The sequence below is a fragment of the Pseudidiomarina terrestris genome, from assembly GCF_030466405.1.
Taxonomy (GTDB): Bacteria; Pseudomonadota; Gammaproteobacteria; order Enterobacterales; family Alteromonadaceae; genus Pseudidiomarina; species Pseudidiomarina terrestris.
Genome location: NZ_JAGGJF010000002.1, coordinates 171,366 through 284,752, shown reverse-complemented (window position 1 = coordinate 284,752; position 113,387 = coordinate 171,366). Strand labels below are relative to the sequence as shown.

General features: G+C 50.8%; 115 protein-coding genes, 8 tRNA genes and 1 other annotated feature (1 of these 124 only partly in view). Of the genes, 58 read left to right on the top strand and 65 right to left on the bottom strand.

Annotation, left to right across the window (positions count from 1 at the left end):
* Together glnD and dapD are read left to right on the top strand one after the other, a co-directional pair.
* Nucleotides 1–1,688 carry the 3' portion of a [protein-PII] uridylyltransferase gene (gene glnD, locus J6J34_RS05665; RefSeq protein WP_301720150.1) on the top strand. 928 nt of this gene lie to the left of the window's left edge, so the window shows 1,688 of its 2,616 coding nt (coding positions 929–2,616); its start codon lies off the left edge, out of view; the stop codon is at nt 1,686–1,688.
* Nucleotides 1,689–1,717: 29 nt separating this feature from the next.
* Entirely contained in the window at nt 1,718–2,542 is an 825-nt protein-coding gene (dapD, locus tag J6J34_RS05660) for a 2,3,4,5-tetrahydropyridine-2,6-dicarboxylate N-succinyltransferase (RefSeq protein WP_301898631.1), read from the top strand.
* Here dapD and truC read toward each other — a convergent pair.
* A complete protein-coding gene (gene truC / locus J6J34_RS05655) occupies nt 2,539–3,252 on the bottom strand; it encodes a tRNA pseudouridine(65) synthase TruC (protein ID WP_301720148.1) in 714 nt (237 codons plus the stop codon). The genes dapD and truC overlap by 4 nt on opposite strands.
* Entirely contained in the window at nt 3,245–3,589 is a 345-nt protein-coding gene (locus J6J34_RS05650; RefSeq protein ID WP_301720147.1) for a YqcC family protein, read from the bottom strand. The genes truC and J6J34_RS05650 overlap by 8 nt, the downstream gene beginning before the upstream one ends.
* 73 nt (nt 3,590–3,662) lie before the next feature.
* Here J6J34_RS05650 and J6J34_RS05645 point away from each other — a divergent pair, with 73 nt between their 5' ends.
* On the top strand, nt 3,663–4,691 hold the full coding sequence (locus tag J6J34_RS05645) for a DUF3549 family protein (protein WP_301898629.1): 1,029 nt from the start codon (nt 3,663–3,665) through the stop codon (nt 4,689–4,691).
* Nucleotides 4,691–4,999 (top strand): DUF3301 domain-containing protein, encoded by a 309-nt coding sequence (locus tag J6J34_RS05640; RefSeq protein ID WP_301898628.1) that lies wholly within the window; start codon nt 4,691–4,693, stop codon nt 4,997–4,999. Before J6J34_RS05645 ends, J6J34_RS05640 begins: the two co-directional genes overlap by 1 nt.
* Here J6J34_RS05640 and J6J34_RS05635 read toward each other — a convergent pair.
* Genes J6J34_RS05635 through J6J34_RS05625 form a run of 3 tightly spaced genes read right to left on the bottom strand, consistent with a single transcriptional unit; the run spans nt 4,981 to nt 6,613 of the window.
* The gene (locus J6J34_RS05635) at nt 4,981–5,322 is read right to left on the bottom strand and encodes an Mpo1-like protein (protein ID WP_301898627.1); all 342 of its coding nucleotides are present in this window, start codon (nt 5,320–5,322) and stop codon (nt 4,981–4,983) included. The two genes, J6J34_RS05640 and J6J34_RS05635, sit on opposite strands and share 19 nt — an antisense overlap.
* Nucleotides 5,315–5,986, bottom strand: a complete 672-nt coding sequence (locus tag J6J34_RS05630) for a GNAT family N-acetyltransferase (protein WP_301720143.1) — start codon at nt 5,984–5,986, stop codon at nt 5,315–5,317. The genes J6J34_RS05635 and J6J34_RS05630 overlap by 8 nt, the downstream gene beginning before the upstream one ends.
* 57 nt (nt 5,987–6,043) lie before the next feature.
* Complete coding sequence (locus J6J34_RS05625; protein WP_301835768.1) at nt 6,044–6,613, bottom strand: SecY-interacting protein Syd; 570 nt, start codon at nt 6,611–6,613, stop codon at nt 6,044–6,046.
* Nucleotides 6,614–6,769: 156 nt separating this feature from the next.
* On the opposite strand from J6J34_RS05625, the gene queF reads away from it, so the two are divergent.
* The 3 genes from queF to J6J34_RS05610 are packed head-to-tail and all read left to right on the top strand — an operon-like array spanning nt 6,770 to nt 9,391.
* Nucleotides 6,770–7,612, top strand: coding sequence for an NADPH-dependent 7-cyano-7-deazaguanine reductase QueF (gene queF, locus J6J34_RS05620; protein WP_301835769.1), 843 nt, complete (start codon nt 6,770–6,772; stop codon nt 7,610–7,612).
* 24 nt (nt 7,613–7,636) lie between these two features.
* On the top strand, nt 7,637–8,992 hold the full coding sequence (gene ppnN / locus J6J34_RS05615) for a nucleotide 5'-monophosphate nucleosidase PpnN (protein ID WP_301720140.1): 1,356 nt from the start codon (nt 7,637–7,639) through the stop codon (nt 8,990–8,992).
* Between the two features lie 24 nt (nt 8,993–9,016).
* On the top strand, nt 9,017–9,391 hold the full coding sequence (locus J6J34_RS05610; protein ID WP_301720139.1) for a DUF3192 domain-containing protein: 375 nt from the start codon (nt 9,017–9,019) through the stop codon (nt 9,389–9,391).
* Between the two features lie 12 nt (nt 9,392–9,403).
* On the opposite strand, the gene rlmM is transcribed toward J6J34_RS05610, so the two are convergent.
* From rlmM to J6J34_RS05570, 8 genes are read right to left on the bottom strand one after another with little or no spacing between them, the layout of a single operon-like run.
* On the bottom strand, nt 9,404–10,495 hold the full coding sequence (rlmM, locus tag J6J34_RS05605; protein WP_301898626.1) for a 23S rRNA (cytidine(2498)-2'-O)-methyltransferase RlmM: 1,092 nt from the start codon (nt 10,493–10,495) through the stop codon (nt 9,404–9,406).
* Entirely contained in the window at nt 10,492–11,124 is a 633-nt protein-coding gene (locus J6J34_RS05600) for an alpha/beta family hydrolase (protein ID WP_301720137.1), read from the bottom strand. The genes rlmM and J6J34_RS05600 overlap by 4 nt, the downstream gene beginning before the upstream one ends.
* A complete protein-coding gene (locus tag J6J34_RS05595) occupies nt 11,117–12,016 on the bottom strand; it encodes a transcriptional regulator GcvA (protein ID WP_301720136.1) in 900 nt (299 codons plus the stop codon). Before J6J34_RS05595 ends, J6J34_RS05600 begins: the two co-directional genes overlap by 8 nt.
* 10 nt (nt 12,017–12,026) lie before the next feature.
* The gene (locus tag J6J34_RS05590) at nt 12,027–12,791 is read right to left on the bottom strand and encodes an SDR family oxidoreductase (RefSeq protein WP_301720135.1); all 765 of its coding nucleotides are present in this window, start codon (nt 12,789–12,791) and stop codon (nt 12,027–12,029) included.
* A 9-nt stretch (nt 12,792–12,800) separates the two neighbouring features.
* Complete coding sequence (gene mmsB / locus J6J34_RS05585; RefSeq protein WP_301720134.1) at nt 12,801–13,697, bottom strand: 3-hydroxyisobutyrate dehydrogenase; 897 nt, start codon at nt 13,695–13,697, stop codon at nt 12,801–12,803.
* A 13-nt stretch (nt 13,698–13,710) separates the two neighbouring features.
* Complete coding sequence (locus J6J34_RS05580) at nt 13,711–14,835, bottom strand: enoyl-CoA hydratase/isomerase family protein (RefSeq protein WP_301720133.1); 1,125 nt, start codon at nt 14,833–14,835, stop codon at nt 13,711–13,713.
* A 24-nt stretch (nt 14,836–14,859) separates the two neighbouring features.
* Entirely contained in the window at nt 14,860–16,017 is a 1,158-nt protein-coding gene (locus J6J34_RS05575) for an acyl-CoA dehydrogenase family protein (RefSeq protein WP_301720132.1), read from the bottom strand.
* 11 nt (nt 16,018–16,028) lie between these two features.
* A complete protein-coding gene (locus J6J34_RS05570; protein WP_301773860.1) occupies nt 16,029–17,528 on the bottom strand; it encodes a CoA-acylating methylmalonate-semialdehyde dehydrogenase in 1,500 nt (499 codons plus the stop codon).
* 122 nt (nt 17,529–17,650) lie between these two features.
* Between J6J34_RS05570 and J6J34_RS05565 the strand changes: the two genes are divergently transcribed.
* On the top strand, nt 17,651–18,544 hold the full coding sequence (locus J6J34_RS05565) for a helix-turn-helix transcriptional regulator (RefSeq protein ID WP_301720130.1): 894 nt from the start codon (nt 17,651–17,653) through the stop codon (nt 18,542–18,544).
* A gap of 9 nt (nt 18,545–18,553) precedes the next feature.
* On the top strand, nt 18,554–19,408 hold the full coding sequence (locus J6J34_RS05560; RefSeq protein WP_301898625.1) for an EamA family transporter: 855 nt from the start codon (nt 18,554–18,556) through the stop codon (nt 19,406–19,408).
* Here J6J34_RS05560 and J6J34_RS05555 read toward each other — a convergent pair.
* On the bottom strand, nt 19,400–20,578 hold the full coding sequence (locus tag J6J34_RS05555) for an acetyl-CoA C-acyltransferase (protein ID WP_301773858.1): 1,179 nt from the start codon (nt 20,576–20,578) through the stop codon (nt 19,400–19,402). The genes J6J34_RS05560 and J6J34_RS05555 overlap by 9 nt on opposite strands.
* A 144-nt stretch (nt 20,579–20,722) precedes the next feature.
* Here J6J34_RS05555 and J6J34_RS05550 point away from each other — a divergent pair, with 144 nt between their 5' ends.
* The 11 genes from J6J34_RS05550 to J6J34_RS05500 all read left to right on the top strand — a co-directional run bounded on the left by J6J34_RS05550 (nt 20,723) and on the right by J6J34_RS05500 (nt 34,763).
* The gene (locus J6J34_RS05550; RefSeq protein ID WP_301720127.1) at nt 20,723–21,127 is read left to right on the top strand and encodes a MerR family transcriptional regulator; all 405 of its coding nucleotides are present in this window, start codon (nt 20,723–20,725) and stop codon (nt 21,125–21,127) included.
* A 17-nt stretch (nt 21,128–21,144) separates the two neighbouring features.
* Entirely contained in the window at nt 21,145–22,314 is a 1,170-nt protein-coding gene (locus J6J34_RS05545; RefSeq protein ID WP_301720126.1) for an isovaleryl-CoA dehydrogenase, read from the top strand.
* Between the two features lie 17 nt (nt 22,315–22,331).
* Entirely contained in the window at nt 22,332–23,939 is a 1,608-nt protein-coding gene (locus J6J34_RS05540; protein WP_301834263.1) for a carboxyl transferase domain-containing protein, read from the top strand.
* Nucleotides 23,940–23,950: 11 nt separating this feature from the next.
* The gene (locus J6J34_RS05535; protein ID WP_301835776.1) at nt 23,951–24,739 is read left to right on the top strand and encodes an enoyl-CoA hydratase/isomerase family protein; all 789 of its coding nucleotides are present in this window, start codon (nt 23,951–23,953) and stop codon (nt 24,737–24,739) included.
* On the top strand, nt 24,736–26,703 hold the full coding sequence (locus J6J34_RS05530; RefSeq protein ID WP_301898623.1) for an acetyl/propionyl/methylcrotonyl-CoA carboxylase subunit alpha: 1,968 nt from the start codon (nt 24,736–24,738) through the stop codon (nt 26,701–26,703). The genes J6J34_RS05535 and J6J34_RS05530 overlap by 4 nt, the downstream gene beginning before the upstream one ends.
* Before the next feature lie 2 nt (nt 26,704–26,705).
* Nucleotides 26,706–27,611 carry a hydroxymethylglutaryl-CoA lyase gene (locus tag J6J34_RS05525; protein ID WP_301720122.1) on the top strand — a complete coding sequence of 302 codons (906 nt, stop codon included), beginning with the start codon at nt 26,706–26,708 and terminating at the stop codon, nt 27,609–27,611.
* Between the two features lie 18 nt (nt 27,612–27,629).
* A complete protein-coding gene (locus tag J6J34_RS05520) occupies nt 27,630–29,579 on the top strand; it encodes an acetoacetate--CoA ligase (RefSeq protein ID WP_301773853.1) in 1,950 nt (649 codons plus the stop codon).
* Nucleotides 29,576–31,804: a putative bifunctional diguanylate cyclase/phosphodiesterase gene (locus tag J6J34_RS05515; RefSeq protein ID WP_301898622.1), complete on the top strand. Its 2,229-nt coding sequence runs from the start codon at nt 29,576–29,578 to the stop codon at nt 31,802–31,804. The genes J6J34_RS05520 and J6J34_RS05515 overlap by 4 nt, the downstream gene beginning before the upstream one ends.
* Nucleotides 31,805–31,816: 12 nt before the next feature.
* Complete coding sequence (locus J6J34_RS05510; protein WP_301898621.1) at nt 31,817–33,460, top strand: electron transfer flavoprotein-ubiquinone oxidoreductase; 1,644 nt, start codon at nt 31,817–31,819, stop codon at nt 33,458–33,460.
* A gap of 85 nt (nt 33,461–33,545) precedes the next feature.
* Nucleotides 33,546–33,950, top strand: a complete 405-nt coding sequence (locus J6J34_RS05505) for an H-NS family histone-like protein (RefSeq protein WP_301720118.1) — start codon at nt 33,546–33,548, stop codon at nt 33,948–33,950.
* Nucleotides 33,951–34,133: 183 nt separating this feature from the next.
* Nucleotides 34,134–34,763 carry a hypothetical protein gene (locus J6J34_RS05500; RefSeq protein WP_301720117.1) on the top strand — a complete coding sequence of 210 codons (630 nt, stop codon included), beginning with the start codon at nt 34,134–34,136 and terminating at the stop codon, nt 34,761–34,763.
* An 83-nt stretch (nt 34,764–34,846) separates the two neighbouring features.
* Here the strand turns inward: J6J34_RS05500 and J6J34_RS05495 are convergent, their stop codons facing one another.
* Nucleotides 34,847–35,491, bottom strand: a complete 645-nt coding sequence (locus J6J34_RS05495) for a hypothetical protein (RefSeq protein WP_301773850.1) — start codon at nt 35,489–35,491, stop codon at nt 34,847–34,849.
* 214 nt (nt 35,492–35,705) lie between these two features.
* On the opposite strand from J6J34_RS05495, the gene tsaA reads away from it, so the two are divergent.
* Nucleotides 35,706–36,413, top strand: coding sequence for a tRNA (N6-threonylcarbamoyladenosine(37)-N6)-methyltransferase TrmO (tsaA, locus tag J6J34_RS05490; protein WP_301898620.1), 708 nt, complete (start codon nt 35,706–35,708; stop codon nt 36,411–36,413).
* A 64-nt stretch (nt 36,414–36,477) separates the two neighbouring features.
* Complete coding sequence (locus tag J6J34_RS05485) at nt 36,478–38,190, top strand: proline--tRNA ligase (protein WP_301898619.1); 1,713 nt, start codon at nt 36,478–36,480, stop codon at nt 38,188–38,190.
* A gap of 141 nt (nt 38,191–38,331) precedes the next feature.
* Here J6J34_RS05485 and J6J34_RS05480 read toward each other — a convergent pair whose 3' ends face one another.
* From J6J34_RS05480 to J6J34_RS05450, 7 genes are all read right to left on the bottom strand, one after another.
* Nucleotides 38,332–38,553 (bottom strand): hypothetical protein, encoded by a 222-nt coding sequence (locus J6J34_RS05480; RefSeq protein ID WP_126762975.1) that lies wholly within the window; start codon nt 38,551–38,553, stop codon nt 38,332–38,334.
* 38 nt (nt 38,554–38,591) lie between these two features.
* Nucleotides 38,592–38,987: a hypothetical protein gene (locus tag J6J34_RS05475; protein WP_301898618.1), complete on the bottom strand. Its 396-nt coding sequence runs from the start codon at nt 38,985–38,987 to the stop codon at nt 38,592–38,594.
* Nucleotides 38,988–39,035: 48 nt separating this feature from the next.
* Entirely contained in the window at nt 39,036–39,494 is a 459-nt protein-coding gene (locus J6J34_RS05470) for a hypothetical protein (protein ID WP_301773843.1), read from the bottom strand.
* 5 nt (nt 39,495–39,499) lie between these two features.
* Nucleotides 39,500–40,282 carry an RHS repeat-associated core domain-containing protein gene (locus tag J6J34_RS05465; RefSeq protein WP_301773842.1) on the bottom strand — a complete coding sequence of 261 codons (783 nt, stop codon included), beginning with the start codon at nt 40,280–40,282 and terminating at the stop codon, nt 39,500–39,502.
* Between the two features lie 229 nt (nt 40,283–40,511).
* On the bottom strand, nt 40,512–40,970 hold the full coding sequence (locus J6J34_RS05460; protein WP_301835782.1) for a hypothetical protein: 459 nt from the start codon (nt 40,968–40,970) through the stop codon (nt 40,512–40,514).
* A 310-nt stretch (nt 40,971–41,280) separates the two neighbouring features.
* Complete coding sequence (gene gpt, locus J6J34_RS05455; RefSeq protein ID WP_301720101.1) at nt 41,281–41,766, bottom strand: xanthine phosphoribosyltransferase; 486 nt, start codon at nt 41,764–41,766, stop codon at nt 41,281–41,283.
* Nucleotides 41,767–41,772: 6 nt separating this feature from the next.
* Entirely contained in the window at nt 41,773–43,065 is a 1,293-nt protein-coding gene (locus J6J34_RS05450; RefSeq protein WP_301720796.1) for an NCS2 family permease, read from the bottom strand.
* A gap of 172 nt (nt 43,066–43,237) precedes the next feature.
* On the opposite strand from J6J34_RS05450, the gene J6J34_RS05445 reads away from it, so the two are divergent.
* Nucleotides 43,238–43,558 (top strand): 2Fe-2S iron-sulfur cluster-binding protein, encoded by a 321-nt coding sequence (locus J6J34_RS05445; RefSeq protein ID WP_301773838.1) that lies wholly within the window; start codon nt 43,238–43,240, stop codon nt 43,556–43,558.
* On the opposite strand, the gene J6J34_RS05440 is transcribed toward J6J34_RS05445, so the two are convergent.
* From J6J34_RS05440 to J6J34_RS05410, 7 genes are read right to left on the bottom strand one after another with little or no spacing between them, the layout of a single operon-like run.
* Nucleotides 43,555–44,685, bottom strand: a complete 1,131-nt coding sequence (locus J6J34_RS05440) for an ATP-NAD kinase family protein (RefSeq protein ID WP_301898617.1) — start codon at nt 44,683–44,685, stop codon at nt 43,555–43,557. The two genes, J6J34_RS05445 and J6J34_RS05440, sit on opposite strands and share 4 nt — an antisense overlap.
* Complete coding sequence (locus J6J34_RS05435) at nt 44,682–45,224, bottom strand: elongation factor P hydroxylase (protein WP_301720097.1); 543 nt, start codon at nt 45,222–45,224, stop codon at nt 44,682–44,684. The genes J6J34_RS05440 and J6J34_RS05435 overlap by 4 nt, the downstream gene beginning before the upstream one ends.
* A gap of 3 nt (nt 45,225–45,227) precedes the next feature.
* The gene (gene aroC / locus J6J34_RS05430) at nt 45,228–46,313 is read right to left on the bottom strand and encodes a chorismate synthase (RefSeq protein WP_301773836.1); all 1,086 of its coding nucleotides are present in this window, start codon (nt 46,311–46,313) and stop codon (nt 45,228–45,230) included.
* A gap of 8 nt (nt 46,314–46,321) precedes the next feature.
* The gene (gene prmB, locus J6J34_RS05425; protein WP_301898616.1) at nt 46,322–47,236 is read right to left on the bottom strand and encodes a 50S ribosomal protein L3 N(5)-glutamine methyltransferase; all 915 of its coding nucleotides are present in this window, start codon (nt 47,234–47,236) and stop codon (nt 46,322–46,324) included.
* A gap of 14 nt (nt 47,237–47,250) precedes the next feature.
* Nucleotides 47,251–47,760: a phosphohistidine phosphatase SixA gene (gene sixA, locus J6J34_RS05420; RefSeq protein WP_301898615.1), complete on the bottom strand. Its 510-nt coding sequence runs from the start codon at nt 47,758–47,760 to the stop codon at nt 47,251–47,253.
* Complete coding sequence (locus J6J34_RS05415; RefSeq protein WP_301720093.1) at nt 47,744–48,085, bottom strand: RnfH family protein; 342 nt, start codon at nt 48,083–48,085, stop codon at nt 47,744–47,746. The genes sixA and J6J34_RS05415 overlap by 17 nt, the downstream gene beginning before the upstream one ends.
* The gene (locus J6J34_RS05410; protein ID WP_301720795.1) at nt 48,086–48,523 is read right to left on the bottom strand and encodes a type II toxin-antitoxin system RatA family toxin; all 438 of its coding nucleotides are present in this window, start codon (nt 48,521–48,523) and stop codon (nt 48,086–48,088) included.
* A 123-nt stretch (nt 48,524–48,646) separates the two neighbouring features.
* Here J6J34_RS05410 and smpB point away from each other — a divergent pair, with 123 nt between their 5' ends.
* From smpB to trpA, 7 genes are all read left to right on the top strand, one after another.
* Nucleotides 48,647–49,126, top strand: coding sequence for an SsrA-binding protein SmpB (gene smpB, locus J6J34_RS05405; protein WP_301720092.1), 480 nt, complete (start codon nt 48,647–48,649; stop codon nt 49,124–49,126).
* 144 nt (nt 49,127–49,270) lie between these two features.
* Nucleotides 49,271–49,367: a sequence feature (Trp leader region), on the top strand.
* A 43-nt stretch (nt 49,368–49,410) separates the two neighbouring features.
* Nucleotides 49,411–51,039 carry an anthranilate synthase component 1 gene (locus J6J34_RS05400; RefSeq protein ID WP_301773833.1) on the top strand — a complete coding sequence of 543 codons (1,629 nt, stop codon included), beginning with the start codon at nt 49,411–49,413 and terminating at the stop codon, nt 51,037–51,039.
* A complete protein-coding gene (locus J6J34_RS05395) occupies nt 51,036–51,647 on the top strand; it encodes an aminodeoxychorismate/anthranilate synthase component II (protein WP_301720090.1) in 612 nt (203 codons plus the stop codon). The genes J6J34_RS05400 and J6J34_RS05395 overlap by 4 nt, the downstream gene beginning before the upstream one ends.
* On the top strand, nt 51,647–52,651 hold the full coding sequence (gene trpD, locus J6J34_RS05390; RefSeq protein WP_301773832.1) for an anthranilate phosphoribosyltransferase: 1,005 nt from the start codon (nt 51,647–51,649) through the stop codon (nt 52,649–52,651). The genes J6J34_RS05395 and trpD overlap by 1 nt, the downstream gene beginning before the upstream one ends.
* Nucleotides 52,644–54,032 carry a bifunctional indole-3-glycerol-phosphate synthase TrpC/phosphoribosylanthranilate isomerase TrpF gene (gene trpCF / locus J6J34_RS05385; protein WP_301720087.1) on the top strand — a complete coding sequence of 463 codons (1,389 nt, stop codon included), beginning with the start codon at nt 52,644–52,646 and terminating at the stop codon, nt 54,030–54,032. Before trpD ends, trpCF begins: the two co-directional genes overlap by 8 nt.
* Entirely contained in the window at nt 54,025–55,221 is a 1,197-nt protein-coding gene (gene trpB, locus J6J34_RS05380; RefSeq protein ID WP_301773829.1) for a tryptophan synthase subunit beta, read from the top strand. The genes trpCF and trpB overlap by 8 nt, the downstream gene beginning before the upstream one ends.
* Nucleotides 55,218–56,054, top strand: a complete 837-nt coding sequence (trpA, locus tag J6J34_RS05375; RefSeq protein ID WP_301773828.1) for a tryptophan synthase subunit alpha — start codon at nt 55,218–55,220, stop codon at nt 56,052–56,054. Before trpB ends, trpA begins: the two co-directional genes overlap by 4 nt.
* On the opposite strand, the gene J6J34_RS05370 is transcribed toward trpA, so the two are convergent.
* Nucleotides 55,981–56,907 (bottom strand): TIGR01777 family oxidoreductase, encoded by a 927-nt coding sequence (locus tag J6J34_RS05370; RefSeq protein ID WP_301720084.1) that lies wholly within the window; start codon nt 56,905–56,907, stop codon nt 55,981–55,983. The genes trpA and J6J34_RS05370 overlap by 74 nt on opposite strands.
* 109 nt (nt 56,908–57,016) lie before the next feature.
* Here J6J34_RS05370 and J6J34_RS05365 point away from each other — a divergent pair, with 109 nt between their 5' ends.
* Both J6J34_RS05365 and J6J34_RS05360 read left to right on the top strand, forming a co-directional pair.
* On the top strand, nt 57,017–57,571 hold the full coding sequence (locus J6J34_RS05365) for an inner membrane-spanning protein YciB (RefSeq protein WP_301720083.1): 555 nt from the start codon (nt 57,017–57,019) through the stop codon (nt 57,569–57,571).
* Entirely contained in the window at nt 57,552–58,439 is an 888-nt protein-coding gene (locus tag J6J34_RS05360) for an alpha/beta hydrolase family protein (RefSeq protein ID WP_301773827.1), read from the top strand. The genes J6J34_RS05365 and J6J34_RS05360 overlap by 20 nt, the downstream gene beginning before the upstream one ends.
* Here the strand turns inward: J6J34_RS05360 and J6J34_RS05355 are convergent.
* The gene (locus J6J34_RS05355) at nt 58,420–60,933 is read right to left on the bottom strand and encodes an ABC transporter permease (protein WP_301898614.1); all 2,514 of its coding nucleotides are present in this window, start codon (nt 60,931–60,933) and stop codon (nt 58,420–58,422) included. The genes J6J34_RS05360 and J6J34_RS05355 overlap by 20 nt on opposite strands.
* Nucleotides 60,923–61,603, bottom strand: coding sequence for an ABC transporter ATP-binding protein (locus J6J34_RS05350; protein WP_301720080.1), 681 nt, complete (start codon nt 61,601–61,603; stop codon nt 60,923–60,925). The genes J6J34_RS05355 and J6J34_RS05350 overlap by 11 nt, the downstream gene beginning before the upstream one ends.
* A 2-nt stretch (nt 61,604–61,605) precedes the next feature.
* Between J6J34_RS05350 and J6J34_RS05345 the strand changes: the two genes are divergently transcribed.
* Nucleotides 61,606–62,226 (top strand): arylesterase, encoded by a 621-nt coding sequence (locus J6J34_RS05345; protein ID WP_301720079.1) that lies wholly within the window; start codon nt 61,606–61,608, stop codon nt 62,224–62,226.
* Between the two features lie 37 nt (nt 62,227–62,263).
* On the opposite strand, the gene J6J34_RS05340 is transcribed toward J6J34_RS05345, so the two are convergent.
* The 6 genes from J6J34_RS05340 to gltX all read right to left on the bottom strand — a co-directional run bounded on the left by J6J34_RS05340 (nt 62,264) and on the right by gltX (nt 64,906).
* Nucleotides 62,264–62,339: transfer RNA gene (locus J6J34_RS05340), tRNA-Glu, on the bottom strand.
* Between the two features lie 30 nt (nt 62,340–62,369).
* A tRNA-Glu gene (locus J6J34_RS05335) sits at nt 62,370–62,445 on the bottom strand.
* Nucleotides 62,446–62,481: 36 nt separating this feature from the next.
* A tRNA-Glu gene (locus tag J6J34_RS05330) sits at nt 62,482–62,557 on the bottom strand.
* Nucleotides 62,558–62,594: 37 nt separating this feature from the next.
* Nucleotides 62,595–62,670: transfer RNA gene (locus J6J34_RS05325), tRNA-Ala, on the bottom strand.
* Between the two features lie 180 nt (nt 62,671–62,850).
* A complete protein-coding gene (gene can / locus J6J34_RS05320; RefSeq protein ID WP_301720078.1) occupies nt 62,851–63,480 on the bottom strand; it encodes a carbonate dehydratase in 630 nt (209 codons plus the stop codon).
* Between the two features lie 13 nt (nt 63,481–63,493).
* On the bottom strand, nt 63,494–64,906 hold the full coding sequence (gltX, locus tag J6J34_RS05315) for a glutamate--tRNA ligase (RefSeq protein ID WP_301720077.1): 1,413 nt from the start codon (nt 64,904–64,906) through the stop codon (nt 63,494–63,496).
* A gap of 217 nt (nt 64,907–65,123) precedes the next feature.
* Between gltX and J6J34_RS05310 the strand changes: the two genes are divergently transcribed.
* Nucleotides 65,124–65,199 (top strand) — tRNA-Val (locus J6J34_RS05310).
* 39 nt (nt 65,200–65,238) lie between these two features.
* Nucleotides 65,239–65,314, top strand: a tRNA-Val gene (locus J6J34_RS05305).
* Nucleotides 65,315–65,372: 58 nt separating this feature from the next.
* On the opposite strand, the gene J6J34_RS05300 is transcribed toward J6J34_RS05305, so the two are convergent.
* The 3 genes from J6J34_RS05300 to J6J34_RS05290 are packed head-to-tail and all read right to left on the bottom strand — an operon-like array spanning nt 65,373 to nt 69,231.
* Nucleotides 65,373–65,846 carry a DUF2919 family protein gene (locus J6J34_RS05300; protein ID WP_301720076.1) on the bottom strand — a complete coding sequence of 158 codons (474 nt, stop codon included), beginning with the start codon at nt 65,844–65,846 and terminating at the stop codon, nt 65,373–65,375.
* 2 nt (nt 65,847–65,848) lie between these two features.
* Nucleotides 65,849–67,873, bottom strand: a complete 2,025-nt coding sequence (gene uvrB / locus J6J34_RS05295; protein WP_301720075.1) for an excinuclease ABC subunit UvrB — start codon at nt 67,871–67,873, stop codon at nt 65,849–65,851.
* The gene (locus J6J34_RS05290) at nt 67,873–69,231 is read right to left on the bottom strand and encodes an MATE family efflux transporter (RefSeq protein WP_301720074.1); all 1,359 of its coding nucleotides are present in this window, start codon (nt 69,229–69,231) and stop codon (nt 67,873–67,875) included. Before J6J34_RS05290 ends, uvrB begins: the two co-directional genes overlap by 1 nt.
* Nucleotides 69,232–69,434: 203 nt before the next feature.
* Here J6J34_RS05290 and J6J34_RS05285 point away from each other — a divergent pair, with 203 nt between their 5' ends.
* The 3 genes from J6J34_RS05285 (at nt 69,435) to J6J34_RS05275 (ending at nt 71,341) form a co-directional block, all read left to right on the top strand.
* Entirely contained in the window at nt 69,435–70,619 is a 1,185-nt protein-coding gene (locus tag J6J34_RS05285) for a pyridoxal phosphate-dependent aminotransferase (protein WP_301773823.1), read from the top strand.
* A 530-nt stretch (nt 70,620–71,149) separates the two neighbouring features.
* Nucleotides 71,150–71,226: transfer RNA gene (locus J6J34_RS05280), tRNA-Asn, on the top strand.
* A gap of 38 nt (nt 71,227–71,264) precedes the next feature.
* A tRNA-Asn gene (locus J6J34_RS05275) sits at nt 71,265–71,341 on the top strand.
* A 3-nt stretch (nt 71,342–71,344) separates the two neighbouring features.
* Here J6J34_RS05275 and J6J34_RS05270 read toward each other — a convergent pair.
* Together J6J34_RS05270 and J6J34_RS05265 are read right to left on the bottom strand one after the other, a co-directional pair.
* Nucleotides 71,345–72,421, bottom strand: coding sequence for a glycosyltransferase family protein (locus tag J6J34_RS05270; RefSeq protein WP_301898613.1), 1,077 nt, complete (start codon nt 72,419–72,421; stop codon nt 71,345–71,347).
* A 14-nt stretch (nt 72,422–72,435) separates the two neighbouring features.
* A complete protein-coding gene (locus J6J34_RS05265) occupies nt 72,436–72,960 on the bottom strand; it encodes a phosphatase PAP2 family protein (RefSeq protein ID WP_301835797.1) in 525 nt (174 codons plus the stop codon).
* 176 nt (nt 72,961–73,136) lie between these two features.
* On the opposite strand from J6J34_RS05265, the gene rsxA reads away from it, so the two are divergent.
* The 10 genes from rsxA to J6J34_RS05215 are packed head-to-tail and all read left to right on the top strand — an operon-like array spanning nt 73,137 to nt 80,607.
* Nucleotides 73,137–73,721, top strand: a complete 585-nt coding sequence (rsxA, locus tag J6J34_RS05260) for an electron transport complex subunit RsxA (RefSeq protein WP_126761478.1) — start codon at nt 73,137–73,139, stop codon at nt 73,719–73,721.
* Nucleotides 73,718–74,281 carry an electron transport complex subunit RsxB gene (gene rsxB, locus J6J34_RS05255; RefSeq protein WP_301720070.1) on the top strand — a complete coding sequence of 188 codons (564 nt, stop codon included), beginning with the start codon at nt 73,718–73,720 and terminating at the stop codon, nt 74,279–74,281. The genes rsxA and rsxB overlap by 4 nt, the downstream gene beginning before the upstream one ends.
* Nucleotides 74,281–75,888, top strand: coding sequence for an electron transport complex subunit RsxC (rsxC, locus tag J6J34_RS05250; protein ID WP_301773818.1), 1,608 nt, complete (start codon nt 74,281–74,283; stop codon nt 75,886–75,888). Before rsxB ends, rsxC begins: the two co-directional genes overlap by 1 nt.
* Entirely contained in the window at nt 75,885–76,943 is a 1,059-nt protein-coding gene (gene rsxD, locus J6J34_RS05245) for an electron transport complex subunit RsxD (RefSeq protein ID WP_301720068.1), read from the top strand. Before rsxC ends, rsxD begins: the two co-directional genes overlap by 4 nt.
* Nucleotides 76,940–77,575: an electron transport complex subunit RsxG gene (gene rsxG, locus J6J34_RS05240; RefSeq protein WP_301898612.1), complete on the top strand. Its 636-nt coding sequence runs from the start codon at nt 76,940–76,942 to the stop codon at nt 77,573–77,575. Before rsxD ends, rsxG begins: the two co-directional genes overlap by 4 nt.
* Nucleotides 77,572–78,258, top strand: coding sequence for an electron transport complex subunit E (locus tag J6J34_RS05235; RefSeq protein WP_301720066.1), 687 nt, complete (start codon nt 77,572–77,574; stop codon nt 78,256–78,258). The genes rsxG and J6J34_RS05235 overlap by 4 nt, the downstream gene beginning before the upstream one ends.
* Before the next feature lie 15 nt (nt 78,259–78,273).
* Nucleotides 78,274–78,912: an endonuclease III gene (nth, locus tag J6J34_RS05230; protein WP_301720065.1), complete on the top strand. Its 639-nt coding sequence runs from the start codon at nt 78,274–78,276 to the stop codon at nt 78,910–78,912.
* Nucleotides 78,913–78,949: 37 nt separating this feature from the next.
* Nucleotides 78,950–79,348: a lactoylglutathione lyase gene (gloA, locus tag J6J34_RS05225; RefSeq protein WP_301720064.1), complete on the top strand. Its 399-nt coding sequence runs from the start codon at nt 78,950–78,952 to the stop codon at nt 79,346–79,348.
* Nucleotides 79,345–79,992, top strand: coding sequence for a ribonuclease T (gene rnt / locus J6J34_RS05220; protein ID WP_301720063.1), 648 nt, complete (start codon nt 79,345–79,347; stop codon nt 79,990–79,992). The genes gloA and rnt overlap by 4 nt, the downstream gene beginning before the upstream one ends.
* A gap of 3 nt (nt 79,993–79,995) precedes the next feature.
* Nucleotides 79,996–80,607, top strand: coding sequence for a DUF2238 domain-containing protein (locus J6J34_RS05215; RefSeq protein WP_301720062.1), 612 nt, complete (start codon nt 79,996–79,998; stop codon nt 80,605–80,607).
* Here the strand turns inward: J6J34_RS05215 and J6J34_RS05210 are convergent.
* The 4 genes from J6J34_RS05210 to J6J34_RS05195 form a co-directional block, all read right to left on the bottom strand.
* Nucleotides 80,594–80,887, bottom strand: a complete 294-nt coding sequence (locus J6J34_RS05210; protein WP_301898706.1) for a HigA family addiction module antitoxin — start codon at nt 80,885–80,887, stop codon at nt 80,594–80,596. The genes J6J34_RS05215 and J6J34_RS05210 overlap by 14 nt on opposite strands.
* A 2-nt stretch (nt 80,888–80,889) precedes the next feature.
* A complete protein-coding gene (locus J6J34_RS05205; protein ID WP_301720060.1) occupies nt 80,890–81,168 on the bottom strand; it encodes a type II toxin-antitoxin system RelE/ParE family toxin in 279 nt (92 codons plus the stop codon).
* A gap of 180 nt (nt 81,169–81,348) precedes the next feature.
* Entirely contained in the window at nt 81,349–81,528 is a 180-nt protein-coding gene (locus J6J34_RS05200) for a DUF6435 family protein (RefSeq protein WP_335342627.1), read from the bottom strand.
* Nucleotides 81,529–81,593: 65 nt separating this feature from the next.
* Entirely contained in the window at nt 81,594–82,031 is a 438-nt protein-coding gene (locus tag J6J34_RS05195; RefSeq protein WP_301898611.1) for a nucleoside deaminase, read from the bottom strand.
* A 176-nt stretch (nt 82,032–82,207) separates the two neighbouring features.
* Here J6J34_RS05195 and J6J34_RS05190 point away from each other — a divergent pair, with 176 nt between their 5' ends.
* Nucleotides 82,208–82,537: a DUF1330 domain-containing protein gene (locus J6J34_RS05190; protein ID WP_301898610.1), complete on the top strand. Its 330-nt coding sequence runs from the start codon at nt 82,208–82,210 to the stop codon at nt 82,535–82,537.
* 33 nt (nt 82,538–82,570) lie between these two features.
* Here the strand turns inward: J6J34_RS05190 and J6J34_RS05185 are convergent, their stop codons facing one another.
* The 7 genes from J6J34_RS05185 to J6J34_RS05155 form a co-directional block, all read right to left on the bottom strand.
* Nucleotides 82,571–83,851, bottom strand: coding sequence for an MFS transporter (locus J6J34_RS05185; protein ID WP_301898609.1), 1,281 nt, complete (start codon nt 83,849–83,851; stop codon nt 82,571–82,573).
* Nucleotides 83,852–84,000: 149 nt separating this feature from the next.
* Complete coding sequence (locus J6J34_RS05180) at nt 84,001–85,200, bottom strand: serine hydrolase domain-containing protein (protein WP_301898608.1); 1,200 nt, start codon at nt 85,198–85,200, stop codon at nt 84,001–84,003.
* 443 nt (nt 85,201–85,643) lie between these two features.
* Complete coding sequence (locus tag J6J34_RS05175; RefSeq protein ID WP_301898607.1) at nt 85,644–87,386, bottom strand: DUF4209 domain-containing protein; 1,743 nt, start codon at nt 87,384–87,386, stop codon at nt 85,644–85,646.
* A gap of 104 nt (nt 87,387–87,490) precedes the next feature.
* Nucleotides 87,491–88,363 (bottom strand): TIR domain-containing protein, encoded by an 873-nt coding sequence (locus J6J34_RS05170; RefSeq protein ID WP_301898606.1) that lies wholly within the window; start codon nt 88,361–88,363, stop codon nt 87,491–87,493.
* A gap of 442 nt (nt 88,364–88,805) precedes the next feature.
* Nucleotides 88,806–89,390 carry a hypothetical protein gene (locus J6J34_RS05165; RefSeq protein ID WP_301898605.1) on the bottom strand — a complete coding sequence of 195 codons (585 nt, stop codon included), beginning with the start codon at nt 89,388–89,390 and terminating at the stop codon, nt 88,806–88,808.
* 117 nt (nt 89,391–89,507) lie between these two features.
* Nucleotides 89,508–89,825 carry a hypothetical protein gene (locus J6J34_RS05160; RefSeq protein WP_301898604.1) on the bottom strand — a complete coding sequence of 106 codons (318 nt, stop codon included), beginning with the start codon at nt 89,823–89,825 and terminating at the stop codon, nt 89,508–89,510.
* 190 nt (nt 89,826–90,015) lie between these two features.
* Entirely contained in the window at nt 90,016–90,354 is a 339-nt protein-coding gene (locus tag J6J34_RS05155) for a thioredoxin family protein (RefSeq protein WP_301898603.1), read from the bottom strand.
* Nucleotides 90,355–90,749: 395 nt separating this feature from the next.
* Here J6J34_RS05155 and J6J34_RS05150 point away from each other — a divergent pair, with 395 nt between their 5' ends.
* A complete protein-coding gene (locus J6J34_RS05150; RefSeq protein WP_301898602.1) occupies nt 90,750–93,521 on the top strand; it encodes a sensor domain-containing phosphodiesterase in 2,772 nt (923 codons plus the stop codon).
* A 70-nt stretch (nt 93,522–93,591) separates the two neighbouring features.
* On the opposite strand, the gene J6J34_RS05145 is transcribed toward J6J34_RS05150, so the two are convergent.
* A complete protein-coding gene (locus tag J6J34_RS05145) occupies nt 93,592–94,878 on the bottom strand; it encodes a DEAD/DEAH box helicase (protein WP_301720047.1) in 1,287 nt (428 codons plus the stop codon).
* 292 nt (nt 94,879–95,170) lie between these two features.
* Here J6J34_RS05145 and J6J34_RS05140 point away from each other — a divergent pair, with 292 nt between their 5' ends.
* Together J6J34_RS05140 and J6J34_RS12505 are read left to right on the top strand one after the other, a co-directional pair.
* Nucleotides 95,171–95,563, top strand: coding sequence for a hypothetical protein (locus tag J6J34_RS05140; RefSeq protein WP_301898601.1), 393 nt, complete (start codon nt 95,171–95,173; stop codon nt 95,561–95,563).
* A gap of 147 nt (nt 95,564–95,710) precedes the next feature.
* Nucleotides 95,711–96,145, top strand: coding sequence for an HNH endonuclease (locus J6J34_RS12505; protein ID WP_418055281.1), 435 nt, complete (start codon nt 95,711–95,713; stop codon nt 96,143–96,145).
* Nucleotides 96,146–96,304: 159 nt separating this feature from the next.
* Here the strand turns inward: J6J34_RS12505 and J6J34_RS05130 are convergent, their stop codons facing one another.
* The 6 genes from J6J34_RS05130 to J6J34_RS05105 all read right to left on the bottom strand — a co-directional run bounded on the left by J6J34_RS05130 (nt 96,305) and on the right by J6J34_RS05105 (nt 103,539).
* The gene (locus J6J34_RS05130) at nt 96,305–98,773 is read right to left on the bottom strand and encodes a DUF4062 domain-containing protein (RefSeq protein WP_301898599.1); all 2,469 of its coding nucleotides are present in this window, start codon (nt 98,771–98,773) and stop codon (nt 96,305–96,307) included.
* Nucleotides 98,774–98,967: 194 nt separating this feature from the next.
* Entirely contained in the window at nt 98,968–100,212 is a 1,245-nt protein-coding gene (locus J6J34_RS05125) for an SNIPE associated domain-containing protein (RefSeq protein WP_301898598.1), read from the bottom strand.
* On the bottom strand, nt 100,209–101,549 hold the full coding sequence (locus J6J34_RS05120) for an SNIPE associated domain-containing protein (protein WP_301898597.1): 1,341 nt from the start codon (nt 101,547–101,549) through the stop codon (nt 100,209–100,211). The genes J6J34_RS05125 and J6J34_RS05120 overlap by 4 nt, the downstream gene beginning before the upstream one ends.
* Nucleotides 101,550–101,816: 267 nt before the next feature.
* On the bottom strand, nt 101,817–102,623 hold the full coding sequence (locus J6J34_RS05115; RefSeq protein ID WP_301898596.1) for an alpha/beta fold hydrolase: 807 nt from the start codon (nt 102,621–102,623) through the stop codon (nt 101,817–101,819).
* Between the two features lie 96 nt (nt 102,624–102,719).
* Nucleotides 102,720–103,124, bottom strand: a complete 405-nt coding sequence (locus J6J34_RS05110) for a hypothetical protein (protein WP_301898595.1) — start codon at nt 103,122–103,124, stop codon at nt 102,720–102,722.
* A 100-nt stretch (nt 103,125–103,224) separates the two neighbouring features.
* Nucleotides 103,225–103,539: an antibiotic biosynthesis monooxygenase family protein gene (locus J6J34_RS05105; protein WP_301898594.1), complete on the bottom strand. Its 315-nt coding sequence runs from the start codon at nt 103,537–103,539 to the stop codon at nt 103,225–103,227.
* A 181-nt stretch (nt 103,540–103,720) separates the two neighbouring features.
* Between J6J34_RS05105 and J6J34_RS05100 the strand changes: the two genes are divergently transcribed.
* Nucleotides 103,721–104,266, top strand: coding sequence for a putative glycolipid-binding domain-containing protein (locus tag J6J34_RS05100; protein WP_301898593.1), 546 nt, complete (start codon nt 103,721–103,723; stop codon nt 104,264–104,266).
* Between the two features lie 113 nt (nt 104,267–104,379).
* On the opposite strand, the gene J6J34_RS05095 is transcribed toward J6J34_RS05100, so the two are convergent.
* A complete protein-coding gene (locus J6J34_RS05095; RefSeq protein ID WP_301898592.1) occupies nt 104,380–105,288 on the bottom strand; it encodes a LysR family transcriptional regulator in 909 nt (302 codons plus the stop codon).
* Nucleotides 105,289–105,394: 106 nt separating this feature from the next.
* Between J6J34_RS05095 and J6J34_RS05090 the strand changes: the two genes are divergently transcribed.
* From J6J34_RS05090 to J6J34_RS05070, 5 genes are all read left to right on the top strand, one after another.
* Nucleotides 105,395–106,123 carry a CPBP family intramembrane glutamic endopeptidase gene (locus J6J34_RS05090; protein ID WP_301898591.1) on the top strand — a complete coding sequence of 243 codons (729 nt, stop codon included), beginning with the start codon at nt 105,395–105,397 and terminating at the stop codon, nt 106,121–106,123.
* A gap of 95 nt (nt 106,124–106,218) precedes the next feature.
* A complete protein-coding gene (locus tag J6J34_RS05085; protein ID WP_301898590.1) occupies nt 106,219–108,180 on the top strand; it encodes a serine hydrolase in 1,962 nt (653 codons plus the stop codon).
* Between the two features lie 94 nt (nt 108,181–108,274).
* Nucleotides 108,275–108,664, top strand: coding sequence for a RidA family protein (locus J6J34_RS05080; protein ID WP_301720035.1), 390 nt, complete (start codon nt 108,275–108,277; stop codon nt 108,662–108,664).
* A 129-nt stretch (nt 108,665–108,793) separates the two neighbouring features.
* Nucleotides 108,794–110,218 carry an ATP-dependent RNA helicase DbpA gene (gene dbpA / locus J6J34_RS05075; RefSeq protein WP_301898589.1) on the top strand — a complete coding sequence of 475 codons (1,425 nt, stop codon included), beginning with the start codon at nt 108,794–108,796 and terminating at the stop codon, nt 110,216–110,218.
* Nucleotides 110,219–110,300: 82 nt separating this feature from the next.
* Nucleotides 110,301–110,651, top strand: coding sequence for a VOC family protein (locus J6J34_RS05070; RefSeq protein ID WP_301773780.1), 351 nt, complete (start codon nt 110,301–110,303; stop codon nt 110,649–110,651).
* A gap of 61 nt (nt 110,652–110,712) precedes the next feature.
* Here J6J34_RS05070 and rluF read toward each other — a convergent pair whose 3' ends face one another.
* From rluF to J6J34_RS05055, 3 genes are all read right to left on the bottom strand, one after another.
* Nucleotides 110,713–111,525: a 23S rRNA pseudouridine(2604) synthase RluF gene (rluF, locus tag J6J34_RS05065; RefSeq protein WP_301773779.1), complete on the bottom strand. Its 813-nt coding sequence runs from the start codon at nt 111,523–111,525 to the stop codon at nt 110,713–110,715.
* A 95-nt stretch (nt 111,526–111,620) separates the two neighbouring features.
* On the bottom strand, nt 111,621–112,718 hold the full coding sequence (locus J6J34_RS05060) for a serine hydrolase domain-containing protein (RefSeq protein WP_301898588.1): 1,098 nt from the start codon (nt 112,716–112,718) through the stop codon (nt 111,621–111,623).
* A 99-nt stretch (nt 112,719–112,817) separates the two neighbouring features.
* The gene (locus J6J34_RS05055) at nt 112,818–113,330 is read right to left on the bottom strand and encodes a GNAT family N-acetyltransferase (protein WP_301898587.1); all 513 of its coding nucleotides are present in this window, start codon (nt 113,328–113,330) and stop codon (nt 112,818–112,820) included.
* Nucleotides 113,331–113,387 lie beyond the last annotated feature (57 nt).

Here is a 113,387-nt window from a genome sequence, read left to right as displayed (position 1 = left end):
TGTTGCTGCAGTTCTTCGCCCAGACCATTCTTAGTAGTGCCAAAGATCTTACCAGCTTCACCATTGACCGTAATTTTAAAGTCTTGGGTGAAAGTATTGCGGCGCAAAGTGACGATGTTTTTGCCGAACCCGAGCACCTGCTGGAGTTATTCCTGGCAATCGCGGAACACCCTGAAATTCGCTACATCCGGGCCCACACTATCCGGCTGCTGCGCAATGCGCGCCGTGAACTCAACCACCCGTTAAGCGACGTCGCCGCCTGTCGTGAGCTATTTATGCGCTTATTGCGACACCCGCGCGGCTGTGGGCTTGCGTTTGAGCTGATGCACCGACACAAAATAATGGCGCACTACCTGCCACAATGGGCACAAATTGTCGGCCAGATGCAGTTTGACTTGTTTCATGCCTACACCGTCGACGAGCACACCTTCCGGCTGGTGCGTAATCTGTATCGCTATACTACCGCCAGTGGTGAAGAAGAATTTCCTCTTTGCGCCAGCATCGTGGCCGCCATGGACAAGCCAGAATTGCTGTATTTAGCCGGGGTCTTCCATGACATTGCCAAAGGCCGTGGCGGTGATCATTCCGAACTGGGTGAGCTCGACGCCCGTAATTTTGGCCTGCAACATGGTCTTGATGAACAGGATACTGACCTGGTCGCGTGGCTGGTGCGCCAGCATTTATACATGTCCGTGACTGCGCAAAAGCGCGATATTCATGACCCTGAAGTGATCGAGGAATTCGCCCGCCAGGTCGATACTCCGCAACGTCTGGATTACTTGTACTGCCTGACAGTGGCCGATATCCGGGCCACCAACAACAGCTTGTGGAATAACTGGAAAGCGACCCTGCTGGAAAACCTCTATCAGGCCACCAGGAATTATTTACTGCAGCAAAAACCTTCCCCGCAGCGGGAAATGCGGCAACGCATTCACGAGCATCAGGCTCATGCCATGGCACTGCTATTAAGCGCCGGCTTCCCCGTGCAGCAGGTGCAGGAACTCTGGTCCCGGTTTACCGCGGATTATTTTCTCCGCCACCAGCCTGAGCAAATTGCCTGGCATTCTCAGTACATTATGGCAGTAAGTGACGATGAGCTGTTGCCGCTGATTCTGGTCGGTGATGAAAATCGCCAGGGCACCACTGAGCTGTTCATCTATCACCTCGAACACGAGCACTTATTTGCCGAAGTCGCCGCGGTCCTCGATCACCAGAATCTGAGTATCCATGATGCGCAGATCCTGGCGACTCGCGATGGCTTCGTTATGGATACCTTCGTGGTGCTGCAGGATGACGGCGAGCCACTGACCAATCCGCGTCATATTGAACGGTTAAAGCAGGAGTTACACGATGTGCTGCGCGCCCGCCGCCCTGCGCCCAGCACGCAGCGCCGCTTACCGCGCCGCTTACGCAGTTTCAAAGTGCCGACCAAGGTTGAATTTGTGCCTTCGCGCAACGCCCGCCGGACCGCCTTTGAATTAACCGCTCTGGACCGTCCGGGACTGGTTGCTCAGGTAGCTCGCGTACTGCAACAACTCGACTTAAATATTCTGACTGCTAAAATCTCCACCGTCGGCGAACAAGCAGAAGATTTGTTCATCGTCGCAACCGAGGCCAATACCGCATTGGCGCCGGAGCAATGCGATGCCTTACGGGAACAAATCATGCTCACACTTGATGACAACTAGCCTGTAGTTATTTTGTAAAGGACCCCCTAATGATTGAATTACAACAACGCATCGAAGCAGCATTCGAGCAACGCGCGGAGTTATCTCCGAAACAGGTTCCGGCGCAGTTGCGCCAGGATTTGGAGCAGGTCATTGCCCAAATAGACAACGGCAGTTTACGCGTTGCGGAAAAACAGGAAGGCAGCTGGGTCGTCAATGAATGGTTAAAGAAAGCGGTGCTGTTATCGTTCCGCATTAACGATAATCACTTGATGAACGGCGGCGAAACCCGCTTCTTTGACAAGGTCGACAGCAAGTTCATCGGTTATGACGATGCACGTTTCCGTGCTGAGGGCATGCGCGTTGTACCTCCAGCTATGGTTCGCAAAGGTGCGTATATTGGTCGCAATGTTGTGCTCATGCCCTCCTACGTCAATATCGGCGCTTACGTCGGTGAAGGCAGCATGGTCGACACTTGGGCCACCGTTGGCTCCTGTGCTCAAATCGGTCGCAACGTTCATCTGTCTGGTGGCGTTGGTATCGGTGGTGTTTTAGAGCCGTTACAGGCCAATCCAACCATTATTGAAGACAACTGCTTTATCGGCGCGCGTTCGGAAATTGTCGAAGGCGTTATTATTGAGGAAGGTGCAGTGATCTCTATGGGGGTCTACATCGGTCAGAGCACACGGATTTTTGACCGGGAAACGGGTGAAATCCATTACGGCCGTGTTCCCGCAGGCGCCGTGGTCGTGCCAGGTACGCTGCCAGGCAAAGACGGCAACTACAGCTTGTACGCTGCCATTATTGTCAAAAAGGTTGATGCAAAAACCCGCGCCAAAGTCGGTATTAACGAGTTGTTGCGCGCCGCCGATTAAGGTAGCGACGGAAAGGCTCGCGTCAATTCATCCGGTATGGGCAGTTGCAGCTCAACTGCCTGGCCGCTATGTGGATGCGCAAACGCCAGCGAAGTTGCCGCCAGCAACAGGCGATGGCAATCAAACTGTTCCCGGAAAAACCTGTTATGGCGACCATCACCGTGGTTGGTGTCGCCAATAATGGGATGACGTAAATGGGACATGTGCCGGCGCAACTGATGCTTGCGCCCGGTCTTGGGCTGCAAATGCATCAGCGAATAACGCGAGGTGCTGTGTTTTTTACTGACACTGAATGGCAGTTCAACCTGCGCCAGACATTGATAATCGGTGACCGCTGGCTGCGGTTCTTTATCTTGATCCGCGTGTTTGTCAGCGATTTTATCGAGCTCTTCCCGCAGTGGATAATCCAGAGAGCCATCGCCCAGATAGCCTCTGACCACAGCATGATAGCCTTTGTGAACCTGACGTTCGGTAAAGGCCTGGGTGAGCAGGCGTGCAGTGTCGGCATCTTTAGCGAACAACAGAATGCCCGAGGTCGGGCGGTCCAGCCGATGCACCGGGTAAACCCGTTGACCAATTTGATCCCGCACCCTTTGCAGGGCAAATTCTGTCGCTTCTTTTGCCAACCAGCTACGGTGCACTAACAAGCCACTTGGCTTATCAATAGCTATCAGAGAGGCATCGTCGTAAACGACGTCAAGCTCAGACATCTTCCGCTAACGGGTCAGTTCCACTAAGGACAGTATCGAATTCGCGCAGAATAACGATCAAACCCTCGTGATTTTCCAACTTATTACGGTAGACATGTGCAGCCATTGGACTGACTGCAATGTTCTGCGGCAACGGGTGCTCACCGTCGATGAGATCCCACATACGCGGCAGCATAATAAATTGTAGCCACTGATGGAAATCGAGTTTATCGATCGCAAAAGGCTCACTACTTTGTAACTCATGTGGCGCCGGGTACTCACTTTGCCACAATCCAAGACCATTGAGTTCAGCTTCAAGGCGCTCAAGTAAACGGGCAGCGCGTTGTCGTTGGTCCATTACTACCTCCACGACTATTAAAACGTTATAATGCCGCACATCTTTCAGCAAAATGACGTGCGATGCAAGTTTAATGAGTCTATCTACCCTAACGCAGTTACTTCAGGAAGGACAAAGCAGCTATCTTTGTTACGACCTCGGCCGGCTGGTGCAGCCGCTCAGCAACACTGACTTTGCCGCGATCGAAAACCAGACCATGCCCTACCCTTACCCGGTGCAGGGACACGCCTGTTTCGCTTTAGTCTTTTGGCCGCAGCTCGCCGCTAGCGCCCAGGATCCGTTTTTGTGGTTCCTCAAGTTTCCTATCGATGAACGTGGCTTGCTTGAACAAGGCCGGGTCCATGAATTTATCACTCAGGTCATTACCTTGCTCGGTCAGCAGGTGACCCATGCGTTGACCGAGGAACAAGAACAGCAACTGCAACAAAGCCCTTATTTATTTACCCCAACTGAGGAAAAGCGCGCCGCGCTGCATGCCAAGCTCAGTTTACGCTGGCAACGTCCGCCCTCGGTGCATTTTGAGCTCGCCGAGAGTACCCTTGCAGATCCTCAGCATTGGCAGCAAGTGGGCGTACAGGGATTACATGATGTCAGCGCACGTCTGGCACAGCTTGAGACCACACAAGCGGCCATTTGCGGCAATTTTTTGCGGTATCCGGAAGCCCTTCGCCAGGCGCTGGCCGTCGCCCTGGAGCACCAGACTCTGCCCAACGCGATGGCAACCGAACTGGCCAGCATGCTGGCGCAGCAACCGGCCGGTGCAGAGGGTCGCGCCGATCTACTCCGGAGTCTGGCCAGCCAGGAACCTGACCCTTCCATCGTCGCTGCGGTCACTCACGTACTCCAGCAGCCTTCGGTGGACGAAGTGGTGATCTGCTGTGCCCGCCTGTGGCCGCTGTTCGATCCCATGAGCGACTGCCCGGTGCCTCTTGCCTCTTTACTGGATGCCTTAGCGCAACAAGAACCGGGTATTTTCGCTGCATTAATTACCGATCTACTCCGCCTGCCAGGTTTACGCCCTCACCTGTTAGTCACCTTACAGCGCGACGATCTGCCACAGCAGGTTCGCCAGGCGTGGCAAGCCTTTACGGGAGCCCACTAGTGGTCTTACTTGATGCAATTTTACTGATCGGAATTGGCTTTATCGGACTGCTCTTCTGGCAGGGCCGGCGTCAGGCAGAGCTGGCACGTATGCATGCCAAACGTTACTGCGAACAGCATCAGCTACAGTTTCTCGACATTGCCTGGGAAGGTGGACGTCTGGCCCGTCATGGTCGTCATATGGGCTGGCTCAGCCGCTATCAGTTTGCCTTCAGTAGCGACCGCGAAAGTCGCTACGAAGGAGAGTTACAGATGCTCAATTTGCGTTTGCTACGCATTGAGACCCCTGTCTACCGGCTACCCGACTGATCTTTAGTGCCGCTTAAGCTGCGTTTTAAAAATTCAGCGTACATGACCCAGTCAGCTAACAACGAGTACCAGGGGTGCTTAAAGGTGGCGGGTCGGTTGTGCTCGAACAGAAAGTGCCCGAGCCAGGCAAAGCCATAACCCACCACCGGAATGGCCACCAGCCACAACCACTGCTGGGTGATAAACGCATACGCCAATAACGCCAGCACCAAAGTACTGCCAATGTAATGCATAGCCCGGCAGCGCGGATTGGAGTGTTCTTTCAGGTAATAAGGGTAAAACTCTTTAAAAGAGCTGAACTGCTTTGTGGTGTCCTTAGCCATGAGCGGCCTCCTCCTCAGTTTCAGTCTGGCTGGCCTGACTGCGGCAGAAATAAAGCTCGCCGGCAATGTCGCCAATCATTAGGTCGGTGACCTGCTGATAACCGTGCTGCACAAACAGGGATTTGTGATGCGGCTGGGTGATGAGCACAGCGATCCCCTGCGAACTGGGTTCATCTTGCAGTGCCTGCTGCGCGGCTTGTACCAGCACATCCCCCCAGCCCTGATGCTGGTAACGTGGGTTGACGGCGATAAACGCCAGCATGTGGTAATGATCAAGACCCAGCTCTTTGGTCATGGCAGCCTGAATACGTTCTTCCTTGTCGACCAGTTGCTTGGTGCTGACATAACCCGCCGTGAGCAGCATTTTCAGGCGCCAGTGCCAGTAACGCCCCGGGCCGAAACTTTTGCCCGGCTCAGTTAAGCAGGCAACCCCCAGTAGGCTGTCACCGATAAATACCCCTATCATTGGCTGCTGCGCTTCCCAAAATGCAGCCAGCTCTTCACGGATAGCCGCCCGCAGACGTTTCTCATAATCGACTTTTTCAGCCTGGAACAGTGCCATCAACAGCGGATCATCGTGGTACGCCTGATACAACAGTGAGGCGGCTAGCTTGAGTTCCTCTGCGACTAAATAGCGGATTTCACTGGTGTTCGTTGTTGTCATTTTTACCCCTGAATCGCTCGTGCGTTGCAGAAATTTGCAACCTTCTATGCATACAAACTAGCCGATTGCCTCATCGTTTGCTACTACTCTTGGGGTACTTTTTCGCAAAAACTCTTCCAGGGATGGTGCCAGTATTTCATGCTGTTGCTGACCAACGAACTCGAGCCCCACCGCGCCATTCTCGTTATCCAGAGTGATAAGCAGGTCGTCAGATTCTTCCGCTAAGCCTAAGAACAGGGTAATGGGCTGCTTTAAACGACGTTTCATCAGTACATGGCCAGCCTGATTCGCCAGCATCCGTTCGGCATCATCATCACCATGCAGGTGCAGTAACCATAACGGGTGGGATTCCCAGTCAACTGCGAGATCGGCACTGAACCAGCGGGAAAAGTAAGCAACAAAATCTGGATGAAAAGGCTCTTCGAGGGCATTCATCAAATCACTGAAATCCAGTGCCCGCTGCTGCCGCACCGGCTGCCAGGTCACGGTGTCCTCTGAGCCTACTGCGGCGGTGTAAATCGGCGCCTGCCAGGCATCGTTAGCCTCGGTCACTAAGGGAACTGCAGCGGCCTGATATGCAGCTATATAACGGTCAATTAAATCATCTAAAGCGGCGGTGATCGTCATCACTATCTCTCACGTAGTTGGTGGGCGCTGATGGAGCTAGCCTGCAAGTGATCTCGCACCCGCACAAACTAGCATCTCGGTTAGAGCAGCGGTACAATAACCGACTGGCTGGGAAAACCCCAGACATCCCTAAGTGTAACAAGGTAATGAGAGGCAATGAAGCAACCCCCTGCAGAACATCCACTGGCACATCTTAATTTAGGCCAGGCGACGCAGTATCCAGAGCACTATGATGCAGGTTTATTGCAAGCTGTCCCACGCCAATTGAATCGCACGCCGATCGGCATTAGCGCGGACGCTGCTTTACCCTTTCATGGTCAGGATTACTGGACGGGCTATGAAATTTCCTGGCTGTTACCCAATGGTTTACCGCAAGTCGCCATTGGCTATTTTATTGTGCCCTGCACCAGCCCGAATCTGGTGGAATCCAAATCATTCAAGCTCTACCTGAACAGCTTTAATGCTTCCCCCTGGCAGAGCCGTGCCGAGGTCGAAGCGCGCATGCATCGTGACCTTAGTGATTGTGCCGGAGCTCCGGTTCAGGTAAAACTAGTTCCGTTAGAGGATGCTCAACACGCCGTAGGCACCTGGCAGGCCGAGTCCATTGATTCGGCTACGGTGGCGATAACCAGTTATGATTATCAGCCAGAGCTGTTGCAACATGGCGGTGACCAGCGCGTCACTGAGCAGCTAAGTACAAATTTGCTGAAATCAAACTGTTTGATCACCAACCAGCCGGACTGGGGTTCACTTTACATTCACTACCAGGGACGCGTGATCGATCGCAGCGCACTATTGCGCTATATCGTTTCGTTCCGCAACCACAACGAGTTTCATGAACAGTGCGTGGAGCGCATCTTTATGGACTTAACTCAGCGCCTCGACATCGAAAAGTTAACGGTGTACGCGCGCTATACCCGACGCGGAGGGCTTGATATCAACCCGTTCCGCTCGAATTTTGAAACGGCTCCGACACTGACTCGATTGAGCCGTCAGTAAGTAAAAGAATAAAAAGGACAAAGAATGAGAATTACTATTTCTCCACGCGGCAGCATGAGCTTGCTGTCTCAGTTGGAAATTGACCGTTTACAAGAATCAAGTGATGAAGAACTGTATCGTTTATTTCGTAATTGCTGCCTTGCCGTTCTGAACGCCGGTAGTAACACCGACAGCAGCGAAGAAATTTTCGAAAAATACAAAGACTTCGACGTTAATGTCATTAAATGCGAACGCGGCGTAAAGCTGGAACTCGTCAACCCACCAGCAGAGGCCTTCGTCGATGGCAAGCTCATCGTCGGTATGCAGGAATTGGTCGAAGCCGTACTCCGGGATATTCTCTTCACTGGCGAGCGCTACAACGCGCAAACGCTCGATTCAGCAGATACTCATACCCTCACCCACGTGGTGTTCGACATTCTGCGCAACGCGCAGGTGGTACAGCCGAATCTGGAGCCAAACATAGTGGTCTGCTGGGGCGGACATTCGATTAATGAAATCGAGTACAAGTACACCAAAGAAGTTGGCTACCATCTTGGCCTGCGGGCATTAAATATCTGCACTGGATGCGGACCTGGCGCGATGAAAGGGCCCATGAAAGGTGCTGCCATTGGTCACGCCAAACAACGGATCCCAGATGGCCGTTACCTGGGCTTTACCGAACCGGGGATTATTGCGGCCGAGCCGCCGAATCCAATTGTTAACGAACTGGTGATCTTGCCGGATATCGAAAAACGTCTGGAAGCCTTCGTTCGCTGTGCGCACGGTATCGTGATCTTCCCGGGTGGCGCAGGTACTGCCGAAGAGTTGCTGTACATTCTCGGCATCCTCATGCACCCGGCCAACGAGCGCCAGGTGTTCCCAATAGTACTTACCGGTCCAGCCAGCAGCAAAGGCTATTTCGACGCCATTGATGACTTCATTGTTGCCACATTAGGCGAAGAAGCTCGTAAGCTGTATACCATTATCATCAATGATCCGGTCAAAGTCGCACGCCATATGTGCAAAGCCACCGACGATGTCAAAGAGTATCGCCGTGAAACCGGTGACTCTTATTGCTTTAACTGGACTCTGCACATCGACGAACCTTTTCAGCGGCCGTTCAGCCCGACCCACGAAAATGTTGCCGGACTAAATTTGCATCGCGAGCAGGAACCGCAGTTGCTCGCCGCAGATCTGCGTCGCGCGTTCTCTGCGATTGTCGCGGGTAACGTTAAAGACGAAGGGATCCGGGCAATTCGCGCGAAAGGTGTGTTCGAAATCCATGGTGAACGTGAAATGATGCGGAAGCTCGACGTATTGTTACAGGCATTCGTCGAACAAGGCCGGATGAAACTCCCCGGTTCAGTGTATTATCCCTGTTACCGGGTCGTTACCGACTAATCCGCAGTTAAGCGAGGCGCTGTCATGTCAAAAATGATGAAAATAATACTGATTGGCTTTGTCATTTATTTGGCGGCAACAGCGCTTATTCTGGCGGTCTATCAGGCTGATCCAGATAATATGAGCTGGCAGGAACGGGAAACCTTTAACCTTAAACAAATTGGTCGTCTGGACCTGGGGATCCCCAAAGAGGATGTCATCCGCCTGCTCGGTTCGCCGGATATCAGCGAAGCCAAGTCGACCGCAACGGGTGAAGAGGTGTTGGTGCTGTTCTACCGTACCCACCATGTCAAATCGGACGGCATCACCACGCGCGACGAATGCACGCCGTTACTCTTTAAAAACGGCTCCCTGATTGCCTGGGGAGCCGATGCTTATCAAGATTATCAAGACTTTTAAGGTCGCAGCAGCTTAAAGCCAACGCATGTGCACGGTGATTTCTTCGCGGTCATGATAAAGCTGCTTGGCCTGTATCTCAAAGCGTCCGCGCCCCTCTTCCATCAACTTTTGCTTAATCTGCTCAAGGTATTCGGCAACCGCCGCATAGCGGCGCTTCATCGGTAACTTGAGGTTGAAGATGGCTTCTTTGCAGTCTTCCGCTAACAACCAGTCGGTCATCAACTCACCTACGCGAGCGGGCTTCTCGACCATATCGCAGACCAGCCAGGTCACATTTTTCTTTTTCGGACGGTATTTAAAACCATCCTCACGAATATGCTTGACCTGCCCAGTTTCCATCAGACTTTCAGCCATAGGACCATTATCGACCGCTTGCACCATCATGCCGCGACGTACCAGCTGATAGGTCCAGCCACCCGGTGCTGCACCGAGGTCAACAGCATTCATTCCTGAGCTGATACGTTCCTCGCGCTCATGGGCGGGAACAAACACCTGAAAGGCCTCATCCAGCTTCAGAGTCGAGCGACTTGGCGCGTCACTTGGACTGCGCAGACGCGGAATCCCCATCAACCAGGGCGACTGATTAAAGCTAAAGGAAAAGCCAATGACCACATGCATGCTGGAGATAAAAAACGCATGTAAGGTAGGTCGGCGGTCACTTTCCTTGACGGTCATCCAGCCAGCCTTACGCAGGCCTTGCCGCAGCGGCACAGTGAATTTACGACAGAATTTTGACAATTCCTTACCGTCATTGGTATCTGGCGTTTCCACCCGCAACTCGCCCGCCGGTTTGATGGCACTAAAGACCTCTTGTAAGCCCTCATCAAGCAGGGCTAACTGAATCGCTGACACCCGATCGTCGCTGGATAAGTCGTCGACTTCAGCAAGAATAGCAATAAACTGGCGGGTAAAAATCAATTCATTGAGAATCAATTTTTTCGCTAAATGCTCGGCTTCTTCGGCGGCGCAACGGTAAACCACATAGCCCTGTTGTGCTTTGGTCTGGCAATAGCCGTAGCTGCCAAGTAATGCAGTTTTTTCCTGCAACTCAGCCGCACAATCACTTTCAAAGCCCGGCCTGCAATAGGCCAATAATCCACTCATGTTCTCTCCGTTATAAAACCACGCACCGTATCCACGGCTTCCTGCCACAACGTACGGCGCTCAAGGCCACTGCGTTTGGTAGGTTCAAAGCTATGATCGCCATAGCTGAGCCAATGCATCGCGATAGTGTCTGGCAACTGGTAACTCGCCACTTCTTCAGGTTTACCAAAGCCGTCCCGTTCGCCCTGAATAATGAGGTTTTTGGGACATTGATTGACCAGGTCATCGAGCCTGAGCTTGTCCGGCTTCCCTATCGGATGAAACGGAAAGCCAAGCGCGATTGCTGCCTCAGCTTTGGCTTCATCTGCGAGCCGGAATGCCACCCGCGCGCCCATAGATTTACCCATGAGAAACAACGGTTTGTCATCATCAAACTGTTCAATAACCGTGCGCATGCAATGCTCCAGCTGGGGCATTGGATTCGGCGGACGTCGAACCCCGGTGTCCATAAACTTTTGCCAATAGGGGAAATTAAAACGCACCACATCAACATCATTCATGGCCAGCGCCAGCGCGAAATATTGCATGAAGTCACTTTGTAATCCGGCACCGGCACCATGGGCAAAAATCACCCGGACCGCGCCTTCGGGATTGTCGCGATGCACCGCTACGCGTTGCGAATCACTCATAAGCGTCTTCTTCCTCTTCCACGACTTGTAGCAGCCAGTTGCGAAAGGTGGCGATTTTACCGATTTCTGACTGAGAGTCACGACATACTAAGTAAAATGATTTCTCACGGGGCAAGGCTTCCGGGAAGATTTGGATCAAATGCCCGGCATCGATCTCCGGCTTTACCAGAACATTATTCGCCAAAGCAATGCCTTGGCCGTGCACTGCAGCTTTTAAGGCAAGATTTGAGTGACTGAAAATGGGCCCATTATCACCTTTATTTTTATCGATCCCGACCAGCTTAAACCAGTCTTTCCAGGCATTACGGGTTTCGTCGTGCAACAAGGTGTGATCGAGTAAATCTTTTGGCTCGCGCAATGGTTTTGAGCCATTGAGCAGCAGCGGAGAACAGACCGGCAGCAGAAATTCATTATGCAGCTTGTAGGCTTTCAGCCCGGGCCACTTGCCCGAACCGTAATAAATCGCCACATCGACATCATCGGTTAACGAGCCATCGACTTCATCCACGGCACGGATCCTGACATCAATTTCGGGACAAGCTTCGCGAAAACGACTTAAGCGCGGGACAAACCAAAGAATAGCAAAACTCGGGGGCAAGCTGATGGTCAAAGAGCCCCGCTCCGAGGCACTTTTCAGACGCTCAGTCGCTTGCACCAGATGGTCAAAGATTTCCTTGAGCTCGAGGTAGTAGGTCTGCCCTTCGGGGGTCAGCAGCAACGATCGGTTGCGGCGGATAAACAATTTTACCCCCAAAAAATCCTCTAACGCCTTCACCTGATGGCTCACCGCAGCCTGCGTGACAAAAAGTTCGTCGGCTGCGCGCGTGAAACTCAAATGACGGGCCGCAGCCTCAAAAGCTTTCAGCGCATTTAATGGGGGTAATTTTCGCATGTTTACTCGGTTATAGTCGGACGCCTCCGTCTATTTCTAACACACGTCCGCTGAAAAAGTCATTTTCAATGATGTAACGCGCACTGTGCGCAATTTCGTCTGGCTGTCCCCAGCGGCGTAAAGGTACCATGCTTAACGCCCGCTCAATAGCTTCAGGTTTCATCTGAGCGGTCATCGGAGTTTCGATGAAGCCAGGTGCAATGGCGCCACAGCGGATACCGAATCGTCCGAGTTCACGCGCCCAGGTGACCGTCATTGCCACCACGCCCGCTTTGGTTGCAGCATAGTTGGTCTGGCCCATGTTGCCCGCGCGTGCCACGCTGGAGATATTGATAATGACACCGCCATTGCCCGCTTTCGCCATGTGTGCCGCAGCTTCACGACCGCACAAAAAGCTACCGGTAAGATTCACATCCAACACTGACTGGAACTGCTGCAGCGGCATTTTCTGAGTAATTTCACCGTCTTTGCATTTGATCAGCAAGCCATCGCGCAAAATACCAGCATTGTTAATCAGCACATTGATACCACCGAAGTCGTTTTGAATGGTCGTGAAGACCTCTTCAACTGCGCCTTCGTCGGTCACGTTAGCGACATAGCCTTGCACTTTCTTTGCACCTTTTTCGGCACAAATCTGCTCCGCTTCGTTCAGGGTGTCCTGATTCATGTCGATTAACGCCAGTGACGCACCAGCCTCAGCAAAGTGTTCTGCCATGGCACGGCCTAAGCCTTGCGCTCCGCCGGTAATAACAATTGTACTCGATGCAATATCCATTCGTTGCTCCTACTTCTTAGTTTGCGGCGTAACATACTTGAAAATGCTCGAGAAGTCTTCCCGACCGTGACCAAGTTGCGCCCAGCTGCGATACAAATTCAGGGTTAACGAGCCCATTGGCGTACTGGCACCACTGCGTAATGCTGCCTGTTGTGCCAGCCCCAAATCTTTTGCCATCAGGTCAACCAGGAAGCCACCCTGATAATCATTGCTCGAAGGTACGCCTTCCATCACATCCGGACACGGATTATAAACTTCCAGCGTCCAGTTTCGACCTGAACTCTGCAGCATGATTTCCGATAAGACTTTGGGGTCCAGTCCATGCGCAATACCCAGCTGCAACGCCTCAGAAGTACCCGCCATCAGCACCGATAACAGCATGTTGTTGCAGATTTTAGCCACCTGCCCGGCACCAGCATCGCCAGCACGGAAAACGTTTTTACCCATGTCGTTAAGGACAGTGCGGGCGCGCTCAACGGCACTCTCGGCGCCACCACAGATGAACGTCAGGGTACCTGCTTTAGCGCCACCGACACCGCCGGAGACCGGCGCATCGATAAACTCGATACCGCTTTGTTGAAGTTCTGCGCCAAGTTTGCGTGCGGTTTCCGCACTGATGGTGCTGCAGTCGATGACCAGGGTCGTTTTAGACAGGGTTTTATGCAGTCCTTTATCACCCAGGTACACGCCTTCCACATGGTGGTCAGCAGGCAGCATGGAAATCACAAAATCAGCGCCCTGAGTGACCTCGGAAACCTCTCCGGCTACGCTACAGCCAGCAGCACGTGCCTGCTCCAGCGCTGCTTCAGAAAGATCGAATACGGTAACCTTGTGGCCGCCTTTGACCAGATTGGCGGCCATTGGCCCGCCCATATTACCTAAACCAATAAATCCTACTGTTGCCATAAGATTGTCCTTTTTAATGTCCTAAGTCGGCAAGTGGATGCTCATCTTCAGCCCAGGGTGAGGTAAAGAATTCGTCGACTTCTTCTGCCTCCACATCAGCCACTGAGTCATGCTGCCACTTCGGTTGTTTATCTTTGTCGATCAGCAACGCCCGAATTCCCTCAGCAAAGTCGCCACGGGTGGCACATTTCACTGATAAGGTCAGCTCCAGTCGGAAGCAATCGGCAAGGTTCAAGTCTTTGCCAAGATGCAACTGATTCCAGACAATATGAGCGGTCATCGGACAGCCATTAGCAAGGGTTTTGCTGGCGCGACTCAGCCACTTGTCATCCGTATCAAGACTGGTTATCGCATCGACCACAGGCACCAGTTCATCACCCGCTGTCAGCTCTTTAATAAGGTTATGATTGGGCTCTACCTGGCCGGCAGGACGGTGTTTGCTGTCTGCTTCAGAGCATTTCGCCAACACATCGGACACTTTTTGCTGATTTAAGCTGGGCGTTTCGCCCCACTGGATATCGGCGAGTGCATCGAGGATCTTGTCGCGGCTTGAGCTGGCGATAAAATGATCCGCAAGTTTCAGGAACAAAGCATCGCAGGCGTTAATCTGCGCGCCAGTCAGACCCAGGAACAGACCACAGCCCTCGGGCATCTGATTGAGAAAGTGGGTCGCCCCAACATCGGGATAAAGACCTATAGTGATTTCCGGCATGGCCAGTAGTGAACGTTCCGTCACAATACGATGACTACCACCATTCATCAGGCCCATACCACCGCCCATGACAATCCCATCGCCCCAGATAACCAAAGGCTTGGGGTAACAGTGAATGCAATGATCTAAGCGGTACTCCTGACTGAAGAAGTCAGCAACTTCGTCAACCAGAACGCCGGGTTGGTCACGCATCGCCTTGTACATGGCAACGATATCACCGCCGGCACAAAAGGCTTTCTCGCCGGCGCCTTCCAGCCAGACACAGGCGATCTCCGGATCACCTGCCCACTCGTCAAGTTGCGGCTGTAACTGCTGAATCATGGCCAGACTCAACGCATTCAACGATTTCTCTGAATCAAGACGGGCAATACCAAGGCGTTTTCCACAGGCGGTTTGCCGTTCTTCGAACTGAACCACTGTACTCATGATAGTTCCTTGTTAGTTGCGAACTTAAAGAATGGCGCGGTCAATGTCAGCCAAAATCCGGCGACCAATGATGACCCGCATAATTTCATTTGTGCCTTCCAGGATCTGGTGCACACGAACATCACGCACATGACGCTCTAATGGGTATTCTTTAATGTAGCCGTAACCACCGTGGATCTGTAAAGCCTCATTACACACCTGGAAGCCCACATCTGTGGCAAAGCGTTTTGCCATCGCACAGTAGGTGGTTTTGTCAGCATCATTGCTGTCGACTTTAAAGGCTGCCAGCCGCACCATTTGCCGCGCGGCGACCAGTTCCGTCGCCATATCGGCAAGCTTAAACTGCAGCGCCTGGAAATGGCCCAGCTCTTTGCCAAATTGCGTCCGCTCCAGCATGTAGTTGCGGGCCGTGTCTAATGCCGCCTGCGCGGTACCTACCGAACATACGGCGATGTTAATGCGGCCGCCGTCCAGGCCCATCATGGCGAATTTAAAGCCTTCACCTTCAGCGCCAAGCAGATTTTTCGCCGGAATACGCACGTCTTCGAAGGTTACCAAACGTGTGGGCTGAGCGTTCCAGCCCATCTTCGCTTCTTTTTTGCCGTAGCTCACGCCTTCAGCGTCAGCGGGAACCACAAATGCCGAAATTCCTTTTGGACCGGCTTCACCGGTGCGAGCCATCACTACCAAAACATCGGTACTGCCAGCGCCGGAGATAAACATTTTTGAACCATTGATCACGTACTCATCGCCGTCTTTCTTGGCAGAAGTACGTAAGCTTGCCGCGTCAGAGCCGGCGCCTGGTTCCGTCAAACAATAGGACCCCAGCTTCTCGCCGGTGACCAGCTCAGGTACCCACTCCTCGATAACCTCTGGTGTAGCGAAAGAGCCAATCATCCACGACACCATATTGTGGATCGTCATCATCGCTGTCGTCGTGGTACAGCCCATCGACAACTGCTCAAAGATCAGCGCTGCATCCAGTCGGTTCATACCGAAGCCGCCCGCTTCTTCAGGCGTGTACATGCCCATAAAGCCCATTTCGCCGGCTTTACGGAACACTTCTACCGGAAAGTGGGAGGTTTCGTCCCACTCGGCAGCATAAGGCGCCAGTTCTTTGTCAGCAAAGGCCTTCGCCGTATCGACAAAGGCTTGTTGGTCGTCTGTTAAATTAAAATCCATGGCGCACCTCGTTACTTCAAGTCAATGGTCATGTTCGGACCGTTTACGTCGGCAATGTCACTTTCAAACCAACGGGCTGTGATGGTTTTGGTTTCACTATAGAAACGCACCCCTTGCTTACCGTAGGCATGCAGATCGCCAAAGAACGAGCCTTTCCAACCTGTAAACGAGAAGAATGGCAGCGGTACCGGAATTGGGATGTTAATACCGACCTGGCCGACTTCAACTTCATGCTGGTATTTACGCGCGGCGGCACCGCTGGCGGTAAACATCGAGGTACCATTGCCGTATGGGTTCGCATTCACCAGCGCAATGGCTTCTTCGAGCGTATCGGTGCTGGTTGCACACAACACTGGACCAAAGATTTCGTTTTTGTAGATTTCCATGTCCGTGGTCACATCACTGAACATGGTAGGCCCTACCCAGTTGCCGTCCGGGAAGTCTTTCACTTCACAATTACGACCGTCAACTAGCAGGGTTGCGCCTTCTTCCTGGCCTTGCTTAATAAAGTTTTCCACGCGCTGCTTCGCCTGTGGACTAATCAAAGGTCCAAACGCGGCAGCTTTATCGTTCCAGGCTCCCGGACGAACTTTTTTCAGCTCTTCCGCAATTTCAGGGATCCAGTCTTTCGCCGCACCGACAAACACGGCCACGGAAATCGCCATACAACGTTGGCCAGCAGCACCTACTGAAGCACCGACCAGATTACTGATCACCTGGCTCTTATTGGCATCAGGCATGATCACACAGTGGTTCTTAGCGCCGGCAAAGGCTTGCACGCGCTTCATGTTCTCAGTACCACGACGGTAGATGTACTGACCGACAGGCACGGAACCAACGAAGGAAATCGCACGAATAGCAGGTTCATCCAGAATAAAGTCGACCTGGTCTTTCGCGCCGTGAATCACTTGCAATACGCCTTTTGGCGCGCCAGCTTGCTCGAACAGTTCAACCAGACGGGTTGGAGTGAGCGGATCCTGTTCAGACGGCTTCAGGATGAAAGTGTTACCGCAGGCAATTGCCAGTGGGAACATCCACAGCGGAATCATTGCCGGGAAGTTGAAGGGTGTAATTCCCGCACACACGCCCAGGGGTTGGGTGTAGCTGTAGGTATCGATACCACGGGCTACGTTCTCCACGGTTTCACCCATCAGCAACGAAGGGATGTTGGCGGCATGCTCAACCACCTCGATACCACGCCAGACATCACCTTTGGCATCATCGAAGGTCTTACCTGTTTCGCTGGCCAGGATCTCTGCGATTTCATCGTGGTGCTCTTTGAGCAACGCCTGGTAGCGCATCATCACCCGCGCGCGCTCGGAAACCGGAGTTTCTTTCCAGGTTAAAAACGCTTCTTTTGCGCTGGCAACGGCTGCGGCCATTTCTTCCTGGGTAGCACATGGCGTCTTCGCGATGACTTCCTGGGTGGCTGGATTGGTCACATCAATCCATTGACTGGTTTTCGATTCGACGAATTCGCCATTAATATAAAGTGGTACTTGCTTAGTCATATGAATTACCTCGTTGTGCTGACTAATGATTTTTATGGCTCGTATTTAAGCATTGAACCGGATTCTTTAACATTAACGATATTGCCCCTATAATGGACAAAATTGTTATTTGAGATTCTTTTATGAGCCAACCATCAAGCTGGCCCCTTCCTGCTGGCAGTTCACGCATCGTATTGCCGCTGGAACTGATCGAGCATCTGGCCCGGCATCCGCTGAGCAAACACTTTTACCCGGTGGCCTACGGCCATTATCTGGCGGCCCGTGGGCACCGCGTTGAGCGTGAGGCACATACCGATCATTTGCTCATATTTTGCCATCGCGGCTGCGGCCATTATCGTGTCCATACCGACCAGGGCGTGCAAAGCGGCAGCCTTCACACTGGCCAGTTACTACTCTTGCCGGCGGGTCTCGCGCATGCCTATCAGGCCGACCAAGACACCCCCTGGAGCATTTACTGGACCCACTTCAGTGGTCTGGAAGCATCACACAGCATGGACATACTTGGTCTGCAACCGGGCCAGTTCGTGCTCAAGTTAGAGAACTGGCAGAGCCTGCTGCCCAGTGTCACTGACTTACTCAACCTGCAGCATCAGCGCTGGCAACGGCAACGGGCTGTACGCGCCGCCACCCTGTTCCAAAATCTTATGGCGCAACTACCGGACCTTGCCAGTCAAGCCCAGCATACTCAGGATTTTGACCTGCTTGCGCTGGAACGGTTCATGCAAGACAATAGTCACCGCAATCTGGACCTGGCAGATATTGCCCAGGTGGCCGGGCTGTCGCGCTTTCACTTTGCGAAAAAATTTAAAGCTGTCACCGGTACCTCACCGATGCGCTACTTTAATGAACTCAAAATTAAATTAGCCTGTCAGCAGCTCGACAGCAGTACCGATTCCGTGCGCACCATTGCACAAAGTCTGGGGTTCGATGACCCCTACTACTTTTCGCGATTGTTTAAGAAAGTTATGGGAATTGCCCCCAGTACGTATCGCGATAGTCATCAACAGCATCTTTAGGAGCTTTACATGTGGATTCTTTGGGCCGTCACTGCACTCTGGGCCGCGAGCTTTTCTCTGATTGGTGAGTTTCTCGCTGGCCAGGTGGATGGCTACATTGCTGTTTTTATCCGCATGGCGTTAGCTTTGCTGTTGTTTCTGCCTTTCTGGCGGCCAGGCCGCTTAGCCCTGCCCAAACAATTGGCACTGGCTGGTATTGGCGCCATACAAATTGGCGTCATGTATCTGCTGCTGTACCACGCCTTTTTGTATTTAAACGTCGCCGAGGTACTGCTGTTTACTATTTTCACGCCTTTGTACGTCACGCTCATCGATGAGGTCGTCTTTCAGCGTAAACATCTGCCCTGGTCCTGGTGGAGCGCCGCGGCACTCGCGGTGATTGGTGCAGCAGTGATTCGCTTCAATCCACTGAGCGATGACTTTTTAACAGGCTTTTTCTTAATTCAGGGCGCCAACCTTTGTTTCGCCACCGGACAGGTCTTCTATAAACGTTTGCCGCTTGGCGATGAGCGCAATCAGATCCACGTGTTCGCGCTGTTTTTTATCGGTGCCACCCTGACCACAGGTCTGGCGATGGCAGCCTTCGCTAACTTTAGCATGCAACCCGCCACGGCCCTGCAGTGGGGCATTTTGCTGTGGCTCGGTCTGGCCGCTTCCGGCGTCGGCTATTTAGCCTGGAACCTTGCCAGTAAGCGCGTCAATACTGCCCAGCTGGCGACCATGAATAATATGCTGATCCCCGCCGGGCTATTGGTTAACTTCCTGTTCTGGGGCGATCAGGTTGACTGGTTGCGACTCGCCATTGGCGCTGCCATCCTTGCCAGCGCCGTCTATCTGGCGTCCTTGAAACGCCGCTTAAATTAACTCAACAGCGACCGCGACGGCTTCACCGCCACCGATGCACAGGGACGTCACGCCGCGCTGCTTACCATGACGACGCAAGGCGTGCAGTAAGGTCACCAATAAGCGGGCGCCACTGGCACCAATCGGGTGACCTAAGGCACAAGCGCCACCGTGGACGTTGACCTTGGCGTGGTCCAGTTTCATTTCCTGCATGGCCAACATAGTTACCATGGCGAAAGCTTCATTAATTTCCCACAGGTCGACATCGTCTTTTTGCCAGCCGACCCGCTCCAGCAGCTTGTTCATCGCGCCAATCGGCGCCACGGTAAACTCGGCCGGCGCCTGCGAATGGGTCGCATGGCCGACAACGCGCGCCAGCGGCGTCAGGCCACGGGCCTTGGCATCACTTTCACGCATCAGCACCAAGGCTGCTGCACCATCGGAAATTGAGCTGGAATTGGCGGCGGTAATGGTGCCATCTTTAGCAAATGCCGGGCGCAGCGAAGGAATTTTCTCTGGCATGGCTTTACCTGGCTGCTCATCAATATTCACTGTGACATCGCCCTTGCGGGTGCTATAGGTCACGTCGATCACTTCATTGGCAAAGGCACCGTCTTCGATCGCGGCCTGCGCGCGGCGTAAAGATTCCAGCGCAAACGCGTCCATGTCTTCACGGCCTAATTTGTATTCATCTGCGGTACCCTGGGCATAACCGCCCATGGCCTTGCCTTCGTACGCATCTTCCAGGCCATCCAGCATCATATGATCATAGATGGCATCGTGCCCCATGCGGAAACCTGAGCGCGCTTTTTTCAGTAAGTACGGTGCATTGGTCATACTCTCCATACCACCGGCGACCACAACATCGGCAGAACCCACGTGCAGCAGATCATGCGCAAACATGACAGCCTTGAGACCTGAGCCACAAACTTTATTGATGGTGGTTGCACCTGCACTTTTCGGCAGTCCGGCATAAAGGCTAGCCTGACGCGCCGGAGCCTGGCCAATACCCGCCGGCAAAACGTTGCCCATGATCACTTCACTGACATCGTCCGGGCTGAGGCCACTTTCAGCAACCGCTGCTTTGATTGCAGCCGCACCCAGATTGGGGGCATCCACTGCGCTTAAACTACCCTGAAAGCCACCCATAGGGGTGCGCTTTGCGGCAACAATAACTACTGCATCAGACATAAAATCTCCTTAATGAAAATAAACAGGTTAAGAACACCGCCTTGGTCACGAGCCAGGCCAAAACCTCGCGTTTATCTTCTTACCTTTACGTTAACGTCAACTTGATTTAAGCTTAACGCTCTATCAAGCCAGAATGCAAGTAAAATGAACGATATCACGACCTACAGCATCGGCGAACTGGCACGGGAATTTGACATTACCACCCGCAGCATTCGCTTCTATGAAGACCAGGGCCTGCTCGCTCCCACGCGGCAGGGTCAAACACGCCTGTACACCAACAAAGACCGGGTCCGGCTTAAACTCATACTACGCGGTAAGCGCTTAGGGTTCTCCCTGGCCGAGACCAAACGTTTGTTTGATCTCTATGACATGGAAAATAGTAGTGCTCGTCAGTTACTTACGGTTTTGGAGTTGATTGATGACAAGCGTGCATCACTGCATCAGCAACTGGAAGATATTAAGGTTTTATTGGTCGAGCTCGGCAACCTGGAAGAACGGTGCCGGGACGAACTTAACGATTTGCAGCCATCCGGCGAAGCACAGCAATAAATGACGCAGGAGAAGTTATGATTAGCCAATTTAGCAGTTTAAATTTTGGTTTGGGCGAAACCGCCAACATGATTCGGGAAACGGTAAACGCCTTTGCGCGGGAAGAAATTGCGCCACGCGCAGCAGAAATTGACGAAAAAAATGAGTTCCCAGCGGATTTATGGCAAAAATTTGGCGAACTTGGCCTGCTGGGCATGACTGTGCCTGAAGAATATGGGGGGTCTGGTCTTGGCTACCTCGAACACGTGATCGCCATGGAAGAAATCAGTCGCGCGTCAGCGTCCGTGGGCTTGAGCTACGGCGCTCACTCTAACCTTTGTGTGAATCAGATTGCTCGCAATGGTAACGAAGCGCAAAAACAGAAATACCTGCCGAAGCTCTGCTCTGGCGAACACGTCGGTGCGCTGGCGATGAGCGAACCTAATGCTGGCTCTGATGTAGTCAGCATGAAGCTACGCGCGGACCTGCAGGGCGACCACTACATCCTTAACGGCAACAAAATGTGGATCACCAATGGTCCCGAGGCCGATGTGCTGGTGGTTTATGCGAAAACCAGCCCTGATAAGAACTCGCGCGGCATCACCGCCTTTATTATCGAACAAGATTACCCGGGCTTCCGCACCGCACAGAAACTCGACAAACTGGGCATGCGCGGATCCAATACCTGCGAACTCGTCTTTGAGGACTGCAAAGTTCCGGTAGAAAACGTTCTGGGCGAAGTCGACGGTGGCGTCGAAGTACTGATGAGCGGACTCGATTATGAGCGCGCAGTGCTGGCTTCAGGTCCATTAGGCATTATGCAGGCCTGTCTTGATGTGGTCGTGCCTTATTTGCATGACCGCAAGCAATTCGGTCAAAGCATCGGTCAATTCCAGTTGGTACAGGGTAAAGTCGCCGACATGTACACCCGGACCAATGCAGCCCGTGCCTACGTTTATGCCGTCGCGCAAAGCTGTGACCGCGGCGAAACCACGCGTAAAGATGCGGCCGGTGCCATTTTGTATGCTGCGGAACTGGCAACCCAGTTGGCGCTTGATGCCATTCAACTCCTCGGTGGTAACGGCTATATTAATGAGTACCCGACCGGACGCCTGTTACGCGATGCCAAACTGTATGAAATCGGTGCCGGAACTTCGGAAATTCGTCGCATGCTGATCGGTCGTGAACTGTTCAGTGAATCAGCTTAAGCGAAAGGAGCGTAATTGTGACGGTTCTATCCAGCTCAGTGAACACTAAGGACGAAACCTTCCTGGCGAATGTGAAGTCCATGCAAGCGGTCGTCGACGATCTGTTTGAAAATGTCGAAAAAATTAAACAAGGTGGCGGCCCTAAGTATCAGGAACGCCACCTGTCGCGCGGTAAGTTACTGGCGCGGCAACGGATCGAAAAGCTGCTCGACAGCGGCTCGCCTTTCCTTGAGATTGGCCAGTTTGCCGCCTGGGAATGTTACGAAGACGAGGTCCCGGCAGCAGGCGTGGTCGCCGGAATCGGACAGGTTGAAGGCGTGCAATGCATGATCGTCGCCAATGATGCCACGGTAAAAGGCGGTACTTACTACCCATTGACCGTGAAGAAACACCTACGCGCGCAAGAGATTGCCGAACGCTGTCACCTGCCCTGCATCTATCTGGTCGACTCCGGTGGTGCATTCCTGCCGCGGCAGGATGAAGTGTTCCCTGACCGCGATCATTTTGGCCGGATCTTTTTTAATCAGGCCACTATGTCCGCCAAAGGTATTCCGCAAATCGCAGTGGTGATGGGTCTTTGTACCGCAGGTGGTGCTTATGTGCCGGCCATGGCCGACGAAAGCATCATCGTCAAAGAACAAGGCACCATCTTCCTGGCAGGCCCGCCGCTGGTGAAAGCGGCGACCGGTGAAGAAGTCAGTGCCGAGGAACTGGGCGGCGCCGATGTGCATACCCGTATTTCCGGTGTTGCTGATCACTTTGCCATGAACGATGAACATGCCCTTGCTCTGGCTCGTCGGTCTGTCGCGCGGCTCAATTATCAGGCGGCAACGCCAAACACCCCGACACCCGTCAAGCCACCGCGCTATGACAGCAAAGAACTGTACGGCATTGTCGGCACCGACTTACGCAAGCCCTATGATGTGCATGAGGTCATCGCCCGCATCGTGGATGACTCCGACTTTGATGAATTTAAACAAAACTACGGCAACACCCTGGTAACCGGCTTTGCCCGTATCCACGGCTACCCTGTCGGTATTGTTGCTAACAATGGTATTTTGTTCTCCGAGTCGGCGCAAAAAGGCGCGCACTTTATTGAGCTGTGTGCACAACGCAAAATCCCGCTGGTATTTTTACAGAACATTACCGGATTCATGGTCGGTAAAAAGTACGAGGCCGAAGGCATCGCCAAGCACGGCGCCAAGATGGTGACAGCGGTTAGTTGCGCCCAGGTGCCTAAGTTTACCGTCCTCATTGGCGGCAGTTATGGTGCCGGTAATTACGGCATGTGCGGTCGCGCTTATGATCCGACGCTGATGTTCATGTGGCCAAATGCGCGCATTTCAGTGATGGGTGGCGAACAAGCTGCTGGCGTTATGGCTCAGGTCACCAAAGACAACCTGGCCCGTAAAGGTGAAACCATGTCGGCTGAGGAAGAGCAAAAGCTCAAACAGCCGATCATCGAGAAGTACGAGCAACAAGGCCACCCTTACTACGCATCGGCACGACTGTGGGACGATGGCATTATTGACCCGGCCCAGACCCGCACCGTATTAGGCCTGAGCCTTGCTGCTGCCAACAATGCCCCAATTGCCGACACCAAGTTCGGCGTGTTCCGGATGTAACAGGAGTTGCCATGAGTTATCGCTATATTACGCTCAACGTCGCTGATCAGGTTGCGACCTTGACGCTAAATCGTCCCGAGGTACATAACGCCTTTGACGATGTCATGATCGGCGAGCTACTGGACGCCTTTGACACCATCGAGCAGCATCAGGATTGCCGCATGGTCGTGCTTGCCTCAACGGGCCGCAATTTTTCTGCCGGCGCCGACTTGGGCTGGATGCGCTCCATGGCGGACAAAAATTACGATGAAAATATTGCCGATGCTAAACAACTGGCACAGTTGATGGAACGCCTGGATCAACTGAGTAAACCAACGCTTGCTCTGGTGCAAGGCGCAGCCTTTGGCGGCGCTGTTGGCCTGGCCGCATGCTGTGACATTGTGCTGGCAGAAGAACGCAGCAGTTTTTGCCTGAGCGAAGTCAAAATTGGCTTGATTCCGGCGGTCATTAGTCCCTACGTGATGCGCGCCATCGGAACTCGTCAGGCCCGCCGCTACATGCTTACAGCAGAGCGTTTTGCGGCACCGGAAGCATTACAAATGGGCTTGGTCCACGAAATCGTCAGCGATTTTGACTCTGCCCTCGAACGCTATCGCGATACACTACTGAGCAACAGCCCGGCGGCGGTCACAGCAGCCAAGCAGCTCATCGCCGATCTCGACCAACAGCCTATCGATGCTCCCCATCAGCGCCTCACTATTGAGCGTATTGCTGAAATACGTGTTTCAAGTGAAGGCCAGGAAGGATTATCCGCGTTTTTAGAAAAGCGCAGCCCTAATTGGAAAAAGGATTCGCAATGATCAACAAGTTGCTAATTGCTAACCGCGGCGAAATTGCCTGTCGTATCATGCGTACGGCGCGTGAACTCGGTGTTGCTACTGTCGCTGTCTACTCGCAAGCCGACCGGCACGCGCAACACGTGCTGATGGCCGATGAAAGTGTCTTTATTGGCCCTGCACCAAGTGCCGAGAGCTATCTGGTCATTGATAAAATTATTGCCGCAGCAAAACAAACCGGGGCCGATGCCATTCACCCGGGCTATGGCTTTTTGTCTGAAAATGAAGGTTTTGCCGATGCCTGTGCGGATGCCGGTATCATCTTTGTCGGACCGCCCACCAGTGCGATTGCCGCGATGGGCTCAAAAAGTGCTGCCAAGTCGATCATGAGTGAAGCTGAAGTGCCTCTGGTGCCTGGCTATCATGGCAACGAACAGAGTCTGCAAAAGCTTGCTGAAGAAGCCGATAAAATCGGCTATCCAGTGCTGTTGAAAGCAGCGTACGGTGGTGGTGGTAAAGGCATGCGTGTGGTCGAAAAGGCCAGCGAGTTTAAAGCCGCATTTGACTCAGCCAAACGTGAAGCACAGGCTTCCTTTGGTAACGACAAAATGCTGGTTGAAAAATTCATCACTCAGCCGCGCCATGTGGAAATTCAGGTCTTCTGTGATCAACACGGCAATGCAGTCTATTTAGCTGAGCGTGACTGTTCGGTGCAACGTCGCCATCAGAAAGTCATTGAAGAAGCTCCCGCTCCGGCACTAAGTGAGCGCACCCGCGAAGCCATGGGCGAAGCCGCGATACGCGCCGCCCAGGCCATTGATTACGTTGGCGCCGGTACCGTCGAGTTCCTGCTCGATATCGATAACAGCTTCTACTTCATGGAAATGAACACACGCCTGCAAGTTGAGCACCCCGTCACGGAAATGGTGACCGGTCAGGACTTAGTCGCGTGGCAATTGTTAGTCGCAAGTGGTGATACCCTGCCACTGAGTCAGGATCAGCTGCAGCTGTCAGGGCATGCCTTTGAGGCGCGGATTTATGCCGAAGATCCCGCCAACGATTTTCTCCCCAGCACCGGAATACTGCACCATTTGCGTACGCCGGAAACTTCCGCAGTGGTGCGCATCGACAGTGGCGTTATCGAAGGCGACGAAGTGAGCGCCTATTACGATCCTATGATCGCCAAGCTGGTGGTCTGGGGTGAAAACCGTACCATTGCCCTGCGCCGCTTAATTCGTGCGCTTGATGATTATCGTATTGCCGGCGTTCGCACTAACATCGATTTCTTGCGCAGTATTGCCCGGCATCCGGATTTTCAACGCGCGGAATTGACCACGCGCTTTATCGAGCATCATCATGATGCCCTCTTTAGCAGCACCGCCGATCGCGCTATCGAAGACTACGCGGTGCTCGCCGCGCTTGCCGAAAACCTGTATGAACAGCAACAGGCATCAGCTTCGGTCTGGCAGCAGCTGCGCGGCTTCCGCGTCAATCAGAACGATCAGTTCGGGCTCGAGTTAAAACATGACGACACGGATCTGGCTGTACAGCTTCGTCAACGCGATGGCGATTGGTACAGCAATTTCGACGACAGTGCCTGGCAAGCAAAACTGGTTGGCGACCGTTTGCAAGTAACCCGCGACGGCCATCAGTTCTTCGTCTATGTTATGCCAACGGCACATGATATTACGGTATTCTCTGCCGAACGAAGTGTACGTTTCGCCCGCCACCTGGTGGCCGATACGCTCATCCAGGAAGCTGGTGAAGGCTCAATGACGGCACCGATGAACGGCACTATTGTTGAGGTGCTGGTGAAACCCGGCGACCGCGTAGAAGCCGATCAACCCTTGCTGATTATGGAAGCTATGAAAATGGAATACACCATTCGTGCGGCCTACGCAGGGGAAGTCGAACAGGTCTTTTTCGCCGCTGGTGATCTGGTGAGCGACGGCGCTGAACTGTTGAGCATTGCCGCAGCTGAGGAGTAACTATGAGTGACAGACAGATAAAACTGGTCGAAGTCGGTCCCCGCGACGGCTTACAGAATGAGCAGGCAATTCCTGTCAGTGCCAAAATTCAACTGGTCAATGATCTCACCGCTGCCGGCGTGAGTTACATCGAGACGGGCTCCTTTGTCAGCCCTAAGTGGGTGCCGCAGATGGCCGATAGCGGTGATGTTTTCGCCGCTATCGAGCGCAAAAAAGGCGTTACCTACGCAGCCTTAACACCGAATCTGAAAGGCTTTGAAGCCGCGCGCGCAGCGGCCGCGGATGAAGTTGCTATTTTCGGCGCTGCATCAGAAAGCTTCAGCCAGAAAAACATCAACTGCTCCATTGCTGAGAGCCTGGCTCGCTTTGAGCCGGTGCTGGAAGCGGCCAAAGCGGCCAACCTGAAGGTGCGTGGCTATGTCAGCTGCGTACTCGGTTGCCCGTATGAAGGCGACATTGCCCCTGAACAGGTCGCCTGGGTCGCGGAAAAGCTTTTCGCTATGGGCTGCTACGAAGTGTCGCTTGGCGACACCATTGGCGTCGGTACACCGCTTAAAGCACAGCGAATGCTGGCGACGGTGGCTGAGAAAGTACCGATGCAGCACCTCGCCTTACACTTTCATAATACCTACGGACAGGCCCTTGCCAATATCGCCAGTTGCTTACCGCTGGGCGTCCGTACTCTTGATAGCGCAGTCGCCGGACTAGGCGGTTGTCCCTACGCCAAAGGCGCCAGTGGCAATGTTGCCAGTGAAGATGTCGTCTACATGCTGGAAGGCATGGGCTATGAAACTGGCATCCACCTGCCGCACCTGATCAGCGCCGGACAACGCATCTGCGCGAGCTTAGGTCAGCAGCCGCGCTCACAGGTTGCCCTGGCTGAAATAGCAAAACAATCGAACCACTAATTCAAAGGGAGCCCGGAAATGAATAACAAAATGATGTGGCAACCCTCCGCCGACCGTGTTGCAGACGCACGCATGACGGATTTCCTGCAACATGTGAACAGCAAATTTGGCCTGGCCCTTAGCGACTACCATGAACTGCATAGCTGGTCGGTCGCACAAAGCGCCGACTTCTGGCGCTACCTTTGGGACTACCTGGAGGTTATCGGCGAACCGGGCAGCATGACCGTCAAAGATCCTGAGCAAATGCCAGGCGCCAGCTGGTTTCCGCAAGCACAGCTTAATTTTGCCGAGAACCTGTTGCGTTACAAAGATAGCCGCGATGCCTTGGTTTTCCGGGGCGAAGACGGCAGTCGCCAGGCCATCAGCTATAACGAATTGCACCGTCAGGTTGCAGCCGTTGCCCATCAACTGCGACAACAGGGGGTGGGCAAAGGCGATCGGGTCGCGGCGATGATGCCCAATTGCATCGAAACGATCGTTGCTATGCTGGCCACCACCAGCCTTGGCGCTATCTGGTCATCCTGCTCTCCGGACTTCGGTGTGCAAGGTGTGCTGGACCGCTTTGGTCAGATCGAGCCGAAGGTTTTCCTTTCCGTTGATGGTTATTTTTATAATGGCAAATGCCTTGATATCAGCAGCAAAACCGAAGCTATACGGGCCCAGCTGACCAGTGTCGAGGTGTTCGTGCTGGTGAAGTTTGCTGATGTTGAGCAGGCCAGCCAGCAAGATAACCTGTGGTGGCACGATTGGGTCGACCGCAGCGCGCCCACCGCGCCTCTGCAGTTCACCCCAACCGCGTTCAACGACCCGCTTTATATTATGTTCAGCTCAGGCACCACAGGTGTACCCAAATGCATCGTCCACGGTGCCGGCGGCACCCTGCTGCAGCATTTGAAAGAACACGCGTTACATACCAATTTAAGTTCTGACGACGTGTTCTTTTATTTTACAACCTGCGGTTGGATGATGTGGAACTGGCTGGTGTCAGGACTCGCGCAAGGCGCAACACTGGTATTATTTGACGGCTCGCCATTTGCACCTGCGCCTGAAATTCTGTGGGATATCGCTGAACAGGAAAAAATCAGCGTATTTGGTACCAGTGCAAAATACCTCTCGGCCCTTGAAAAAGCAGAGTGCAAGCCTGGCCAAAGTCACGATTTGAGTGCCCTGCGCACTATTTTGACCACAGGTTCGGTACTGGCACCTGAAAGCTTTGATTATGTTTATCGTGATATCAAAGCTGATCTCTGTTTGTCCTCCATATCCGGCGGCACCGACATCGTCTCATGTTTCGCACTGGGCTGTCCGACGCTACCAGTCTATCGTGGCGAATTACAGTGCCGGGGGCTCGGGCTGGACGTGCAGGTTTTCAATGATAAGGGGCAACCGGTACAGGGCGAAAAAGGCGAGCTGGTTTGCCGTAACAGCTTCCCATGCATGCCTATCGGCTTCTGGAACGATGACGACGGTCAACGCTACTTTAATGCCTACTTCGCACGCTTTGATAATATCTGGGCGCATGGAGACTACGCCGAACTCACTGAACACGATGGTGTCATTATTTACGGCCGTTCTGATGCGGTACTGAATCCAGGTGGCGTGCGCATCGGTACTGCAGAAATTTATCGGCAGGTAGAGAAAGTGGATGCAGTGCTTGAGAGCATCGCCGTCGGCCAGCAATGGCAGGACGATGAGCGGGTCGTGTTGTTCGTGCGACTGCGCGATGGCGTAACACTTGATGCCGAGCTGGAACAAGAGATCCGTCGCACCATCCGTGCCAATGCCACGCCGCGTCACGTGCCGGCGGTCATTGCGCAAGTGCAAGATATTCCGCGCACCATTAGTGGCAAAATAGTGGAACTTGCTGTGCGTCAGGTCATTCATGGCGAGGAAGTCAAAAATACCGACGCTCTGGCAAACCCTGAAGCCTTAACTGAGTTCGCTAACCGTAGTGAGCTTAACGCATGATTCGTGGACGATGGCTGCTGCTGCGCAAACTGCTGCTGATCGCCGTAACAGGCATCGTCCTCACGCTTTTGGCCGCGCAAGTGGTATTGCATTCAGAGAACAAGGCCATTGCTGCTCGCTTAAGCGAAGATACCCGGCAACTGGAAGAACAGTTCCGTCAGGTCTTGCTTACCTATGCGTTTGCCACTGAGTGGACCGCGCGTAGCCTCGCCCGGGAACCTGAGCAGCAGTTGCAGACATTAGCGGATGAAGCGAATGCGCTGTTTCTTTACTATCCATCGTTACAGCGCATTCTGGTGCTCAATCATCGCTTTGAGCCGGTCTTTTCCCGGGCTGCCAAAGGTCAGCCGGTGCTGGGCGCTACCGAGTTTAGTGACACGCCAATCGCCAGTAAACTTGCGCAGCAACCGCTGCGGCCACATGCGCAAAGCGCTCTGGCAGGTTCGCTAGCTGAGGCACCTGAAGATATCGTGTTAGCAGCCGGTTACAGCAATACTGATGAGGCCAACTTTTTAACCTTAGTGGTTGATATTCACCGGCTATTCGATGATCTGGTCCGCAGTGAAATTACCGAGGGCTACCAAGTTGAAATCAGCATGGATAGCCAAGCCATCTATCGTTTTGCCGGGACCGATGAATTACGCGCGGAATGGGCCGTTGAACGCCCGCTCAAATTTGCCTCGAACGAATGGCAACTGCACCTTTGGCCCACGCGCGAGCGCCTTGACGCCATGTATTCAGCCAGTGTGTTGCTGGTGCTGTTTGGTGGCGTTCTGCTCAGCCTTGGCGGACTTTTTCTGGGCTGGCGTTCCCATCTGCTGCAGCAGCGACTGCATGCCCGTCAGCAACTGGTGAAACATGCCACGCAGCAATTAAGACATATGCATGACACCGAGGACCGCCTGCTGTTTTTATCGGATCATGATGCCTTAACCGAATTACCCAATCGTAACGGCCTGCTGCGTTATCTGGAACAGCAGCTGGCTGAGGCGCAACAACAGTCATCGCCACTTGCCATCATGGTGATCAGTATTGATTCATTTCGCGAATTAAATCACGCTCTTGGACACCTCATCGGCGACGAAATCATCAAGCGAATCGCGTTACGTATTCAAAAAGCACTCCCGGTTGGGGCTTTTATTGCCCGTACCAGCACGGAAAGCTTTGTGGTCGTTACCAGCAGCGCCGATGACAGCACCAATCTGGCGCTCGCTGAGTCGATCCGGCACTCTGTTACGCCACAGCTTTTTATCGAACAACATGAGATTTACTGTTCGGCCTCGATCGGTATCGCCTATGCCAGTGACGCCGACTATGAGACCGACAGCATCCTCTACAATGCCGACAGCGCACTCTACAGCGCACGTCAGCAAGGTTATTTTGGTATCGAGTTCTATCACAGTGAACAGCAGCTCGAACTGAAACAACGGCGGCAGCGGCTGCAAGCGCTACGCCTTGCCTTAGAGTCTGAGCAACTTGAACTGTATTACCAGCCGGTGGTGCAACTGCGACAGTCCAGCATTGTTGGCGTTGAAGTCTTATTGCGCTGGCGTACCCCCAACGGTGAGCTGATCGAACCCCGTGCCTTTCTTGAGCTTATGGAACAAACAGGGCTGATTTTTTCAATTACTGACTTTATTTTCAAAACCGCTTGTCAGCAATTGGCACTCTGGCAAAAAGAGCAGCAGCGCAGTTTAACGATAAGTATTAATCTATCCTTACGGCAACTGACCATGCCAGAGTTACCTGAACTGGTGACCCACTACCGTAAACGTGCACAGCTAAGCGCTGAAAGCATCCAGCTGGAATTCGATGAGTCGGTTTATCTGCAACTCTGCCGCAGCCACAAAGTGACCGTGGAACAGCTAAAGCAACTCGGAATGCGCGTATGTGTTAACGTTACCGGTGTCAGTAATTCATTACTTGAAGCCATTCGTTACTGCCCTCCCCACGTGTTAAAAATTGCGCCGGAGCTCATTGCAGAGATGCCTAACCAGGCAGTACCGACTGAATTGGTTGAAAGTATTATCCGACTTGCTCACAATCTTCGTTTGCAAGTCATCGCGGTGGCCGTCGAAGAACAGCAGCAGGTAGATTTCCTCTTGCAACGAAATTGCGTGCTCGCCCAAGGTCATTATTTAGCCCCGGCATTGCCGGTAGACAAGTTAACGGCTCTGTTGCAACAGCCCTTTACCGTGCAGCAGCAACGCCCATCAGTGTTATAACAGGAGTCCATTATGCAACGCGAAAGTATGGAATTTGATGTCGTGATTGTCGGCGCGGGTCCAGCAGGCCTGGCCACCGCATGCCGACTGGCACAGTTGGCCCAGGAACAAGACCAGGAACTTATGATCTGTGTCGTTGAGAAAGGTTCAGAGGTCGGTGCCCATATCCTTTCCGGTGCCGTGTTCGAGACTCGCGCTCTGGATGAATTATTCCCTGACTGGAAAACCCTCGGCGCGCCACTAAACACAACCGTAAAAGACGATCAGATCTTTTACTTTAAGAATGCTGAGTCGGCGACCCGCCTGCCCAACTTCATGGTTCCCAAAACCTTTCACAATAAAGGCAACTATATTACCAGTATCGGTAACTTAAGCCGTTGGCTGGCCGAGCAGGCCGAGGGCATGGGTGTTGAGATTTTCCCTGGCTTCCCGGCGGCCGATGTCATCATTGAAGATGGTAAAGTGGCCGGTGTTATCACCGGGGACATGGGCATCGACGCGCAAGGTGAGAAAAAAGATGGCTATGAGCCAGGTATGGAGCTGCGCGCTAAGTACACCGTCTTTGCCGAAGGCTGTCGCGGGCATTTGGGCAAACGCTTACAAGCCGAGTTTAACCTTGCCGAAGACGCCTCGCCGCAGCATTACGCGATCGGTTTCAAAGAGATCTGGGATGTTCCTGCAGAGCAGCACGATGAAGGCATGGTGGTACACAGTACTGGCTGGCCGCTCAGCAAAGATGCCACCGGCGGTGGCTACCTGTATCACGCCGAAGACGGCCAGGTGTACGTGGGGCTGATTGTGGACTTGAATTACGCCAACCCTTACCTGAATCCGTTTCAGGAGTTCCAGCGCTTTAAAACCCATCCGGAAATCGCCAAAGTACTTAGCAAAGGTAAACGCGTGACCTATGGGGCACGGGCAATCACCAAAGGTGGCTTCTATTCACTACCGAAAATGACCATGCCTGGCGGCGTCTTAGTCGGCTGTAATGCCGGCACGCTGAATTTTGCCAAAATCAAAGGCAACCACACCGCAATGAAATCCGGTATGTTAGCCGCTGAGTCCCTGTTTGAAGCACTGTCTGCCGGGGAATCGCAGACCGAACTGACGCAGTTCACCGAACATTTCAAAGCATCCTGGCTCTATGAGGAACTGTACCGGTCGCGGAACTTTGGCCCTGCGGTACATAAATTCGGGACCTGGTTGGGCGGCGCTTATAACACCCTTGACCAGAACTGGTTCGGCGGTAAATTACCGTTCACCATCAAAGACGAAACCGCAGATTATAAATGCACCGGAAAGGCTGTCAGTTACGAGCCTATTGATTATCCCAAGCCTGATAACAAATTAACGTTTGACCGGTTATCGTCGGTGTATTTATCTAATACCAACCATGCCGAAGATCAGCCCTGTCATTTAAAATTAAAAGACGCTGATATTCCTCTTGAAGTGAATCTTCCCGAATACGCTGAACCCGCTCAACGCTACTGTCCGGCAGGCGTTTATGAAGTGGTTGAGGAAGAAGGTAAGGCCGTATTTAAAATAAATGCTCAGAACTGTATTCACTGTAAAACTTGCGATATTAAAGATCCGAGCCAAAATATAACTTGGGTAACGCCAGAAGGGACAGGAGGTCCTAATTACCCAAATATGTAAGCTATTGCAGACGGCAAATTAAGATTGCCGTCTGCTATTATTTTCGATTTAATAAACCTTCTTCAATAAATAACTGGAAAACATCATGAGTGACTTTTTAGATATTCTGACACACGGACGTCGTCTGAAAGCTGCTGTAAAGGAATTATCTATCGCTGAATTAGAATCTGTAGAAAAGAAATTAGCTAAAGTCATCGAGGATCGCCGTGAAGAGGAAGCGGAGCTTAAGCAACAAGAAGCTGAAAAGCAACGTAAAATACAAGAATTACGCAAAGCCATGGACGATGCTGGTATAGGTCTCAATGATCTGGTTGATGGCCCTTTACCAAGCGCAAAGAAAAAACAAAAACGTGCGCCCAAGCCACCGAAATATGCCATTATCGGTGCCAACGGCGAACGGGTCACCTGGACCGGCCAGGGCCGTATGCCAAATGCGCTGAAAGATGCTTTAGCCCAAGGTGATAATTTAGATAAGTACTTAATTAAATAACCCCAATAGCCAATATTGGTATTAAAAAAGCCTCTGCGTTTGCTGGGGCTTTTTTCTTATGCGTTCGCTTGTATCCCCGCCACCTGAAAACTTCAAAATTTGAAAAAAAACCTGATATTTTCTATCTTTTCCAAACTGGTTCATATTTATTTAACTCTGCGTGGATAACAAGGAGGACTATCTATGAATACCTTTAAGTGGGCAACAATTGCCTCAAGTTTATTACTTACAGCACCTGCATTGAGCCAAAGCCCTTATCTGCAACCTGACGATACCTGGATTCAAATTAGCGGTACCGTGCAGTCTGTTTCAGCGGATAGCTTTGTACTCGATTATGGTGATGGCACTGTCACTGTAGAAATGGATGATGGTGACCGCGATGCCGATGCCTACAAACTGTTACCCGATGATAACGTCACTGTCTCAGGTCTCATTGATGACGACTTCTTCGAAACCACAACCATCGAAGCAAGTAGCGTTTATGTCGAATCCATCGGCACTTACTTTTATGCAAGTAGCATCGATGAAGAAGAGCGAGTCTATACCTTCACGGTACCATTAGTTATTTCTGAAACAACGCTGCGCGGCACAGTCGCAGAGGTTGATGCCATGGCCGGCGAATTCCAGCTCAACACTGGCCAGCGCATGGTGACCGTAGAAGTCGACGAGATGGCCTACAATCCTATTGATGACGAAGGTTATCAGCAGGTCGGACTGAACGATGTGGTCAGCGTCACCGGTCACATCGACACTGATCTCTTTGAAGGTAGAGTCTTTGAAGCCGATTACGTAACGACGTTAATTGACAATTAATAGTGGCTCTCTGGTAACTGCTATAAATAGCAAAAAGGCGCCTGCAGGCGCCTTTTTTATTGCAGCGGGGTACGGTACTGCCGTTATTGAATTTCAACCCGTATTTCACCGATACCCACATCAATATTCACACGGGCATCCCCTTGCCCGCGAGCTTTTCCTGACGCGCTGATAAAGTGGCGCTCGTTCGAAGTGCTGTCGCCGCCGGTGATCTTAACTTCACCGATACCTACGTCTGTTTTAACATCCGCGATCGCGCCAACCAAAACCAGATCAACTTCGCCCACACCCAAATCAAGGTTCATATCTGCAGCATCGAGTGTGCCACTTATTTCCCCGACGCCAAGATCCAGTTCGACCGAGGCGATCTGTGGTAAGCGGATGACCCAGTCGATTTTGATATTTTCCTGTTCAGGCACCCGTAAATCGAGCCTCGTGCCTTTTTGTTCGGCGACCAACTCCGCCCGCTCCAGATCCGCTTCACCAAAAAACTTACCGTCGGTTTCTTCAATAGTGAGTTCCACTTCTAAATCTGAACCGCTACTACGTTCAAACTTTACGGTACCCACACCGAACTCAATACTGAGTTCCGTCGCGTCAGAAACACTGTAAGAAGCTTCAATTTTCTTTTCATGTGCATTCGCTACACTCGCCAGTGGTAAACTTAATGCCGTTACTGAGGCAATTAAAAATAAAGCTGAAAACCAAACCGTTTGTTGACGTGTCATGTTAAATCTCCCACATTTCTTAGTTAATTATTAATCGGTCGTTCAAGTCGTCTATTGAAACTATGAAGATGTATATGCAGATAACGTGCCAAAACTAGGTTTTTGTTATTTATTAGCAACTTACAAACAACAGCGGCCACCGCAAGCAATTCTAAGTTCGCCAATTCCGCAATTTTATGTTGAAATTCGCCAATCAGACCAAGCAAGCAGAGCCATGACCTACTCACTCGAACCCATCGGCGAGATTCGCTCGCCCTACACGGAAAAGTTTGCGGTGCCCCGTCAGCCAGGCCTGGTTACTGCGGCCACCGCGACCATCGTGCTTAACGGTGACTACGCAGTGCCGGAAACCACCCGCGGGCTCGATGGTTTTAGTCATATCTGGGTGTTATTCCTGTTCCACCAGAACCTCGCCCAGGGCTGGCAGCCGCTGGTGCGCCCGCCGCGGCTTGGTGGCAATCAGAAGGTCGGCGTGTTTGCCACGCGCTCGACCTTCCGACCCAATGGCATCGGCATGTCGGTGGTCAAGCTGCTCGGCATTGAACAACAGCATCAGCAGACACTCTTGCATGTTGAAGGCGGTGATTGGGTGCAGGGAACACCGGTTATCGACATCAAACCTTACGTGCCCTACGCCGATGCGCTGCCTGAAGCACAAGCAGGCTTCGCGCAACATGCACCTGCTGCGGCGATGAATGTGCGGTTTTCCAGCGCTGCTAAGCGCAGTATCGAACAGCTTGCTGACAGCTATCCGCAGCTAGAGCAGCTGATTACCCAGGTGCTGCAACAAGATCCACGACCTGCTTACCACCAGCAAAAGGTGACGGATAAGGTCTACGGTGTCCGCTTGTATGATCTCAATGTGCAATGGCAGGTCGAAAATAACGAAAATCATGTGATAAACATCAGTAAAGCCTTTTGACTAGGTGCTGCTGCTGATAGAATTTCACTCTATCTATTCATTCGCACAAGGACTATCGGGAATCATGCGTACCAGTCACTATTTATTAGGTACTTTGAAAGAAACGCCCGCTGATGCAGAAGTCATCAGCCATCAACTCATGCTGCGCGCGGGTATGATCCGGAAAGTTGCGGCGGGATTGTATACCTGGACGCCAACCGGTTTGCGGGTGTTACGCAAAGTCGAAGCTGTGGTTCGGGAAGAAATGGAAAATGCGGGTGCCTTAGAAGTCCTGATGCCAATGGTGCAGCCGGCAGATTTGTGGGAAGAGTCAGGCCGCTGGGAAGACTATGGTCCAGAGCTATTGCGTTTGCATGACCGTAACCAACGTGATTTCGTGCTTGGTCCGACCCATGAAGAAGTTATCTCAGAATTAGTCCGTAAAGAAATTAACAGCTACAAGCAGTTGCCGCTGAACTTGTTCCAGATTCAGACCAAGTTCCGCGATGAGATCCGCCCGCGTTTTGGCGTGATGCGTGCGCGCGAATTTATTATGAAAGATGCCTACTCTTTCCACCTGGATCAGGCCAGCTTGCAAGAAACCTATGACGCTATGCATAAAGCCTACTGTCGGATTTTTGAGCGCCTCGGATTAGACTTCCGTCCGGTGATTGCCGATACCGGCTCTATTGGTGGTAGCTCCTCCCACGAATTCCACGTTCTGGCTGAGTCTGGCGAAGATGACATTGCTTTCTCTGACAGCTCTGATTACGCCGCAAACGTTGAGTTAGCCGAAGCTGTTGCACCGGCGCAAGAACGCCCTGCTGGACAAGCTGAGATGGAAAAAATCGCCACACCTAACGCTAAAACCATCGATGCTTTAACCGAGCAATTCAAACTGCCGGTTACCCAAACTGTAAAAACCCTGATTGTGCATGGCGCTGAAGAAGGCCAGCTGGTGGCTCTGATGATCCGCGGTGACCACAATCTGAACGAAATTAAAGCGGCGAAATTGCCACAAGTTGCAAGTCCGTTAGTTTTCGCAAGCGAAGAAGAAATTCGCGCAGCAATAGGCGCAGGGCCAGGCACTTTAGGTCCTGTGGATCTGCCACTGGAGCTGGTTATTGATCGCAGCGTTGCCGTCATGGCAGATTTTGCCGCAGGCGCCAACGAAGATGGCTATCATTTCTTCGGTATCAACTGGGAGCGTGACGTCGCATTGCCAGCAGTCGCTGATTTACGCAACGTGGTAGAAGGCGATCCAAGCCCGTGTGGTCAGGGTACCCTGCAAATTAAGCGGGGAATTGAAGTCGGCCATATTTTCCAATTGGGCACCAAGTATTCAGAAGCGATGAAAGTGGGTGTGCTGACCGACACCGGTAAACACGAGATGTTAACCATGGGCTGCTATGGTATTGGCGTTTCGCGTATTGTCGCCTCTGCTATCGAGCAGAACCACGACAAATTTGGCATCACCTGGCCTGACGCCTTAGCGCCTTTCCAGGTCGCTATCGTGCCAATGAATATGCACAAATCCGTGCGCGTACAAGAGACAGCAGAGCAACTCTATGCTGAGCTGAAAACCGCCGGAATCGACGTGTTATTTGATGATCGCAAAGAGCGTCCGGGCGTCATGTTTGCCGACATGGAATTGATCGGAATACCGCATCAAATCGTGATTGGCGAGCGCAATCTTGACGAACAAGCTGTCGAATACAAAAACCGCCGTAGCGGTGAGAAAACGAAAGTCGCTATTGCCGAAGCTTTGCAGACCCTCCAAAAGGCTTTGCACGACTAATCGCTGTCATATCAACATAAAACATCCGAGCAAAATTGAAGCGCCCCAGCGTTGGACATTCCAGCGACTGGGGCCTGTCAAATCTATGAAAATGTCATCGATGTCATGGTTCTATTTTTGCGGGAGAGGTCACCAGTATGATTATTCTACTTTTCCAAACATTAAAAATTCTGCTTCTTTAATCGCCAGATCTTCGGTTTCAAATTGCCCTGAGGGGTCTGGAAAAACTCTGACTGTGTATTCACACCCCTCTTCTTCATCATATTTTGTCTCATAAACCTCAAGGGAGAAAGAGTTCCCTTGCTGGACAATATCGATGTGTTGATTATCAGAATTCGATTGTATTCGTTTAATTACTTCCATCAGACTTACCTCGAATTTAACAGCTACCTCGTTTAATTCTACGAATAACTGCTCCGATTTTTCGGGGGGATTACACTTTCGCCATTGTGTACTGTGCGCGTTAAGCGACCTGTGGCATCGTAGCTAAGCGCTACCGTATCGTCAGGGCCGTTCGCTGCCACCAGGCGATTATGGGCATCGTAAACATAGCTCCACCCATCCAAGCCAGCAAGATTGCCCGCACTGGTGTAGTTCACGTATTCCGGCAGGCCATCGACCGTAACTTGCGTATACTGGTTGAGGTTATTCACGCTGTAAAATTCAGTGCTTAGCGTCGGCACCTGAATTTGATAATCCGCGTTGCTGACCGTTTTGCTCTGCAACTGACTGGCCGGATTATAGCTGTAACTGCTGTCGTTGAATCCCTGGTGGTCGAAATCAAGCACCCGGCCCATGTCGTCGTAGCTGACACAGAATGTTGAACACCCTCCTTTGGATTAAAACTATTGAATTACAACATTACAGAGCTTCCCAAGGTCTACATCAAACTCAGGATTGTCAGTAATTGTAAAATAAATACTAAGGTTACCTTTTGCCCATGAAAGATAAGGGAGGTTTGAATTAGTATTGTTCAGAAGGAACTTACAGCCATCTTTGTTAATGGCCTTCAAATCACTTGAAAATATATTTTCAAGCTCATCTATTTCGCCTAATGAACCGCTTTGCAAATACAAGCTAGCTAGTTCATTGTTTTGAACATATCCCAAGCCAATGTTTCCTGAATCTGTTGGACCGATAATGAATGCAGAACTACTGACAGTATATTCAATATTATTTAGCAAGAACGCATCACCATTTATTAACTGGTAGTAAATGCGTACGGCATAGCTGTTAAAAAATATGAGTACCAAGGCAACAGGCCAGATAATAAAATTAATTAAAACAAGTTTTTTCTTACTCATTGCTGTTATCTGCCCTCTTCCTGTTCTGGGTGCTCTGGCGGTTCCTGTTCTTCCTGCTCATCACCGCCCGTAATCCAGTTCCATATTGCTCCCAATCCATTTACAGCATTTTCCTCAGTGCTACTCGGTATACTACCTCCACATGTAGTACCGACTATACAACCAGCTTCAGCAGTTGCAGCAGCGTCCTCCAATGTATCTCTTCTGCGCTCTGCTAGCTCTCTCTCTGAAGAAGCAATTCCACCGCAATCTCGTCCTCCTGACCTTACACAATTTATATATGCTTCTTGGCGGAGTCTGTCAGCTTCCATTTCTCTTAACTTTGAATTTTTCAAATCTTCCGTTTTTTCGCCAAATTTGTATACACCATAACCTGCCGCAGCCACTCCAATACATGCCAAGGCAGTCCAAGGGGTAAAGCAAACAGGGTTTTCGCCATTCGGATCTGTATACTTGTATGGATTGTTATTTGCGTAGGCATAACGATTGAACCCTTGAATGTTTCCTTGATTCAAATGCCCCACTGAACCAACCGGGTCATTCGAATAAAACCGCCCAATGTTGGCAGCGTAGTAGCGCTGCTGCACATACACGAGGCCGAGGTCGTCGTCTTCGACGTGTCCGGTGTAGCCGGGTGCATCGCTTTGCGTGCTATCGCCGTAGCGCGCCACCATTTCACGACCTAAGTAATAGTAGTCAGTGTAATCGCCATTGGCATAGGTGCCAAGCAGTTGGCCCTCCTGGCTGTAATAGCTGTAGGTGGTGCTGACTGATACGGTCTTTGCCACGCGGCGGCCGTGAGCGTCGTAGGTCGTTCCACTGACACTGTGGCAACTGAGCATCCATTTCGAAGATCGACTGGATGATCGCATAGACCTACGAAAACTTGGCTGACACAGAATATTGAACACTCTTATTAATACCGGTGACGTGGAGTTGTAATCACTCCTTTTTAAAGCAAAGGCTGAAACAATATCAGAAAAACAACCAAAACCTTGAAAATTAGTCTGCTGAAGATTAATCTAATTCCTGATAATCCGACAAAGCGAATTCTGGTTTCTTGGTATCATTAAATAAATCAGATAAAAAAACTAAGGTATAAGGAGCAGCTCCTACAAAGATACTATGTTTCTTCCCAAAGAGCTGGAAAGTAAAGCCACAGATACCCTTGTTACCAAAAGTTGGATGAATGTGAAACACAAAGCGTTTTGGATTTAAATGAGATTTCACAGGTATCTCAATCACATCATTATCCACTCCATCCGCACCCTTCGACACCACAAGACGTCCTTCCTCCCGTCTATCATCCAAATCTAACATATCGTTAGCCAACGTTATCATTTCCCCTGATGACATTGAGAACACTATGCTGTCTATTTGTTGAACCGGGTCTAAGTAAATACGGAGCGACTCGAGCTTTCCATTCAGCACTGACACTAGCTCTTCTTCTATTTCTCTGTTGACATCAGCGTTCATCACGGGTTCTCTTTTTTGGGGTAGTGTAATGTCTTGACGTCTCCCCCTGAAATAACACCACATTTTCAATGAGATTTCATTTTTTATGATAGGCCCCTATTTTTAGAACCACTCGCAGAATGAATTGAGGCGTTCAATTTTCAATGGATGCCACAAACTGCAAGGGTGGCAGGTTATTCAAAACCCGGTGAGATCGACTCTTGTTGTAGTCATCCCGTCAAGCTGAAATTCGTAAAGGTCATACAAAAAAGCCCGCAACAGCGGGCGTTAAATCTCTTAATTAGTGACAGATAATCAATGGGCTATTTAATTAACTTTCCTGCCCGGCCAGCGGCTCGACGTAGTGAAGGTGCATGTCCCACGGGAAGTGAATCCAGGTTTCCTGCTCGAGATCGGCGACATAATCATCGACTAAGTCCATACCAGCTGGCTTCGCATAGACGGTAATGAATTTGGCTTTGGGTAAGCGTTGACGCAAAAATTTCAGTGTATTGCCGGTATCGACCAGGTCATCGATGACCAAGAAGCCTTCGCCGTCTTCGGTGCAACTGACGTCTTTTAACAGGGTCACGCTATCGCGCTGGCTGTCATGATCGTACGAGCTCACACAAACGCTTTCGACCACCCGCAGATTTAATTCCCGCGCGACGATTGCCGCAGGTACCAAGCCACCGCGACTGACTGCGATGACACCCTGCCATTGCTCGGCTGGCAATTGTCGACGCGCGAGCTCTTTAGTCGCGCGATGCAGTTCTTCCCAAGATACGAAAAATTCGCGATTTTCATGCCATCCCATGATGAATTACCCCAACCAGATAAATTTTGCGATGAATAAAGCAGCCAGTATAGCGACGCTCCAGTTAAGATCGTGGTAACGCCCGCCCAGGGCTTTCACCACCACATAACTAATAAAGCCTAACGCGATACCGTCAGCAATTGAATACGTCAAAGGTGTCATTAACAATACCACCGCAACAGGTGCGGCCTCGGTGACATCGTCCCAGTCTACCGAGCGTAACGTAAATAACATTAACACCGATACATAAATAATTGCGCCAGCCGTAGCGTAGGCTGGCACCATGCCCGCCAGCGGGGCAAAAAAGATAGCTAATATGAACAACACGCCGACAATAACGGCGGTCAGTCCTGTTTTACCACCGGAGGCGACACCTGATGCTGACTCAATATAACTCGTAGTCGTTGAGGTACCCAGCATAGAACCTGCAACAGAGGCAGTGCTATCCGCCATCAACGCTTTCTCTAAGCGGGGTAGATTTCCCTTCGCATCAGTCATCCCCGCCCGCTGCGCGACAGCCATCAGGGTGCCCGAGGTATCGAACAAGTCAACGAATAAAAACGCGAAAATAACGCTTAGCATCGCTACATCAAAGGCCCCGGCAATATCAAGTTGCATAAAGGTCGGCGCCAGACTCGGCGGCATTGCGACAATCCCCTGATAGGTAACATCGCCCAACAGCCAACCCAACAGGGTGATAAACAAAATACTGATCAGTGCTGCGCCCTGAACTTTGCGGGCAACTAAGCCGATGATTAAGAAAAATCCTAGGCCAGCCAATAGCACCGGAATTTGATGTAGGTCACCTAAAGTCACCAGAGTGGCATCATGCCCGACAATGATATTGGCGTTTTGCAGACCGATGAGCGCCAGAAAGGCGCCAATGCCCGCGGCTATTGCAAGCCGCAGCGTCACCGGAATTGAATTGATGATCCAGGCGCGGATCTTTAGTGCCGACAACACGAAAAACAGAATACCTGAAAAGAACACGGCCCCTAATGCCGCCTGCCACTCATAGCCCATGCCAAGCACAACACTGTAAGTGAAAAACGCATTCAAGCCCATTCCAGGCGCAAGTGCAACCGGGTAGTTCGCCCATAACCCCATGATCAAACAACCCATTGCTGCTGCCAGACAGGTAGCGACAAAAACCGCGCCATAATCCATGCCCGCCTGACTGAGAATCGATGGGTTGACGAAAATGATGTAGGCCATGGTCAGGAAAGTGGTGATACCGCCGATCACCTCAGCTTTTACCGAACTTCCCTGCGCTTTTATTTGAAAAAGTTTTTCTAACACTGCCTGCATTCGCGTTCCGACTCCCGGTTCATAGCTGCTAAGTTGCAGTTAAAAAATCGCACCATTTTACCTGAATTCGCGCGCAATTGCCTAACCTACCTATGCTAGAATATCTGATTAAACGAGATTCATTTCGACCGCTCTGCACGAGCTGTAATTAAGGAGTTAAAGGATGCCGAAAGCGATTTTTATCGATAAAGATGGTGGTCAGTATGAGGCCGACATACCCGTAGGACAAAGCCTTATGGAAGGTGCTGTCGATAATATGATTGACGGTATTCTTGGTGAATGTGGTGGCGTGATGTCATGTGCCACCTGCCACTGTTATGTAGCAAAAGAGTGGGAAGATAAACTTCCGCCGGCCTCCGAGCGTGAAGAAGATATGCTCGATATGGCAATTGAGCCGCAGGACAACAGCCGCTTAAGTTGTCAGATTGAAATGACTGACGAGCTTGATGGTATTACCGTTTACTTACCGCGCTCGCAATTTTAGGGCGCGGCAATTTGCATAAAGACTTCATCATGATAACCGGTGGTCACACGGATCACGCCAGCTAAAGCATCATCAACCTGATGATCGCCGGTATCTACCAACAAGGGTCTGCCGTCCAATTGCTGCAGTTTACGCTTACTGGCAACGACCCGAATCGCTTCTTTACCCAAATGAGCTAGTAACTTAGCGCTTAACTGCTGGTTACCACGTCCGAACAAGTGCCCTTGCCCGCCAATGACGGTGACCACGATAACGGCCGGTTGCTGCTCTGTAATAACCCATTGCTCCAATTGCCGTGCCGTGACGTCCTGCGCCAGTAACTCACCATTTTTTACGACATCTACGCCGAGCAAGGTATTGGGCAACTGCAAGTCTTCCATGATGGCGGCTACAGTCGAGCCTGAGCCCATAATGTACAGCACATCGTCTTCCATACTTTCAATGAAATCAGCGGCAATATCAGCAAGCACCAGTTCATCACTTTCCCTGCCGCCCATTTTTACCGCCTGCACATAACGCAGCTCGGCCGGCACCAATAGTTCGCCAAAACGCTTCGCCCGCACTGTACCCTGGCGAAATGCGGTTTCATCAATATCCATGACATCGGCGTGAGTCACTGTGGTTAATTCACCACGGACCATTTGCGCCATGACTTTGCCAGCTGCACGTGGGCTCACCGCATAAACGCCCGAGTGAATTTTAACCCCGGCAGGAATGCCTAACACCGGCTGCTCTGCCGGACATATCCCATGGATATCACGGGCTGTACCGTCACCGCCGGCAAACACCAGCAGGTCAACTTTGGCGTCCTCAATCAGCCGTCGCGCCAGCTCCTTGCTATCCGTCGCGGTAGAGGGATCTGCGCCCTGATAAATAACCTCGCACTGCAGTCCGGCAAGCTGGCAACTCTGTTCACCTAACAGGCCGGCCCCGGTTGAAATCTTAATCTGTGCGGCAACGTCCAGAAGCTGCTCAAGCGCCTGTGCCGCCCGCTGCGGAGCTTTCGCTTCAGCACCGAGTTGCTGCGCTAATGCAGCGGTATCAGCACCGTCACTGCCCTTTAAGGCCACGCTGCCACCCAGACCCGCCAATGGATTAACGACTAAGCCAATATGAAACCTGTTCATGCAACACCTTGATAGTTGAGCAACTGCCGGGCGCTTGGCCAGGGTTGTTGATAGGTTTGGGCCAACGCCCGGGCGAAACGCTCTGCACGAGGCGGCAGCCCGTCAGTCAGATAGGTCACCAGCTGTTGCTGCACAGCAGCGGTGAAAGCCTGGCGATCCACTGCTGCACCGTTTAAGTTATCGACACTCACCTGAAAAGGCACGCCAGCGCACAATGAGAACAGCCATTCCAGCGCCTGAGGCTTACGCTCGACCTGCTCAAACTGAGCTTGTTGAGCGGCGTCACGGCCATCAGGCTCGTACCAGTAACCGTAATCTTCAAGCTGGCGGCGCGCCGCACCGGCAATACACCAGTGGGCAATCTCATGCAGCGCCGAGGCGAAGAAGCCGTGCGCGAAAACAATCTCGTGGTCAGCGTCGGGAGTGCTAGCGGCGCGATACAAAGGTTCATCGTCACCGGCCACCAGGCGCGTCCGATAATCTGCATAAAAACAGTCGTCAAATAGTTTGATGAGTGTCTGATAATCCGCGTGCGACATGAGTTATTTCTGTGGATCTGGATTCTGTCCGCGCTGTCTTAGCCAGTGATCGACGATCACCAAAGCGGCCATAGCTTCAACAATGGGCACACCACGAATACCAACACAAGGGTCATGCCGCCCGCGAGTGACGACCGTCTGTTGCTGGCCGAAGCGATCAATGGTCTGGCCGGGCTTGGTAATGCTCGAGGTCGGTTTAAAGGCGACTTCTGCAATCACCGTCTGACCACTACTGATGCCCCCCAGCACGCCACCGGCATGATTACTGAGGAAGCCATCAGTGGCACTGATTTCATCGCGATGTTCGCTACCTAACTGTGCGGCAACAGCAAAGCCATCACCAATGCTGACTGCTTTCACTGCGTTGATGCTCATCAGCGCTTTGGCTAAATCAGCATCAAAACGATCAAAAACTGGCTCGCCAAGACCTACCGGTACCCCTGTGACTTCCAGACGTACCCGCGCCCCCACCGAGTCACCTTGCTTAAGCAGATCGCGCAGGTACTCGCCAGCTTTTTCAGCCATCCCAGCATCGGGGCAGAATAACGGATTTTCCCGCACCTGTTGCCAGTCAAAGGAAGCTTGATCCGGTGCCGTCTGATGAGGACCTATTTGCACCACCCCAGCGTTAAAGGCGACGCCAAACTGCTGGGCCAGAAGTTTTTTGGCAATGGCTCCAGCGGCAACCCGCATTGCGGTTTCCCGTGCTGAGGAACGACCGCCACCGCGGTAGTCACGCACGCCGTACTTGTGATGGTACGTGTAATCCGCATGCCCTGGGCGAAACAGGTCTTTAATTTCTGAATAGTCTTTACTGCGCTGATCAGTATTTTCAATCAGTAAACCTATGGGCGTGCCGGTGGTGACACCTTCAAACACCCCCGACAGGATCTTCACCTCGTCAGCTTCGCGCCGCGCTGTGGTATAACGATTCTGGCCCGGTTTACGGCGATCAAGCTCATGCTGTAAATCCGCTTCACTCAGCTCTAACCCTGCCGGGCAGCCATCGACAATGGCACCAATAGCAGGACCATGGCTTTCGCCAAAAGTGGTCACCCGAAAGAGCTCTCCAAAACTATTGCCCGGCATAGTGGTTCCTAAAATTTGCTTTGGTGTTCAAGCAGTTCATGTCGTGTCAGTAAGAATACCCCATCACCGCCACGTTCGAAAGAAAGCCAGGTAAAGGGCACGTCCGGATAGAGCTCGGCCAGGTGCACCATGGAATTCCCCACTTCACAGATAAGAATGCCCTGCTCGGTTAAATGGTCCGGCGCTTCGCGCAGAATAGTGCGCACCAAATCAAGACCATCGTCGCCTGCTGCCAGACCCAATTCAGGTTCATGGTGAAACTCCGCCGGCAGGTCAGCCATGTCTTCGGCATCGACATAAGGCGGATTCGTCACAATTAAATCGTAGCGCTGTCCTTTCACTGCACCATACAGATCCGATTGCATCGGAAAGACGCGATGCTCAAGCTGATGAAAGGCAATATTTTCTTCGGCAACGGCCAGCGCATCGGTAGAAATATCGAGCGCATCCACTTCAGCTTCCGGAAATGCATAAGCACAGGCAATGGCGATACAGCCGCTGCCGGTACACAAATCAAGAATATGCTGCGGCGCTTCGGTTAGCCATGGCTGAAACTCTTGCTCAATAAGTTCAGCGATGGGTGAGCGTGGCACCAGTACCCGCTCGTCGACTTTAAACGGCAGACCCGCAAACCAGGCTTCACCGGTTAAATAAGCGGCAGGCTTGCGCTCTTTAATACGCTGTTGCAGCAAATCAACAAATTGCTTTTGCTCGCCCGAGGTCATTTTCGCGCCGCGAAACTCGTTGACCTGAGTAAGATCCAGATGCAACACATGGGCAAGCAGAACCAAGGTTTCACTGGTCGCGTTATCGGTGCCATGACCGAAAAACACTTCGGCTTGCTGGAGCGAGCTGACGCCCCAGCGCCAGTAGTCTTCTACGGTGCTTAGCTCTTGCAAAGGTTCTTGTAAGGGGGATTCCACATCAAACTCCACGATTAATCGGGCTCAGCCACTGCCATCCGGATAAATTTGCCGCGCCACTGGTCAGGTTCCAGAACAAATTCAGCGACACCGGCCGTCGGAAATAAAATAGGTTCCATGGTTTTATCCAGCTCCGCAACTAAATAGCTGACAAACGGCATATGCGACACGATTGCGACATGCTTAATTTTGGATCCCCGATGCTGCAGTTCGGCAAAGAGCCAGTCACAGACTTGCTGCGCCTGGCCATCGGGAGTAATCGCGTCGTTCACTTGCTCACTATGCGCAGGGATATGCCGCTGTAGGATCGAAGCCGTCTGCCGGGCGCGTATATAGGGACTGACGATCAGCCAGTCGAGGGCGTCCGCGCCCTGCTCCGCCAGATACTGCGCTAACCAACGCCCACTGATGACAACTTCCTGCTCTCCGTATGCGCTCAAAGGACGAATGGCGTCCCCCTGCAACGCTTGTGCGAGCAGTGCTTCGCCATGGCGAATAATATAGAGCTTAACTGCTTTGCTCACGCCGCCGACCTCCCGTGACCTTGTCTGCGCGACCGTCATCTTTGGCGCGCTCAGCGCGTTGACGCCGAATCGCTTTAGGATCGGCAATAAGTGGCCGGTAAATCTCGATCCGATCACCGTCACGCGGTTGCTGATCAAGTTTTACTGCTTTACTCCAGATACCTACTTTCTGCTGCTCAAGATCAATTTCAGGGAAGTAGCGGGTAATCTTGGACTGCTCAATGCACTCCGCCACGGTCGTACCTTTAGTGACCCGAATAGGAATAATTTGTTGCCGTTCTGGCGTCGCGTAGGCAACCTCAATTTGAATATGCTCTAAGGTCATCTACTCGCTTCCATAAACTTGCTCTGCGCGCTTCACAAAAGCATCGACCATGCGACTTTGCAATTCATTGAAAATGTTACCGAAGGCGAAGCCCAGTAAGCGGTTCGCAAATTCGAACTCTAACTTGAGAATAATTTTACAGGCATGATCGTTCAATGGCTCAAAATACCAGCCACCGCGTAAATAGCGGAATGGGCCATCCACCAGTTCCATCCCAATCCGTCCGGGCGGCTCCAGATGGTTACGGGTGGTAAATGATTTGCCGACGCCAGCTTTGCTGATATCCAGACGCGCAACCTTGCTTGTGCCCTCTTGCTCAACGACTTGCGCAGAGCGACAGCCTGGCACAAACTCCGGGTAACTTTCGATATCGTTCACTAATGCAAACATCTGCGCATCGCTATACGGTACTAACGCGCTTCGCTCAATGCTTGGCATAATGGGTTCCTTGGCCGTTAAAAATGCTGGCATGATAGCGCACTTTGACGCTTGAATCACCCATTCTGAAGATTGCCAGATAAACAAATTTTCTTTTTAAATCGGATGCGTATAATAGCCGCCATGAGTAAAACAAAAGCACACAACAATTCAGGAACCATCGCGCTTAACAAGAAAGCGCGACATGAGTATTTTCTCGAAGATAAGTTCGAGGCAGGTATCGCTTTGCAAGGCTGGGAGGTGAAAAGCATCCGCGCCGGTAAAGTCAATATCGCTGATACTTATGTGATCATCCGTGACGGCGAAGCCTACCTGCTTGGCGCCCAGATCCAGCCCATGTTATCGGCATCCTCCCACGTGGTGTGTGATGCTGAGCGCACGCGCAAACTGTTACTGAAACAGCGTGAATTAGACAAGCTGATCGGCGCCAGTGAACGTGAGGGGTATTCGATCGTTGCCACAGCCATGTATTGGAAACGCCACCTGGTAAAGCTGGAAATTTACCTGGCGAAAGGCAAGAAGTCTCATGACAAACGCGACACGATCAAAGAACGCGACTGGCAGCGACAGAAGTCGCGCATCATGAAACACAGCACACGTTAACGACAGCTCAGGAAAAAGCTGTTGACAGCGTCATTCGGCATCGGTTAATTTAACCACTTGCGACTTATACAACTTCTCTTTTTGAGATGTTTTAAATATTTAATGAGATTAGTGATGATAAAAAATTACGTACAAAAATCAGCACAGTGGTGGTGGCATTTCCCGAGATAGCGGGCGATGCATCTGTGCGTATTTTACACGTAATTTGATGGAAACCCGCGAACTCAGCGGGTTTTTTTATGCCCGCTATCGTAGCAAATCAACGCGAACAACAACGATAACTGATGAAGGGCAAGCACGTGCAATTTGAAGAACAACCCGGCTATTATCATTCCTTACATATGCGGTTGCCTTATACAGGCGACACCCAACGACTGTACCAACGTTTGTGCGGTGACGTTCCCAATACCCTGCTGCTTGACTCTGCGGAGATTCAGTCACGTAAGCATCTGAAAAGCTTGATTATGGTTAAGGCCTCGTTACAGTTCACCTGTTACGGTAGTCAGGTCAGCATTCGCGCGCTCACAGCCAATGGCGCACAACTGCTACCCTACCTGCAACAAAAACTCGATGACGTTGCTGAAATCAACGCCGATGGCGACCAGCTGATCTGCGACTTTCGGACCGCCAGCACCGCTCTGAGTGAACTAGACGAAGCGCAGCGATTGCGGCATCGCAGTACTGAGCAGCCGTTGCGTATTGTGCAACAGCAGCTTCGCGCGCTGGCCGGAAGTGCAGATCATGATTTCTCAGTGTTTATCGGTGGCGTGTTTGGCTACGACTACATCGCCAGTATGGAGCAACTTCCTGATGTTCCCGAGGGCGATAACATCTGCCCGGATTACCAGTTCTATCTTGCAGAAAGCCTGTTGGTGGTTGACCATCAGCAGCAAACCACTGAGTTACTGGCGACCTTACTAAGCGGTCCTGACTCTGCCAGTTACTATGGCACCCTAGCCCAGCAACTTGGTGAGATCATCGCCCATTGCCAGTTACCGGTAACCGCAGCTGCTGCTGAGACGCCAGCGCCGCAGCAAGCTGTCCATCCGGAAGTGGTCGCTACCCCTAGTCGTGACGTTTATGCTACCTGGGTCAATGAGCTGCAGGAACATATTGCCGATGGCGATATCTTTCAGGTGGTGCCGTCCCGCCAGTTCGCTTTGGCGTGCCCGGATAGTCTGGCCGCGTACGCCCAACTGAAAGCCGCCAACCCCTCACCTTATATGTTTTACTTACAAACCGAGGAATTTGTGTTGTTCGGTGCCTCGCCTGAATCAGCGCTGAAGTATACCGCCGCCAGCAATCAAGTTGAGCTGTATCCGATTGCTGGTACCCGCCCGCGCGGCAAACATGCCGACGGTCGCATTAATCCAGATCTGGACAGCCGGCTTGAACTCGAGCTGCGCTGCGACCAGAAGGAACTTGCTGAGCACCTGATGCTGGTTGATCTTGCCCGTAACGATTTGGCGCGTATCGCCGTTCCCGGAAGCCGCTATGTTGCAGACTTACTGCATGTTGATCGCTATTCACACGTGATGCACTTAGTGTCCCGCGTGGTCGCCCAACTGGCCGACGATCTCGACGCACTGCATGCGTACCGGGCCTGCATGAATATGGGCACCTTGGTTGGCGCTCCAAAAGTTTCTGCTGCGCGCCTGATCCGACAGTACGAACAGCAGCGGCGTGGCAGTTACGGTGGCGCCGTAGGCTATCTGTCCGGGCGCGGCGATATGGACACCTGTATTGTGATTCGCTCAGCGCTGGTGCGTGATGGTCAGGCCTTTGTGCAAGCCGGAGCTGGGGTTGTCGCTGACTCTTCAGCTGCAGCAGAAGTCGCCGAAACAGAAGACAAGGCGCAAGCCGTTATCGGGGCAATACAAGCCACCTACGCAACCCAGGAGCAGCAAGCATGACACCGGCCCGTATTATCTTAATCGATAACATCGACTCCTTTAGTTACAACCTGGTCGATGAGCTGCGCCAGCTTGGCTATCCGCTGCTGGTGTACCGCAATACCGTTGCCTTAAGCACTCTGAAAGAAACACTGGAGAACTACGCTGGCCCGCAGGTGATATGCCTCTCGCCCGGACCTGGCCATCCCCAGCGGGCGGGCAACCTCATGCAGGTGATTGACTATGCCAAGGGCCGCTACCCTATGCTCGGCATCTGCCTCGGCTTTCAGGCCCTGCTGGAAGCCAACGGGGCCAAAGTCCGTCGCTGCGGTGAAACCGTGCATGGCAAGAGCAGCGCCATCAGCTGTGCTGAGCACCCTGTTTTTGCAGACTTACCGCGCCAGTTACCCGTCGCTCGCTACCACAGCCTGGCGGGTTATGAGTTACCCGCAGACATCGAGGTATTGGCAGATTATCAAAGCGACCGCGAGCGTATACCTATGGCCGCCTATTTCAATCAGCATCGCGCGATTGGATTCCAGTTTCATCCTGAATCAATTCTCACGGGGCGCGGTACGCAACTACTGGCCCAGACCATTGAATTCCTATTCCGTACGGAGCAGCAGTAATGGACGCTATCAAACAACTTCTATCCGGCAACAGTTTATCCATGGCCGCCAGCGAACGCTTGTTCGATCACCTGGTCAAGGGCGAACTCAACGAAATACAGATCACCGCCCTGCTTATTAGTATGAAAATGCGTGGCGAGGAACCTGCAGAAATGGCGGGTGCTGCTCTGGCATTGCGCCGTGCTGCAAAGCCTTTCAAACGGCCCGATCGGCTGGTAGTCGACAGTTGCGGTACCGGTGGCGATGGCAGTAATACCATCAATATCTCGACCACTGCGGCGTTGATTGCGGCAAGTATGGGACTGACCGTAGCGAAGCACGGTAATCGCAGTGTATCGTCGCGCTCTGGCTCGGCTGATGTGCTGGAAAGCCTCGGTTTGTCGGTGACCCAAGACCCGGAAGTTGCTGCACAGCAGCTTGATGCATTTAATTTTTGCTTCCTGTTTGCGCCTCACTATCACCCTGGCATTCGCTATGCCATGCCGGTACGGCAAACTCTGAAAACCCGTACGCTGTTTAATTTGTTAGGTCCGTTGGTCAATCCTGCGCGTCCTGACGTACAACAATTAGGAGTTTACGATCCAGCATGGTGCCGCCCACTGGCGGAAACGCTAAAATTACTGGGTTGTAAACGCGCTATGGTGGTCCACGGCTCAGGACTGGACGAAATTGCTTTACATGGTCCAACCCAGGTGGTCGAATTGCGCGATGGTGAACTGCACGACTATGAATTGCAGCCCAAAGATTTTGGTGTTCAGCAATCCCCCGTCAGCGCTTTACGCGGCGGCGACGCCGATTTCAATGCGGTCGCCTTACAACGGATACTTGAAGGTAAGGCACCCGATGCGCACGCCAATGCGGTCGCCATCAGCACTGCCGGCTTACTTTATCTCGCCGGCAAGTATGATGACCTGCAGCAGGCAACCAGCGCGGTACTCGAACATCTGGCCAGTGGCCAGGCCATGACACACTTGCAGCAGTTACAGGAGTTTAATCGTGGCTGATACGATTTTACAAAGCATCGTCAACACCCGGCGTCAGCGCCTGGTGGAGCTTGCCCGCGAGTATCCGGTCGATGCCTTGAAGCAGGACTTGAAGCTCAGTCAACGCAGTCTGGCGAAAGCCCTGGCGACACCCGCCAGCAGTTTTATTCTGGAGTGCAAAAAAGCGTCCCCGTCCAAAGGCATGATCCGTGATGACTTTCATCCGGTGCGCATTGCGCAAACCTACAGCCGTTATGCGGCGGCGATTTCAGTACTCACTGAGCCCGATTACTTCCAGGGGGATTTTGCCTATTTAGCTGCGGTCAGCAGCGCCGTTGACTTACCTATTCTGTGCAAAGACTTCATTGTTGATCCGTTGCAGGTCCTGTTAGCCCGTCACTTTGGTGCTGACGCCATTCTGCTTATGCTGTCTATTCTCTCCGATGAAGACTACCGGGAGCTGGCCCAGCTGGCGGCAGATTACAATCTGGATGTGCTCACTGAAGTCAGTACCGAAGAAGAGATGTTACGCGCCAAAGCCCTTGGCGCGAACATCATCGGCATTAATAACCGCAACCTGCACGATCTAAGTATTGATCCTAAACGTAGTCAGGAACTTAGTAAGCTGGCACCTGCTGGTGTATTGCTGGTTGCTGAGTCCGGCTACAGCGAACATCAGCATGTGCGCGAAACTGCGCCTTTCGTCGATGGCTTTCTGGTGGGCAGCGCGCTCACTGCGCAAGCCAACATTGATCAAGCTTGCCGGGAACTGATTTATGGTAAACACAAAGTCTGTGGCCTGAATCAGGTAAGCGATGCGCATGTGGTGCGCGCTGCAGGAGCAGCTTATGGCGGCTTGATTTTTGTGCAACATTCACCCCGCGCTGTGACCGCGGCGCAAGCCCGGCAGTTGGTCACAGCAGAGCCGGATCTAAGCTGGGTTGGCGTGTTTGCCGATCATCCGCTGGCCGAGGTAGTTAAGATTGCCAGCGAACTTAGTCTGGCCGCAGTGCAGTTACACGGTCATGAGGATGCAGACTATATAGCCCAGCTCAAGCAGGCGCTGCCCAGCGGCACAGAAGTATGGCAAGTACACCGCGTTGAAGCACCGCTGCTGCTGCCGCAAACGGACGCAGACGCTATACTACTCGACAATCTGCAGGGCGGCAGCGGCAAAACCTTTGCCTGGGAACTGCTGCAAGACTTAACTCCGGCAGAGCGCGAGCATTGTATTCTTGCTGGTGGCCTCGGCCGCCACAACCTAAGTGAAGCCCAACAGACCGGGCTGCAACGATTTGATTTTAATTCAGCTGTAGAGCGCACCAAAGGTGTTAAAGACGCCGGTAAGATTGTGCAACTCTTTCAACAAATTCGTCAGTATGGGAAACAAGATCATGAGTAATTACCCAGCGTATTTTGGAGAATTTGGTGGCCAGTTTGTGCCAGAAATTCTGTTACCCGCGTTAGACCAACTTGAACAGGCCTTTGTCGATGCTCAGCAGGACCCTGAGTTTCAGAAAGAATTTAAAGATTTGCTCAAGAACTATCTGGGCCGGCCGACGCCCTTATCCTTATGCCGTAACTTGCCGGTCGACAGTCCCAATGGCACAAAAATTTACCTGAAACGGGAAGATCTGCTGCATGGCGGCGCCCACAAAACCAATCAGGTGCTGGGTCAGGCGTTGCTTGCCAAGCGTATGGGTAAACACCGTATTATTGCGGAAACCGGCGCCGGTCAACATGGCACAGCGACGGCATTAGCCTGTGCCCTGCTTGATCTTGAGTGCATTATTTATATGGGCAAAAAAGACGTCGAACGGCAACAGCCGAATGTGTTTCGCATGGAGCTGATGGGAGCCAAAGTGGTGGCTGTTGATACCGGCAGCGGCACACTCAAAGATGCCGTCAACGAGGCCCTGCGCGACTGGACTGCGAGTTATCACGATACCCATTACTTACTCGGCACAGCAGCGGGTCCGCACCCGTTCCCGACCATTGTACGAGAGTTCCACCGCATGATCGGTGCCGAAGCCAAAGCCCAGATCGTGGAGCGCGCCGGGCGTCTTCCTGACGAGGTCATCGCCTGTGTTGGTGGCGGCTCAAATGCCATTGGTATGTTCGCAGAGTTTATTGACGAAGAAGGGGTTGAACTGGTCGGGGTCGAGCCCGCCGGTAAAGGTCTCACCACAACCCAGCATGGCGCCACGCTCAGCGCCGGCCACCCGGGAATTTTGCACGGTTGTAAGTCGTTTCTGATGCAAACTGACGAAGGTCAGATTGAAGAAAGCTATTCAGTTTCGGCAGGACTTGATTACCCTGGAGTCGGTCCGCAGCACGCGTATTTGCAGAGTATCGGTCGCGCTCGCTACGAGTCGGTAACCGACGATGAAGCTCTGGAGGCATTCAAAATTCTTGCTGAGAAAGAAGGCATCATCCCGGCACTGGAATCGGCCCATGCGCTGGCCTACGCCCTGAAGCGTGCGGCACAAGCCGATGCTCCTGAAATTTTGTTGATCAATTTATCCGGCCGGGGCGATAAAGATATCGACCATGTGCGTCGTATTTTTCAACAACAGGAGGACGCCAAATGAGCCGCTATCAAGCCATGTTTGAACGACTTGACGCCGCCGATGAAGGCGCCTTTGTGCCCTTCGTAACGCTGGGCGATCCCAATCCTGAACAATGCCTTGAGGTTATCGACGCTTTAATCGCGGGTGGCGCGGACGCACTGGAACTTGGTTTTCCCTTCTCTGATCCCGTCGCCGACGGTCCGACGATTCAAAAAGCGGCCATTCGTGCTTTGCAGGCGGGCACCAGAATCACTGACTGCTTTGCGATCCTCAGCAAAGTGCGTGAGCGCCACCCTGAAATACCTATGGGTCTGTTGGTGTACGCCAACCTTGTTGCCAGTGCCGGCTTAGATAAATTCTATCAGCGCTGCGCTGATGCGGGGGTCGATTCAGTGTTGATTGCTGATGTGCCGGAGCGTGAAAGCACACCCTTTATTGAAGCGGCAAAAGCGCATGGTATTGCACCCATCTTTATCGCTCCGCCTGATGCCACCAGCGAACGTCTACAGAGCATTGCCGCGCGCAGCGAGGGCTACGTGTACCTGTTGAGTCGCGCTGGCGTGACCGGCACTGAGAGCACGATGCAAAAGCCTGCAACCGCCGTCATTCAATCCCTGAAAGACGCCCAGAGTGCGCCCCCGCTACTGGGCTTTGGTATCGCTCGACCGGAGCACGTCGAGGCCGCATTAGCTGCTGGTGCAGCCGGTGCGATTAGCGGCTCAGCGGTGGTCAACATCATTGCGAACCACCATGACGATCGGCAACGTCTCAGCGACGAGCTTACGAGTTTTGTGAAGACGATGAAGAAGGCAACAGGCAATCGCGCAGCGCTTCTTCAGCAGAACCAAACTTAAATTCAAAGCCCGCTTTCTGCAACCGTGCCGGCATTACCCGCTGGCCGGTGAGCAGCATCTGCGACATCTCGCCTAAGAGCAACTTTAACACCCAGGCCGGGACCCGCATGAAGTGGGACTTGCGTAAGACTTTCGCAATAGTCTCGCTGAACTCGGCCTGCGGTAAAGGTTGTGGTGCTGTGGCGTTGTAAACGCCCTGGCAATCGTCGTTTTCGAGCAGAAATATAATCGCCCGCGCGATATCGTGCAGATGAATCCAGGAAAAATACTGTTTGCCGTCGCCAAGTGGCCCGCCGAGGCCAAGTAAATAAGGCGGTAACATCTTCTGCAGGGCACTGTCATCAGAGGCCAGCACCACCCCGGTGCGGATCACGCAAACGCGGGTTTGCTCTGATTGTGCGGCAAGCGCCAAGTCTTCCCACTTCGCACAGAGTTTGTGAGCAAAATCATCCGGCAGATTAACGCTTTTATCTTCCGTCATGATTTTGTCACCCTGGGCACCGTAATAGCCAATGGCAGAACCACTAATCATGACTTTCGGTGGATTGTCACAGGCCTGAATACGTTTTCGTAGCTCATCGGTAACATCCCAGCGGCTGTCCTGCAGGCGTTCTTTCTGCTTCGCGGTCCAGCGTTTATCGGCAATCCCCTCGCCCTGCAAATTAATGATTCCGTGAAAGTCGCCCAACTGATTGATCTCAGCAAGTCCATCATAAGCCTGCACGCCTTCGCCAAACCGCTCCATGGCCTGTTTAGGTTCGCGACTTAAAATGGTGATCTCGTACTTATCGCGCAATCGTCTGATTAGCTCAGAGCCAATCAAACCTGTTCCTCCGGTGATCAATAATTTCATTATTCGACTCCTCGTTGTAGCTGCGCTACCTTTAAGTTTAGTCATTGTTAGTGGTCGACAACAAACTTTTCTGGCAAACTCCTGTTATCGCGTTTTTTTGGATTACATCATGTTGTTTGTGCTCGAATACTTACCTATTGCGCTATTTTTTATATTCTACCTGCTGGGCGATATCTTTCTGGCGACCGGCGTACTGATGCTGGGTACTGTCCTGCAGCTGATGGCGCTGAAATTCATGCGTGAGGTCATCACGCCCCGCCACTGGATCATTCTGTGCGTGGTGTTAATTTTCGGCACCGTCACCCTGTTACTACGTGACGAATGGTTCATAAAGCTCAAAGTTTCTGTCATTTATGTTGCCATTGCGCTACTCCTGCTGATTGGACTCTGGTGGAAAAAACGCAGCCCGCTGCAGCACTTTCTGGGCGAAGAGATCAATCTGCCTGATTTTGCCTGGCGCCGCCTGACCTATGCCTGGGTCATCTTTTCACTCGCTCTGGCCGCAGTGAACCTCTATATCGCCGAATACTGGAGTCTCGATGCCTGGGTCAATTTCAAGGTGTTCGGAACCTTAGGTGCGACTCTGGTCTTTACCATTTTCACTGGCGCTTATATGTTTAAACATCATACGGACCGTGAAAAAGATGCCGAAGAACTTGAGTAAACGGACGCCGCTTGAGAGTGCTCCCGGCCGCACCATTTACCTCCATCACTACGCGGCCGATAATCCGGATAAAGTCGTCATTATGGCGCCTGCAATGGCGGTGCCGCATAGTTATTACGCAGATTTTTGCGCCTGGCTAGCCACTCAGGGTTTCCATGTCATCGGGTTCGATTATTACGGCATCGGTCTTGCGCAGGAGCAATCGCTGCGCCACTTCGACAGCTCTGTCACAGAGTGGGCCACCCTCGACGCCCAAGCGGTATTGGATCAATGCTTACAGGACTTTCCAAAGCTTCCAGTAGTGTGGTTCGCACATAGTATTGGCGGGCAGTTGTTCGGCATGCTGCAACATACAGAGCAAGTGGAGCGTATGGTTACCGTCGCAACCGGCACCGGTTACTGGCGTGATATGCAACCTGGTTTGAAGTACAAATCGTGGTTTTTATGGCGGGCGATCGTGCCCTGGCTGTTGCCTGTTGTAGGATATTTTCCCGGTGCACGGCTCGGTATCGTCGGGAATGTGCCAAAATCAGCTATGGCACAGTGGCGCCGCTGGTGTCTGAATTCAGACTATTTAGTCGGCGCGGAAGACCTTTATCACAACTACGCTCAGGTCGAAACGCCCATCATCAGTCTGGCCTTCAGCGATGACGAAATGCTGACCTACCGCAATATTGATAGCATGCATAATTTCTATAAAAATGCTCCGCAACGGCGCCTACGCTTTGCACCAGAGGATTTTGATCTGGACAGTATCGGCCATTTTGCAATTTTCCGCCCACGTTACCAAAAACTGTGGGCGGAACTCTTGTTACCGCAACTATCTGCTGAGCGACCAAAGGAACCAGCTAACCCAGGCGTCGAATAAGTTGTGCGGTATTGCGCCGTATCAGCCGCGCGCAGGCTAACCGCCCCATACTGCCGACGATAACAGCACCAGCTATCGGCCCGATCAACCAGAACCGCCAATGGAAAGTGGCTGCCAGTTCGAACACCTGAGTTTGCAGAATATACAAGGATAACTCCATAGCCAGCGTTGCAATCAAGCCGCTAATGGCGCCCAGGACCACAAATTCGTACGTCACACTTCGACTCAACAGCTTCGCTGGTGCCCCTAGCGTACGCAGAATCACCAGTTCTTTCTGGCGTTCTTCCATCGAAGCCTGCACCTGGGCCAGCAATACCAGAACACCTGCCACAATAACCAGGATCAGTACAAATAAGATGGCAATACTGACCTGCTCGATGACCTCACGCAACTGCTCCATGATGGCATCCAGATCAATAAGCGACACCTGCGGGAAAGGCTTAAACAGCTCGTAGAGCTCGCTTTTGCGATCTTCCGGCAAATTAAAGCTCGAAATATAGGTCGCCGGGAAATCCGCTAAGGTGGCAGTATTGAAAATCATATAGAAGTTGGGCTGCAACGAGCCCCAGTTGACCTCGCGGACACTGGTGACAGGCACCGTAAACACCTGCCCGCCAATATTAAAGGTTAACTCATCGCCAACGCCGAGGCGCATGCGCTCGGCCACCTCACTTTCAATCGACACCTGCGGTTGCGGATCATCCCCCCACCACTCGCCAGCCACGACGGTATTGTTCGGCGGCAAGGTATCCCGCCAGGTCAACGACAGTTCCCGCCCGAATCCCTCGCGTTGCTCCGCTGCAGGCGCAGTCTCGCCTTCAGCTTGCTCTTTCGAGACTTCATCCACCACAGCCACATCGTTGACCGCAGTCATGCGTCCGGGGACGATAGGGTACATCTCGTTTATTTCAAGATCCCGCTGCTCAAAGCGCGCTTTTAGTGGTGCAACGTTCTCCTGAGCTACGTTGACCAAAAAGAAGTTTGGCGCATCATCTGGCAATTGCTCCTGCCAGTCCGCTAACAGCTCATGCCGCAGCGCGAGCACCAGCAGCAGCAGCATGATGGCGGTGGAGAAACTCAGCATCTGCACGCTGTTTGCTTGCGCACGACGCTGCAAGCCCGCCATAGCCAGGCGCCAGGCACTACCCGCCTGCATCCCCGCCTGCCGACTGGCACGAATAAAGAAGCGACTGACGAACAGCAGCACCACAGCCGCCAGTGCCCCACCGGCAAATAATGCCGTCGACAACAGCCACTGCTGACTGTAAAGCCAGAGCAACAGATAAATGGTACCGCCCGACGCCACCCAATGTAACCAGCGCCATCGATCGGTGCCTGTCATTTCGCGATTAAGTACCCGCAGCGGCGGTATTTCGATAAGCCGTAATAAGGGGTACAACGTGAACATCACCGCACTGACAAGACCCGTGCCGGCCGCTAACAGGTAACCGCGACCACTGCCCGCTGGCAGGTTGACGTCAAAATAGCGGGCGACCAGATCCACCACTTGCCCCTGAATCAACCAGCCGAGCAGCAAGCCCGTGGCGATGCTGAAACCGGTTAACAGCAGCAAATGCAGAATAAAGATCTTTTGGATCTGTCGGCGTTGCCCGCCAAGCGTCTTAAAAATAGCGACAACGTCGTAATTTCGTTGGCAATAACGTTGCGCAGCAACCGCTACCGCCGTAGCGGCCAGCACCACGCCAAGCAGGCTGGCGAGCAACATAAAACGCTCGGCACGGCGCAAGCTACGGGCCAATGGTGAATCCCCGTCCTCGATGCTACGCCAATTATGAGTGTCGTCATTGAGTTGCGGTTTGAGCCACTCCTCGTAACGCATTAAATCATCATTTTCTCCGGCAAAAAGAACATTGAACCGCACCCTGCTGCCGGGTTGGATCAAGCCTGTCGCCTCGAGTTCGCTGTAGTTGATGAGCACGTTGGGGCTGTCAGTAAACACTGAGAAACCAACATCAGGCTCGTAAGTGAGCACCCGTGTCACCTCAAACTCACTGTTACCGATCTCTAAGGTATCGCCAACACTTAAATTCAGCTCCTGAAACAACGCCGCAGCGACCCAGGCTTCGCCACCGGCAGGTAAATCATCAGCGACCTGATCCGCAGCAAAAGGTTGTTGTGCAGTGCGCAGCTCGCCGCGCAACGGATAACCCTCACTCACGGCTTTGACATCAACCAGAGCAAGCTCATCGTTGGCAAATGCCATGGAATTAAAGACCACCCGGTCGGCGGTCTGTAATCCCTCATCCTGCGCACGGGACAGCCATTCCTCGGGGATATCCCGGCGTGAGCTCAGCACTCGGTCTGCCGCCAGAAACTCCGCACTGCGTTCGGTCAAGCCGGCTTGCAGCCGCTCGGTAAATAACGCCAACGACAGCACTGCCGTCACCGACAACACGATGGCGGCCGCCATGATGGTCAGTTCACCCCGGCGCAACTCCTGCTTTAATAGCCGCCAGGAAATTTTATGCCACATCGCGGGTCACCTCAGTCAGCTTACCAGCTTCCATACGCAGCACCCGTTGGCAGCGCTCCGCCAACTCACTGTCATGGGTAACCATCACCAGCGTTGTGCCCGAATCCTGATTCATCTGAAACAGCAGGTCTTCGACTTTATGACCTGTGGTGGCATCCAGGTTACCGGTCGGCTCATCGGCAAATAAAATTTTAGGTGTGCCCACAAACGCCCTGGCAATCGCCACGCGCTGCTGCTCGCCACCGGACAGTTGATTCGGATAGTGAGTCAGGCGATCACCCAGTCCCACCTTACTCAGTAGCTCACGCGCCTGAGCCTCGGCCTGTTTATGGCCCGCTAACTCCGCCGGCAACATCACATTCTCTAAAGCGGTCAGGCTTGGTATCAACAGAAAGGACTGAAAAATAAAGCCAACCTTGTCGGCGCGAATTTTTGCCCGTTGCTCCTCATCCAAATCGCCCAAATTTACGTTATCTATGGAAACATCTCCGGCACTCGCGAGGTCTAAACCTGCGAGTAAGCTTAACAACGTCGACTTACCGGAACCTGAAGCACCAACAATGGCGACAGTTTCGCCAGCTTCAATTTTTAGGTCCGTAGGTTTTAAAATGTGTAGAATACCTTCACTGGTTTCTACGTCTTTTCTTAATTGAGCGGTTTGAATAAGCATTTATGAAAAATTTCCTAATAAAATTTGGATTTATCGTCGCATTATTAGTACTTGTACGTCCAGTTTACGGAAATGTCTCACTGGTCGTTTTAGGCGATAGCCTAAGTGCCGGTTACGGCATGTCGCAACAACAGTCGTGGGTCGGCGTGTTGCAGCAACGCTGGCAACAAACGCACCCGTCGATCGAGCTCATCAACGCCAGCATTAGCGGTGACACCACTCAGGGCGCCTTAAACCGTCTCGAGGGGATTATCAAAACCCATCAGCCCGATGCTGTGTTCGTTGAACTCGGTGGTAATGATGGTCTACGTGGCTTCACGCCAACTACGATCAAATCTAATTTGTTACAAATCATCAATCGGTTGCAAGAGGAGAATATTAAAGTTGCGGTGAGTCAGATCATAATTCCGCCGAATTACGGCCGGCGCTACAGCGATATGTTTGCAGATATCTTTCCGGAATTGGCGACATCGACAGATACCCTGTTGATCCCCTTCTTTATGGAGCAAATCGCCACCAAGCCAGAATTGATGCAGAATGATGGTATTCATCCGAATGAAGACGCACAGGATGATATCGCTGACATCATGGAGCCGCATCTGCTGAAGCTTCTTAGCAGGTAGCGTATTCAACAGAGAGAAAGGTAAAGCAGATAAGAAATGGCGTCCCCTAGGGGATTCGAACCCCTGTTACCGCCGTGAAAGGGCGGTGTCCTAGGCCTCTAGACGAAGGGGACCCCGGACTGGTCTTAATCGATTACTTTAAATGGCGTCCCCTAGGGGATTCGAACCCCTGTTACCGCCGTGAAAGGGCGGTGTCCTAGGCCTCTAGACGAAGGGGACCCCGGACTTGCAATCGGCTGGTTGCGTTGAGTAAGTTGGCGTCCCCTAGGGGATTCGAACCCCTGTTACCGCCGTGAAAGGGCGGTGTCCTAGGCCTCTAGACGAAGGGGACGCGTATCTTACTTTGCAACAAAAGTGCTGAAGTGAATTGGTGGAGCTAAGCGGGATCGAACCGCTGACCTCTTGCATGCCATGCAAGCGCTCTCCCAGCTGAGCTATAGCCCCAGTACTTCAGTACCCTGACAGCGGGGCGAATTCTATGGTAATTCGCTGCTAACCGTCAACCTTTTTTTTGGCAAAATGAAGCGTTTGCTCCATTTTTAGGCAGTTCGCGCAAAAGCTCACCAAAACACGCCAAAATTAGCCAATAGGAATCGTCATGCCGGTCAATGCCGGTCACGCTGACTAATCCTCAAAATGATAGATCCGCTCCAGTGAAGCACGGTCACGCACGGTTACGTCCATGTCCCGCACCAGACCATCTTCCAGGCTGTAAACCCAACCATGAATCGCCAGTTCCTGTCCTCTATCCCAGGCGCTTTGGATAATGGTGGTCTTAGCCAGGTTACGCACCTGCTCAATCACGTTCAACTCGCATAAGCGATTTACCCGTGCTGTCTCATCCAGTGCTTCAAGTTCGTCATGATGCTCACGGTAAATATCTTTAATCGGATACAGCCAGTGATCGACCAAACCGTGGGAACAGCTCTCTGTGGCCGCGCGTACACCGCCACAGCCGTAATGCCCTACTACCAGAATGTGTTGCACCTTTAACGCATCCACGGCGTACTGAACGACCGACAGACAGTTAAAATCAGTCTGAATAACCTGGTTGGCGACGTTACGATGGACAAATAACTCGCCCGGCGCTAAATCGACCACCTGATTCGCAGGTACCCGGCTATCCGAACAGCCAATCCACAAGTAGTCTGGTGTCTGCTGATTGACCAGATTTGCGAAAAATTCAGGGTCGAGATTCAGCTGACGCTCCGCCCAACCCTTATTATTCGCAAGTAACTGTCGAATTTTCGGCATTCAGTTGTTGTCCTTATTGTTGCGCTTGTTCACGCTCACTTATAAAGGTAATCGCGCGAGCAATACGGGCCACAACTTGCTCCTGCTCGATTAACTCAAGCGTCACATCAAGTGAAGGTGAGTTGCCGGAGCCGGTCGCTGCCACTCGCAATGGCATACCGACTTTACCCATGCCAACCCCTAAATCATCAGCGGTCGCTTGAATAGCAGCTTGAATCGATGCGGCATTCCACTCGGTCAGGCTCGCCAGTCGATCTTGCACAGCTTCGAGGGCTTCGCGGGCAACAGGCCGCAAGTGCTTTTTCGCCGCAGCTTCATCAAAGCTCTCATAATCTTCGTAGAAATACCGCGCTGAGGTGGCCATTTCCTTCAATGTTTTCACGCGATCAGCCAACAACGGAATGATTTTTTCTAACGCAGGGCCTTTGGTGACATCAATCGCCTGGTCACTGAAGTGCCATTGCAAGTGCTCAGCCACTTCACCAACTGGCAGGGCTTTCATGTAATGTTGGTTAAGCCAGTTTAACTTCTCGGTGTTAAACGCTGACGCGGCTTTGTTGACGTCATCCAGACGGAAATACTCAATCATCTCATCGACGCTGAAAATCTCCTGATCGCCATGCGACCAACCCAGTCGCACCAGGTAGTTCATCACCGCTTCCGGCAAGTAGCCATCATCGCGGTATTGCATCACGCTAACCGCACCGTGACGTTTCGACAGTTTCTTACCATCATCGCCAAGAATCATTGAGACATGAGCATATTCAGGCACTGGCGCACCGAGCGCTTGCAGAATATTAATCTGGCGCGGCGTATTATTAATGTGATCTTCCCCACGCACCACGTGGGTGATATTCATTTCCCAATCGTCAATTACGACACAGAAGTTATAGGTGGGGGTGCCATCGCTGCGCGAGATGATCAAATCATCAAGTTCGGTGTTGGCAAATTCGATTGGCCCACGGATATGGTCGTTAAACTTCACCGAACCCGTTTGTGGGTTGCGAAAACGCACCACATAACGATCGCCACTGACATTGGGGTTATCACGACAATGACCGTCGTAACGCGGCTTTTCGCCCTTCTCCATTTGCTCTTCACGCATTTTTTCCAGGCGCTCAGTCGAGCAATAGCATTTATAAGCTTTGTCTTCTTCTAACAGCTTGTCGATAAAGTGCGTGTAGCGGTCAAAGCGTTTGGTTTGGTAGTGTGGACCTTCGTCCCAGTTTAATCCTAACCATTCCATGCCTTCCAGGATGGCGTCGATTGCCGGCTGAGTAGAACGTTCGCGATCTGTGTCTTCAATACGCAGTACGAATTTCCCACCGGCTGCTTTGGCAACCAGCCAGGAATAAAGTGCCGTGCGCGCGCCGCCGACATGTAAATATCCAGTTGGACTAGGGGCAAATCGGGTGACTACCGTCATAATAGTTGCATTCTCCGCATCAGTCGGGTTATTTTGCAGCGTAGTTTACCAATAACCGCGCGACCTCGCATCACTGGTTTTGGTGAAACCTTTGTTATTCGTCAATCAATCTTTGCCGAATTGGGCAAAAAGACAGCAGTCAGAACATAAGGGTGATATTTTTTATTGACAGGGCAGCGTAGCTCCCTATAATACCGCCCCGCAACGCAGAGAAAACGGATGGTTAGCTCAGTTGGGAGAGCATCGCCCTTACAAGGCGAGGGTCACTGGTTCGAGCCCAGTACCATCCACCACTCTACGCCTTTGTGAAACGTTGCAAGCACTACCCAGATGGATGGTTAGCTCAGCTGGGAGAGCACCGCCCTTACAAGGCGGGGGTCACTGGTTCGAGCCCAGTACCATCCACCACTTCTCAGGTATTACTTCGCCCACAGCCTGTGGGAAAAGCTCTCAGCGCACCTTCGTGTCAGTCACTTGCAGCAACAAGTTCGAAAAACCGTTTCAAATGACGCGAATACAGCAGTAACCAGAGCGCGATCAGCCACGCAAAAATAATAAACGCTTTCACAAAAGCAAAGTGCGGCCAGTTGGCAATCACTAAGCTACCAATCAAAACACCATCGGCAAGCCAGCTGAGCCACAATAATGCAGGCGCAATACGAGCAAACTTCGGCACCCAAGCGGGCATCTCGGCTTTCACCTGGGTCAACATCACCACCACCGCCAGCGCCGGCAGGCCGACACTTAGGGTCAAGACAAACTGTTCGGTATTCGAATAGAAAAACTGCAGCAAGCGGGAACGATCTTCACTAAAGGTGAGCGATATAATCCACGCCAGATAGCCACGCAAAAACAATCCCAACACAAAAATCAGTGCCAAAGGTGTACGTAGCTGACCGTCAGCTGTTAAATAATGTTCATCGCCCCGTTGCAGCTGCATGCTTAACCCAACAGTTTCAAGCGTTCACGCAGCGCACCAACGTCATCTCGAAGCTGCGCCGCTTTCTCGAATTCAAGGTCTTTCGCGGCTTGGTACATTTCTTTTTCGGTACGCTCCAGCACTTTCATCAACGCGACCGGATCGTTCAGATTGACATCGTACTTCGCTTCCGCCTCGGCCACAGCTCGACGCTCATCATAGCTCTTACGCCGTTTTCTCGCGCCGCCTAAATCCATCACGTCAGTCACACCTTTGGTCAGCCCTTTCGGCGTAATACCATGTTCCAGGTTGTACGCCACCTGCTTCTCGCGGCGGCGATCCGTTTCATCAATCGCACGCTGCATCGAGCCGGTAATTTTGTCGCCATAAAGAATGGCTTTACCATTGACGTTCCGCGCCGCCCGACCAATGGTCTGGATCAAGGCACGATCAGAGCGCAAGAAGCCTTCTTTGTCAGCGTCGAGAATCGCCACCAGACTAACTTCCGGCATGTCCAGACCTTCCCGCAGCAAGTTAATCCCGACCAGCACATCGAATTCACCCAAGCGCAAATCACGAATGATCTCCATACGCTCAACGGTGTCGATATCCGAATGCAGATAGCGAACTTTAATGCCATGCTCGTCCAGATAGTCGCTAAGGTCTTCCGCCATTTTCTTGGTTAGCGTGGTCGCTAATACGCGCTCTTTGCGCTCCACGCGCAGTCGTACTTCCGACATCAGATCATCCACCTGGGTGCCAACCGGACGCACTTCGATGACAGGGTCAATAAGCCCAGTCGGCCTTACCACTTGCTCGATAACCTCACCTGCGGATTTTTCAATCTCGTATTTGCCAGGGGTCGCTGAGACATAAATGGTTTGCGGTGCGATGGCTTCGAATTCGTTAAATTTCAACGGCCTGTTATCCAGTGCCGATGGCAAGCGGAAACCGTAATTCACCAGATTTTCTTTACGCGAGCGGTCGCCTTTGTACATGGCGCCCACTTGCGACACTGACACATGCGACTCATCGATGATCAGCAAGGCATCATCGGGCAGATAATCCAGTAAGGTCGGTGGCGGCTCGCCTGGCGCCCGCCCGGACAGATAGCGGGAATAGTTTTCGATACCCGAGCAATAGCCCAGCTCCAGCATCATTTCAATATCGTACTGAGTACGCTGGGAAATGCGCTGCTCTTCGATCAGCTTGTTAGCGTCCAGCAGTTCCTGTTTGCGGTCTTTAAGCTCTTCTTTGATTTGCTCAATGGCCTGCAAAATGGTTTCCCGGGGCGTCACGTAATGGGTCTTGGGGTAAATGGTCGCGCGGGCAACGTCAGCCTGTGTCACCTGCCCTGTCAGCGGCTCAAAAAAACTGATACGGTCGATTTCATCGTCGAACAGCTCAAGGCGCACGGCCATTTCTTCCGACTCCGCCGGGAAAATATCAATCACTTCGCCACGTACCCGGTAGGTGCCGCGTTCAAAGGCCGCGTCATTACGCTTGTATTGTAACTGCGCCAGGCGGCGCAGCACGTCGCGCTGGTCAATGATGTCACCGCGGCGCAGGTGCAGCATCATTTTCATGTAGGATTCAGGGTCACCCAAACCGTAAATACAGGACACCGACGCCACCAATACCACATCGCGGCGCTCCATCAGGGCTTTAGTCGCTGACAAGCGCATTTGCTCAATATGGTCATTAATCGAGGCGTCTTTCTCAATGAAGGTATCCGTGGTCGGCACGTAAGCTTCGGGCTGATAATAATCGTAATACGAAACAAAATACTCTACCGCGTTGTTGGGAAAGAACTCTTTCATTTCCCCGTACAACTGCGCGGCCAATGTTTTATTGTGGGCCAGGATCAGCGTTGGCCGTTGCACCTGCTGAATGACATTGGCCATGGTGAAGGTTTTACCTGAGCCGGTCACCCCAAGTAAGGTTTGATGCGCAAGACCCGCTTCAAGATTATCGACCAGGCTTTCGATGGCCTTGGGCTGATCGCCTGCAGGTTGATATTCAGAGACTAATTCAAACGCACGTGCCATCAGGCAACCTCCTCGTTTCGTTGTTTCCGCAGTCCGGCCTGGAACCAGCGCCAGGCAATACCAGCAGTCAGCACATTGGCGACCACTCCACCGATGAACAGTCCGGGAATATCAGCAATCAGCGAGCCGATGTAACTCAGTGGTACGAACATAACGAATAACCGCACAATACTTAACGCCAGCGCCGACATCGGCTCGTGCATGGCGTTAAAACTGGAGTTCGTCAAAATAATGATGCCTTGCATACCGTAGCCCAAGGGCATGATGTAAAGAAATAACCGAATTAAGCGAGCCACTTCCGGGTCGTCGGTAAAAATTTGTGCGATATAAGGTGCGCCAACCGCCAGCACAACGTAAATCAGTAATTGCACCACAATGACACTGCGTAAGGCTGTGTTATAGGCATCGCGCACCCGCTCAAACTGCATAGCACCCAGATTCTGGCTAATCAGCGGCGGCAGACTCATCGACAGCGCCAGAATGATCACGCTGGCCAAGGATTCCAGCCGTGTTCCCACGCCAAAAGCCGCCACCGCAGGTGCGCCATAGGCTGCGATAATTGCGGTCATCACTGCCATCGCCAGTGGCGTCAGCATGTTCGCACCGGCCGCTGGCAGGCCAATGTTTAAAATCTGTTTGGCGGATTTCACCGGGTGCGCGTGTTCAGGTACCTTGAAACTGATTAAACCTTTGTAGTGCAGGTACCACAGCACTAACACCGTGCCAATAGACCAGCTCAGGACACTGGCCAGCGCCGCGCCCTGCACACCCATGGCGGGTATGGGGCCGAAGCCGAAAATTAAGATGGGGTCAAAAATAGCATTGAGCAAGCCGCCGGAGGCCATAATGATCGAGGGTGTGCGAGTATCCCCCGACGCGCGTAGCACCGCATTGCCGACCATAGGGATCACTAAAAAGGTCGCGCCCGCGAACCACAGGATCATGTACTCGTGGATCAATGGCAATAACCGTTCTTGCGCTTGTAAGGCAGCGAAGATCGGATCCATAAGCAAGAAACCGAACAAGGATAAGCCAGCAACAAGGAGAGCGGAAACCGCCAGCGCTATCACGCCGTCGAAACGCGCATGAGCTTCATTGCCGGCACCGCGCTTACGTGCCAAAACCGCCGAAGTACCGACGCCTAAACCAATCGCCAGACTTACGACACTAAAGGTGACCGGAAAGGTAAAGCTCACTGCAGCCAGGGGATCTGTGCCAAGCATGCCGACGAAGAAGGTGTCGACCACGTTAAAACTGATCAGGGTCAGCACCCCAATCACCACAGGCCAGGTCATCTGCCAGAGCGTTGCCGGAATTGGATCATTTGTCAGTGATTTTGCCGATACTGCTGAGGCCATTCAGAGTTCCATTTAAACCAGTGGTTGCGCGTTCATTTTCAGTCGCACGGTCAGACGTATACGAAGTCAGCTAGTGTAACGGATTTCCCTGATTGACGCTATGTGAGCCAAAAAAGAATGGCCTGACCTCAGCGCCGATCATGGACATAAAAAGCGAAGGATCATATAGTAATGACCTTCATTTTGATCCACAGGAACGTGCCGTGAACTACCCATTATCCGATCGCATCAACGCAATACAACCTTCTCCAACACTCGCTGTGTCGCAAAAAGCCGCCGAGTTAAAAGCTGCGGGCCATGATGTTATTGGCCTTGGCGTTGGCGAGCCGGACTTCGATACCCCGGAGTTTATTAAAGACGCAGCCAAAGCTGCTATCGATGCAGGTCATACCAAGTACACGGCTGTGGATGGCATCACCGAGCTCAAGCAGGCGGTGATTGACAAGTTCAAACGTGATAACGACCTCACCTACAAGTTATCCGAGATCCTGATTTCTGCCGGCGGTAAGCACAGTATCTTTAACCTGTTAAGCGCCTGGCTAAATCCTGGCGATGAAGTGCTGGTTCCAGCTCCTTATTGGGTCTCGTATCCAGACATGGCAAAACTGGTCGGTGCTGAACCCAAGTTCATTCAGGCAGGTATTGAACAGCGCTATAAAATTACCCCGGAACAACTTGCTGCTGCGATTACACCGAAAACACGCCTGCTGTTTCTTAACAGCCCGTCTAATCCAACCGGTACCGCCTACACCAAAGAGGAACTGGCGGCGCTGGCCGAAGTGCTGCGTGAGCATCCGCAAATTCTGATCGCCAGTGACGATATGTACGAGCACATTCTGTGGGCCGACTTCCCGTTTGCCAATATCGCCATGGCAGCGCCAGATTTGCAGGACCGCATTATCCTGCTCTCGGGCGTATCTAAAGCTTATGCCATGACCGGTTGGCGTATCGGCTACGCAGCAGGCCCGGCACCTATCATTGCGGCGATGAAGAAAATGCAATCACAGAGTACTTCGAATCCTGCCAGCATCAGTCAGCATGCAGCACTGGCCGCCCTCACTGGCGATCAAAGCTGTATTACCGAAATGGTCCGCGCGTTTAAGCTGCGCCACGACTATCTGGTAAATGCCCTGAACGCAATTCCGGGCATGCGCTGCATTGAAGGCGACGGTACCTTCTACACCTTCGCCAATATTGAAGTAATGATGGCCGATAAAGGTTTGGCCGATGATGTTGAATGGTGCGAAGCGCTGTTGAAAGAAAATAAAGTGGCGTTGGTGCCAGGTTCAGCATTCGGTGCGCCAGGACATTGCCGACTTTCTTTTGCAACGGATTTAGCGACACTCGAAGAGGCTGTTGCACGTATTACGGAATTCGCTAACAAGTAGAAGCCTTGTTCTACTTAGAATTTATTAGTTTAAAGGCCCGCAACCGGTTCGGTTTGCGGGCCTTTTTTGAGCCAAAAATTCACCACATGAATGAAGAAATGCACAACCCTTGTCGATTCAGTGTACAGCTAAAAATAAATAAAAAAATAATTTAGGGGTAGATCCGCAGTTTATCTCAACCTACTGTTTATAAAGAACTTATTTTTATAAACTCAAATTTTAATCAGCTCCGCAATCGCTCGCTACACAGCGTGATTTAAGGCTTCTCACATATCTGCCCACAAGGTTATCCACAGATTTAGTGGATAAGATCTGCTAGCCCATGACTGGCGTGACTTTGCCCTCACTGTGGATAACCGACAGCGATTGCGCATTATGCGTTATGTTATAGTGACCGTCATTTCGGTGGCTTGACAAAAAGTAATTTTTGCAGCCGTGAACAGAAAACGCGCAAACGCGCATTTTTACTATTGACAGGCCGCGCAGGCACCTTTAACATTCGCTCCCGTTGTTAGATGAGTTCGATGAGTTCCCCAGTAGCTCAGTTGGTTAGAGCGGTGGACTGTTAATCCATGTGTCGTTGGTTCGAATCCAACCTGGGGAGCCAACTCTCATCCTCACTAACACTATCCATACCCTTGCGATTCCCCAGTAGCTCAGTTGGTTAGAGCGGTGGACTGTTAATCCATGTGTCGTTGGTTCGAATCCAACCTGGGGAGCCAAAACTAGCTTCTCTGTAAACGCAAATCACTCCGTAATAGATCACGATAATCACTTTGATCCGCCTGCCGCCATAAGCGCCGGCTCAACTCCGCTACCGACTGTTCTGCACCACCAGCAAGCCAGACCGCAATTTCACTGGCGACATCAGGCCAAAAGCACTGCTTCGGTTCCGTAAGGGCGAACCAGTCCGTTAAGCCTTGCGGTGTCAGTTCGTTTAGTTGCGTTGCTAAGCCAAGCTCGGCCAAACAGCGGGCATTAGCAAGTTGCTCAAACTGACCGCCCAGCGGCCGCACCAGCAGCTTTTTACCGTACGCGAGAGCTTCACAGCTGGTTTCGAAGCCAGCATTGCTAATGACTCCTCCAGCTTTGACAAATTGTTCGGCGAAGCGCTGCCGTGATGGTGGGTAGTAATCAATGCCCGCAATCTTCTGCCGCTTCGCATCTGGATGAAACACACTAAAGCGGTAGTGTGGGAATTTTGCTAACAGCCGATGCACACTGACCAACGACTCAAACGGTAAGTACACCAAGTAATGGTCTTCCTCTACCTGCCCTGCCAGCGCCCGGTGATGCACGATAGGTGGCAAAATATGATTGCCATCTGCAACCCAGTGCATGCCGACCACATCTGTTGCCGGTGCGAACCAGCGGATCAGCTGTTGATACAACCAGGGCAAACGCAGGCTTTGTGTACGTTTGTAGAACGCATACTGCCGACCCATGCCTATGCAGCGCTTATTTTGCCGGCGCGCGGCCCAGGCGACCACCGGCTCGTAGTCAGTAACGACCAGATCATACGGACTCAGGTCGAGTTCAGTGACATCGCGCCAGAATTGTTTCCAGTCGTTTTGCGATAGGGTTTTGCGCACGTCAATCTGGCCTTTTTGTACCGCAAAGGACAGCCCTTTGCGCCACTGCCAGTTTGGAAATGCCTCCATGTCGAAGAAATGCTCAGGAGCGCGCCCGGAAACCAGATAGTCAACCTCGACCGAGGGGTGCTGCTGCAATGCTTCTGCAAGCGCCGTACAACGACTTAAATGGCCATTTCCAGTGCCTTGGATACCCAGTAATATCTTCATCAGTAAAGCTCCAGTTAATTCGTGAACAGCAATGCCAGGTAGGCTAAGGTGGTGCCTAAGATGGCACCGGCGCCAATATCTCCCGGATAATGAACACCCAGTAAAACGCGTGAAATTCCAACCATGCTCGCCCAGGTGATCCAGAGCGGTGTCCAGGCGGGATAGAAACTGCTGGCAATGCCAGCGAATAAAAATGCGGCGGTAGTATGGCCCGAGGGAAAACTAAATTGGTCGTGAGCCTGTATCACCGAGGTGATGGAGAGTGTCTGATAGGGCCGGGGACGTTTTAAGCAGCGTTTGATCGCGATAAATAAGGGAATTTCAATACTGAAACCGATCGCGAGAGCCAGGGAAAATGATCCGCCCGACTCTGGCGCCGTAGCACTTAGCAAGAAGGCGATAAGCGCGTAACAGTAGCCGTCCCCTGAACGCGACACTAAGCGTATCCAGCTGTGCCGCTGAAAGCGCTGCGACCGTGCACAACACCAGCAGAACCAGAGTTGGTCGTAACGACTCAACGTAGCTAACCAGCGAACCATAACAGGCTCCTTCGTTCCTGTTGTTGCCGCTAATTTACGCCGACAAAATGGCAGATTTGCTACACCACCATGAAGATTCGGTGACAAACTCAAATAACACTACAGTCTATCGGTTGTTTCAAAGCGCTAAACATTCGATAATACGCAAGATTTAATAGCAAACTTGGGCGATTCAAATGGGTGAGTATTTGCTACTTCTGGTAGCGACAGTACTGGTCAATAATTTTGTCTTGGTGAAATTCCTCGGTTTATGCCCTTTCATGGGGGTCTCAAACAAGCTGGAAACCGCCATTGGTATGTCCGCGGCAACCACCTTTGTGCTGACGCTGGCATCGGTGTGCAGCTACCTGGTCAATCATTATTTACTGGCGCCTTTTGACTTGCTTGCTTTGCAGACCCTGAGTTTCATTCTGGTAATTGCCGTAGTGGTGCAATTCACCGAAATGGTCGTGCATAAAACCAGCCCGACGCTGTACCGGTTACTGGGCATTTTCTTACCCTTGATCACCACCAACTGTGCGGTGCTGGGTGTGGCGTTACTAAATATTAATGAACAGCATAACTTTATTGAGTCCATTGTTTATGGATTTGGTGCGGCCATCGGTTTTTCTCTGGTTCTTATTTTGTTCTCTGCCTTACGCGAGCGTCTGGCCGCAGCTGATGTCCCTCTGCCCTTTAAAGGCGCAGCGGTGGGCATGATCACTGCGGGACTGATGTCGTTAGCGTTTATGGGCTTTAGTGGATTGGTGACCTTGTCATGAGCATTGTTACTGCGCTGATCGCAATTGGCGTACTGGCGCTGATCTTTGGTTTGGTGCTCGGCTTTGCCGCGGTGCGGTTCCGGGTGGAAAGCGATCCCATCGTTGACCAGATCGATTCCATATTACCGCAAACCCAGTGTGGCCAGTGCGGCTATCCGGGCTGTCGGCCTTATGCGGAGGCAATTGCCAACGGTGATGACATTAATAAATGTCCTCCAGGCGGTGAAGCCACCATCAAAGCCCTGGCTGACTTATTAGGTGTTGAGGCTAAACCTCTCGATGCTGCACACGGTGTCGAAGACGTCAAAAAGGTTGCTGTGATTCGCGAAGACGAATGCATTGGTTGCACCAAGTGCATCCAGGCCTGCCCGGTGGATGCCATCCTGGGCTCTGCCAAGCACATGCACACGGTCATTGCCCACGAATGCACAGGCTGTGACCTGTGTGTCGAGCCCTGCCCTGTCGATTGTATCGACATGGTGGCCCTGCCCACCCGTCCGGAAAACTGGCAGTGGGATATGCAACAAATTCCTGTGCAAATTGTGGAGGCGAAGTCCTGATGTCCGCAGCTTCTAAAAAAGCTATCGAAGCAGGTCAAATCTGGTCCTTTCCGGGCGGCATTCATCCGCCGGAGCGCAAAGAGCTATCCAACCAGTCCCCCATTCGCCAGATGCCGCTGGCGGCAAGTTATATGGTGCCGATCAAACAGCACATAGGTGCGCCCGGTGAGATCTGCGTTGCCGTTGGCGACACTGTCTTGCGCGGACAGCCACTGACACAGTCGCAAACCGGTCAAGGCTTACCGGTGCATGCCCCCACCTCTGGCACCGTCACAGCCATTGGTCCGGGTCGTATTGCGCACCCGTCCGGGATGGCAGACGTGGTCATTCGCATTCGCGCCGACGGCAGAGATGATGCCATGCCGGCTCAGGGGCTGACCGACTACACTCAGGTTTCTCCGGCTGAACTGCTCGATACCATTCGCCTGGCAGGCGTGGCTGGCTTAGGTGGCGCAGGCTTCCCGACGGCGCAAAAGCTGGCCCTGCAACGCCCTATTGATTACCTGATTATTAATGGCGTGGAATGTGAACCCTACATCAGCGCCGACGACCGACTGATGCGCGAGCATGCCGAAACCATCATTGATGGCTCTGAGATACTGCTGCATCTGGCGGGGTGTGACAAAGGCCTGATTGCCATTGAAGACAACAAGCCCGAAGCCATCGCGGTCATGAAAGAAGCCCTCGCCGACCACCCGCATTTTAGTTTGCGCGTAGTCCCAACCAAATACCCTTCAGGTGGCGAGAAACAACTGATCCAGATGCTCACCGGGCGCCAGGTGCCGAGCCGTGGACTGCCGATTGATATCGGTCTGATCATGCAAAACGTCGGCACAGCTTACGCGGTCAGCCGCGCTGTTCGTCACGGCGAAGCCCTGACGGAACGGGTGGTGACGGTGACTGGCGAGGCTGTTGCTAAGCCCGGCAACTACTGGGTTCGTATCGGCACACCGGTTGCCCATGTATTGCACCAGGCAGGCTTTCAGGCCACTGGCGAAGAACAACGAGTGATCATGGGCGGTCCGATGATGGGCTTTACCCTGCCCGATGTGGACGTGCCGGTGGTCAAAATCACCAACTGCCTGCTGATCCCAAGTGTTACCGAACTGGCTCCAGCGCAACAGGAAATGGCCTGTATCCGTTGTGGTGCCTGCTCCGATGTTTGTCCTGCAGAACTGCTGCCACAGCAATTGCAGTGGCTGGCCAAAGCCAAAGACCATGACGGCCTTGAGCAACAAAACCTGTTCGACTGTATTGAATGCGGTGCCTGCGCCTATGTCTGCCCCAGCGAGATACCCTTGGTGCATTATTACCGCAAGGCCAAGGCCGAAATCCGCAACATCGCCCGTGAAAAAGCCAAAGCTGAGATTGCGCGCGAGCGTTTCGAGGCACGTAATGAGCGGCTTGAGCGAGAAAAAGAGGAACGCTTAGAGCGCCATCGTAAAGCTGCTGAAGCGCGTAAAAAAGCCCAGGCCGAGCAAGTCAAAGCCGGTGGCGAGAATCCGCAGGACGCAGTCCAGGCGGCAATTGCCCGTGCCAAAGCTCGCAAAGCAGCGCAGCAGAAAGCCGCTGCTGAGAATCAGTCATCGAACGAGGACAACTCATGACCTTCAAACTTGCTGCGTCGCCGCACAGCCATCAACGCCGCACCACGCAACAGGTCATGCGTTGGGTTTACCTGGCCTTGATTCCCGGCGTAATGACGCTGATTTACTTCTTTGGCTGGGGCGTGATCTGGCAGCTGTTACTGGCCATTGCCACGGCCTGGACGGCTGAAGCTCTGTGTATGATGCTGCGCGGCCGTCCGGTTGAATCGGCCTGGCGCGACCATACCGCGTTGGTGACAGCGGTGTTGCTGGCGATCAGTATTCCCGGCTTTGCGCCCTGGTGGATTATCGTCATAGGTACCGCTTTCTCAATTATTATCGTCAAGCATGTTTATGGCGGCGTGGGTCAGAACATTTTCAACCCTGCCATGGCCGGTTACGTAGTGCTGCTGATAAGCTTCCCCGTGCAAATGACCAGCTGGCCGTTACCGGTGCAGCTCAGTCAGGTTGATCTCAGCTTTCTTGATAGCGCGGTACTGATTTTCACCGGCTACACACCAAGCGGCTACGATATTGAACAGCTGCGTATGGGTGCTGACGGCATGACCATGGCCACGCCCCTGGACAGCCTGCGTACCGCACTCAATCATCAGCTCACCATTGACGAAGCACTGCAGCAACCCATCTTTGGTAGCTTTGCCGGCCTCGGCTGGCAGTGGGTCAATGCCGCCTTTTTGCTCGGCGGACTCGTGTTATTAAAAGTACGGGTGATCAGCTGGCACATCCCGGTCGGTATGCTGTTGGGTCTTGCGGTTCCCGCCGCGCTGGCCTGGCTGTTCAGCCCTGACCAAAGTGTGTCGCCGGTGTTGCATCTGTTTAGCGGCGCGACCATGCTCGGCGCCTTCTTTATCGCGACGGATCCCGTCACTGCGGCAACGTCGAAGCGCGGGCGTCTGTATTTTGGCCTGCTAATCGGCTTCTTAGTCTTTGCGATTCGCACCTGGGGCGGCTACCCCGATGCGGTAGCCTTCGCGGTCCTGCTCGCCAATATGACCGTGCCGATCATCGATAAATACACGCAGCCAGTGGTATATGGCCATGGAGGACGCACATGATTGCTCGTAGTATGCAACGCAACGGACTCATTCTGGCCGCTTTCGCTGTAGTGGCGACTCTGCTGGTGATGCTGACGGCACGGCTGACTGCCGAGCCGATCGCCCGCGAGCAGCAACGCGAACTGCTACAGGTCTTGAATCAATTGATTCCGGCGCAGGCGCACGACAACGATTTGTACGCCAGTTGCCGTTTAATCGAGGCGCCGGAGCTGGCCACTGGGCCAACGCCTATGTATCTGGCTACTCAAGACGGCCAACCTGCCGCAGCTGCTATTGAAGTGGTGGCGCCGAATGGCTATTCCGGTGGCATTCGTTTGCTGGTGGCCATGAACTGGGATAACACTGTGGCCGGCGTACGGGTGCTGCAGCATCAGGAAACACCTGGTTTAGGTGATAAAATTGAACGCCGTAAAAGTGACTGGATCACCAGCTTCGAAGGCATGACAGTGACCGGCCCGGATGACCAGCGCTGGGCCGTACAACGCGACGGCGGTGTCTTTGATCAGTTTACCGGTGCTACTATTACCCCAAGGGCAGTGGTGCAGGCGGTAGCACGAACAGTGACCGCTTTTAAACGCAACAAAGACCAATGGCGCCAACAAACCCTTGAGTGTGGAGGCCAATCGTCATGAATTATAAAGAAATTACCTGGCAAGGACTCTGGGAAAATAACCCGGCACTGGTGCAGCTACTCGGCTTGTGCCCGCTGCTGGCCGTAACCGCGACCGTTACCAACGCCTTAGGCTTAGGATTAGCGACCTTACTGGTGCTGATCGGCTCCAACATCACCGTGTCTCTGGTCCGCGAGTGGGTGCCAAAGGAAATCCGTATTCCGGTATTTGTGATGGTCATTGCCACCTTTGTCACCGTCATCCAGTTACTGATGAACGCCTATGTGTATGGCTTGTACCAGTCACTGGGTATTTTTATTCCACTGATTGTTACCAACTGTGCCATTATCGGTCGCGCGGAAGCCTTTGCCTCGAAGAATCCATGGCGCCGCTCCGCCTATGACGGCTTAATGATGGGTCTTGGTTTTACGCTGGTGCTGGTGGTTCTCGGTGGCATCCGCGAAGTGCTCGGCAACGGCACCTTATTTGATGGTGCCGAATTATTATTGGGCGATTGGGCCGCTGCTCTGCGTATTGAGCTGTTTGCTGTAGATTACCCCTTACTGCTGGCGATCTTGCCACCGGGCGCATTTATCGCCATGGGCTTTATTATCGCCATCAAAAATGCCATTGACCATTACCGCGAACAGCGCGCCACCAAGCCGGCGAAAGAAGTCACGCGGGTGCGAGTCACGGCTCAATAAGCGTTAAGCAAAACTATGAATAAACAAAAACGTATAGAGATACTAAAACGCCTGCGGGAGAACAATCCAAACCCCACTACGGAGCTTGAATTCGATTCAAGCTTTGAGCTGTTGATTGCGGTTATGCTCTCAGCGCAGGCCACCGATGTCGGTGTCAACAAAGCCACGCGTAAGCTTTTCCCTGCCGCCAACACTCCTGCAGCTATGTTGGAGCTTGGTGTCGATGGCGTTAAAGACTACATTAAGACCATTGGCTTATTTAATGCCAAAGCCGAAAATGTCATCAAAACCTGTAAGATTCTGGTCGACAAACACGACGGCGAAGTGCCCGAAGACCGTGCCGCCTTAGAAGCTCTGCCGGGCGTTGGCCGTAAGACCGCCAACGTGGTGCTCAATACCGCCTTCGGTTGGCCGACCATTGCCGTGGATACCCATATCTTTCGCGTTTCCAACCGGACCAAATTTGCCACGGGTAAAACCGTACGGGCGGTAGAAGATAAACTGGAAAAAGTGATCCCCGCCGAATTTAAGGTGGATGCGCATCACTGGTTTATTCTGCACGGCCGGTACACCTGTATCGCCCGTAAACCACGCTGCGGCAGCTGTATTATTGAAGACTTATGCGAGTATAAAGATAAAACGTCGGACGACTAAGTTCCGACACTGAATTCAGATAAGTAAGGAGTACGCTATGCGAATGCTACACACCATGTTACGTGTCGGCGACCTGGACCGCTCCATCAAGTTTTACACTGAACTGATGGGTATGAAACTGCTGCGCCAGAAAGACAACGAAGAGTACACTTACACCCTGGCGTTCGTCGGTTATGGCGATGAAAAAGACCACACGGTGCTTGAGCTGACCTACAACTGGGACCAAAGCGAATATGATCTCGGCGAAGGTTTTGGCCACATCGCCATTGGCGTCGACGACATTTATGCCTTATGCGAAGACTTAGAAGACAAAGGTGCTGACGTGTACCGCAAGCCTGGTCCGGTCAAAGGTGGTAAGACTGTGATCGCCTTCGTCCGCGATCCGGACGGCTACGCCATTGAGCTAATTGAACGTAAAGAAAGCGACGATTTATGAGCGAGCCCGGACCGAGCTTAATGAAGCAGCGTTTCCGTGGCTACCTGCCCGTGGTCATCGATGTTGAAACCGCTGGGTTTAACGCCAATACGGATGCGCTGCTGGAAATTGCCGCCGTCACCCTGGAGTTCGATGAAGAGGGCTGGCTGCACCCGGCCGAACGTATTCATTACCACGTCGCCCCCTTTGACGGCGCCAACATCGAGCAGGCCGCGATCGACTTTAACGGTATCGACCCCCACTCGCCGCTGCGCGGTGCTGTGCCGGAAGACGAAGCCTTAAAGGAAATGTTTAAACCGATCCGCAAAGCACAAAAAGAAGCGGGCTGTCAGCGCTGCGTGCTGGTCGGTCATAATGCGACCTTCGATTTAGGCTTCCTCATGGCTGCCGCCGAGCGTAGCGCGCTAAAACGTAATCCGTTTCATCCGTTTGTCACCTTCGATACCGCTGCGCTGGCAGCGCTCACGCTGGGTCAGACGGTACTCATTAAAGCTTGTCAGGAAGCCGGTATCGCTTTCGATAGTAAACAAGCACACTCGGCCTTGTACGATACCGAACGCACCGCAGAGCTGTTCTGCTGGATGGTTAACCGCTACAAAAACGTGGGTGGCTGGCCGCTAAACCCGCAGCCTTCTAAGGACTAAACAATGACCACATCAGGCAATTCCTGGCAGTACCGAATCCCACATTTTCTCGCTGTCATTATTATTGCCACCATGGTGTGGTCCTACATTAACCCGGCGGATGTTACTGTCTGGTGGGCCGAAATGGTGCCGATCATCGCCATATTTGCAGGATTATTGGCAACTTTCGGCAAGTTTCGCTTCAGTAATACCAGTTACTTGCTAATGAGTGTGCTGCTCATTCTGCATACCATTGGCGCCCATTACACATTTGCCAATGTTCCTTTTGACTGGATCACCGACTTCTTCGGCTTCGAGCGCAATCACTACGATCGCATCGCTCACTTTAGTGTCGGTTTTTATGCCTACCCGGCAGCTGAGTTACTGGTTCGCAAACAGTGGGCACGACCGGTCACTGCCGTGTTCTTCGGCCTGTTTTTCATTATGGCCGTGGCTGCTGCTTATGAAATTATCGAATGGCAGTTCGCCGTCATCGAAGGCGGCAACGCCGGCATCGAATTCCTCGGATCTCAGGGTGACGTCTGGGATGCCCAGAAAGATATGCTGGCCGACACCTTAGGTGCGATTTTAGCCTTGGTACTGTTCGGCTTTTCTCGCTGGGTTAAACCGCGCTGAAGTCGATAGGCTGGACGTTTTCGAGTTGTGTCTTACCAGCAGCATGCCAGAGATCATAGGTGTGCTGCATTGCCAGCCAGCTCTCTGGGCTTCGCCCTACCGCTTTTGAAAGTCGCAATGCCATTTCCGGACTCACGCCGCTTTGGCCCTTCAAAATACGATTGAGCGTCGAAGGTGCGACGTTTAGTTTACCCGCTAAATACCGACAACTCAGCTTATACGGCACCATATACGTCGCAGAAATAAACTCCCCCGGATGAGCGGGGTTATGCATGACCATCATTAATGATAATCCTCGTAGTTCAGCAAATAAACATTGCCGGCTCGAAACTCGAACGTTAATCGCCAATTGCCGCTAACCTTGATAGACCACCTATGTGAACTTTCGCCTTTCAGACGGTGTAAACGATAACCAGGTAACTGTAGATCAGTGATGAATAAAGCTGTATCCAGAGCAACAAGCTGCATTCGTAATCTGGCGGCATGTTTATATTGAATTCCCGCGGTGCTACCTGTTCGATAGAACTCCGCTAAACCTTTGTGCTTTATTGTGAGGATCATAGTTTAATGTTGCGCGTTGCGCAACACAACAATGCTATATTGATGCAGCTGCGCTGATCTAAGGTAATTAAATCTTAACTAAATCAAGCAACTCTAAATATGGGGTGAACATTTATATAGAAGTAATTTATTCCCAAAGCCAGCCGTGGGATATCGGCGCGGTAAACCCGCGCCTATGGTTTACTTCTGTTCTGCTTCCATCGCCTGGATCTTCTTCCAAAGATCGTCGGCTTCTTGGGTAATTCCTAAACTGCCGCGGATATCACCATTGCGTTGCATTTCCATGGCTTTTTGCTGAAGTTGCTGCAACTGTTTACGCATTTTCTTGGTTGGGTTCGACTTAAATAATCCAAACATCATGGTTTCCCCTTAAGAGTTTGGATTAGTTACGCTAAAACCCTCGCAATAGTTCGCTAGCTGCAACACTATTCGCCGATATCTTCAAACCAGAGCTCGGGCTTGTCGTTGATAAATGTTGTCATCAGCTCGATACAGGTTGGGTCCTGCAACACCTCAACTTTAACGCCAGCGGCGCGCAGGCGTTCTTCAGCGCCCATAAAGGTCTGGTTTTCACCCACCACGACGTGCGGGATGCCGTACAACTCAATGGCACCTGAACACATACAGCAAGGTGAGAGCGTGGTGTAAATCACGCACTCTTTGTAAACGGACGCCGACTGCCGTCCAGCATCAGCAAAGGCATCCATTTCGCCATGCAGAATAGGGCTGCCGCTTTGCACACGACGATTATGCCCGCGACCAATAATCTTACCCTGATGCACAAGGACCGAGCCAATCGGCACACCGCCCTCTTCCAGTCCTTTTTTCGCCTCGTCGATGGCGGCTTGCATGAAATTGTCCATTTGCGGTGCTTTCTCCTTTAATTCATTTTGATAAGAATACTGTGCAAAATCATAGCCCAACATAGCGCGACACTTAAAATAGATCGAGCAGTATATTGCCAACGCTGATTTACGTTAATGCGACAGGCTCATGAATTATAGGTATCATCGAACAAAACCAACAAGGAGCTTCACCCATGCCTGTTTATGCGCTTAATCTTTTTGATATTGCGAACAAAGACGAATACCTCGCCTATGCACGTCGTTCTGCGAAAGAAGTTGAAGCCCACGGCGGCAAAGTGATCTCTCTCGGCAAGTTCAGAGAAGCCGCACAAGGCGACATTACCCCGCGCAACGTGCTGATACTGGTTGAGTGGGAGTCAAAGGAAGCGTTCGAGAGTTACTGCGATGATCCTGCGCTTGCCGATCTGCACCCGCATCGCGAGAACGGCACCAGCAACTACATCTGGCACCTGTTTGATAAGCTCGATGATTTGCGGCCATTGTTGAAAGTTAGCGATGAATGAAAGATAGCGATAAATGATAGCAGCGAGCGAGCATCACGACTCACCTTTATTGTCCTCTTGCTCAATGCTCGCCGTCTCCAGCGGCTCCCCTTCTTCATCCTGAAGCTGATAGTCAAAGGCCGCTTGCAGGCCGGTCTCATCTTCAGGTATACCCGTCTCCTCTTCACTATGGCCAGGATAAAATGGCGATATCAGCGCGATAACAATCCCCACCGCTGCAAAGATAGAGAAACTTTCGGCATAACCAAGCTCACCGACGAGCACGCCGACCAGAGGCGCCCCTGCTGCCTGGCCTAAGGCACACGCCAAAAAGGGCAACACAGGTCCCATCGACACACGTCCCGGCAATAAGCGAATACCCGTCATTAAGTAAAGTCCGGTTAAACTCATATAGGACAGGCCAAAGATAAAGGCTGAAAAAACAGCAAGATAGACTTGACTTGGGCTGGCGGCCAACAAAGTTAAACTGGTGGTTAACATCATCAGCATGAGTGCGTGCGTAATAGCAGGATTATTTCTGTCTGCGAGGTCACTGACAATTGCTCCGCCTAAGCCTGCAATACCTAATGCCAACCATAACCAACCACTTTGGCTGGATGATAATGAGCCCAAATTGGTGGCTAAATCCGGCGCAAACGTCCAGTAAGCTGAAGCAATAAAGCCCATGGCGAAAGCAAACAAGGCTAGCTTTAACAGACGCCACCACTGCCTAACGGTAATTTTGGGGGGCGGCGCTGCATTTGCGGGAGTGAGCCTGGAAATCGAGGGAATCAAATACCAGGCAAGAACAACACCAAGAATGGCTATTAGCGTGAATGATAAATAGGCATAGCGCCATGCACCGACTAAAAATAGGACAGCCGGCACAGAGAGCACGACACCAACGCTAGTCCCCGCATTCATGACTGAGCTGACGCGCCCATGGATAGAACGATCGACCAACGCCTGCATAGCCGAGGTTAACGCTGGCATCATTAATCCGGTACAGATCCCACAGGCGAAGACTCCTATGCCGAGACTAATCGGCCCAGTGGCCTGACTAATGAGAGCCAGACCGAGAACACTAAACGAAGCAGATAAAACAGTGGTATTGCGTGCGCCAAAATACTTGGTGACTAAGGGGGCAACTAAACTGACGATGACGAAACTGATCAAAGGAAGCGCGGCGATAACACCGATGGTATTAGCGCTCATGCCAAGGTCATCGCGTATTTGCGGTATGAACAAACCAAACGCAAAGCGAGCTAAACCAAAGCTTATGGCAATGAGGATAGCGCCGATCAGCGCAAAGCGCATGCCTGAGATTTGTGCCATCCTCCCCTCCTAAGTTGTTCCTCGGAAGTGGCAGTGTTCGTTGAGTTCATAGTGACGCGCTCTCATAACGAAGGGCTTGCACTAGTTATAGTTTGCGGCTCACAACACTGCAATGTCTCAATTCAAGTTACCTCCATTACCTCGAGCGCTTACAGGTGACGTAGAACCTCGATTTGCTGTTTCGCATGCTCGGTTGCAGAAGCCGGAAACTGTTGAACGATGTACTCGTACAGCTTTATCGCTTGTGCTGCGCGGCCGCGCTGCTCGTCAGCCAAATAATCAGCAGTCTTGGTCAGCTCGCGAAGTTCATCAGAGAAATCGTAAATCTCACGCTCGTTGCTGGAGATATCGACATACCACTGCATGGCGTTTTCATAGCCATCATAGAAGATGCGGGTCCGAAGATTCATGTAGATAGAGGCTAGCGGAACGCTATATTCATTGCCTCGCAAAATAGCATCGATAGCGTTGGTCAAACTGCCAACATTGAAGTTCTTATTATTGGTCAGCAATAGCACCGTAAACTGCTCACCAGGGTTGTGATACAAAGAGGATTCAAAATTATAGCTGGAGCCATGGTGATAATGGTAAACCAAGGTTTCGCCATCAAAAAGACTATGCCCTAGTGGCGTTTGCTCACCGTTGTAGCCAGTGAATAGCTCAAACAGCGAGTCTTTGCTGATCAACTGGTACGAGTGCAGGCCTTGCACCCAACGGTATAAATCCTTAGCTGTCAGTTGCACCCAGCCTGACATATAAGGGGTGTAGTCGTCTTCGATGAACCTGTTATTAAATGCTTTGGCGAACTTTTCAGCGTCAGCCGCCAGATCGATTGCAGCGGAATCCATCGCAAGTGGCGCGAGCATGTACTGTTCAACGAATTCGTTAAACGATGTACCTGAGACTTTTTCGACAATGCGCTTACGCAAAAACACGTTGTGGTTGTTATAGCCGTATACTGTGCCCGGCTCAAAGTCGAGTTGTTCCAATGTCTGCAGAAACTGCCACACGTCATCATCCAGCGGTTCTGTTGGATAATCTGGCGCAGGCAACCCGCTGGTGTATTGGATAAGGTTGCGGATGCTCACACGCTCAGACCATGGCGGCAGTTCAGGGAAGTAATCAGAAACTTTGTCGTCCAGTGACAACTTGCCTTGCTCTTTGAGCATCATCAGGGCGACGCCATCGAACTCTTTTGCCATGGAGCCAATGTTGAAACGTAAATCCATTGCCAACGTTTGCTTTTGACTGCCGTCGGCAAAACCTATGGCGTTTTCGTAAACGATAGTACCTTTCTCGGCCACCAGCACATTACCGTTAAAAATACCACGCGCATGCGCTTCATTCATGAGTGCATGTACTTTCTCAGCTTTGCTTTGCGCGAACGCACTGCCGCTTGCAAGAAGACACGCAAGCAGTGCTATCAATAGACTTTTCATTATTTTTGTTGCCTGATTTGATAAAAAATTGTGAGCACTCTATCAGAAAAGTCTACAGCAACTGGTAAGGCCTGCCCCCCCCCAACTTGAGTGACCACACCCTCGGAGGCATTTCGCCCAAACAATTAACGCGAGCGGTTCATTAATTCTACGGATAACTGCTGCTTAAAATGGGGGGTTACAGTTGAGTCCGCTTTCAAAGCTTCCCAACATTGCCGGTTGCGAGGGGAGTCGCGTTCGGTTGGCTAGTTTGTGAAAACCTAGGTCTGTATTGTGCCAAGAGTGAACGTTAACGCCGTGCTCTGCGGCAATTTTGTAGCGCAGCGTAAAAATTGTCCGCCAGCAGCATTTTGTTAGGCATTATTCTCTCTGACCTGAGCCAAGCAAAGGACTACGTGCATGATTCTATCTGCCGTGGAATAATTAAATGCACTTACCGGGCTGATTCCGTGACATACGTCATTTCGCATATTCCAACCACGTTGGTCAGTAAGTAGCATCCTGTAATAGAACGATGAATCAGTACCAAAACAGTGTTCTACCCTTTCGTCTCTTAGTAAATCGTCAAACGTCCTCAACTGTAGCCCACCCTGCCTATTCTTCCTTAAAGTAGCGCCCCCCATTAACTCCACTAACGTTCGAATAGCTGCCTCTGCCTGGGGAACCAGTATATGTATTGCAGAGATATAATCCTCGGCGAGGTAAGCTTGGATACCAGCATCAATAAGATCCTTTTTAGACTCTTCGAATATAGGTGACTGAAATATATATTCGGTCAATTCTTGAACGTCAAATTTGTAAACTTCAGAAGCTTTGCTAAATGAATGCCTGAGAAAAAATGAGTCAATATTCATATTTTGTGAAAGCTGGTGAATAACATTGCCTTCTAGATCTTCTTCTATTCCTCCAATCGTCGCCACAGGTCTTCCCTTGTGGTCCTGCAGTGTCTTCGTAAACAAATATGTCAATGGATGATTTTTTGCCAGATCCAAGACCTGCTGTTCTACTTGACCCTTCTTCGGAATAAATTGCGCTGCAATTCTACTAAGTGTTTTATGAAGCCCACCTTCCGTCATCGAAGCTAGATATGCTTCTAATTTTTCCTTGGGAATCTCCATACTATGAGAGAATTCTTGCATACTCTCTACGACACCTGGCCCTACCTCAGATATCTTCTTCGAAACGCGCTCTGCGTTTTCGATCATGTTGAAGCCTATATAAATGTCGTGCACATGTTGGAGCCAAGAGGAGACCTGAATTGGAGCCAAGCCATCACACGCATCTTCAAAACACTTTCCAACAACTCCAATCACTCGAGTGACATCGTCGTTCATTCCCTTGCTACGATAATAAGTGGCTAAGGGGATAGCCGCCGATTCACTCACCCATGGTGAATGCCTTTTGGAGACACGTGTTAAACGGGACTCGAGATCATCCACAAGCTTCTGCTCTTGTGCCTCAGACAAATTCCTATATTTACCTAAAACAAAAAGCTCAAAGCAAAACCCCCAAAGGCCCGCCTTATCATCTTCAGCAATTCTGTCTTCTAATTTAATCGCGCTTTCAACACACCTTTCTGCCAATTCTCTGTTATTCAGTGCAGTCGCAACTTTGAAAGCCCTAGTAATTTTCGTTATTGCTTCGGTTGGGTGTTTGCAGAAATCGTTATCAGTCACATCAAGAAGTGCATTTACATAGTCAATAGCAATCCTATAGTCAGGCTTTTTGCCCACGGCAGTTTCAGAGAGGTCCCAAACAAGCCCAGCATAGCGAGCTTTCATCAATTGATTATTGGTTTCTTGTGACCTCCTTTTCCAATGCTCAATAATTTCTTTGGTTACCAATGCAATACTGGGACTTTCATACGCTTTACCGTCATCCCCTACCCAAACCATCATAGGCCCAAAATATGTGCCCCAGCCATTTGGCTTATCCAAATATTCTTCGCAGAACCCAAACGCAATTCGTTCGGCTATGGCCTTTGGACTTTGATCATTTTCGGTAGCACGATTTATTTTTGACAAAATAGAATGCTCGCTAGTTGACTCCTTAGAATGATCCAACTCTTCCATTAATCTGACTAGCTCTTCATTCATGATAGCTCCTCGTTGAAGTTGCCTAACGCCGCCAGCACGCGCGGCTTTGTAGTGGAGACGAAGCCGCAACGGAAAAGCCGTCGCCGTGACTGGCCTTGTTAAGCTCAAATAACTTTATTCATATCAACCGGGTATTCCGCGGCTCTTAGCTCTTTGGCCAGTTCAATTTTCCAGTTCCCACCATCCATTGGTGTGTATACCACGCCCGAAATATCATTAGGAGTCTCGACATCACCTTTTACTAATGAGCAAACTCGAGATCGACCAAGCTTGCCAATTAGGAATCCATGCTCGAATACTACGTTTTGGCGCGCCCTACCTTGAAAGGATGCTTCTTCACTATTCTTTTTTCCAACATCGCAGGGAGTATAAATCACAATGCCAAAACCAACATCTGAGTAAGATTCGATTTTCTCGATAATCGTTTTACTTCCACTGGCCTGCTCATGGAGGATGATCGGTGTGAATCCTATTCTCTCTATAAATCTGGCAACCTCCAGCTTAGCCTCGCTATCATGACCGTGAACTACGAATATTTTCGATTTATCAAGAGGTACGGCAGGCTTTATTTTGTTTACTATAGATGAATCAATTGATACTGATTCTGGTATCAACTCAAGCCTTTCAATGATGGAATCTAAACGATGTACTTTTTCATCAATCTCGTTAAAGTGATCAGATACTTTTTCAGCAAAGTGGCGCCCTCCTACCACTATACCACCTCCCGCCCAACTGCTATATTCCTCGTAGAGCTCGTCCGAAGTAAATAACCGTCTTAGAAGCTCATTATTAAAAGAATCCCATTTTTCATACGCTTTTTCTTCGCTATCTAGTTCCTGTTGGTTATTTATCGATTTGGAACGTAACGTTTTACCTTGATCTATTCTAACTTGGAGTTTTTCCTTCGCTTTTTCTCTGGGAGCAGCCAGCTCCAAGGGCTTTTTATCTTCAGAAGTAGGTTTTTTTTTTCTTGCCATTGTTTGCTCCAATCTCGAAGTAGCTTAACATTTGTATATTGTGCGTGCGCATTTAGAAACTCGTCCAATCGATAGCTTTCGGCTTTTAACTTACTGATCAAGCAGGCATTCCTGACTTGAAAGGTTCCGAGTTAGCAAAGGCAATTTGAGCATGTTCAGTTAAACTCTAACGGGCACACACTATCTAACTTTGATTTTTCGTTAAATCTATATCATTGACAATAAATAACTTAAATCCACAGCCCAACATAAAAACGAGCGATATTGCGGAGATAAGTGTGCCGAGCCTGATTCGCGTCATCCTCAGTTATTAATGGTAGGCACAAACGTCACTAGTTGAATTGGATAAAAAGTCTGAAGGTCCGCTCTTCGCTCATTACTGACCTTCGGCTGGTTTGGAGCGCAACGGAAAACCAGTCCGACAATATGCACTTGTAAGTTTTCATGATAGACGACCTTTGCGGTCTAAAACTTTAATCAATTCTTTAAACGCATTAGCACATCGAACATGAGAAGATGCATTGTAACTGTTTTCAAATTCTCGACCGTCTAAAAGAAATAGGTGCATATTATTTCGCATATCCCAAACCCAGTTGAGCTCGTCATGTAATGACTGAGTAATAATGTCACTTTTTAGCAGGTATTCGGTTCTTTTTTTGAATGAGCGCTGTTTGCCTACAATACCTGTCAAGTAATCAGAAAGTATTCCCTCCATTAGTGCGCCACCAAGGAATATAAACATTTTTATCAACATGTCTTTAGCTGTGGCTGCTATATCAGTCCGAACCAATAACCAGAGAATGCTATCTGTTAAAATTAAGGTATATGACAAGTTTGCCTTCAAGTCTTCAGAGCGAACAAACTTGAGCCTATTTCGCTGTTCACTGGCAGTTCTGAGGTAGCCACGAGGAAAGCGTACTTTTGCGTCCGAACGATTTTTGCGCCCACAAAAATCCTGTATTTCTTGAAGGAGTACGCCAGCCTTCTTAACCGCTATCGCTAATTCTTCATCCGTTTCTATAGCCATCCCACTTCCTGTAAACTAACAGATTATTTTACCGACCATGCAAGGTCGTGTTCCCTACATGCTAGATTACCTTGTACACTCATAAAGTCTAATGTCGCCTATTGCTCAAACCCGCCATTACCGCCGGGCCTGCCTTGACTCAATCTCCACGACTTTACTGCCAGAAAAAAGTACTGTGACGTAATGCTCGCCGCCGATATCGCCACGAACGATGTAGGACCAAGCTTCGGCTGAAACTCCACCACGACCGTTTCCGCTATTGACGCCGACGGATTGCCAATTGCGCCTGTCGGGGTTACCAATTTTGTCCACGACCTCAATTTTGGTCATACCACAACGGATCAGATCGCCACCCTTGATCCGAAATGAACAACTTTCTGCGGGGGTTGAATAAAAAGCCAGGATGCTAGCAAGAACAATTAAAAAACGCTGCACGACAAACTCTCCATGTAAGCCTTAAAAACAGAACATTAACTTTTTAATTACATGGTTGCAATTAGACAAAGCTCATAATTCTTAACTGACACCAGAAGTAGCCAGAAGCGTACGTTAGCGTCCGTGTTTCACGGCTGACTTCAAGTGCCGCAAAAAATCAAACCGAAAATACACGCCTCCTCACGGGCTCTTAGCTGAGGTTCGACATCAACTGGCGAACCTCGTCAGCGCGCAATGGCCTCACCACACGATCCACTTCCTTGCCGTCGCGCAGGAGTATCAGTGTCGGCCAAAGCTTTACTTTGAACGCCCGGCCAAGTCGTTTGCCCTTGCCGTCATAGATTTTAATGTGGCGCAGCTCTGGGTGTTCAGAGACAACTTCTGTTATTGCAGGGGCTGCAGCCTTACAGTGTCCACACCAGGGAGCTCCGAATTCCAGTAAAACGTCGCCGGACAACTCGCTGACTTCTGCAAATGTAAATGTTTCTTCTGCGTAATCAGAATTTGAACTTATGTCCTTGATGCTCATGCTAGTTATGCCCCGCTATGTTTGAACGATTCCTCAATGAGCTAAATCGTAACTTGCTGAGATAGTTTACTGAGAAAGTTTAGCCGTCGATGGTAAAAATAATACTGTATTCCACTCAAGACCAGGATAAAACATTGATTTTTATTTTATTAATCCAAGCAAGAATAACCCTTCATTTAACGTGGTTTTATGGCTGCTTGCCGAAAAATAATCGCCAACGTCAGGGAGCTTGTATATGTTAATACAACATTATTTAAAAAAGATTAATCCTTTTACGGAGCCAACTTCGTATCAATAGAGCTTGAGAAAAATAAGTGGATTAGTGGAGCTGGAAGAGCGCATTACTTGCGGTTAAAGAAGTCTCCAGTCCAACTCAGTTGGAAAAGAGAATTTTTATGCAGCAACATTCGTATACCTTCAAGGATGAAGAAGCGTTTAAAAACTTTATTAATGACAACGCTTTGCGCGAACATAGCGGACTATTGCAGATCCTTTCAAGCCGTCGTCGGCAGGAGGTGAAGCCACTTCTTCGTTTGCTCAAAGAGTATCTGCCAGGTTTCTCACTATTTGGTGCGTCCACCGCCGGTGAGATCATTCAGGGTCAGATCGCCGAACAAACTTTGCTACTGAATTTCCTGGTATTCGAACAAGGAACAACGGCCAGCCTCGTCCGTTTAGAGGACCATTCCCCTGCTCAATTATCGGTACTAAAAGATAAATTAGACGGCGTACGACCAGACGTGATGATTATGTTTGCCAATCCCCTGGCGGACTGCCCGGAGAAGTTTGTCACAGAGCTAAAACAGCGCCTCCCCTCAACCATTATTGCCGGCGGTAATGCCGCGGATAATTTTGAGTTTAACGAGACCTACACCATATTGTGCGAACAGGTCTTCACCAGCGGCTCCGTTATGGCTATCTTGTCTGGTGATAACTTAATGGCAAGGCAAGAATCGATAACCGGTTGGAGTGGCGTTGGTCCTCAGTTCACCGTCACCAAAGCTGAAGATAACGTGCTGTATGAACTGGATGATGAGCCTATCTCTCAGATTTACGAAAACTACCTGGGCCAACTTACCTTAGACAACTTACCCATTAGTGTGATGGAGTTTCCTTTCCTGGTTCAGCGACCCAAAATGAGTGTTCTTCGCTCAGCTATTGGCCGGATTGATGATGGTATTGCCTTTGGCGGTAAATTTGAGGTCGGCGACAAAGTTATGCTGTCCTTTGCCGACCCACAGGAGCTGATAAATCAAACACCGGCATATGAAGCGGCACCCGACGTCGCCACACTGATATTCTCTTGTGCTGCCAGAAAGTCGTATCTTGATAGTGATGTCAGTCTTGAAATGTCTAAGGTGGGCCGCAACCTGCAGGCCAGCGGTGGCTTCTTTTTCGGTGAATATTATACCGTGGACAGTGACTTCCACATGCTCAACCTGAGCACGACGCTGCTGTTTTTATCGGAAGGTCAGGAGTTACCTGAAGCGACAACTGACACCACCCAAAAACGTCTTGAACCCAGCGCTTTAAAATCACTAGCGCACCTGTCCAGAACAACGGCCCGCGAGCTGCAAGACACCATTAACTTTCTCGAGCAACAACAAAAAGCGCTTAATTATAATTCCATCGTCTCTATTACAGATACGCAAGGCAAAATCACCTATGTGAACGAAAAATTCGAGGAGGTCAGTGGCTATAGCCGAGATGAGTTAATTGGCAACACTCATGCGCTGGTACGCCACCCTGACACCCCTGATAAGGTGTTCGCTAATTTATGGCGTTCCATTAACAGTGGCAAGCCCTGGAAAGGCCTGATAAAGAATAAACGCAAGAATGGGCGCTCTTATTATGTGCAAACCGCCATTGTCCCCATTATCGGCGAAAACAACCTGATCCAGGAGTTTCTCAGCATCAGAAATGATGTCTCCAATATCGTCGAAGCGCGGCGCACCATCCAGGAACAAAGTCACGACCCGCTGACCGGGCTACCTAATCGGGTGAAACTACTGATGGACCTGCAAAAACAGGAGACCAGTAAAGTCGGCGTTTTTGACGTACGTAATTTGAAAATTATCAATGAATACTGGGGCATAAGCCATGGCGATAAACTGATAAAAAGCATTGCCACTGCCCTGCATAAAGCCGCCAAAAAGTATGACCTCAATGTTTATCATCTCTCTGGTGCATCGTTCAGTATCAGAATGAACGCTGGATGCGATGAATCGCAATTTAATAAAATCTGCGAGGATCTAAAAAACGAGCTGGAAGAAATTGTCTATCAGGTCGATGACGATATACACGAAGTTTTTTTCTGTGTCGGCATAGGCGAGTCTTATGCCAAGTCAATGATCCTGGCAGAGAGTGCCTTGGATGAGGCGAAACACTGCGACTACGGGTCACAGATTGTGGCAAAGACGGAGCAAAACGATGTCAAAGCTTCTTACTTTTGGATTGAAGAGGTCAAGTCGGCATTAAAAGAGGACCGCTTGGTTCCATTTTTTCAGGAAATCAGAGCCGTAAATTGTTCTGAACATAGTCGTAAATTTGAAGCTTTGGCACGGATAAAAATGCCAAACGGTGAAGTTCTGGTTCCCGGGTTATTTCTCGACTCATTGAAAAAAACGCCCTACTACGGCGTGCTCACACGTACCATGTTCAGTAAATCAATGGCAACGCTGGCCATTCATAACTTTAAAATATCTATCAATCTGTCGATACGGGATATCCTTAATGAAGCCACCACCGAATTCATATTAAGGGAGCTCCACCGTAGTGGCGGCGAGCGGGTGATTTTTGAAATTACGGAAAGTGAAGCCATTCAGGAATTTGCCGCAGTAAAAGACTTCTTTGGTAGTCTTCGCGCGGCTGGGGCCGCTATCGCGATCGATGATTTTGGCAGTGGCTACTCGAACTTTGCCTACCTGGTTGAACTTAAGCCTGAGTTTATAAAAATCGACGGCTCAATCATCAAAAAGATTGCTGAGGATGACAGCAGCCGCAAGATAACCAAGAGCATTATCGACATGGCGCATAGCCTTGGTATTAAAACCATCGCCGAGTTCGTTAGTGACGCAGAAATCTATCAAATCCTGGAGTGGCTCAACATCGATTTCGTGCAAGGCTATTACATTTCCAAGCCCAAAGAGAGCCTGGAAGAGATCTAGGATAGTTTCTACCAGCCTGATTTAATGATGCCTGAAGTGCTTCAGCGCACTTCAGGCACAATTTCTAAGCTTAATCACCCTTACGAGGATTGTTTCTACGGCTGGCATCACGGCCTCTGTTGCCGTTGCCACCCGAACGCTTGTTGCCGCCACTACCCTGCGGTTTACGCGGTGCGCGCGGGGCACGTTGACCCTGCTTTGGCGGCGGCGTTTTGCCGGTCAGTTGAACGTCGGCAAAACCTTCCAGTTTGTGCCGTTCTATCGGCTGGCCGATCAGCTTCTCAATGGCTTTTAAGGTTTTAAATTCTTCATCCATCACCAATGAAATCGCATGACCAACCTGCCCTGCACGGCCGGTACGGCCAATGCGGTGCACGTAGTCTTCAGGGACTTGCGGTAGATCGTAATTGATCACGTACGGCAGCTTTTCGATATCGAGTCCACGCGCGGCAATGTCAGTCGCGACCAGCACGTTAACCTTGCCTGATTTGAAGTCCGCTAATGCTTTGGTGCGCGCGCCCTGACTTTTGTTACCGTGAATCGCGGCGGCCAGGAAACCATCGGCGTCGAGCTGCTTCACCAAGCGGTTGGCACCGTGCTTGGTACGTGAAAATACCAGCACTTGCGGTAGATTAAGGTTGCGCAGCAATTGCATCAGCATGCGCGGCTTTTCACTCTTCGCAGCCGCGTACATGATTTGATCGATGCGCTCTGCGGTCGAGTTTGGCGGTGCTACCGAGATTTCTACCGGGTTGTTAACCAGGCTCTTCGCCAGCGTACGGATATCATTGGAGAAGGTCGCCGAGAACATCAGCGTCTGCCGCTTGGCCGGCAACAACTTAATAATTTTCTTAATGTCGTGGATGAAGCCCATGTCGAGCATGCGATCAGCTTCATCAAGCACTAACACGTCTAATTTCGGGAAGCGCACGGCGTTCTGCTGGTACAGGTCCATCAAACGACCTGGTGTGGCGACGAGGATGTCCACGCCTTTACGCAGCTTCATCATCTGCGGATTAATTTTCACACCGCCAAAGACGACCGCGTAGTTTAACGACAGGCCAGCACCGTAGGTTGCAACACTCTCCCCCACCTGCGCCGCGAGTTCGCGCGTCGGCGTAAGGATCAGTACCCGCGCCGTGTTGGGTTTGGCGCGCTCGCCATCTTTGAGCTTTTCTAAAATCGGTAAGGTAAAGCCTGCGGTTTTACCCGTTCCTGTTTGTGCCGCAGCCATCACGTCATTACCAGCGAGTACCGCTGGAATCGCTTGCGCTTGAATAGGAGTTGGTTCTGTATAACCTTGACGTGTAAGGGCGGTAAGAATTTCAGGGCAAAGTCCGAGTTCAGAAAAAGTCATGTATAAATGTGCATCCCATTAGTGATAAGAATGCACATTCTACCTTAGTGAGGCGCGCGCTGCAGTTTATTTCATTCGTTGGTGTGCTATCGCGCTGCAAGCAGCACTCTGCTCGGCCCTGTGTCCGCTTTGTTTTCTTTCTCATGGCCGGTTGCTGCCAGCAGCGCCACGCTTATCTCTATAATATTATTGGTTTTTTGCTCTTTTCTTGTCTAATGTTAACTAAGTGATAGGAAATTAGAGCTGTCGTTAGTAGACAAATTTAATTATCGATCTTTATTTGGAGGTGGGTATGAGTAACGAAGAGAATGTACCAACGCAATTTGGTATTTTTTATCCAACGGGTTATATCGTCGTGGCGTTTCCGGAAAAGGACGATGCCTGCAAGGTACAAGAGGATTTAATGACCGGCGGATACGAAGAATCTGAGTGCAAGCTTTACGAAGCCGACAAAATTGCCTCCATAGCGAAAAGCCATCTCGAAGACGCTGGCCCCCTAGCAAAGTTAGGAGCCAGTGATGATTATGAGAAAAAGCACTTAAAAGCCGCAAAAGACGGTTGTACGTTCTTAGTCATCCACGCACCTAATGATGTTGACGTAGAACGTGTCATGCGAGTCGTTCGTCGGGTATCATTTGAATTAGCTCACCGCTACCGACACCTGGCAATCCAAGATCTAAAGTGAGCACTTTAGATTAAGCAAAATGGTCATTACAAAACTGCGCACGGAAATGTGGGGTTCAGAGGTCGGCTCTTATAAGACGATTTTGTTGCCGGTGGTTGCTGAAATACTTGAATAAAGGATAGCTTCTGACTACTATCTTTTTATCAGATGCGGCTAGAGGCTTCGTCTGCCGCCTCTAGTTTGAGACTAATGCGGGTTTTCCTTAACACTTATAAAGGAGAGCTGCATATGTGCTCAAGAACCATTAAGAAAAACCGTCTGAAATCCGCTCAACAACAACGTTTCCGCTGTTATTACTGCGGTCATCCCATGTGGCACCAAAATAATCACGAAAACTTCGCCCGAAAATACCGCGTATCGTTAAAACAAGTTCGGTGGTTTCAATGCACCGCAGAACACATTCAAGCAAGATGTGATGGCGGCAATAACCAATCATCGAATATTGTCGCCGCATGCCGGCTCTGTAATGAACGACGCCACCGCCGACCTGATCCTCTCGATCCCGAAGCGTATCGAGCGCTAGTAACAAAGCGAATTTCTCGGGGGAAATGGCTTCCGAATGCGTTGGTTGATCAATTTTAAAAGTAGTTTTAGCTGTAGATTGAAAACGTTTCAGCTCTTGGTTCCACAGGGGGCTTCAGCGTTCGGGATAGTCCGCTTAGTTCCAATAACGGACGTTCAAACACATAAATACGCACTTTGTACGTCGGATTAAATATCAAGTTTTACATATGAAGGAATTTAGGCATCCCTAAAGATTAGCTTAGCGCAATAGTTAGCTGTTTTTTTAGGAACAGAAACACCAAAATCTAGCCAATAAATAACGTTATAATAACGGTAATCTTGCTCTTCCATGTATGCGTGAAGCAGTTTCTTTAGTTTGGACTTGTTGTTTGCTTGAACAATTTTTAATGAAGCATATTTACGAACTTTATCATTTTCACTATTTAATAAATTCAACAGCGTCTCATGAGTAAGAATTAAAAACTTACTAGGCGGCGCTGCCTTAATGATGTGTTTAAGAACTTTAAAAGTAATTTCTAAGTCGAAAACATCATCTAGGCGATTTTTAGCAATGTTGTAGATTGCTCCACCTAGGCACTCAGACCAATTATCCTCAGTTCTTGAGAGAGTAGAAAGTGAGCTTCTTTGAGAAGTATAATCTTTTTCAAGACTAGCTATTGCAATAATGTCTTCCCATTCGCCATGCTTACGCAAAAACTCGACCTCGTCGTAAGAGCTTTTAACAAAACCAGATTTAATGTTCTTTCTTACTCTCTCCAAATCACAAGCTTGGGACTTCCTGCATAAAACATCTAAGCCTTTGCGCGTAAGTTGTCTTCTTACGAAGCCCTCCAAACCACGAGTTTTATCAATCCTATTTTTACCAAAACCAATAGCTTCCAAATTTTTAATGTGTTTTTCGAAATCCTGACTAAATTGATCATCGACCTTATTTCTTAACTCATCTGCGTATTTTTTGAAGAATCTTTCGCAGAGAGTAACGTATGGAGTGCCATCGTAAATCTGTATTTCTGTTACTTCTTGTGAGAGCTCTTTCTCTGTCATCCTAAGGTATTGGTCACGCAAAACTTCCTCGTAGCACGCTTCGCCTTCTTCATCAGTTCGCATCGAATCACCTAACAAACTGGAAAGCCCTGCTGTTCTTCCAGTTGTCTTAACCAAAATGCGCTTTATCTCTTCTTTACTGAGTTTTTCGCCTTCCCCTATAGCTAATTCAATGGCCTTCTTTCGCACTTGAGCTTTTTTATCGTCGTATAATCTTTTCAGCTCATCTTTCGTTAGAGAGTTTCTATCGACCAGTCTTTGTAAGCTTTCTAATCTGATTTCTTTGCTTTTGTGGCTTAGGCCTAACTTAAGAAGTTCAGTATCAACCAAATTTGATTGCTGCAAAGCTTCTTTTAATAAGTCACTGTCTAAACTATCAAATGGATGCGTAAAAATCGTTTTAAGCGCACTTTCCTTATTATACCTAAGCTGTATGGCAACTTTAGCTTCTAAAGCTACGCGAGTAGTCCTGGATTTTGAACGGTCTAATTCTTCTTGGATCGCAATTAAATCTTCCTGCTTTCCATTTTGTTTCAAGTATTTTAGAGCTGCTACTTTTGTATCATCGGAATTTTTTTTGGCAAACCAGTTAGTTAAAAATAGCTTTCGATTTAGTAGTTTTCCGTCCGAAGGTAGAGGCGCCCCTATTAATTTCATCGCTTCTAACGCGCCTATAGCAATCTCTTCATCTAAAAATGACTTTAATTGTAAGCCGTTTTCATCTACCTCAGATATATAAAGATCGTACCAATGCCATATGGGAATGTTCTCATGCTGGATGTTTCTTAGCCCAGCGTCAAACAGCCTAGATATTTCTTTATGACCTAAAGTAGCTGCACCTCTATTTCTAAATAAGATATTTGCATCATGAACCCCAATGCGCGGTTCATCATTGCCTGAACTGGTCAATGTATTAGCAAGCAACCTAACTCTTGCAACATCAAACGAAGATAATTCACTTTGATTATCCGAGGAACTTAAAACTTCTTTTAAAAATTCATGTCCCTCTATGCCGAACAGGCCTTTTCCTGTGTTTACTTCATTTATAGTCTTCTTAACACTGGCTTGTTTTGTTTGTGACCTCTCGTCTTCTTCATCTTCATTCTCGCGCTCTTTTAGCTGGAACAGATAATCTTGTATTTTTAAGCGCACAAGTTGCTGTAAATCTTCGGGTTGATTGAAGGATTGAAAAAAAATTTTCCTTTCCTCAATCATACGCTTTTTGAACGCGATAACTTTTTTTAAATCATCACCGGGATCATTTAGAAGTTCTGGGTCTACCTCTTTAAAGTACATCGCCATCTCAGGCGTTTTCTCGTGCTCATACTTTTTTATAGACCGGGAATACTCCTCTTCAAATCCTGAAGTAAATGAGCCACCCGCACTTGGTGGCGTACCCCATTTTTTCCACATCATACCTATAAATAATTCGCAAACATCAAGTTCTTGGTTAATGATATGTTGAGGTCTGCCGTGTCCAGAGAGGGTATCTTCCCATCCTTTTAACACCACGTTAAAACCCAAATGAGGAGCTATTTGCTTATTAATCTCATCAACAGCCTCATTTGCGAGACGGCGTTCTTCTCCAAGATCGCCCGGAGAAGCCAAGAATACACTCACATTTTTCACAGTATCTGACATTAAGTCTGCCTAATTTTTTATAATCTAACTTTCTACCACAAAGAAGTGTAGCGATGTTATATTTCAATTTACGTTATGGGTTGAGAGCCGACTAAGATCGAGATTATCAGATAATTTGACGAATGTCGGCTTTTCGCTCATAGCAGACCTTTAGTTATCCACTAAACATTAACTTGCCGCGGACTCAACAGAGCTTAACCGAACGCCACTGGTGTTGTTTCAATCTCAAGTGACTCGATTTTCTTTAACGCATCGTCGACATCGATAAAGAAAAACTCCTTTCGCTTATTGATAAGGTTTACGCGCTTGTCATCAAATGTTTTGTGAATGTCTGACTCTAATTTTGGCGCATCCTCACAGTAGAAGAAACCATGCACATCGAAAGTATCCGGTACTGATGCATCACCCAACTCACGGACTCGCTCATTCGGGTCGGCACGGCGTGTCATTCCGATCTTCACAACCCCCTCACCAAATGAATTAACGTTCGAGATAACGTAAACAAAACCAGCTCTGGTCTGCTGCGCCATCGATACTGCTCTTTGCTCGCGGCTTTTAAGCTCCTCAAGCTCTCTCCTATGCATTTCCAGCTCTTGGCGTTGTGCCTCGGTCATACCATCTAACTTAGCCAACTCTCTTTCGACAAGCTTCTCCATTCGCTCTCTGTCTCTTCTGGCTTTCTCAGCTGCCACCTTTATCTTTTGCTCTTCTCTCTCTGCTTCACGCTCTAAAAGGCTTTCTTCGCGCTCCTCTTCCTTCTTCAACGCCTTCAACTCGGATATTTCGAAACTCAAATTCAGTTCTTTAAGCCGAAGCTCAAGATATTTTTTATCTATGAATGTTTTAACCAGCTGCCCGCGGTCATTAATCTCTTTGAACGCTCGTCTAACTCGCTCATTTAGTCGTCCGATATTATTCCAATTAGCCAACGCAACGGCTGATTTCACCTCATTGTCGAAACACCGGAGGCGCAGCCGTACTTCACGATTGAAAAGCGTTTTAACACCGGCCTTACGACCATTAATGGTAATGTCATCGCCCATATAACAAACACACGCACGCTTGGCCTTCACCATCGCTTTTATTGAGTCTTTCACACTTGATAGCTGAATCTGTAAGTCATCAATATCGTTCGTGCTATGCGTTACTTGGATTAGCGAGTCATCAACCGTACCTGCGCCAATGTCATATTGCGCTATAACTCGGCGGTTCGACTCTAACTCTTGTTTTCGACGGGTATACTGTGTTTGTAAATCTCTGTAACCCTGCTCAATCTCATCAAGCTCAGCCTGACCTTTATCAACCTCGGAAAAAACCGCAGACAGCCGTTCATAGTCTGCCGCGACCGATGCAGCCCGACGATGAGCTTTAACTGCAAAATAGGCACTTACAGTAAAGGCCAGTATGGTGATACCCAAAATAATTAGCCCTGTCGTCATATTGCCTCCGGTAGAGTTGAGTCTTCACGCTCTTTACGAGCACGCTTTGCCTGTTTCATAGCGTTTCGCATTAATTCCGACTCATGGTATTCCTTAGCCTCTGCTATCAGGTACCAGTCCGTATCAATTCCCTTTTCTTCTATGGCCGAGCGCACCTCTTCCGGTGACACCCGGAAAAACTCTTTACGGAAATTCTCCGTGTTTACCCGCCGATCATTAAAGACATTATGTAATGTATTTTCTAATGCTGGAGCATCTTCAACAAAGGCCAGCGCATGGACATCAAACCTGAACGGCACTGATGCATCACCAAGTTCTCTCACCCTATCCATTGGCTCTAAGCGTCGAGTCATACCAATCTTAACCACACCTTCACCAAAACAGCCTTCATTCGAGATGACATAGATATAACCGGCTCGCGTGATCTGCGCTTGTGACATCGCCCGAGTCTGCTTTTCCTCTAACCGCGCCTTCTCTGCCTTGATATCTTCAATCAAACGCTCTAATCGTGCCCGCTCAGCGCCAGCCAGCTGCTCTGCTTTCTTCTGCGCTTTACGTAACTCACTTTCCCGTGACGCAATCTCTTCTGACAACTCCTCAGAATCGTCCCCCGAACTTTGCTGAGAACGTAATAACTCTCTCTGCCGCTTACGCTCCTGCTTGAGCTCTTCGCGATGGTCAAGCTCTGTATGCCAACACTTAAGTTCATCTTTTTTGAGCAATGCATAACGCCGCGATATCTGAACCCCCGCGGTCTCACCAAGCTTGGAAAGCTGGTCAACTAAACGTTCTAGCTTCTCCACGGCTTTATCAAACGTGGCCGCCCGCATTTGTCGCCTGATAACCTCAAACTCAGCATTAAAAGCATCGAGTAACAATTTTCGATAATCACTGACCATACGGTTCCCATCTGAGCGACTTCCCATCCACTCCCACTGAGTAAAAGAATTAGTAGCCAAGCCCTCGCCAATACACTCAAACTGCTCTTCTCGGCACTTACGAATGCTCTCTTTTAAATCTTCACTGTCGTCGAACCGGAAAATAGGAGGTACCAACCCCACTTCAATCCGCTTTAGTTGCGCTGTTGTTGGTTCAATCGCTTTCTCAAGTTTATCCAAATAGTCGCGGCCCACACGCTGCTTCTCCTGAAAAACTGCTTTTTGCTTTAGCTGTTGCGAGAGGCGCTCGTCAACTGATTCATCCGATAACATCGACTCTCGCTGCTCAATGTACTTTAGGCGTGCTTGGTATTGTTTATTTTGGGAAGTACCATAAAAAACTAAGATAATCGTTGCGGCAATAAAGCCTAAAGGTAAGTACACTACAATGCTATCCATCGCACATTGTCCTTTTCGTGATTGATTGGGATAGGTTATTTATAACATGGTGACAAATTAAGCCAAATTGAAATTAGGCTCTGTACCTGAGCTTTCAAGGTGGCTAGCAAACACTGTGTATTTAACGGTGGTAACATCCCCGACGTTCAGCACTATTTAATAATGACGTCAACAAGTGCCGCTAAACTAAAGGGCCGTAGCGAGCAGCGGACGCTCTGATGGACTGCAAATTAGTCCCCAATTCGCTCTAAGCAGACCTTAGCACAGCTACTTCTCGAGCTTTTGCATCAATGACAAAAGCTCACTAATGACCAACTCAGGCTCATCCAATTGTACAAAGTGACCGCTTTTTTCAGTTAAAACAGATTTACCTTGAGGAAACGCGGTCGTCCAATTCTGCCAAAGCTCACCCCACATTTTTCTTCCTTGATCAGTGAAGAATAAGTTCGGTGGGTTCTCCATTTTCTTTACCGAAGTAATTACTGTTACTGGCATATCTTTAATTTGTGGGTAATCGGGTAACGGCCGCTTACTCCAAAAGTCCAAATATTGATTGGACATGCCACCTTCCATATCGGCGAGTTTGATTTGAGCAATTTCTTCGTTGCCCTTTTCTAAGTCGATAGCGCGTAAAATATCAACATCATGCTCGGACGAGGGATCTAACATCATGAGCGCTTTTATCTGCTCGGGGTAAGCTGCTGCAAAATCTCGTGCAACACTTCCCCCATAGGAGTGAGCGACAAATATGACAGGTTGTTGAATACCTAGTTCGGTTAGCAGAGCGCTAGCTTGTTCAGCGTAGTCTTGGGAAGTAAAGTGCTGCTTGATTGCAGTAGAGTTACCATTACCGACTCGAGAATAACGAATAACTTTTGCGTGCTCTGATAGTCTTTCAAAAACAGGTTCCCAGTCAGACATGCCTGCGCTGCCGCCGGCCTCCAAGAGAATGACTTCACTGCCATTTCCTGCAATCTCATATTCGAGCTCATACCCCTTAACTTTCACAAAGTCGGAATTAGCAAAAGCAACCACCGGAAATAAGAGACCAAAAAACAACCAACCAAATTTCATTATTTTTTCCTTAAAAATCTGCTCCCTTAATGAAGGGCAGTTTCGGAACGACACACAGTTACTTGAAGTCTGCAGTAAAATCAGTCTTTACCACACTCACTTCCACCACACTCTCAGTTTGCCAGCAATATAGGGCGAAAGAGTTGTAACCAAAAGAACAACAAGCCAGATATTGCCATCCTTAAATGAATAGGCCTCAAGTAATTCAGGCCACGATTTGCCCTGCCAAAGCCCAAATGAAAATTCAAAAACAAGCGTCAGCGCTAGCCAGCTTATACCAACCAAAAACAGCTGAGCGTTGTTTTTAAGCTGCAGCCAGGGCAGCGAGAAATACGCCACCATAAGGATCAAGGCTGAGAGTATCAGCCCGCTTAGAACAAGTGCCGCCGGAGTTCCGAATGTGGGTAGAAGTACAGACTCACGCAGTAATCCGTTGGCAATAGCCAGGACAAGGATCCCCGCCCAAACCATAAGAACTTTTAAAGCGATTCGCATACTCATCGTTTGCTCCTGGACGCTTAGTATTTTTAAAGTCTGCGTACCCCAAACCGGACAATAGATGAGCAGCCGATAGAAGAAAACATGCTCTCACTTATCACTATCAGGCCGGCTCGTTTTTTAAAAGGTCTGACACAACCGAAAGTCTGCGTATTGACCTCGGTTTGCCACCCACTAACGCAGCACGCATAGCTTCCCGCACAGATAAATCATCGTCAGACCAATGTTGCTCACTTTCGTACACCTCAACGCTGGGCCACTGAGCATAAGCTACGTACAGCCCCTCTTCTTCACGGTGCAACCTGGAACCCAGACTGCCAAAATTGCGATAAATAATTTCTGTGGTTTCGTCCCAGGCTTTTAAAAATTTGTCTTCAAAGCCCTTCTTAACTTCGAACTCCAAAAGAATACCAATCATTATTACTCCCGCAAATCCTGAACAAAATCATCGACGATCAAAAATCAGTATACCCAAAAATTAGCTACTTAGACTTCCGTAATGTGCTCTGCCATAAGCTTATGCCGCTCAGCGATAAACGACCATTGCCATCATAACTGTGATTATATACAGTATCGATTTTTATCGAAGGGGAAAACCGATGAGCATTATTGCTGAAGTCTGTTGGCGAAGTGAGGAATTAAACAGCACTGAAAACTTCCGATTAATTCGTCAACAAGCTCATTGGCTCTTGGAAGGCGATGTAACCATCACCGAATCAAATCGTTCAGCTCAGTGGCTCTATCAAATTACTTGCGACCCTAATTGGCAAACGCAGGAGGTTCGCATTCAACACTCCCGAATGGCACCGTTAACCTTCTCACGAGACAACGAAGGCAAATGGTACCAGAATCGGGTTTATCTACCGGATCTTAATGGGGCCGACGACATCGATCTCGGATTTACTCCAGCCACCAATACACTGCCCATTCGACGCCTGCAGCCTAAGATAAATGAAACCATCGTTTGTCATGCCGCCTGGTTTCGGCCAAATGATTGCAGCATCGTTCCAGTCGAGCAATATTACACTCGCCTGGGAGCTAATTTATATGAATACCATAATCCTGCCAGCGGCTTTCGGACGCAGCTTGATGTCGACCAGCATGGTCTTGTGAAAGCTTATGGTGATATCTGGTTCGCAGACTAAGGAGGGCTAACGAGAATGCCGTTCATGTCATGGCGTTTAAGGGAAACTCAGCATTCCAACAAAAGCACCGCCATCGACTCTGTAACTAGAATAGCAAAGGCCTCTTAGCCCGGCTAAAACTCCCATTCATGTCGCTTCGCGATAAAGAAGTCTAAGAATGCACGAATTTTAGCCTGGATCGGTCTGGACGGGTGGTAGTAAACGTAGACCTCAGCTCCCTCCCACCAATCATCCTGAAGGACTGGGCACAACCGTCCCTGCTTGATTATTTCCTGCATTGCCGCCGTATTAACTGGCAGGTTAATTAAACCGAGTCCGGCTTCTGCTAACTCTAAATGCCCGGCTACGGTTTTAATCTGACAGTTTGGCGTAACATACTGGGGCTGGCCATCGGCGCCCCTTGCAATAAGCACATTACTGGGTTGGTTATGCAAATAGCCGATCACCTTATGTCGCTCAAGATCGGCAACGGTTTTAGGCGTGCCCATTTTCTTTAGGTAATCAGGCGAGGCAAATATTCCATAGGTCGACGCCCATAATGCCTTGCGCTTCAAACCTGGATACCGTTGTCCAAGATAATCGCCAACAGCCCAGAATACGTCGTAGTCATCATCAATAATGTCGATGACGGACTCTTTGACATCTAAAGCAATGCCAAGCTCCGGATACTTTGCAGTGAACTCAGCCATCCAGGGTACCAGCGTCTCGTTGACGATATCGTTCGCCTGACAGACGACACGCAATTCACCGGTGACAGAGCTCTCGCTAGTTTCTCGCCAATGAACCAGTTCCTTGTAATGTTCCAGGAAAGCCTCAGATTTCTTTTTAAACTTGGCGCCGAATTCAGTGAGAACCAGTTTGCGGCGGGTTCGTATAAACAGCGCTTGATTGAGTTCGCTTTCCAGCCGCGCGATCTGTTTGCTGATCGCCATCACCGTCTTTGACTCGGCTTCCGCAACTCTGGACATATTGCCGGTCTCTGCAACCTGACAAAACACGCTTAGATCTCTTGGGTGCAACACGTGTAAACCTTTAGTTTAGTTTTTCTATACTATTAATACATTTATTTATACTCCGCAAGTGATTAATCTCTCTGCATCAACAAGGAATGCAAAATGAGGAAATGTCATGCAAATACAAGCGGCTGAATGGTTCATGCTGTTACTCGTCGTAGCGATGCCGGTATACAGTCTTTGGGAGTCCGACAAAGTCAAAGTTGCCATCATCGAGGGCAGGAAAACAAAACTCCGCGCCTATAAGGAAGCTATTATTTTTCTGTGGATACCAACGTCGGTGCTGCTGGCGTTATTATTTAGCGGCCGACTATCGCCATCTGAGCTTGGGTTAGTATGGCAAGGTAACTTATCCAACTGGATCGGTGCTGGCCTGGTTCTCGCCGTTTCTGCTTATTTCTTTTACTCTATCTATGCCCTGCTGAGTCATCCTGAGAAACTGGACGAGTTTCGTGATGCCGCGCAAAATAGCGACTGGATGGTACCTGCCACCAGTAAAGAGCTGCGCTGGTTCACGCTGGGCCTATCGGTCTCCGCTGGAGTCTGCGAAGAGTTGTTGTTCAGAGGCTTCATCATTGGCGTGCTGGGCAACGTATTCGGCGTAATTCTCAGCTTAGTTGTCGGAAGTCTGCTATTTGGTCTTTGCCACTTGTATCAAGGCTGGGGCAACGTCCTGCGTACCGCGATCATAGGCTTAGTTCTTGGCATCATCTATATCCTAACCGAATCGCTCTGGGTGGCCATCGCGCTGCACATACTGATAGACGTCTACGGCGGATTTATCGGCTATGCCTTACATAAAACCAAACCTGTTGCGTCTGAACCTAGAGAGGCTGTGTCGTAAGCCGGCAGCCTCGATTGCGTTTAACACCTGTTTACAAATTCAGCTTGATTCTGTAACAGCCTGTGGGTCTAATAAACAAAAAACCGAGAAAAATCATGACCCTTAATAGTATTCGCGTTGGCCTCTTGGCCTCGGCACTCCTTTTAATCGGCTGTAATGAGCCTGGCTATCCAGAGCATTTGCAGGTGCAACGTATTGACCAAAGCGATCTTCAGGCACTGTTAATTGCGCCGAAAGAGAGCGCAGGCGCGATGCCAACAGTGATCGTGCTAGGCGGCTCAGATGGCGGATTAGGTGGCGCGCAAGCGACCGCACAAGCTCTCGCTGAAGAAGGCATTGCGGCGCTGGCCGTCGGCTATTTTGGCCTGCCAAATTTGCCAGAAACGCTTAACAGTATTCCACTTGAGTATTTTGATGCGGCGCTTAACTATATCGATACCTCAACGCAGCTAAGTCGCAATCAGTGTCAGCAAGTGCCGGTTATGGGGAGTTCGCGCGGTGCAGAACTCGCTTTACTGCTCGGCGCGAACTCCAGCGACTATGGCCCGGTGATGGCTATTGCGCCCAGTTCTCACGTATGGGGAGCTGTGGGCGATACTCAAGCATCAGCCTGGACCCTTAACGGCCAGCCATTGACCTTTGTGCCGCGCCACTCCAACCCTGACTATTCCGCGCAACGCTTTATTGGCCGAGGCTATTTTCAACAGGATTTACAACATGCTGATGCCGTGGCGGCTCGCATTGATGTGAATTCGATTCAAGCTGAAGTTTTGTTGTTTGCCGGCGCGGATGACCGGCTCTGGCCTGCCGACGAAATGGCTCAGGCCATACAAGCGCAGCTTGCGACCGTCGGACCTGCAGCGCGGGTGACATCCATCATTTATCCAGCTGCAGGTCATGCCATCGCGCCCGGGCTGCCAAAGAATCTGACCGAAGTCACACTTGGTAACTCGCAAACGATCGTCCTGGGCGGACGCCCAGAGGCCAATGCTGCGGCCCAACAGGACATTTTGCGCCGTGCAGTTGCCGCAATTAAGAATCCAGTATGTTATGACAGCAAGGCATCCTTTAATGCCCATAAGCTCGACGAGCTAGAGCAGTTTCTGCAAACCTCGGGCACCTCGTCAATGGTCCTTATGCGGGCCGGTGAAGTCGTGTTTGAGTATGGCGACATCCATGAAAAACACACCATTCACTCCATTCGCAAGGCCATGCTGAACTCGCTTTACGGTATATACGTTGAGCGCGGTATTATCGACCTCGATGCGACTTTGGCTGAGCTGGGTATTGATGATTCAACACCATTAACCGAGGCCGAAAAGACCGCGACCATACGTCAGTTGCTGCAATCGCGCTCGGGCATCTACTTACCCTCTGCCGCAACCTCAGAAGGAATGCTCGCAGCCATGCCTCCACGCGGTAAGTTTGAACCCGGCGAGCAGTACATTTATAACAACTGGGACTTTAACGTCGCCGGAGCCGTTTTTGAAAAGTTGACCGGCGAATCGATCTACACTGCCTTCTACCGGGAAATTGCTAAGCCATTAGGTATGCAAGATTTTAAAGGTAGCTACACAACCATTGATGAAGACACCGACATTAGTCAGCTAGAAGTGGATGGTTTTTATCAATATGAACCTGAGAAATCTAAATTCCCCGCGTACCATTTCCGTATGTCTGCTTACGATATGGCACTTTACGGGCAGCTCTACGAAAACTTCGGTGTGTGGAATGGGCAACGTATTTTATCCCGTGAGTGGATTGAACAAAGTACCACGTCCTACTCTTTAACCAATCGCTACATGGACTTTGGTTATGGCATGCTTTGGAATGTTATCAACCCCAACGAGCAGCGTCCAGAACGCGCGTTTTTTCATACTGGCATCGGCATCCACATGCTCGGTGTTTACCCTAGCTCTGATCTTGTCTTCGTTCATCGCGTGCACACGGAAACCGATTATCAATTTGATCAGCAAAACCTTTATAGCATTATCGGCAAAGTGTTCGGCGCGCTTGAAGCGCGCCACAGTAATGAACCAGCAGACACCGATAAGTGACCGCATGGCACTAAATAGTGTCAGGCTCACTTTCCTCGACTACATTAAATGCTTCTTGACTCGCTTAGGCGAACAACTCTGAGGAGCAACGCAGATGAGCATTGAACGGGATTACTTTCAATTACGGCCAGAGGTCGAAAAGGCTTATGGTTACACGCATGCCGTCAAAATCGGCGATGAAATTAAGATCTCCGGCGCAGTAAGCATGGATGATCAGGGCGCGCCCACGGCTGTTGATGACATCGAGCAACAAATGAAAAATGTCTATGCTGATCTGAAAAAGGTCTTAGCGCATTATGGCTGCACCTTCGACCATGTCATTGTTGAGAATGTCTTCACCACGGATATGGCCGCCTTTCTGGCGGTGTCCGAGTATCGCAGTCAGCTCTATACCAAGCACTTTCCCACCGGTTCGTGGCTGGAAGTGAAAGGTCTCGCGTTGCCGGAATTTATGGTCGAGATTGAGCTCGAGGCGCGGGTTTGAACACTGTCTGAAAAAGATGACAAAACGCTTCAATAAGATCGCGGGGCGCTGAGAGTCTGTTATACTACCGCGCTAATTTTAAGCGCCATGTGCCTCGCGACGCGCCCTCCGAATAAGTGAACCAGAACTATGTCAGAATCAAACCCTGCAAACTCGCCAGAAACGACACCAGCCGTGCGGCGTTTCAACGAACTCAAGCTCTCCGATGCGCTCTTAAGTAGCTTGCAGGATGCCGGGTTCGAACAAATGACTGACGTACAGGCCTATAGTCTGCCGAAGATCCTCCGCGCTGAAGATGTTGTCGTGCAGGCGGAAACCGGCTCTGGGAAAACCGTGGCCTTTGCGCTGGGTGTGTTGTCGAAGTTGGACACCAGCTCCTTTGCACCGCAAGCGCTGGTGCTCTGCCCCACCCGTGAGCTCGCTGAGCAGGTCGCTGAAGCGATTCGCGCGTTGGCAAAGGCCATGGGCAACGTCAAGGTCTTAACCCTCTGTGGTGGTGTTCCTGCGCGCTCACAGGCCGCATCCTTAGAGCACGGTGCACATATTCTGGTGGGCACGCCCGGCCGTATCCTTGATCACCTGCAACAGGAGCGGATTGATTTCGCCAGCCTGCAAAGCCTGGTGCTTGATGAAGCCGACCGCATGCTCGAAATGGGCTTTGAAGACGAATTAAAAGGTATTGTCGCCAAGCTACCAGCTGCCCGACAGACCCTGCTATTCAGCGCGACTTACCCGCAGGGGATTCGTCAGCTGACCAAGCAAATGACTCGCGATGCTGACATCATCAAAGTCGCCGCGACCCAAACTCAGACCACCATTCGTCAACGTTTCTATCAGCAACTTGATACGCCCGCGGCAGAAGCGGTGGAGCGCGTACTGCTCGAACTGCAGCCTGACAACTGTATGGTGTTCTGCACCACCAAAGTGGAAACCCAGAACCTGGCTGACACCCTGGCTGCGCGCGGTCACAGCGCCATTGCCCTGCACGGTGACATGGAGCAAAAAGATCGCGATCAGGCCATGGTGCGCTTCAGTAATGGCAGCGCCCGGATTCTGGTGGCGACCGACGTGGCTTCGCGCGGCTTAGACGTTGCCGAACTTGATCTGGTAATCAGCGTGCATTTGGCCCACGACATCGCCACCCATACCCATCGTATTGGCCGTACCGGCCGTGCTGGTGCCGAAGGTCTGGCGGTGACTGTGGTGGGAATCAAAGACGACTACCGACTGCGTCTGCTGGAGGATACCCTCTCTGCGCCAATTCAGCTGCAGCCTTTACCCGAGCGCAAATCAGATGCGAAGCCGCTGGTGGCTGCTTATGTCACCGTGCAGCTTAACGGCGGCAAAAAAGATAAGCTGCGGCCCGGCGACATTGTTGGTGCCTTGACCCGCGACCAGCAGCTGAGCATGGACGACATTGGTAAAATCAAAGTGCAGGCACAGTGGGCCTATGTCGCGGTGAAAACCAACAAAGCCAAGCACGCGCTGGCATTGCTCAACAACGACAAGATTAAAAACAAGCGCTTCCGCGCCCGGACCTTACTTGAAAGCTGACGTTATTGACTATACTTGATCTGGAACACCGGCTTATCGTTCACCGTGGTCGAATCGCCACGAAACAAAGCAGAGGAAAACTATGAGCAAAGAAATTATCAATTACGTTGAGTTTCCCGTTCGCGATATGGAAGGCACCAAACGCTTCTTCAGCCAGGCCTTTGGCTGGGAGTATTACGACCACGGTGATGACTATGCTGCGATTCAAAAAGCAGGCCTTCACGGTGGCTTCTTTCGCTCGGATCTTGTTGCTCACACGGAAAATGGCAGTGCTTTAGTGGTGCTGTTCAGTGAAGATTTAGAGGACAGTCTGGAGCGAGTTAAACAGGCGGGCGGTAAGATCTCGAAATCAATTTTCGACTTCCCCGGCGGGCGCCGCTTTCAGTTTACTTGTCCTAGCGGTAACGAATACGCGGTTTGGTCTGAGTCTTAATTCCTGATTTTCCTTGCGTGCGTCAGGGCGATTTCCTGCCCTGACGCCTATTCTCTTCTACCTAGCGGCGCCGATCAGAACTCGGCTTAGTGAAAGGCTTACGCGCGGACTTGGGCTGTGGCTTACGTCGGCGATGACCCGCAGGTGCCTCTGAGGACGAATGCTCGATTGATTTCATCAATTCCGCCAGTTCATCTTCAGTAAGGTTCCGCCACTGACCAACCTGCAGTCTGCCTAACCTGACATTCATAATGCGCACCCGTTCCAGCTTGCGCACGTCGTAACCGAAGTGCTCGCACATGCGGCGAATCTGGCGGTTCATGCCCTCAATCAAGGTCATGCGAAAACTGAACTGGGACTCCTGGCGCACTTTACACTTTTTCGTCATTGTTCCCAGAATTGGCACACCGCTAGCCATGCCCCGAATAAAGTCGGGAGTTATGGGTCGATCAACAGTTACCACGTACTCTTTTTCGTGTTTGTTACCGGCCCGCAGGATCTTATTCACCAGATCGCCATTGCTGGTCAGAAAAATCAGGCCCTGTGAGTCTTTATCGAGCCGCCCGATTGGAAAAATACGGGTTTTATGACCGACAAAATCCACCATATTCTTGGGCTCAGCGGAATCTGTAGTGCTGACAATTCCGACCGGCTTGTTCAGCGCAATAAACACGAATTTTTCTTTATCCGTGGCCTGAATCTTCTGACCGTTGACCGTGACCTCATCGCCAGGTGCGACTTGCTGGCCCAGCTCAGCAGGCTTACCGTTAATTTTTACCGCGCCCTGATCAATAAAGCGGTCCGCTTCCCGACGCGAGCAAAAACCGCTCTCGCTGATAAATTTATTTAACCGTTTTGATGCCGACTCAGGCATAAACCCTCTGCTTGCGCTGCTACTAAGGGCTCTAGTGTAGCAAAGAGCCTTATTCCTGTGCCATCAAAGCGATAAAATACCTGCGCCTGTTGTTCTTAATGAACAGTAAAGATCTCACTGGCTTTGCGAAACACGGGCGATTCTTCAATGGCAGCGCCATCGAGCGGATTCCCCCACCACAAACCTTCGTTATTCGCTAACACCACCACGGTAATACCGCGCTCAGGGAACTTTATATAGGCCGCAGTAAAGCCAATCTCTTCGTCCCAACCCGAGTGCCAGATGATCTTTTCACCATCCACCCATTGAATGTAGCGCCCGTAAGCGTAAGGAATGGTTTTACCTTCGGCTGTGGTGTATTCGTTGGTGGTGTACGCCATAAACTCTGGTGACAGAATTTTGCCCGCATCAAGCGCGATATCAAACCGGGCGATGTCCCCCGCAGTCGAACTCACGCCAGCACCACCGGCCATGTGCCGCTCGGGCATACGTCGCAGAACGTAATGATTATCCTCAATACCAAAACCCCGTGAACGACGGAAAAACACGTCCATACGCGTTTCATCCCATAGTCCTGCAATAGAGTCGTTCATCGCCGCAGGTTCCAGAATCGAGGCGGTAATTGCTTGGGCAAGCTCGTTGTGACGGCCTTCAGCAAGCTCTATCGGGTTACCGCGTTTTGCTTCAAGAAAACGCGACAGGCGGGAGTAGAAAATGGAGTTGTAAAAGAAACGGGTATCGACGCTGCCGTTGACGACATGGTTCAACGCATGTTTCAGCTTAAAGGTCTGGTCGCAGTTCAGATTCTTACCAAACACAATTCCGGAACCGGCCAGCCATTGACAGTACTTTGCAAAGCCCGGGGCGGAATTCAGCGTGTCGTCAAAACTCAGTTCACCATTTTCAATTAACTTCAAAAAGGCGGTGCCAACAAAAAACTTACTGACCGATGCTATCCAGAATGGCGTGCGGGTGGTGACTGGCACCTGCCCTTCCAAATGCGAGATACCGTGAGCTTTTTCGTAAACGATTTCGCCATCTTTCACAACGGCAACGGATAACCCGGGAATATGCTTTTCTTTTTTGAGCTCGAGTAAGTAGTCTTCAAATGCTTTTGTCTGGCTATTGATATCGCTGGCGGTTGCCGCCCCAGTTATTAGTAATGCCACACAACCAAGTATCAGTCGAATCATCTTCAGTGCCCTTCTATCGCCTATGGTTCGGTCTATTCAGTAACTACCGCATTTAAGTCGAGACGGGACCCAAAAAAGTTCTTCGCTGATACGATTTCTCTATTCCTGCCACTCCGGACGAAGCAAACTCAGGGTGTACCACCCCTGATACTGGCCATCTTTCTTGATGGTATCGCGTGCTAAACCTTCGACTTTAAAACCGAAAGCTTCCTGGTAAAACTTCAGCGCGCGAGGATTGGATTCGAACACGTTCAAATCGATACGGTGAAAGTTCAGTTCGGCAAAACCTTTGCGTAAGATTGCGGCAAACATCGCACGGCCATAGCCACCAGAGCGAGCCGCCGGGTCCACCGCAGCCACTCCAATATGACCAAAATCATTTTGTCGATCGATACGAGTAAAATGCACCATGCCAACAGCCCGCTCGCCGACGCAGTATTTAAAACACAAACGCACCTCAGGGTCGCCAGCACTTGCGACAAAGAAAGCATCGAAAACTTCGCGTTTCAGCGGATAACTAAAGGCGTTGCCGCACACTTTAAAATGATCCTCAGGGTCTGCCAGCCAGCTGGACACCAGCTCAAAATCGTCTTTTTGGATGGGTACTAACACAGCATTCTCCTACACCTACTTCTACCCACTGCTACCAGCAACAAAAAAGGCCGCACA

Excerpts from the sequence above, each read along its gene's own strand:
- dapD (WP_301898631.1), top strand. The coding sequence starts at position 1,718 with ATGATTGAATTACAACAACGCATCGAAGCAGCATTCGAGCAACGCGCG.
- truC (WP_301720148.1), bottom strand. The coding sequence starts at position 3,252 with ATGTCTGAGCTTGACGTCGTTTACGACGATGCCTCTCTGATAGCTATT.
- J6J34_RS05650 (WP_301720147.1), bottom strand. The coding sequence starts at position 3,589 with ATGGACCAACGACAACGCGCTGCCCGTTTACTTGAGCGCCTTGAAGCT.
- J6J34_RS05645 (WP_301898629.1), top strand. The coding sequence starts at position 3,663 with ATGAGTCTATCTACCCTAACGCAGTTACTTCAGGAAGGACAAAGCAGC.
- J6J34_RS05635 (WP_301898627.1), bottom strand. The coding sequence starts at position 5,322 with ATGGCTAAGGACACCACAAAGCAGTTCAGCTCTTTTAAAGAGTTTTAC.
- J6J34_RS05630 (WP_301720143.1), bottom strand. The coding sequence starts at position 5,986 with ATGACAACAACGAACACCAGTGAAATCCGCTATTTAGTCGCAGAGGAA.
- J6J34_RS05625 (WP_301835768.1), bottom strand. The coding sequence starts at position 6,613 with ATGACGATCACCGCCGCTTTAGATGATTTAATTGACCGTTATATAGCT.
- queF (WP_301835769.1), top strand. The coding sequence starts at position 6,770 with ATGAAGCAACCCCCTGCAGAACATCCACTGGCACATCTTAATTTAGGC.
- ppnN (WP_301720140.1), top strand. The coding sequence starts at position 7,637 with ATGAGAATTACTATTTCTCCACGCGGCAGCATGAGCTTGCTGTCTCAG.
- J6J34_RS05610 (WP_301720139.1), top strand. The coding sequence starts at position 9,017 with ATGTCAAAAATGATGAAAATAATACTGATTGGCTTTGTCATTTATTTG.
- rlmM (WP_301898626.1), bottom strand. The coding sequence starts at position 10,495 with ATGAGTGGATTATTGGCCTATTGCAGGCCGGGCTTTGAAAGTGATTGT.
- J6J34_RS05600 (WP_301720137.1), bottom strand. The coding sequence starts at position 11,124 with ATGAGTGATTCGCAACGCGTAGCGGTGCATCGCGACAATCCCGAAGGC.
- J6J34_RS05595 (WP_301720136.1), bottom strand. The coding sequence starts at position 12,016 with ATGCGAAAATTACCCCCATTAAATGCGCTGAAAGCTTTTGAGGCTGCG.
- J6J34_RS05590 (WP_301720135.1), bottom strand. The coding sequence starts at position 12,791 with ATGGATATTGCATCGAGTACAATTGTTATTACCGGCGGAGCGCAAGGC.
- mmsB (WP_301720134.1), bottom strand. The coding sequence starts at position 13,697 with ATGGCAACAGTAGGATTTATTGGTTTAGGTAATATGGGCGGGCCAATG.
- J6J34_RS05580 (WP_301720133.1), bottom strand. The coding sequence starts at position 14,835 with ATGAGTACAGTGGTTCAGTTCGAAGAACGGCAAACCGCCTGTGGAAAA.
- J6J34_RS05575 (WP_301720132.1), bottom strand. The coding sequence starts at position 16,017 with ATGGATTTTAATTTAACAGACGACCAACAAGCCTTTGTCGATACGGCG.
- J6J34_RS05570 (WP_301773860.1), bottom strand. The coding sequence starts at position 17,528 with ATGACTAAGCAAGTACCACTTTATATTAATGGCGAATTCGTCGAATCG.
- J6J34_RS05565 (WP_301720130.1), top strand. The coding sequence starts at position 17,651 with ATGAGCCAACCATCAAGCTGGCCCCTTCCTGCTGGCAGTTCACGCATC.
- J6J34_RS05560 (WP_301898625.1), top strand. The coding sequence starts at position 18,554 with ATGTGGATTCTTTGGGCCGTCACTGCACTCTGGGCCGCGAGCTTTTCT.
- J6J34_RS05555 (WP_301773858.1), bottom strand. The coding sequence starts at position 20,578 with ATGTCTGATGCAGTAGTTATTGTTGCCGCAAAGCGCACCCCTATGGGT.
- J6J34_RS05550 (WP_301720127.1), top strand. The coding sequence starts at position 20,723 with ATGAACGATATCACGACCTACAGCATCGGCGAACTGGCACGGGAATTT.
- J6J34_RS05545 (WP_301720126.1), top strand. The coding sequence starts at position 21,145 with ATGATTAGCCAATTTAGCAGTTTAAATTTTGGTTTGGGCGAAACCGCC.
- J6J34_RS05535 (WP_301835776.1), top strand. The coding sequence starts at position 23,951 with ATGAGTTATCGCTATATTACGCTCAACGTCGCTGATCAGGTTGCGACC.
- J6J34_RS05530 (WP_301898623.1), top strand. The coding sequence starts at position 24,736 with ATGATCAACAAGTTGCTAATTGCTAACCGCGGCGAAATTGCCTGTCGT.
- J6J34_RS05525 (WP_301720122.1), top strand. The coding sequence starts at position 26,706 with ATGAGTGACAGACAGATAAAACTGGTCGAAGTCGGTCCCCGCGACGGC.
- J6J34_RS05520 (WP_301773853.1), top strand. The coding sequence starts at position 27,630 with ATGAATAACAAAATGATGTGGCAACCCTCCGCCGACCGTGTTGCAGAC.
- J6J34_RS05515 (WP_301898622.1), top strand. The coding sequence starts at position 29,576 with ATGATTCGTGGACGATGGCTGCTGCTGCGCAAACTGCTGCTGATCGCC.
- J6J34_RS05510 (WP_301898621.1), top strand. The coding sequence starts at position 31,817 with ATGCAACGCGAAAGTATGGAATTTGATGTCGTGATTGTCGGCGCGGGT.
- J6J34_RS05505 (WP_301720118.1), top strand. The coding sequence starts at position 33,546 with ATGAGTGACTTTTTAGATATTCTGACACACGGACGTCGTCTGAAAGCT.
- J6J34_RS05500 (WP_301720117.1), top strand. The coding sequence starts at position 34,134 with ATGAATACCTTTAAGTGGGCAACAATTGCCTCAAGTTTATTACTTACA.
- J6J34_RS05495 (WP_301773850.1), bottom strand. The coding sequence starts at position 35,491 with ATGACACGTCAACAAACGGTTTGGTTTTCAGCTTTATTTTTAATTGCC.
- tsaA (WP_301898620.1), top strand. The coding sequence starts at position 35,706 with ATGACCTACTCACTCGAACCCATCGGCGAGATTCGCTCGCCCTACACG.
- J6J34_RS05485 (WP_301898619.1), top strand. The coding sequence starts at position 36,478 with ATGCGTACCAGTCACTATTTATTAGGTACTTTGAAAGAAACGCCCGCT.
- J6J34_RS05480 (WP_126762975.1), bottom strand. The coding sequence starts at position 38,553 with ATGGAAGTAATTAAACGAATACAATCGAATTCTGATAATCAACACATC.
- J6J34_RS05475 (WP_301898618.1), bottom strand. The coding sequence starts at position 38,987 with ATGGGCCGGGTGCTTGATTTCGACCACCAGGGATTCAACGACAGCAGT.
- J6J34_RS05470 (WP_301773843.1), bottom strand. The coding sequence starts at position 39,494 with ATGAGTAAGAAAAAACTTGTTTTAATTAATTTTATTATCTGGCCTGTT.
- J6J34_RS05460 (WP_301835782.1), bottom strand. The coding sequence starts at position 40,970 with ATGAACGCTGATGTCAACAGAGAAATAGAAGAAGAGCTAGTGTCAGTG.
- gpt (WP_301720101.1), bottom strand. The coding sequence starts at position 41,766 with ATGGGATGGCATGAAAATCGCGAATTTTTCGTATCTTGGGAAGAACTG.
- J6J34_RS05445 (WP_301773838.1), top strand. The coding sequence starts at position 43,238 with ATGCCGAAAGCGATTTTTATCGATAAAGATGGTGGTCAGTATGAGGCC.
- J6J34_RS05440 (WP_301898617.1), bottom strand. The coding sequence starts at position 44,685 with ATGAACAGGTTTCATATTGGCTTAGTCGTTAATCCATTGGCGGGTCTG.
- J6J34_RS05435 (WP_301720097.1), bottom strand. The coding sequence starts at position 45,224 with ATGTCGCACGCGGATTATCAGACACTCATCAAACTATTTGACGACTGT.
- aroC (WP_301773836.1), bottom strand. The coding sequence starts at position 46,313 with ATGCCGGGCAATAGTTTTGGAGAGCTCTTTCGGGTGACCACTTTTGGC.
- J6J34_RS05415 (WP_301720093.1), bottom strand. The coding sequence starts at position 48,085 with ATGACCTTAGAGCATATTCAAATTGAGGTTGCCTACGCGACGCCAGAA.
- J6J34_RS05410 (WP_301720795.1), bottom strand. The coding sequence starts at position 48,523 with ATGCCAAGCATTGAGCGAAGCGCGTTAGTACCGTATAGCGATGCGCAG.
- smpB (WP_301720092.1), top strand. The coding sequence starts at position 48,647 with ATGAGTAAAACAAAAGCACACAACAATTCAGGAACCATCGCGCTTAAC.
- J6J34_RS05400 (WP_301773833.1), top strand. The coding sequence starts at position 49,411 with ATGAAGGGCAAGCACGTGCAATTTGAAGAACAACCCGGCTATTATCAT.
- J6J34_RS05395 (WP_301720090.1), top strand. The coding sequence starts at position 51,036 with ATGACACCGGCCCGTATTATCTTAATCGATAACATCGACTCCTTTAGT.
- trpD (WP_301773832.1), top strand. The coding sequence starts at position 51,647 with ATGGACGCTATCAAACAACTTCTATCCGGCAACAGTTTATCCATGGCC.
- trpB (WP_301773829.1), top strand. The coding sequence starts at position 54,025 with ATGAGTAATTACCCAGCGTATTTTGGAGAATTTGGTGGCCAGTTTGTG.
- trpA (WP_301773828.1), top strand. The coding sequence starts at position 55,218 with ATGAGCCGCTATCAAGCCATGTTTGAACGACTTGACGCCGCCGATGAA.
- J6J34_RS05370 (WP_301720084.1), bottom strand. The coding sequence starts at position 56,907 with ATGAAATTATTGATCACCGGAGGAACAGGTTTGATTGGCTCTGAGCTA.
- J6J34_RS05365 (WP_301720083.1), top strand. The coding sequence starts at position 57,017 with ATGTTGTTTGTGCTCGAATACTTACCTATTGCGCTATTTTTTATATTC.
- J6J34_RS05360 (WP_301773827.1), top strand. The coding sequence starts at position 57,552 with ATGCCGAAGAACTTGAGTAAACGGACGCCGCTTGAGAGTGCTCCCGGC.
- J6J34_RS05355 (WP_301898614.1), bottom strand. The coding sequence starts at position 60,933 with ATGTGGCATAAAATTTCCTGGCGGCTATTAAAGCAGGAGTTGCGCCGG.
- J6J34_RS05350 (WP_301720080.1), bottom strand. The coding sequence starts at position 61,603 with ATGCTTATTCAAACCGCTCAATTAAGAAAAGACGTAGAAACCAGTGAA.
- J6J34_RS05345 (WP_301720079.1), top strand. The coding sequence starts at position 61,606 with ATGAAAAATTTCCTAATAAAATTTGGATTTATCGTCGCATTATTAGTA.
- can (WP_301720078.1), bottom strand. The coding sequence starts at position 63,480 with ATGCCGAAAATTCGACAGTTACTTGCGAATAATAAGGGTTGGGCGGAG.
- gltX (WP_301720077.1), bottom strand. The coding sequence starts at position 64,906 with ATGACGGTAGTCACCCGATTTGCCCCTAGTCCAACTGGATATTTACAT.
- J6J34_RS05300 (WP_301720076.1), bottom strand. The coding sequence starts at position 65,846 with ATGCAGCTGCAACGGGGCGATGAACATTATTTAACAGCTGACGGTCAG.
- uvrB (WP_301720075.1), bottom strand. The coding sequence starts at position 67,873 with ATGGCACGTGCGTTTGAATTAGTCTCTGAATATCAACCTGCAGGCGAT.
- J6J34_RS05290 (WP_301720074.1), bottom strand. The coding sequence starts at position 69,231 with ATGGCCTCAGCAGTATCGGCAAAATCACTGACAAATGATCCAATTCCG.
- J6J34_RS05270 (WP_301898613.1), bottom strand. The coding sequence starts at position 72,421 with ATGAAGATATTACTGGGTATCCAAGGCACTGGAAATGGCCATTTAAGT.
- J6J34_RS05265 (WP_301835797.1), bottom strand. The coding sequence starts at position 72,960 with ATGGTTCGCTGGTTAGCTACGTTGAGTCGTTACGACCAACTCTGGTTC.
- rsxA (WP_126761478.1), top strand. The coding sequence starts at position 73,137 with ATGGGTGAGTATTTGCTACTTCTGGTAGCGACAGTACTGGTCAATAAT.
- rsxB (WP_301720070.1), top strand. The coding sequence starts at position 73,718 with ATGAGCATTGTTACTGCGCTGATCGCAATTGGCGTACTGGCGCTGATC.
- rsxC (WP_301773818.1), top strand. The coding sequence starts at position 74,281 with ATGTCCGCAGCTTCTAAAAAAGCTATCGAAGCAGGTCAAATCTGGTCC.
- rsxD (WP_301720068.1), top strand. The coding sequence starts at position 75,885 with ATGACCTTCAAACTTGCTGCGTCGCCGCACAGCCATCAACGCCGCACC.
- rsxG (WP_301898612.1), top strand. The coding sequence starts at position 76,940 with ATGATTGCTCGTAGTATGCAACGCAACGGACTCATTCTGGCCGCTTTC.
- J6J34_RS05235 (WP_301720066.1), top strand. The coding sequence starts at position 77,572 with ATGAATTATAAAGAAATTACCTGGCAAGGACTCTGGGAAAATAACCCG.
- nth (WP_301720065.1), top strand. The coding sequence starts at position 78,274 with ATGAATAAACAAAAACGTATAGAGATACTAAAACGCCTGCGGGAGAAC.
- gloA (WP_301720064.1), top strand. The coding sequence starts at position 78,950 with ATGCGAATGCTACACACCATGTTACGTGTCGGCGACCTGGACCGCTCC.
- rnt (WP_301720063.1), top strand. The coding sequence starts at position 79,345 with ATGAGCGAGCCCGGACCGAGCTTAATGAAGCAGCGTTTCCGTGGCTAC.
- J6J34_RS05215 (WP_301720062.1), top strand. The coding sequence starts at position 79,996 with ATGACCACATCAGGCAATTCCTGGCAGTACCGAATCCCACATTTTCTC.
- J6J34_RS05210 (WP_301898706.1), bottom strand. The coding sequence starts at position 80,887 with ATGGTCATGCATAACCCCGCTCATCCGGGGGAGTTTATTTCTGCGACG.
- J6J34_RS05205 (WP_301720060.1), bottom strand. The coding sequence starts at position 81,168 with ATGATCCTCACAATAAAGCACAAAGGTTTAGCGGAGTTCTATCGAACA.
- J6J34_RS05200 (WP_335342627.1), bottom strand. The coding sequence starts at position 81,528 with ATGATGTTTGGATTATTTAAGTCGAACCCAACCAAGAAAATGCGTAAA.
- J6J34_RS05195 (WP_301898611.1), bottom strand. The coding sequence starts at position 82,031 with ATGGACAATTTCATGCAAGCCGCCATCGACGAGGCGAAAAAAGGACTG.
- J6J34_RS05190 (WP_301898610.1), top strand. The coding sequence starts at position 82,208 with ATGCCTGTTTATGCGCTTAATCTTTTTGATATTGCGAACAAAGACGAA.
- J6J34_RS05185 (WP_301898609.1), bottom strand. The coding sequence starts at position 83,851 with ATGGCACAAATCTCAGGCATGCGCTTTGCGCTGATCGGCGCTATCCTC.
- J6J34_RS05180 (WP_301898608.1), bottom strand. The coding sequence starts at position 85,200 with ATGAATGAAGCGCATGCGCGTGGTATTTTTAACGGTAATGTGCTGGTG.
- J6J34_RS05175 (WP_301898607.1), bottom strand. The coding sequence starts at position 87,386 with ATGAATGAAGAGCTAGTCAGATTAATGGAAGAGTTGGATCATTCTAAG.
- J6J34_RS05170 (WP_301898606.1), bottom strand. The coding sequence starts at position 88,363 with ATGGCAAGAAAAAAAAAACCTACTTCTGAAGATAAAAAGCCCTTGGAG.
- J6J34_RS05165 (WP_301898605.1), bottom strand. The coding sequence starts at position 89,390 with ATGGCTATAGAAACGGATGAAGAATTAGCGATAGCGGTTAAGAAGGCT.
- J6J34_RS05155 (WP_301898603.1), bottom strand. The coding sequence starts at position 90,354 with ATGAGCATCAAGGACATAAGTTCAAATTCTGATTACGCAGAAGAAACA.
- J6J34_RS05150 (WP_301898602.1), top strand. The coding sequence starts at position 90,750 with ATGCAGCAACATTCGTATACCTTCAAGGATGAAGAAGCGTTTAAAAAC.
- J6J34_RS05145 (WP_301720047.1), bottom strand. The coding sequence starts at position 94,878 with ATGACTTTTTCTGAACTCGGACTTTGCCCTGAAATTCTTACCGCCCTT.
- J6J34_RS05140 (WP_301898601.1), top strand. The coding sequence starts at position 95,171 with ATGAGTAACGAAGAGAATGTACCAACGCAATTTGGTATTTTTTATCCA.
- J6J34_RS12505 (WP_418055281.1), top strand. The coding sequence starts at position 95,711 with ATGCGGCTAGAGGCTTCGTCTGCCGCCTCTAGTTTGAGACTAATGCGG.
- J6J34_RS05130 (WP_301898599.1), bottom strand. The coding sequence starts at position 98,773 with ATGTCAGATACTGTGAAAAATGTGAGTGTATTCTTGGCTTCTCCGGGC.
- J6J34_RS05125 (WP_301898598.1), bottom strand. The coding sequence starts at position 100,212 with ATGACGACAGGGCTAATTATTTTGGGTATCACCATACTGGCCTTTACT.
- J6J34_RS05120 (WP_301898597.1), bottom strand. The coding sequence starts at position 101,549 with ATGGATAGCATTGTAGTGTACTTACCTTTAGGCTTTATTGCCGCAACG.
- J6J34_RS05115 (WP_301898596.1), bottom strand. The coding sequence starts at position 102,623 with ATGAAATTTGGTTGGTTGTTTTTTGGTCTCTTATTTCCGGTGGTTGCT.
- J6J34_RS05110 (WP_301898595.1), bottom strand. The coding sequence starts at position 103,124 with ATGAGTATGCGAATCGCTTTAAAAGTTCTTATGGTTTGGGCGGGGATC.
- J6J34_RS05105 (WP_301898594.1), bottom strand. The coding sequence starts at position 103,539 with ATGATTGGTATTCTTTTGGAGTTCGAAGTTAAGAAGGGCTTTGAAGAC.
- J6J34_RS05100 (WP_301898593.1), top strand. The coding sequence starts at position 103,721 with ATGAGCATTATTGCTGAAGTCTGTTGGCGAAGTGAGGAATTAAACAGC.
- J6J34_RS05090 (WP_301898591.1), top strand. The coding sequence starts at position 105,395 with ATGCAAATACAAGCGGCTGAATGGTTCATGCTGTTACTCGTCGTAGCG.
- J6J34_RS05085 (WP_301898590.1), top strand. The coding sequence starts at position 106,219 with ATGACCCTTAATAGTATTCGCGTTGGCCTCTTGGCCTCGGCACTCCTT.
- J6J34_RS05080 (WP_301720035.1), top strand. The coding sequence starts at position 108,275 with ATGAGCATTGAACGGGATTACTTTCAATTACGGCCAGAGGTCGAAAAG.
- dbpA (WP_301898589.1), top strand. The coding sequence starts at position 108,794 with ATGTCAGAATCAAACCCTGCAAACTCGCCAGAAACGACACCAGCCGTG.
- J6J34_RS05070 (WP_301773780.1), top strand. The coding sequence starts at position 110,301 with ATGAGCAAAGAAATTATCAATTACGTTGAGTTTCCCGTTCGCGATATG.
- rluF (WP_301773779.1), bottom strand. The coding sequence starts at position 111,525 with ATGCCTGAGTCGGCATCAAAACGGTTAAATAAATTTATCAGCGAGAGC.
- J6J34_RS05060 (WP_301898588.1), bottom strand. The coding sequence starts at position 112,718 with ATGATTCGACTGATACTTGGTTGTGTGGCATTACTAATAACTGGGGCG.